The sequence below is a fragment of the Cohnella pontilimi genome (genome assembly GCF_005049045.1).
In the GTDB taxonomy this organism is placed as follows: Bacteria; Bacillota; Bacilli; order Paenibacillales; family Paenibacillaceae; genus Cohnella; species Cohnella pontilimi.
The window spans coordinates 56,785-172,127 of sequence record NZ_SUPK01000009.1 but is presented as its reverse complement, the minus strand read 5'-3'; the positions used below and the strand labels follow the sequence as shown (position 1 = coordinate 172,127).

Sequence of the window (115,343 nt, the reverse complement as noted above, 5' to 3'; positions counted from 1 at the left end):
AGATCGAGAGAAAGGAAAACGTTCTGCCATAGCGGCCGGCTCCGCTGAGTTGCAGCAGAAAGGAGGTCATGGCGGGGAAAATGACCCCTTTGGCCATGCCCAACGCGAACAAAACGAAGGCGATCGGGACGGGCCAACCGGCGGCGAGGGCGTAATACGCACCGGCCAGAAGGCCAAGACCTCCGATCGTGCGGGCATACGGCAGGTAACGGTTCAGGAAGAGCAGAGCGAGCGTCGACAGAGAGCCTAAGCTGATCACCGAGAACAGCAAGCCGGTGTTCATGACATCAGAGGCAGTTTTGGCGCGAATCGGAAGCTCGAACGACAAAATGCCCTGCGCGCAGGCCAGAGCCACCGGCAAAATGAAGACGATCCACGGGAAAGACGCAGTGCCGTCGGACTGGCTTAGTTCCGGCTGCCGCAAGTTCGGCTGTTCGGCATGCGGATTAGGCATTGCCGCATCCGTTGGTCCGTTGCTGCTCATCGGCACCTTTTCGGGTTCTTTTATGAACGCCAAAGAGGTGATGCCGGTAACGAGCAAAATCCAGCCTAGTACGGTGAAAGATGCGTTGAATCCGATCGAAGCGGCCAGCCAAGCGCCCACCGCCGGCGACACGACGGAGGCGATCGTATGCACAAGCCCGTTACCGGCCATCAGCTTCCCTTGGTGGATATGGTCGCGGGCCATTTTGGCCAGCATGGCCATGCACGCGGGCGACAAGAAAGCCAGCACGAAACCGCTGGCCGAACGGATATACAGCAGCTGCCAAGGATCGGTGACGCGCGCTTGAAACAGCAGCAAAACGCCTGCGCCGGTCAAGCTCCCCGCGATGAACAGCCGGCTGCCGATCCGATCGACCCCGTAACCGGCCAATAAATTGCCGGGCAGGTGCGTAAGCGAGTACATGCCCATCACGAGGCCGATAAAAGACGGAGCCGCGCCTAACGAGACCGCGAACGGAGTCAGCATCGGATACTGGGCATGCAAATCAAAAAACGCGACGAAAATAAAAAAATAGAGCCAAACCGCTGTTTTCACGAATACGAAACCTCCCCGTCAACCCTGGCTTATCCAAGCCGGCTGTCTATCCTACTTGTACGTCCGGCAACTCCGGGATATACCGTCGTTTACGGGGTATAAGTAGGTAAGGTATAATGGAGGCGGTATGATTTTACCGTGTTCATTTCATTGTCGGAGGAGAATCGTTGATGAATTTCAACCCTGGGTCATGGACTCCGGAAGCTTGGCTGCAATTTTTGCAAGATCACTGGGTTGTCGCGGTCGTTGCGGTCCTGGCGATTTTTGTCGTTTCCAAGGTGGTCAAAACGGTCGTCAAATGGGTTTTGATCGCGGCCATCGTGGTCGGGATTGTGGCATACGGCGGTTATAGCATCAACGATTTGCAAGAGGTCGGGAGCAAGGTGACCTCCGATTTGAAAGACCAGGCGATCAAAGCGATGGCCGGCGAAGCGGATAAAGCGCGGTACCGGGACAATGGGGACGGCACGTATACGGTCGAAACCCCTAACCTTCAGCTGTCGGGAGTTCCCAACTCCGGTGAAGTGGAAGTCAAGTTCCGCGGCATTTCTCTCGGCAAATGGAATATGGAAGGCGCAGTGCGGGATCTGGTCGTGAAAGCCCGCGAGTCGGCCGTGAAATAAACGCAGGATACGCCACCCCTCGCGTCATATTTTACGGATGGGAGGGTGAAAGATGTCCAGCTGGAATGCCTGGCAAATCCAGGACACAAATGTAGTGACAGCGGCTTTGCTCGCGATCGTTGCCGTTTCGATGCTGCAAGGCATACGAAGAGGTGCGCCGGGCTCCGCCAAGCAGCTTTTCTTTTTTTTGGCCTCCTCGCTCGTGACGGTAGCGGCGGTTGTACTGTCCGCAGTGGCCGCATCGGCGCTGTCTCCCAGACTGTACACGTGGCTGACCGGGCACGGGATGCCTCGTCCCGATCCGAGCGCCTCGGTCGTCGTGCAGTTCGGTTATACGATCGTATCGGGATTGCGTGATTTGCCGCTCTTTCGGTTCGCGGTCTTGATTTTGCTCTGCTATTCGCTGATCCGCCTGCTTATCGGATTGGCTGCCCGGTTCGCGGCGGAAGCCGGCACGCTGCCGCTGGCGCTTTTGCCTTCGGGCGGCTGGGTCGGGCGCGCCGCAGGAGGTGCGATCGGCACCGCTCTCGGCGCGGGACGAGCGCTGCTGTTCACCGCGATTTTGTTCGGCTATTGCGCGATCTCCCCTCAAGGTCCGATGACCGGTTACATTCAGCAGTCCGGGTTATATCAGGAGGTTGCCGCACAAGTCATCCGGCCGGCCGCCGGCTCGTTGATCGAGCAACAGCTGCCCGTATTCGCCCGGAAAATGTCCAAGGAGATGGACGAACTTTGGCTGAAGCGCTACGACGTCATCGACGCGGAGCTTCCGGACGACATCGTTCAGGCCGCGAAGAGCATTACAGAGGGCAAAGAGAGCCCGGAGGCCAAAGCGCGCGCATTATACGATTGGGTAGGCACGAGGATTACTTACGATAACGAAAAAGTTCTCGTTTATGAAACGAAGGGCGAATGGCGCGAGCAAAATCCGGAGCAGACGTTCGCGACGCGCAAAGGCGTTTGCATCGATTACGCCCGGCTGTATGCCGCGATGGCCAGAGCAGTAGATCTGGAGGTCAGGGTCGTGACCGGGCAAGGCTACGACGGTCGCGGAGGCTATGGCGCACACGCATGGAACGAAGTGTATTTGCCGGAACGGCAGGGGTGGGTACCGCTCGATCCTACTTGGGCCCAAACAGGTAACTGGTTTGACCCGCCGCGTTTTTCCGATACGCATATAAGGCAGGCTTAAAATGGCAAGGAGGGTTCACCGGTGAGCAATTCTTCGTCCGATGATGCGCAAAAAAGAGAATTGCGCAACCGTCGGCATTTCAGTTTCCGTCTCAACATGTTTTTCTTCGTCACGTTCGCCGTATTCTCGCTGCTCATCGTCCGGCTGGCGATTCTTCAATTCGTGGAAGGTCCCACGCTGAAAGCCAAGGAACACGACCTCGGAACGCGCAACGTGCCGATTCCGCCGATCCGCGGCAATATATATGACTCGCAAGGGCGGCCGATCGCCTATTCGACGTCCACCCAGTCGCTTTATTTCACGCTGGAGCCCGGAACGAAAGAAGAGATGGGCAAAGAGCTGGCCGCTCGGCTTGTGGAAGTGTTCGACAAATACGGAGAGAAGACGAAAAAGCCGCTGACCGTGGACGACGTTTTTGGAGACATGGACTTCGCAGGCGCGGTGCACTACGCGTTCCAACCGCGGCGCATCAAATCCGGCCTCACAAAAGCCGAAATCGCCTATTTTGCGGAACACCGTGAAGAATTCAAAGGCATTGACGTCGTCGAGGAAAGTATCCGTCAATACAGTCCCGAGAAAGTTGCGGTGCAATTGGTCGGATATATGAAACAATTTAAAGGCGCCTCCTCGCTCGACGTGTACAAAGCGACGAACTTGAGCGAGATCAAGGATCCGACCCTTAAATATTTGGAGTCCGAAGAAGTGGGCTTTGACGGCCTGGAGCTGATGTATCAGGAGCAGCTTCGCGGACGGAACGGTCTCAAAACGTATCCCGTCAACAAAGACAGCCAAATCGTCGGCCCCATGCAGCTGACAAAGCCGGTCAAGGGAGATAATTTATATCTCACGATCAACAAGGATGTCCAGTTGGCAACTCAAAAAGCCATTATGGACCAGCTGGATCATCTTCGTCACGCACCACCGGGAAGCGTGGAAGCGCAGGGGAATCAGGCGACCACCGGCTTTGCCGTGGCGATGGAAGTCAAAACCGGCAAAGTGGTGGCCATGGCGAGCATGCCGGATTACGACCCGAATCTGTGGGCGGGCGGCATCAGCTCCAAGGATTATAACGCCGTGAAATTTTTCACGCTTAACGGAGCCATTCGGGAAGCGCAAGCGCCTTACGCGGATGACAAGGAACGCCGGAAACACCCGTCTTCCCTCGTCTACCTGGGATCTACGCAGAAGCCGCTTACCATTTTGGTCGGTTTGGCCGAGAAATTGATCACCCCGTCCAGCGGTTTTAACGATCCGGGGTATTTCCCTTTCGGTGCTAAAGGACACGAGACGAAGGTTCGCAATGCGAGCAATGCCGCGAACGGCTGGCTGACGCCCACCATGGCCATTGCCAAATCTTCCAACGCATTTATGTCCGCGATGGTCGGCAACGCGTTGTATATGAGAAGCGGTGCCAAAGGCGTGGAAATTTGGGATAAATATATGGAGCAGTTCGGTCTCGGCGTGTTGACCGGCAGCGGACTGCCCGGAGAGTCCAAGGGATGGAAAAACTATCTCATTGACGCCAAAAAGTCGAGTCCCCAATCCGCCTTGATTTATGCTTCTTTCGGTCAGCAGGGACGGTACACCGCATTACAGCTTGCCCAATATGCCGTGACTCTCGCGAGCCACGGCAAGCGTATGAAGCCGCAATTCGTGGACCAAATCAAGGACGCGAACGGCAATGTGGTGCAGTCTTACAAGCCGGAAGTACTGAACACGATCGATTTTCCCAACATTTACTGGAGCACGATCGAGAAAGGCATGAAGCTCGTACCTGTGCGAGGTTTTGAAAATTTCCCGTACAATTTTTACCGGAAGACCGGTACGTCCCAGCAGGACATCGCGGGTAAACGGATTGAGAACGGGGTGTTCATCGCTTACGCGCCGGCGGAGAATCCGACGCTCGCGGTGGCTGTCGTGGTGCCGCAAGGCGGATACGGCGGATGGGCCGCGGCACCGATCGCACGCAAAATATTCGACGCATACGATGCCGCCATCGGTCTCACCGGCACGCCGAACAAAACGGCTTTGCCTGCCGAAGAGCCGTCGGCCGCACCCGGCGAGAGCCCGGCACCGCCGGCAGGTCAATAATATTTATCATTGCTGTCCGCCCCGACCGGGGCGGATTTTTTTGATTTCCCGATTGGTGTCGCGTCCATTGCGGCGGTATAATGGGAAAGTAGCTTCGGCAAGAAGGAGTGGACTTAAACGAATGTCACAGTATCGCCTGTTGGCGCTCGATCTGGACGGTACGCTGCTCAACGACCGCCAAGAGATCAGCGAGATGAATGCAGAATGGGTAAGACGCGCCCGGGAGGCGGGCATCGCGGTATGTATTTCGACCGGCCGGGGTTTTCCGAGTGCGGTTCCTTTCGCGGAACAATTGCGCCTCGACGGCCCGTTAATCACCGTAAACGGGGGCGAGATTTGGCGGAGTCCGCATGAGCTGTACCGCCGTACGCTGCTTCCCGCCGATATGATCATCAGGCTGCATGACTTGGCCTTGCGCCAAGATGTTTGGTTTTGGGCGTACACCACCGAGCGCATCTACAACAAGGATGGCTGGATCGAAGAAGATGCGGAACGCAGCAGCTGGCTGAAATTCGGCTATTATACCGAGGATCACGGGGTACTGGAACAGATTCTGGGTGAAATCCGCGAATGGGGCGGTCTCGAAATCACGAACTCTTCTCCTTTTAATATTGAGATCAATCCGGCAGGGGTTTCCAAAGCGGCGGCAATCGAGGAAGTATGCCGGATGATCGGCTGCGACATTTCGGAAGCGGTAGCGGTGGGCGACAGCCTGAACGACATCGCCGCGATCCGCGCATGCGGGCTCGGTGTCGCGATGGGCAATGCGCAGGAGGAAGTGAAGACGGCGGCCGACGTCGTCACGGGAACCAACCTGGAAGACGGGGTGGCCCATATGATCCGCCAATATGTATTGAAGGCGTGAGATCGGATGGATGTTATTGGCTGGCTGCTCATCGTGGCGTTGTTTGCATTGGGCATGGCCGGAGCGGTGTTTCCGGTCCTGCCCGGCGCACTCGCGATCTATGCGGCATTTTTCGTGTACGGGCTGTTTTTCTCTTTCACGCCATTCGGCTTTTGGTTCTGGACGCTGGAGACGCTGATTGTGGTCGTCCTATTTGTCGCCGATTATGTGGTGAACGCATGGGGCGTAAAGAAATACGGCGGCTCGAGGGCCTCGGTGATCGGAAGCACAATCGGCATCCTGATCGGTCCATTCATCATCCCGGCGTTCGGCTTGATTATCGGTCCATTGGCCGGCGCCATCATCGGCGAGTTGATGGACAGTATCTCCCGCGGAAATTCGTTGAACCGGGATTTGGTCGTCCGATCGATCAAAGTCGGCTGGGGGGCGCTCATCGGGCTGCTTAGCAGCACCGTGGTCAAAATTTTGCTGCAGCTTGTCATGATTGTTTTGTTCATCGTTTGGCTCGTTATCTATTAATCTTAAGGAGAGATAGAACATGATCCGAATTACCGTCTGGAACGAATTCAAGCATGAGCAAGTCCACGAAGCCGTCCGCAGCGTTTATCCTGAGGGCATTCACAACGCCATCGCGCAAGGTCTGCAAGCCGAGGGAGGTCTGACCGTGCGCACGGCGACCCTTCCGGAGCCGGAGCACGGCTTAACTCAGGAAGTGCTCGACAACACCGATGTGCTCGTGTGGTGGGGACATATGGCGCACCATGAGGTCGACGACGCGATTGTGGACCGTGTTCATCAGCGCGTATTGAACGGCATGGGGCTGGTCGTGCTGCACTCCGGACATTTCTCAAAAATTTTCAAAAAGCTCATGGGCACGGGCTGCGACCTCAAATGGCGCGAAGCGAACGAAAAGGAGCGCATCTGGGTCGTCGATCCGGCTCATCCGATCGCGGCCGGCCTGCCGGAGTACTTCGAGCTGAAGCCGGAAGAAATGTACGGCGAGCATTTCGACATCCCGGCACCGGACGAGCTGATTTTCGTCAGCTGGTTCGAAGGCGGCGAAGTGTTCCGCAGCGGCTGTACCTGGCATCGCGGCCAGGGCAAAGTGTTTTACTTCCGTCCGGGGCACGAAACGTACCCGACCTATTTCCATCCGCACGTTCGCCGCGTCATTGCCAACGGCGTCAAATGGGCGGCACCATCGGGTGCGGCAAAACCGGTTCGCGGCAACCATAAGCCGCTCGAGCCGATCAACGGAATCGAGGCTTAACATCACGTGAAAAAAGATTCGCTTGTAAAGGGCACGCTGATTCTCGCCGCCGCAGCGCTGGTGGCGAGAGCGTTGGGCGTATTCCAACGCGTGCCGCTCGACTATATCATGGACTCGGTGGGACAAGGTTACTTTGCGGTGGCAAACGGTGTCTATCTGTTGCTGCTCGTAGTCGCCACTGCCGGCATCCCAAGCGCTATCAGTAAAATGGTATCGGAACGATATGCTCTCGGACGCATCGGAGAGGCGCAGCAAGTTTACCGTGCCGCCCTGCTTTTCGGCGGAATCGCGGGTGCCGTCATTACCGCCGGCATGTTTGCTCTGGCACCGTGGATAGCCGGTCCCATTCTGCATGAGCCGCAGGCGGCGTCGGCGATTCGTGCGATTGCCCCGTCGTTGCTGCTGTTTCCAACGATCGCGATGATGCGGGGCTACTTCCAAGGCCGGCAATTCATGGCGGCGGGCGGAATGTCGCAAATTGTGGAGCAAATTTTACGCGTAATGGCCGCGGTACTGTTGGCTTTCCTGGTTTACAGCTGGAATGCGAGCAATGATGAAGGAATTGCTGCAGCAGCTTCCCTCGGAAGCGTGTTCGGCAGTATCGGCGCTTTTGCGGTTATGCTCTATTACGCCAAGAAGCTTCGAAATAATGATCGTGCGGAAACTCTGAATACCAGAGATGCCTCTCGAAAGCTGGCGCTTCGCGACATTTATCGGGAAATGTTCCGTCTTTCCGTTCCGATCGTGATGACCGCCATTACGGTACAGCTCTTATATACGCTGGATAACATGATGGTCAAATCCTTGACCCGCGGCCACTTTGACCCGAAGCTCATTAATGATTGGTGGGGTCTTCTGGGATTAAACGCACAGGCGATTGCCGGTATTCCCGTCATCCTCGCGGTTGCGCTCAGCCAGTCGATCATTCCGGTCATCTCGTCCGCGCATGCCGTCGGGGATCGTGAGGCAGTCGGCCGGCAGTCCTCGCTGGCCGTTCGTATCGCGGTGTTCAGCGGAATGCCGATCGTCCTGTTGTTATCTGTCGGTGCTTACAGTGTGAACGGGCTGCTCTTCCAAGAACCGAAAGGCAGCCTGATTGTCGCGATGCTGACGTTCGGAACGATTTTTCAGATCGGCATGATGGTTTCGAACTCCATACTGCTTGGAATCGGTGAACCGAAAAAAGCAACTCTTCATGCATTGACCGGCATTGTCCTTAAGGTGATCCTCAGCTTCATTTTGGCGCCCTGGCTTGGCGTATATGGCCTGATCTTGGCGACTTCGTGCTGTTTCATTTGGGCGTTAGGATTTAACGTGCTCAGCTTGAAAAAACGGTCATCGTTTACCGTCATTGAGCGGCGTCGTTGGGCCGGATTCCTGGTCACCGTCGCGGTGGTATCCGCTGCCATTTGGGGCTTGCAGTCGGGTGTGCTCGCCTTGCTTCAGGGAGTTCCGCCTAAACTGGCCTTTTTCGTTTCTTCTTGCGTGATCGGTTTGGCGGTGATCGGATTGTACCCAACGCTGCTCGTGCTGCTGAAGGTCATCACTCCGGAGGAAGCCGCCGGTTATCCGCGTCCGGTACGCAGGCTCTTGGCACCGATCCTTCGCTTGAGCGGCAAAACGGCCGCCAAGCAGATGTAGTCACGGGCTTCGCGTCAAGTTGGCGGCTTCGGCGGCGACTTGCAGCTTCCGCTGGCCGTGCAAATGTTCGAACGTCATGTCCAGAATCTTCGGCGGCCGTGGCTCGTTCAGATAAGGAAGCACGGCGTCCGGGGCTGTAAACCAATCCGGCGGCGCGGTTTCCGGAAGCGGCTGATCGGGCCATGCGGCTTCCAGCGGCGGGCTGTACCATAATTCACCGGCGGAATGCCTCCTTTTGCGGGGCGTTCCGCCGGTTTTTATTCGGCGCGGGTCAAACCGCTGCGGCCAGTAGTCGGCGCGCGAGCCGGTATGCGCCACAAGCCCGGCGAACGATTCCGCGCCGGACAATATTTTGGGATAGCCGAATAAAATAGCGTACAACTCTTTACCGAATGCGATCCGCTCATGCAAGTTTTCGAAACGCTCGATGATCCTTCCGGCGAGGCGTAAAGGAGCATGGCCGGGCTCGCGGCTGGGCGGAAGCAGCGGGAACACAATTTGATTCGTCTGAAGCAACGGCTGGCTGCGGAACGAGAGGGACTCGAGAACGTCACTGCAGCTGCCCTCGATTATCGGCCCCTGAATGACGTTTTGCTCATTTATGATTAACGCCACGGTGAGCAACGCCGACTCTGTATGCTTCCAAAAACGCTGCCACAATGGCAGCATGAACGCGGAGACTTCGAAATACGGAAGCAGGTGCAGCAGGGATTTTCCCGTGCGCCGGCTCTCCGCGTAAAGCTTGAGCTGCGGATACGCATCACGGAAAATGAGGGCATTGCAGCATTCCAGCAGTTGAAAATGTTTTTCGCGCAAGTCCCCGCCGAGCAGCTTGGGCAGCCACTGTCCTTGGAGATCCGTCATGCACCAGCCGCCGTTGCGGGACACCAGATGGGCGAGTAGTGCCCAGTGCAGTTCGGGGAATTCCCGATACACGTTCCAATAAGCCTGTGTGCGTGTCACGTTGTTGCGATTCCATACCGTCGTTTCTTTTCGAATATGTTCACAAATGATCCGCTCTCTTGCGTGGGTAAACGAAAACGGGCCATCACATTTCCGCTCTTTCTGTTCTTTCCAAGCAGCCGCCAGTTCCTGTACCACTTCCCGATGCCAGGTGAGCTGGCGCGGTGATCCACTCATGACGGCCGACCGCCAGTATACTGTCGCTTTACGCCAAACTCCCTCTGCCAGCTTCTTCAACAAATACGCCATTCGCATCCACCTTTATCCGAACTTTCCCATAGGGGGAGGATAACCAATTCCGGCAGCTTGTAGCCGAATCGGCCGGGGCGTATAATATCCGTACGGGTCACAGGCGATTGATTCCACGAGCCGGGAGGAGAACATAGATGCAAAAAATTGCGAACGATGCGGAATTTCGGGAGGCGGTCGGCGGGGACCGCCTGACGGTGGCTGTGTTTAAGGCGACCTGGTGTAAAGACTGCCATTTTATCGATCCGTTCATGCCGGCGGTCGAAGCCGATTATGCGGATAAGCTGGCGCTAATCGAGATCGACAGGGATGAAATGCCCGAGTTGTGCGAAGAGCTGAATATTTTAGGAATTCCGAGCTTCATCGCTTTCAAAAACGGCCAAGAGCTCGTCCGGTTTGTCAGCAAGCTGCGCAAAACGAGGGAAGAGATCGAGCAGTTCTTGGACCGGGCGGTTGCCGTCGCAGAAGCGATAACACCGTCGAAATAACACGGCGCCTTGCCGATGCCGAAATGCCGTTCTCCGGGGAAAAATGTCCGGGAACGGCTTTTTATGTGCGGCGGAGTTCACATTTTGAACATGGTTTTGCCGGGCAGGGTTCGGTATAATGGGAAATGGCCTTCATGTGCCTACTTTCACAATAGAAATCGGGGATGGGCATGACCGTTCAACGATATAAATTATTAACGATGCTTACCTGTCTCGGCATGTTTCTTGTGCTGTTGGTCGGCGTTCTCGTCACCAACACGGACTCCGGCCGGGGATGCGGCACCGATTGGCCGTTGTGCAACGGCAAATTCGTGCCGGCTTACACCGTCGAATCGCTTGTCGAATATTCGCACCGGGCGGTCAGCGGCATTGTCGGATTGCTCATCGGCGCGACATTCCTGGTGACTTTGATGTGGCGGCCTGTCCGGCGCAAAGAACCGGTGTGGTACGCTTCGGCCGGGCTTTTCTTCACGTTCCTCCAAGCGGCGCTCGGCGCGATGGCGGTCGTGTGGCCGACGTCGTCCGCCGTGCTGGCGTTGCATTTCGGCATTTCGCTGTTCGCTTTCACCTCCACTTGGCTGCTGTATTCGTACGCCAAGAGGCTCGCGGCCACGGGCGACGCTTCCGAGAGTGTAACGGATACAGCATCCGGTAGTCTCGGGCGTATTCCCCGATCCGTTTTTCAGCTGACTGCTGTGATTCTTGTGTACTGTTATGGCGTGGTATATTTAGGCGCTTATATTCGACACACTCACTCAGGCGGGGGGTGCATCGGCTGGCCGCTGTGCAACGGCGATGTCGTTCCCGAGTTGGCCGGAGCCACCGGGATTGCGTTCGCCCATCGGATCGCTGCATTCGTGATGCTGCTGCTCGTCGTGGCGTTGGTGTTCTTCGTCCGCAGCCGGACAGGAGCCGCTTCGGAGACGACAAGATTGGCCAACATTTCCTTGTGGCTTGTCGTGCTGCAAGTGTTAAGCGGCGGTTTGCTATCCTATACGCTGGACAACCCCGACGTCTATGTTTTTACGAGTCTGCTTCATACCATTATCATTTCAGCGCTGTTCAGCATGCTTTGCTTACTGGCCCTGCGAGCAAGGCATTTGTCGCGTGATTAGACGATTATCGGAGGCATAAACATGATCTTTTCTTCGCTGCGGCCCTTTTTAGAGGCGCTTCGCCGGGAAAACCAACTGGCCGTCATCAAGGCGCCGGTCGATCCGGTACTGGAGATCGCCGAAATTCATCGGCGGGTCATCGACCGGGAAGGACCGGCTCTTCTGTTTACGAATGTGAAAGGCAGCCGTTTTCCGATTGTGACGAATCTGTTCGGCACGAGCCGCCGGGTGGATATGGCATTCGGTCCGCGGCCGGAAGCGTTGGTGAAACGTCTGATCGGCGCGATGGACTCGCTGATGCCGCCTACCTTGCCTGCTTTGTGGCGGGAAAAGGATATGATGTTCGATCTGTTGAAGGTCGGCATGCGCAAGGTGTCTTCGGACCAAGCGCCGGTGCTTCAAGCTTCCAAGCGGGAGCGTCCGCTCGAAGGAGTACCTGTCATCACGAGCTGGCAGGAAGACGGCGGTCCGTTCGTCACGCTGCCTCTCGTTTACACGGAGCATCCGGATCATCCGAAACAGAATAATCTCGGGATGTACCGAATGCAAATTTTCGACGACCGGACGACGGGTATGCACTGGCAAATCCATAGAGGCGGCGGCTTCCACTATCATGAGGCGGAGAAACGAAACCAGGCGCTGCCGGTATCGGTATTCCTCGGAGGTCCGCCGGCTTTAATCGCGTCCGCGATCGCTCCGATGCCCGAAAATGTTCCGGAGCTCCTGCTTGCCTCCTTAATTTTGGGCGGCAAGCTGCCGATGGCGGACAACCCTTTGGGCGGCCATCGCATTCCCGCAGAAGCGGAGTTCGCGATCGTCGGCAAAGTGCCGCCGCATGAACGCCGCCCGGAAGGGCCTTTCGGCGATCACTACGGCTATTACTCGCTGACGCATGATTTTCCGGTATTTCATGTCGACCATGTATGGCACCGCAAAGACGCGATTTACCCCGCCACTGTAGTCGGGAAACCGCGTCAGGAAGACTACTACCTTGGCGAGTTTCTGCAGCGGCTTTTATCGCCGGCTTTTCCGATTGTCATGCCCGGGGTGCGCAGTTTATGGACTTACGCGGAGACAGGATTTCACTCCCTTGCCGCAGCCGTCGTGCGGGAGAGCTATTCTAGAGAAGCTCTCGGTACCGCGTTTCGCATTTTGGGAGAAGGACAGCTTACCCTCACCAAAATTTTGATGCTCACCGACCGCTCGCTGGATTTGGCCGACTTCCCGGTGCTGCTCGAGACAATGCTGGAGAGATTCGATCCGGCGAAAGATTTGTTCGTATTCGACAATACCTCGCATGATACGCTGGACTACACGGGTCCGCGCTTGAACCACGGCAGCAAAGCCGTGCTGCTCGGCGTCGGCGATCCCGTGCGGGAGTTGCCGGCGGCTTACGAAGGCGGACCGCTGCCCGGCATAGACCGCATCAAACCGTACTGCCGAGGCTGCCTTGTCGTGCAAGGGGCTTCCTATTCGGAGAATCCGCGTCTCGCGTCGGAGCTGGCGGAGTACATGCATCTGGCCGGCACTCCGTGGCCGATGGTTGTGCTGGTCGATGACGCGGATATCGCGGATGGCCAAACGTCGTTCCTGTGGACGACGTTCACCCGGTTTAACCCGGCGGGGGACATCTATGCCGCTAGCGACGCCGGACGGCATCATATCTCCTATCGCCTGCCGATCGTCATTGACTCGCGCATGAAGCCGGGCTATCCGGACGAGCTGTTCCCCCGTGAGGATATCGTGCAATTGGTCGATAAACGTTGGTCGGAATATTTTCCTCATAAATGACCTGATGAAGCCGCAGCGAAAGCTGCGGTTTTTGTTTTCGCATCCGGCCAATATCCCCAAAGTAGATTTGATTAGAAGTCCCTTTATCGAAAACCCTTTCGCTCAGGCCTATGTGGGAGTAGGGCTTCCGGCGACCTGAACGACGGGGACAGCGGCATAGGATGGTTCGGGTTAAAAGCTCCTTTATCGGAATCCCCTTCGCTCAGGTTCATGTGGGAGTAGGGCTCCCGGCGACCTGAACGACGGGGATTCCGACAAATAGGCGGGAAAGAGGGTGTACTTTTTTTTTCTGAGTGAAGGGGATAGCGACAAATGCGGACAAATGTAGTAGCCTGATATTTTTCTGAACGACGGGGATAACGACAAAAGGCGGAAAAGAGAGCAGTCACGGTGATCGTAGGGAGATGCGGCGAGACAGTTTGAACTGCATGTGCTGAGCGAAAGGGATATCGGTAAAGGGGGTGTAATATAAAACAGGTGAGTGAGGACCTGAGTGAAGGGGATAACGACCAAAGCTGGGAGAACAGAGGGATGGACTTGCTCGTTTTGGAGAAAACGGTTAACCAAAATCATGTTTGACAAAGAAAGCGGTTGCATGATTCAATGAAGGAAAGCGCTTAACCTTAGGTAGACTGTTCGTCGGGAGATAAAAACAGGGAGAGGTGTCCAATGAGACCGGTACAGATCGGAATTATCGGAGCGGGCCGAATAGGACGGCTGCATGCCGAGAATTTGGTGCGTACGGCGGGCGTGAACGTGAGGGCTGTGTCGGATTTGTATCCTGATGCGGCGCGGGAGTGGGCGTCATCTATCGGGATTCCGAAAGTGTTGTCCGACTACCGGGAGGTTGTTGCGGATCCCGAGTTGGAGGCCGTGCTGATCTGTTCTCCGACCGATACGCATGTGGACGTCATTACGGCCGCGGCCCGGGCAGGAAAAGCGATATTTTGCGAGAAGCCGGTATCTTTCGATTTCAATCGTACGAAACAAGCGATCGCGGCTGCGGAACAGGCAGGCGTGCCACTCCAGATCGGGTTCAACCGCCGTTTCGATCCGAACTTTCGCCGGGTCAAGGAGTGGGTGGAAGCCGGCAAAATCGGCAAGGTGCACAGCGTGAAAATTACTTCGCGGGATCCGAGTCCTCCGTCTCCGGAATATGTACGGTCGTCCGGCGGTATGTTCGTGGACATGACGATCCACGACTTCGATATGGCGCGATACTTGAGCGGCAGCGAGATTACGGAGGTCTATGCGGCCGGCGGCGTTTTGATCGACCCCGCGATTGGGGAAATGGGGGATATCGACACGGCGATGATTTCTCTGAAGTTCGCCAATGGAGCGTTCGGCATGATCGATAACAGCCGCAAAGCTTCCTACGGATATGATCAACGGGTGGAAGTGTTCGGGATGGATGGATGCATAACCGCGGATAACGACTACCCAAGTAATGCGCAGCTGTTCGACGACAAAGGCGTTCATCGGGAGAAGCCGAAGTATTTTTTCCTCGAACGCTACAGTGCGTCTTATGTGCAGGAAATGCGTGAGTTTATGGCTGCGGTACGAGGGGGGGGAACCGTGCCGGTGAGCGGTTATGACGGCCTCCAGGCGGAATTGGCCGCATATGCGGCTCGTCTCTCTCTGAAAGAAGGACGCCCGGTTAAATTGCAGGAAATCTCGGCGATGGAAGGGGAGCTCGCGGGATGAAAACGGTTCGTTTGACGATGGCGCAAGCCCTGCTCCGCTTTTTGGATGCGCAGTATGTGGAAATTGACGGACAGGAGCGAAAGTTCGTACGAGGGGTCATGGCGATCTTCGGGCACGGCAACGTCACCGGGATCGGGGAAGCATTGGAGCGGAGCCGCGGATCGCTGGAGTTCATTCAAGGGAAGAACGAGCAGGGGATGGCGCATGCCGCTGCCGCATATGCCAAACAAAGCAACCGTTTGTCCATCTACGCCTGCACGACATCCATCGGCCCCGGCGCACTCAATATGGTGACGGCGGCCGCGACGGCGACGGTGAACCGCATTCCGTTGCTGCTGCTCCCGGGTGATATTTTCGCGGATCGACAGCCTGATCCGGTGCTCCAGCAAATCGAGCATCCGATGGATTATACGATTTCCGCCAACGACGCCTTTAAGCCGGTCAGCCGGTATTGGGACCGGATCACCCGGCCCGAACAACTGATGGCCTCCTTGCTTCAGGCGATACGGGTGCTGACGGACCCGGCCGACACGGGTGCCGTTACGCTGGCGCTGCCGCAGGACGTGCAGGCGGAGGCTTATGACTATCCTGAGGCGTTTTTCCGCAAAAGGGTGCACGCCATCGACCGCCGGCCGCCGTCGTCGTCGGCTCTGGACCGCGCGGCGGCGCTGCTGGCCGGCAAGAAACGTCCCGTCATCGTAGCAGGCGGCGGCGTCCATTATTCGCTGGCCACGGAGGCGCTGCAGAAGTTTGCCGAAACTTTCGGCATACCGGTGACGGAGACGCAGGCGGGCAAAAGCGTTTTACCTTGGAAACATCCGCTCAACCTTGGCGGCGTAGGCGTCACCGGTACGCTTGCGGCTAACCGCACGGTGGCGGAAGCCGATCTGATTGTGGCGGTAGGGACGCGGCTATCGGACTTCACGACCGCATCGAAAACAGCGTTCTCAAACCCGGAGACGGAGCTGCTCTCCATGAACATTGCCGCATTCGATGCGGTCAAATTGGACGCCGTGCCGCTTCTCGCCGACGCCAAAACCGCGCTGGAGGCATTGACCGTGAAATTGTCCGCCGCCGGTTATCGGACCCAGCACGATCCGGAAGTGATCGCCGCGCGCAAGCGGGAGTGGGATGCCGAAGTCGACCGGCTCTATGCTTTGGAAGCGGCGGACGGATTAACGCAAACTCGGATACTGGGGTTGATCAACGACTTCGTTCAGCCGGAGGATGTCATCGTGTGCGCGGCGGGGAGCTTGCCCGGCGATCTGCATCGCTTGTGGCGGCCGGAGTTGCCGAAATCCTACCATATGGAATACGGTTTTTCTTGCATGGGCTACGAAGTTTCCGGCTCCTTCGGCGTCAAATTGGCGCATGACCGCGGCGATGTGTACGCGCTCGTCGGAGACGGAGGCTTCCTGATGCTGCACTCCGAACTGGTGACGAGCCTTCAGGAAAATCGCAAAATCATCGTCCTTTTATTCGATAATCACGGATTCCAATGCATTCATAACCTCCAGCGCGGCCACGGAAGCGACGGCTTCGGCAACGAATTCGTCGGAAAGAGCGGCAATGTGCTGCCGATCAACTATCGAGGAATCGCCGAAAATCTCGGCTGCGCGGCATTTTCGGCCGACGATGCCGTATCGTTGCGGCAGGCGCTGGAGCAGGCGAAAGCCGCCGACCGCTCGGCATTGGTGCATATTCGTGTGCTGCCCGGTACCAACACGGACGGATACGAGTCTTGGTGGCGGGTGGATGGAGCACAAGTGTCGGAAAGTGCACGTGTCACGGAAGCGCGGACCGCGAATGACGAAGTACGCCGTACCGCCAGACCGTATTAAAAGGGGGAGAAGAACATGCTGTCTATAGCCAATCGCGTACGCCTCGGGATTTCCGCGATCAACTGGGTGAACGAGGACATGCACGAACTGGGCGATCATTATACGTTCGAGGACTTGATGCGCGATTTTACCGATCTCGGTTTTGAAGGCACGGAGATGTGCCGGAAGTTTCCGCAAACCGCATCGGAAGTGAAGGCTGCACTTGGTTCTCACGGCTTGGCTCTTGCTTCCTGGTGGCGGGGCGTCCGGTTTGCGGATCCTGCTTTGCGGCAGCAAGAGCTGGAAGCTTATCGCCGGCACGTGGAGTTTCTGCAAACGGCGGGAAGCCGGCATGTCGTGACTTGCGAGGTGCTCGGCGCTCCCCATGCGGATCCGTCGGCGGCCACCCGAGCGACGCTTAGCAAGGACCAATGGAAGCATCTGGCGGAAGGGCTGCACCAAGCCGGCGAAATCTGCCGCGAGGCGGGGTTGAAGCTGGTATACCATTACCACGCCGGCACCGTGGTGGAAGGGCCGGAAGAGATCGCTCGGCTGATGGAAATAACGGATCCTTCGCTTGTTCATCTGCTGCTGGATACTGGGCACGCGGTCTACGGCGGCGGAGATCCGGCGCGCTATGCGGAAACGTATGCCGACCGGATCGCCTATGTCCATCTGAAGGACGTTCGAAAAGATGTACTCGAGCAGGCCAGGCGGGAAAACCAGGGCTTTCTCCAACGGGTGCGGAACGGCGTCTTCACAGTGCCCGGTGACGGATGCATCGACTTTGGGAGCGTGCTGGGCGCCCTGGATCGCGCCGGCTATGAGGGTTGGATGATTCTCGAAGCGGAACAAGATCCGTCGGCGGCCGAACCGAAGGCTTATGCGGCTAAAGGCAAGCAGCATTTGCTGCAGTTGCTCGGAAAGGAGAGTTGATCGATGAGTCGACTTATCGTTCCCACTGGCGAAGCGGGTGCCGACGGTTCTGTACTTCGCATCACGCCGGAATCGGCGGGGTGGCAGTACGTCGGTTTCGAGGTATGCAAGCTTCAGTCCGGGCAAGCACTGGAACGCTCTACGGGCGACAGTGAAGTGTGCTTGGTGCTGCTAAGCGGATATGCCGATGCCGAAGCGGGCGGGCAAGCGTGGCGTAACATCGGCCGTCGAATGAACATTTTCGAACGGATCCCGCCTTATGCCGTATACGTTCCGAACGATTCCGCTTATCGCTTGACGGCCGTCACGGACGCAGAAATCGCGATCTGTTCGGCACCGGGCAAAGGAACATACGAAGCCCGGCTCATTACGCCTGAGCGGGTCGGGGTCGAGCCGCGCGGCTATGGAAGCATGTCGCGCACGATCCATAACATTTTGCCGGAGCAGGAACCGGCGGACAGCCTGCTGGTCGTTGAAGTGTTTACGCCGAACGGCAATTGGTCGAGCTATCCTCCCCACCGGCATGACGAAGAGGATTTGCCGCGGCAGTCGTATTTGGAGGAGACCTATTATCACCGCCTGCAGCCGGAGCACGGCTTTGCCGTTCAGCGGGTGTATACGGATGACCGGTCGCTTGACGAGACACTCACGATTCGGAACGGAGACGCGGTTTTGGTGCCTAAAGGCTATCACCCGGTGTCCGCGGCTCCGGGCTACGACAGCTATTACCTGAACATAATGGCGGGACCGGTGCGGACGTGGAAATTCCACAACGACCCGGATCACGAATGGCTGATGCGAAAATGAGAGGAGGGCACGCGTCATGAACGGAGTTCGTTTTCCTGACGGACGGACGCTGGATGTCGTCAGCATCGGACGACTGTGCATGGATCTGAACGCCAACGAGATTCACCGGCCGATGGAGGATACCGTGACGTTCACCAAATATTTGGGTGGATCCCCGGCGAACATCACGGTCGCCTTATCCCGACTCGGCTTGCGCACCGGCTTTATCGGCCGAATTGCCGATGACGCCTTCGGCCGGTTCATCCGGCGTTATTTGGAACAGCTCGGCGTAGACACTTCGTCCGTCATCACCGACAAGCCGGGCAGCGTGACCGGACTGGCGTTTACCGAAATCAAATCGCCGACGGACTGCAGCATCCTGATGTATCGGGATAACGTGGCGGATCTGAATTTGGAGCCGGCGGACGTGAACGAGCAGCAAATCGCCGGTGCCAAAGCTCTGGTCGTATCGGGAACCGCGCTTGCCGCAAGTCCGTCGAGAGAAGCCGTATTCACGGCGATCTCTTACGCGCGCAAACATGGCACGACCATTATCTATGATATCGACTACCGTCCGTATACGTGGGCGAACCAGGATATGATCCGCGTCTATTGCAGTTTGGCGGCCGAGCAAGCGGATGTGATCCTCGGCGGGAAAGAAGAATTCGCGCTGCTCGAAGCCGACACCGGCGCACCGTTCGACGAAGAGGCAGTTGCCCGCCGGTGGCTTGGAAACCGGGCGTCGCTCGTCGTCATCAAGCGGGGCGGCGACGGATCCGTCGCGTACGCCGCCGACGGCTCGGTATATCCCGGCCGCACGTTTCCGGCCCAGGTCGTGAAAACTTTCGGAGCCGGCGATGCTTTCGCCGGATCGTTCATCTACGGGCTGCAGCAGGGCTGGGACATTGCCCGGTGCCAAAACTACGGCGCAGCTGCGGCGAATATCGTCGTGTCCAGCCACAGCTGCTCCGACGCGATGCCGACTCTCGGCCAAGTGGAACAGGTACTCAGAGACCATAAGGCACTGTAAAGCCAATAAGGGAGGAACACCCATGTCTTACCCTCATACATTATCCAATTTCTATGGCGGCCAATTTGTCGCTTCGGCTTCGGACCGCAGCGAGCCTGTCCCTAACCCGGCCACCGGCGAAACGATCACGCGGGTTCCCTTGTCCAACCGTGCGGATTTGGACGCCGCGGTGCGGGCGGCCAAGGAGGCGTTCCCGGCTTGGAGCGGAACGCCGGTTCCCCGCCGTGCCCGGATTTTGTTCAAATTCCAGCAGCTGCTGGTGGAGCACTGGGAGGAGCTCGCCCGCCTGGTGACGCTCGAAAACGGCAAAAGCTACGGGGAAGCCTACGGAGAGGTGCAGCGGGGCATCGAGTGCGTCGAATTCGCCGCGGGCGTGCCCACCTTGATGATGGGCAGCGTGCTGCCGGATATCGCAACGGGAATAGAGTCCGCGATGTACCGCTACCCGATCGGCGTCGTCGGCGGGATCGCCCCGTTCAATTTTCCGATGATGGTGCCGTCCTGGATGTTCCCGCTCGCCATCGCTTGCGGCAATACGTTCGTGCTGAAGCCGTCGGAACGTACGCCGCTCACGGCCAACCGGCTGGCGGAGCTGTTCAAGGAAGCGGGACTGCCGGACGGTGTGTTCAACGTGGTGCATGGGGCGCATGAAGTGGTCAATGGCCTGCTGGAGCACCCGGATGTGAGAGCGATCTCGTTCGTCGGCTCCCAGCCGGTCGCCGAATATGTGTACAAAACGGCGGCTTCACACGGAAAGCGCGTGCAGGCGCTCGGAGGCGCCAAAAATCATACGATCGTCCTTCCGGACGCAGACCTCGATTTGGCGGTCAAAGAAATTACGAATGCCGCGTTCGGTTCCGCGGGAGAGCGTTGCATGGCCTGCTCCGTGGTGGTGGCGGTAGGCGGAATCGGAGATCGCCTGGCCGAATTGCTGACCGATCGGGCAAAGCGGCTCGTGATCGGCAACGGAATGGACGACGGCGTGTTCCTCGGCCCGGTCATCCGGGACAACCACAAATCGCGGACGGTCGGATACATCGAAAAGGGCGTGCAGGAAGGCGCGAAGCTTCTGCTGGACGGACGGGAATCGGCCGCCGCCGGGGAAGCCGGTTATTTTCTCGGCCCGACCATTTTCGATCAAGTGGATCGGGACATGCAAATATGGCGGGATGAGATCTTTGCCCCGGTGCTGCAAATCGTTCGCGTCAATACGCTGGACGATGCAATTGCGTGGGCCAACGCATCCGAATTTGCCAACGGCGCCTGCCTTTTTACTTCAAACAGCGGAGCGGTGAGGCAATTCCGCGAGACGATCGACGCCGGCATGCTGGGCATCAACGTCGGAGTTCCGGCGCCGATGGCGTTTTTCCCGTTTTCCGGCTACAAAAAATCTTTTTATGGAGATCTGCATGCCAACGGCAAGGACGGCGTGGAGTTTTACACCCGCAAAAAAATGATCGTGGCACGCTACTGACGCCAATATGAAACCAACTATCTACGACGTAGCCCGGCGGGCGGGCGTATCGATTGCCACCGTATCGAAGGTGATCAACCGCAACGGCAAAATCAGCGAGCGGACGAGAGAAAAAATTGTGCACATTATGGCGGAGATGGATTATTTTCCGAATCTCGTCGCTTCCGCCCTGTCGAGCAAAAAAACGAACATGCTCGGACTGCTGCTCCCGGACATCTCCAACCCATACTTTGCCGAGATGTCGCGCCATATGGAGGACCGGGCCTTTGAGCTGGGCTACCACATCGTCATTTGCAACACAGACAACCGCATCGACAAAGAAAGCGACTATTTAACCTTCCTTCAGCAAAAAGGAGTGGACGGGATTTTGCTGGCCACAGGGGCGGCTCATCCACAATCGCTCGAGACGCTGTCGGAAAAAAAGCTGCCGATCGTCCTGATTGCCCGGGAAGTGCCTCAGCTGCCGGTGAATACCGTGCTGGTGGATGACTTTAGGGGCGGCTATGCGGCGACTGAGCATTTGTTGCAAAACGGACACCGCGACATCGCGATCATCGTGGAAAGCATCGATCTGGCCAGCTCCCGCGAGAGGCTCCAAGGCTACCGTGCGGCATTGGCCGAGCAACGGTGTCCGTACCGGGAAGACCGGGTGGTCGTCAGCGACTTCTCCATTCGTGCCGGCATGGAAGCGGCGGGCATGCTCCTGGATGGACCGAGGCAGCCTACGGCGATCTTCGCGTGCAACGACCTGCTCGCCATCGGTACGGTTCAAGCCGCTCGATCCCGCGGTCTCCAAGTACCGGAACAGCTCTCGGTCGTCGGCTTCGACGACACGTTTCTGGCCACCGTCATCGACCCGGCGTTGACCACGGTCGGACAGCCGATCCGCGAAATCGCCAGGCAAGCCGTCGATTTGCTCCACCGTCAGATGACGGGAGAAGAACAGGCGAAACAGCGAATCGTTCTGCTGCCCGAGCTGGTCGTGAGGAATTCGACGTCACCGGTTTAATATGACAATAGCGTGTTTCCAGGGAGAGGCGCGCCTGTCTCATCCGTGCCCGGCGGTTGAGCGGGCCGCCTCTTTTAGGCTACAATTATAAGGCAACGACATGAAATAGGTTGCCGTCATCAAGGGCAGTGCGAGCGGCAACGGGAGGAACGGGCTTGCTAAGATCATTGTTGGGGCAGCCGCCCCGCGAATGGGACGAGCCGCTGCGACGAACGGCGGATGAATTGAATACGTTTATCCGGCTGTGCGGACAACGCTCCGGGGGCAATGATTCGTCTTCCATGCGGTATCGCACGTACGCCGTGTGGGCGCAAGGGTTGTACCGTTCGTTGAACGAGCTGGAAGAAAGCTTGTTCGCCGCCCGGTTATACGGGACCCGAATCCGAGCGGCGCGTTGGGATGACATGGAACGGGAAGAAAAGCTCGATTACGACCGGCATGTTTATTTTGACAAAAACGCCTATATTCGCATGTTCTCGCTGCTCGACAAACTGGGCACCCTGGTGAACGCTCTCCTAGAGCTTCAAACGGAGAAAATCAAGGTGTATTTTTCCTTTTATACGGTACTTCGGCAAATGAGAGAAACCGGAAAACACCGCGAGCTGACCGAGCAGCTGGTCTCCTTGAAGGAACGCCACCGGGAAGCGATGAAGCGGCTCCGTAACCGGCGGAATATGGAAGTGCATTATATGAATGCGGAGCTCGAGGACGACCTGATGGAGCGTCTCCTGGCGGGAGCCGGAGATGGGGGAAGGCTGGAGAATTTGTCCGGTAACCTGGCGGATGCCGAGGAAGGCTGGATCATGGTGAGGGATACGCTCGGCCGTACGTTCGGGTACTTGAACGGGCAGTTGCGGGGTTTGTCATAAGAGGGGGAGAAGATCACGTGATGCTGGCAGGCAAAACTGCGCTTGTCACCGGGAGCGCCAAAGGTCTTGGACGCCGGACGGCGCTCGAGCTTGCCGCCGCCGGGTGCGATGTGGCGGTGAACTATGTATCGAGCCGGGAAGAAGCCGAACAAGTGGCGGCTGAAATCGCCGCCATGGGGCGCAAAGCCGTGGCGGTGCAAGCGGACATCGCGCGGACGGAGGAAGCGGAACGGCTCGTCACCGACGTGGAGCGGGAGCTTGGCGGCATCGACATTCTCGTCAACAATGCAGGTCCCTTCATTCGGGAACGGCGATTATTCGCGGATTATTCATCGGATGACGTTCTTTATTTGATGAACGGAAATTTGGTCGGCACGATGCTGCTCGATCACCGGGTGCTTCCGGGCATGAGAAGCCGGGGATGGGGCAGAATCATTCATTTCGGTTTCGGGCATGCCGCCGAAGCGAGATCTTGGCCGCACCGAGCGGTGTATGCGGCAGCCAAGGTCGGTCTCGTATCGTTCACCAAGACGTTGGCGGTGGAAGAAGCGGCGAACGGCATTACGGTGAACATGATTTGCCCGGGGGATATTCGCGGAGGGAACAAGGAAAAAGCGATCGCGGACGTAGCCGGAGAGCAGGACGAGGAGTCGCCGCGCGGCAGACCGGGAACGGGGCAGGATGTGGCGAGGGTGATTCTGTTTCTATGCCAGCCGGAGTCGGATTTCATTACCGGCAACACAATCGACGTCTCCGGCGGGTTGGATCCTATCCGTACGACGATCAATAATCATGCACTTGGCGTCCCCAAAAAGTAGTCGGAATAGGCTTCGAAGGCATACTTCACTTTTTGGGGAAAAAATAAGGTCCCGCCATAAGAGCAGGACCTTGTTATGTTTCATTCTGGAGAACCTATAATCAGAATACCTGTACAACTTCTTGAATGCCGTCGACTTCTTCGATCAATGCGCGTTCGATACCCGCTTTCAGCGTGATCGTGGAGCTCGGGCAGCTGCCGCAAGCGCCCATCAGGCGAAGCTTGACGACGCCGTCTTCCACGTCGACCAGTTCCACGTCGCCGCCGTCCCGCTGAAGGAAAGGACGCAATTTATCGAGCACTTCGAGCACTTCATCATACATCGAGGCGCTTTGTACGCTTTCACTCATGACCATCCACTCCTTTCAGATCTTATTATAGTACAAAACGGTCCAAATTCAAACGGAAGTTCGCGTTTTCCGCGCCGTACTTCGGAAAGGACAAGCGCATGCACATCGTAGAATTTTGCGTAAGCAACATGCATCACGGAACCGACAAAGTCATGGAACGGCTGGAGAACGATCCCCGAGTTGATGTGATCGAATACGGCTGTCTCGGCAACTGCGGAGAATGCTTTTTGTCCCCGTACGCGTTGGTCAACGGGGAGGCCGTTTTCGCCGAAACCGCCGAAAAACTGTATGATCTCATCATGCAAGAAATCGAAAAACAGGAAGCGGAGAAATCCGCGTTGGATAAATTGCTGGACGATCTTTGACTCATCCCCCAAAAGTGAAGCAGTCCTTCGAAGCATATTCCGATTACTTTTGGGGGAGCCCCCATAAAACAATCTTAAAGATCATCCAAAGTGATGCTTGCTCATCCACAAAACGCCGCTTTTGAGCACACGAGGAACGCGCCCGATAATCGGCGTGGCCCCCATCATGCCGAAACCGGCTTTTTTGCCGAGCGAGCCGAGCACACCTTTGAGTTTGATGCGCGAAAGCTTCGGCAGTTTGCCGTCCCACTTGCCTTTAATCACTTCCGCGACTTGCTTGCCCATCGCTTCCGCGAGCTGAGCGCTCGGCGAGAAAATGGAGCTTGCACAGTCGCCGACCACATAAACGTCAGGCACATCAACCAGCTCGTGCCACTCGTTGACCATCAGCCGGCCCTGCTTGTCTTTGGCGAAGGAAAGATTGTGAACCAAGTCCACCGGCCGGATGCCGGCCGTCCATACGGTAACGTCGCTCAAGATCGCCTCAGCTCCGTTGTGAATGACGCCTTGCTCCAGCGAAGTGATGGAGATATGCGACCGCATTTCCACATCGTGTTCATGGAACCAGGAGGCGACATACTTGCGCAGACGCGGCGGAAATCCGTTCAGCACGCTGTCCCCTCGGTCGAGAATTCGAATGTTCAAGTCCGACCGGCTTTCCCGAAGCTCGGACGCGACTTCCACACCGCTTAAGCCGCCGCCCACGATGGTGACTTGACCGTTCGGCCGGACGTCGTTGACTTGCTGATACGTACGGCGTGTTGCAGATAAAGATTGAATGCTGCACGAGAACTCGGAGGCACCTGTAATTCCGTGATAGTTGTCGGTGCAGCCGAGCGCGATGACAAGCGAATCGTACGGCAGCGGGTCATGACCGGATACGGCGACCTGACGGTTCTCAAAGTCAACCCCGCCGATTTCGCCATATACGATTTCCAGGTTCTCATGTTCGGGGAAGGCGACACGGATCTCCGTATCGGTTACCGTCCCGGCAGCGAGCGCGTAATATTCCGTTTTCAGACCTTGAAAAGGCATCCGGTCCACCAAATAGATTTTCGTGCCCTTCGGAAGATCCGAGTCCAGCAATTCGTTGACCACGGTGAGTCCTCCATATCCTCCGCCTAAAACGACCACTCTGTTCACGAACAATATCCCCTTTTCCGTCAGCATTCGACTTAGTATGCACACAAGAAACCCCGTCTTCCCGACGGGGCCGACTTACTACTCATATACCCGAATTTCGTTATAAAATGTATCCCGCTCCACAGGAATTCTGCCCGCGCCTTTGATCAGCCAAATCAAATCTTCCCGTGTGATGCCCGCCGGGGTTAATGCGCCGGCCGAGTGACTGATCCGTTCCTTGACGATCGTGCCGTGCGCGTCGGAAGCGCCCATCGTCAGCGCCACTTGCGTAAGCTGGGTACCGATATTAATAAAGTATGCCTTGATGTGCTGGAAATTGTCCAGCATCAGCCGGCTGATCGCGATCGCCTTCAAATCGTCATATGCCGAATTGCGGCGCCGGATGCCCGCTTTGGGGCTGATCGGCTGCATCGATAACGGGATGAACACTTGAAAACCGTTGGTCTCATCCTGCAGCTCACGGATATGAATCATGTGCTGCACCCGCTCCTCCAACGACTCGACGGAACCGTACAGCATCGTCGTATGCGTTCGTAGTCCGAGTTGATGGGCGTTGCGGTGAACGTCCAAATACTGTTCGATATTCGCTTTGTTGACCCGCATTTTTTTACGATATTGCTCCGACAAAATTTCCGCGCCGCCGCCCGTGAGCGATTCGAGACCGGCTTCGATCAGCTTTTCCAGCACTCCCCGGTAGGAGAGGCCGGAAATTCGCGAGAAGAAATCGATCTCCGCCGCCGTGTAGGCTTTCATGGTGACATTCGGATACCGCTGCTTCAAGGTGCGAATCGATTCGACGTAATATTCGAACGGTACGTGCGGATTATGTCCGCCGACGATGTGGAATTCCCGCACGTCCGGATGGATGTGCTGGTCCACAAAAGCGATCATTTCCTCCGGGGAGAGGGTATAAGCGCCTTCGTCGCCCTCGTCTTTGCGGAAATTGCAGAACGCGCAGTGCGCTTCGCACACATTCGTAAAGTAGAGGCTCATATTTTCAATGAAGTAAACTTTTTTGCCGTTTTTGCGCAGGTTGACTTCATTCGCCAACTGCCCAATGGTCAGCAAATCGTCCGATTGATACAGGAACACGCCATCCTCGAAGGAAAGCCGTTGTCCATTCCTGACCTTGTCGGCGATTTCGGCCATTTGACGCTCGGCGTTTGTCGTAAGGAGAGTCATAGGTCCGCCTCCGTCCATTTGTGAAAAAAATAACTTTCTTTTTCTGCATGCAGTCTTTCCGGGTCAACAACTGTAAACATTATAAACCTCCGCTTGACCCCCGGCAACTGTAAATAGAAGAATCGGAAAAAAGGTATAAACCGCAGTAAAAAGGGGAATCAACTTGAAATATAAACAAATATTGGTTATGTTTAGCTTACAAAACAACATGCAAAGGAAGGTGCGTTCGCCTGAAACCTGAAATTTTGCCCCTCAGCCGGCTTGAACAAATGGAGCAATCCGAGAAGATCCAGACCCTCCAGCAATACCGTGCGGCTTATACGATCAAAGATTTGAGCCAGGCATGGGGTTTGACGAATCCGATTCAATACTACATGTGGCTGAAAAAACAAAACATCTATGAGCAAATCGTGCGCAGAATGGACAAGTTCGAGCCTTCGAAAGAATGGCGGCGCTTGCAGGACAGCGACTCCCGCGACACCGACAGAAGCCGCGTCCGCGGATTGTCCGCCGACCAGTTCCGCTACACGCTCGATACCGACTCCACCGGTCCGGAACTTGCCCAAGTGTTCCGCCGCCTGTCTGACTTTCTTCAGAACGAGAAGGGCACATTCCGTTGCCGGATTGAACTGAAAGCGATCGCCCAAGCAGGTGGAAATTCGAAAGAGTGGAAAGACGAAGAAGCCGGCGCGTAAGCGCCGGTTTTTTGGTTGGGCGACGAGACGCTTGAGGCGGTCAGGCGGCTGGGGTATACTGAGGAGAGAACGGGATTGACGCTTTAGGTTGGGGAGGAAAGCACATGGTGAACATCAGCGAATTGGCCGGAGAGAAAATTCAAGAGATGCTGGCGGCCGAAGATTCTCAGAACTTGTTCCTGCGTATCGGCGTGAAAGAAGGCGGATGCAGCGGGTTTAGTTATGGAATGGGCTTTGACGACGAAATCCATTCCGACGATAAAGAGTACGACATTCGCGGCCTGAAAGTGGTCGTGGACGGCGAAAGCGCCAAGTACTTGTACGGCGTGGAGATTGACTGGAAAGAGTCGGGCATGGGCGGCGGATTTACGATTCATAACCCGAACGCCGTCGCCACGTGCGGCTGCGGCTCCTCGTTCCGCACCGCCGCCGATGCGGGCAAACCGAACCCGGACGCCTGCTGACGACGCCGAACACCCAACCTCCCGACACACCCGTGTCGGGAGGTTTTTTGTGCTTCCGTCATTTTTCGGGCGAATCGCGGGCGTCTTCAACCCAAGAACCTGTCCCTTTCGCGGAGTATGTATAAAGGAAAAGACTTTGCGAAAGGAGGCCTGCAGCATGCAACAACAGAAGAGAGGACGGCAGGTCGCCAGCAAATGGTTGAAAACCGTCGCTTTGCTGGCCAGTCCCAAGGCGGCCCCGCATATTCCTCGGACCAAACCGTTCAATAGGAAGCGCCTGCATAGGATGCTGCGACGTTACGGAGTCGTGGTGCTGAAGCCGGTTCGCGGAGGCGGGGGGCTCGGCGTAATGAAAGTGAGCCGTCAAGGCGGCGGTTATTTGTACGCTTACAAGTCCCGCACCCGAAAGTTCGGTTCGTTCAGGGGGGTGTGGAAAGCGGTGCATCGAGCACGCCGCCGGAGACCGTACTTGATTCAGCAAGGCATCGATTTGGCCTGTTACAAGCAACGGCCGATCGACTTTCGGTTGAAGTACATGAAGCGTAACGGAAGGTGGAGATTCGTCGCGATTCTCGGAAAAATTGCCAAGCCCGGGCTGTTCGTCACGAACATTTGCCGCGGTGGTACCTTGGTGAGCGGATCCAAAGGTTTGAGCCTTTCGTTTCCTTCTAAAGAGGCTGAGGCCAAAAAGAGAGAAATGCGGGAATTGACGAAAACTTGCACGAAGCTGTTGGAACGCCGTTTTCCGGGCATCCGGCAACTCGGTTACGACTACGGGATCGACCGGAACGGACATATTTGGATTTTGGAAGTCAACACTCGACCGCAGTGAATGATTGGTTCTGACATATTTTTCTATACAATCCTTTTATCGCCGCATTTCCGAATATGAAAGTTTTTTATGGAAGCTGTTGAAACATTTTTGTGCATAACTTCGTACACATTATTCACTGTATAACGACAGAGGTTCCTGACACTTTTCAACAATTTGCCCCCAGCTTACTCACAGGTTCCTGTGGATAAAACGTCTGTTGTCCGGCCCGAGCGGGACATGCTAAGATGCCCTCACGAACTTATCCATCTCATGGAAAGGGTGAGGCTTATGTTTCCGAAGCTTTCTGATGATTCGCTGCTGGACGCATACCGGAGCGCGATCCGTCTGGGGCTGGACTGGGAATTCGTCCGGATGCTGCGGTCGGAAATTCGCCGGCGCTGTCTGAAGCTGCCGGAAGGGCGGGAGTTTTAGGCATGCCAAGTTTCCACGTTGACGACAAAATCGATGCGGCAATTCGGACAAAGAGCCAGATGAGTGCAGCCTCCGGCTTCGGTCTCCGTTTCGCTCCAAACCGCCGTGATTTCGTAGGGGGCATAGGGTCCGCTCCAGTCCTCCCGACGACCTTCATCTTCGGCGGAGGCACCGCATTGCGGACAAGACGCGGCTAGGGGGAGCAATCCATTGCATACGGGACATAACAAAAAAGGCATCCTCCTTCGGAAGCGGCCGCTCGTGCCGGTGTTTCCCAAGTAGGATGCCTTTTTGAACGCCATTTTATCGTTTGGCGGGACTTTACAATTTCATGTTGCTGCTGTGCCCGGGGGACAGCTTCGCGTCCGGGTCGATATAGACCTTGGCGTTGTTGATCGCCGTCGGAGCTTCTCCGAATCCGACCGCGATGAGCTTCAGCTTGCCGGGATAGATGGTGACGTCGCCCGCGGCGAAAATGCCCGGGATACTGGACTCCATCCGGGAATCCACGACAATCGAACCGCCGTCGATCTCCAAGCCCCATTCCGCAATCGGGCCGAGGGAACTGACGAAACCGAAGTTCACGATGACCGCATCGACCTCGTGCTCGCTCGTTTCTCCGGTCTTCACGTCGGTCAGGGTCACTTTCTCGATCGAGGCGCCGCCGTGAAGCGCGGTGATTTCGGTGGGCGTAATGACCTGCACCTTCGACTGGTGAAGCAGTTCGACGCTGTGCTCGTGGGCACGGAACTTGTCGCGCCGGTGGACAAGCTTGACCTCCGATGCGATCGGCTCGAGCATGAGCGCCCAGTCCACGGCGGAATCGCCGCCTCCGCTGATTAACACCTTGCGCCCCCGGAACTTTTCCAAATCCCCCACAAAATAGTGGAGGTTCGCTTTCTCGAAGCGGGGAGCCTCGGGCAGTTCTAGACGGCGGGGTTCGAATGCGCCGACGCCGGCTGTAATAATTACGGCCCGCGCATGCAGACTGCCTTTATCGGTGACAATTTCAAATAAGCGTTCTTCTTTTTTGACGACCTGCAGAACCTTCTCCTCCAGCCGGATCTCGGCCTGGAACAGTTCCATCTGGCGCTTCAGGTTGTCGACCAGCTCTTGAGCGGTCACTTTCGGAAACCCTGCTACATCATAAATGTATTTCTCGGGATAAAGCGCTGCCAGCTGTCCGCCAAGCTGGGGCATGCTCTCGATCAGGGCGACCGACATCTGCCGCATGCCTCCGTAAAAAGTCGCGAACATTCCGGCGGGACCCCCGCCGATAATCGCTACGTCTACGGCGGATGGATTCTCATTCGTCAAGCGATGTGCACCTCCGTCAGGACTGGAAAAAACCTGTCGAAACTATTTTTCCTCATTATAAGCTTGTGAAACCTGCAAGAAAAGTTTTTTTGTGGAGTTGCCCAATGATTATTGTGAAAATGAACCTTGAAAATTGAGAAGAAAGCCGATATGATTCATCTGTATAGCCAAGCGGAAGCAAGGCGATGACGGACATTGTGTAATTTTTCACAAACTAAAAAACATAAAAACGATTGGATGGGATTGCGATGAGCAGCATACCGAAGATTGTCATCCTGGGAGCCGGGTACGGCGGCGTACTGACCTCCCTTCGGCTCCAAAAGGAACTGAATTACAATGAAGCGGATGTAACGCTGGTCAACAAGCATGACTATCACTACATCACGACGCATCTTCACATGCCGGCGGCCGGTACGGACAACCCGGAGAACGCCCGGGTGAATATCTCGAAGCTGATCGACGAATTTAAAATCGATTTCGTGAAATCGACTGTCGTCCAAATTCGTCCGCAAGACCGCAAAGTCATTCTCGAAGACGGAACGCTCTCCTACGATTATTTGGTCATCGCCCTCGGCGGCGAGCCGGAAACGTTCGGCATTCCGGGCATGGCCGAGCACGCCATGAATATCCGAAGCATCAACTCCGTTCGCTTGATCCGCGAACATATCGAGTATCAATTCGCGCGTTTCAAGCGCGAGCCGCATCGCACGGATTACCTGACGTTCGTCGTCGGGGGCGCGGGCTTCACGGGCATCGAGTTCGTGGGCGAGCTGTCCGACCGTATTCCGGAGCTGTGCAAGCAATTCGACGTCGATCCTTCGCTCGTCAAAATTTACAACATCGAAGCGGCCCCGACAGCACTGCCGGGCTTTGATCCGGAGCTGGTCCAATACGCCATGGAAGTGCTGCAGAAGAAAGGCGTCACGTTCCGCATCGGCACCGCCATCAAGGAATGCAAGCCGGATGGCGTCATCGTCGGCGACGGCGAAGAAATCAAAGCGGCAACCGTCATTTGGACAGGCGGTATCCGCGGAAACCGCCTGATCGAGGAAGCCGGCTTCGAAACGATGCGCGGACGCGTCAAAGTCGACGAGTTCCTGCGCGCGCCGGGCCACGACAATGTGTTCGTTTTGGGCGACAACTCTCTGGTATTCAATCCGGAAGGCCGTCCTTACCCGCCGACCGCCCAGATCGCAATGCAGGAAGGCGTCAACTGCGCCCACAACCTGGTCGCCTCCATCCGCAATCAATCGCTGAAGCCTTTTACGTTCCAAAGCAAGGGCACGGTGGCGTCGCTCGGCAAAGGCGAAGCGATCGGCATCGCGTTCGGCAAGAAGTACAAAGGCCGCGTGGCTGCGTGGCTCAAAAAAGCGATCGATCTCCGGTATTTGTTTATCATCGGCGGTATCCCGCTGGTTCTTCGCAAAGGCAAGTTCCTGTAAGCCATAGAACGCGCGAAAAAGGCAACCCGTGTGGGTTGCCTTTTTGTTCATGTCACTGAAGTTCTTTATCCGCGCAGCAGCTCCGCCAGAGACTCTCTGGAGAGCCGGTTGCCCACATAGAACGGGCCGAACTCTCCGTACCGCGCGCTCACTTCATCAAAGCGCATTTCGTACACGAGCTTCTTGAATTGCAGGGCATCGTCCGCAAACAGCGTAACGCCCCATTCCCAGTCGTCGAAGCCGACCGAGCCGGTAATGATTTGCTTCACTTTGCCGGCGTACGAACGGCCGATCATACCGTGGCTTCTCATCATATTTCTGCGGTCTTCCATCGGCAGCATATACCAGTTGTCGGTAAGCTGACGCCGCTTGTTCATCGGGTAGAAGCAAATATGGCCGGATTTCGGCAAAATCGGCTTCAGCCGCGCCGAAATTTCCGGTACCTGCATCGGATCGACGCCCGGCTGCCCCATGTAGTTGCTCAATTCGACCACGCTGACATAGGAATATTCCTTTTTCGTGAACTGGGCGATTGCCGAACGGTTGAACTCATTTTCGATGGCGTTCAGCTCTTCCAGCGTTTCGCGCAAATGCATGAAAACCAGATCCGCTTTTTGCCCGACGATCGCGTAGAGAGCCAGACTTCCTTCCTTGCGCTCTTCCACGCTTTCCCACTGGCCGATCAGCTCCATCAGCCCGCTCAGGGCTTCTTCCCGCTCGGCAGTGGCAGCGGCGTTCCATGCGGTCCAATCGATGCTGCGAAAATCGTGCAGCGCATACCAGCCCTCCAGCGTTTGGGCGGCTTCGCTCATGTTCATCTCTCCTTGTCCATCTCAACAGAATGCCTATATTGTAGCAGAGTTGCCGGAATTGTTCACATCCTGTTCGTTTGACTCCTCCGAAAGCGTTCTTGTAAACTGAGTGAAGAAAGTTTTCACTTGGGAGGCCACCGCACTTGCGTGATGCTTTTATATCGACATTGATGGAAATCGTCGGAAGCTTGCTGTTTTTCGTGCTGTTTTTCGGCATCGGTTTCATTTTGAACATGTTGATCAAAACGACCTGGCTGCCGCTGTGGCTGTTCGTCATCCTCGTTCTTCCGCTCGGCCTATGGCACTTCTGGAAGCCGGAACTGACGCTCGGTTCGTACGCGGCCATGTTTCTTCCTCCGGCTCTGGCAAGCATCGCGGGTACGTATGTAAGCGGCTGGACGATTCGCAAATTGCGAAGAGGCGGCTATAAAATGTTTTGAACAGGCGGACAGGAGGCTTCATCATGTTGCGTCCGGAGCAAATTCGCATGGCGAAATTCGCGCTTGTCGGGGTGTTGAACACCGGCGTGGATTTCGCCGTTTTTATGCTTTTGGTGTATACGTTCGGCGTTCCTTCCGCAGGAGCGCAAGTCGCATCTTTCAGCTGCGGCATCGCGAACAGCTATTGGTGGAATCGTAAATGGACGTTTCGAGCCGCGGGTAAGGTGAATGGGCGCGAGTTGCTGCGTTTCGTAGCGGTTAATGGGCTGTCGCTGGCTTGCGCCACCGCGGTGCTCCTGGGGCTGCAGCACGGGCTCGGCTGGTCGCCGGCGGCGGCTAAAGCAGTCTCAATTTTAGCGTCGCTTGCCGTTAACTACGCAGGCAGCCGGTTTTGGGTGTTCCGGATGGAAACAGGTGAAAATCGGGCAGGCTAACGGAAAACGTGTCCGAGGTGACCTTCGCATGCCCATGATTCATGTCAACGGCGTCGATCTGCATTACCATTTGCAAGGCAAAGGGGTGCCGATCGTTTTCCTCCACCCGCCTTGTATCGGCAGCCGCGTGTTCACGTATTTGCGCAACGATTTATCGCAGGATTACCGGACGTTGATGTTCGATTTCCGCGGACACGGACACAGCGGCACATCCGGTACCCGGCTCACCATTCCGCTGCTTGTGGAAGATACTCGGCAGCTGATGGACGCACTCGACATTTCGTCCGCCTATTTATGCACCTATTCCATGGCATCAATGGTGGCGCTCGAAGCGCTGCTGACGCATCCCAACCGGTTCAGCGGAGCCGTGCTCTTAGGCGGACTGGCCAAAGCGACCGGCTGGAGGCTCCGGGGAAGGCTGCGTGCGGGAAGCATCGCGAGCCGGTGGGGGGCGAGGGATTCGGTTGCCGCTCCGATTCTGTGGGTGAACTCGGACAATACCCAAACATACCGCAACCTGCGAAGAGAGACGCTGTCCGGTGACGTCGCCAAATGGCGGGAATATTTCGACAGCGGTCTCCGCTATTCAGCGGAGAACCGGCTTCCGGAAATTAAGCAGCCCGTTCTTCTGGTATGCGGCGAGAAAGACCGGCAATTTCACAAACACATGCGGACGATGAAGCAAGGGCTGCCGAACGCGTCCACCGCTTTTATCCGGGGGAAAAAGCATTTTCTTCCGACTTATGCGGCGGATCCGATCGCCGGCGCGATCCGGCTATGGCTGGAGCCCCGTGATGAGAAGCGGGAAGACCAGCCGACGCCCGGCCGTCCACCCGGTCCGGACACCTGGATGTTGGAAAATAGGGACGACCCGGAACCGCAGCTTCGAACGTAAAAAGATTTCAAATCAAGACACGATTCCCAGTGAATCGTGTTTTTATTTTCACTCTTTCGAGTTCTGCTTTGTGCTAGAATAGAGAGACCATTCCACGGAAAAGAGTTGTCGAATTCCGAATGCGTGTGTCGAATATTTTGGAATTTACAGAGAACCATCGTTTCTTCGTCTGCCGGGAATTCGCCCTCGACGGGTTGAAGCGCAAGCTTTTGGCTTCGCTCTATCAACCGATGATCGGCGCTTTCTCGGCCGGACTCTATCATTTTCTCTATCACTTCATCGCGGAAGACTCGGCCGGCTGCACCCGGCCGGACTCTCAGCGCGCTTTGTTCCTCGGACTCGGTCTGGAGCCGAACGCCGCAGGCCGCAAAACGCTGATCGAAGCCGCTTCCCGCCTGGAGGCAGTTGGGCTTCTGCAGGTGTTCCGCCATCATAATCCGTTAACGGAAGAGACGTTGTTCGAGTATGCGCTGCAATCTCCGCTCGGCGCTTCCGAGTTTTTTTCGAACCTTCATCTGACCTTGCTGCTCCGGGACAAAATCGGCAAGCCTGCGCTGCTCGAGCTCAAGCGCGGCTTCATCTCCGAACCGCCGGCCGAGCTCGCCCGATTCGTGAACCGGGAAGAGGTGACCGTTCCGTTTTACGAGCTGTTTCAGATTGGTACCGGACCGGTGGATCCCGAGTTGGACAGCGGCTGGACCGAAACGGCGCCCGCACGTGAATCGGCACAGCCGCCGGAGAGGATCCGACACGCCGACATGCTGCTTCGGTTTCCGAGAGGTGCGGCGAACCGCGGTTTGGTCGAGCGATTGGGCCGGGCGCCCGAGTCCATGGCTCAGCTCAATTTTCTCGCTTACAAGTACGATCTGGATGTGCCTGAAATTTGCCGCCTACTGGACGAGGACGGGATTTTCGGGACGGACGGCACCCTGTTATGGGATGAACTGAACCGCCGCGCCCATTTGATTTACAGGCAGGATCGCAAGCGTGACGAGGAGCGGGAGCGCTTCTTGTCCAGAGGCGAGTCTCGCGGACACGCGGAAAGCGAAGATGCCGGCGTGGAGCCGGAAGATGCCGCTGTGCTGCTGGACGTGCCGGAACGGTTCCAAGGCACGCTGACGCCGGAGCGGTACAACCGGATGCTTCGGAACGAACCGTACACGCGGATGCTGGAGAAACATTTTCCCGGGGCGGTGCCCGACTCGTTCGTCCGGATTTTCGAGCGGATCGACCTGAATTATAAATTGCCGGAGCCGGTCATTAACGTGCTGGCGCACTACATATTCGGCATGAAGCACGCACAGAGGCTCACCCATGCGTTTATCGATTCCATCGCGTCCAATATGCTGGCCAAAGGCATCGACACGTTCGAGAAAGCCGCGGCCTACATTCGCGAACAGCAGAAGCTGAACGCCACGCTCGAGAAGCGCCGGCGCGGGGAAGCGGACCAACCGGCGGGCGGCTCCTCGCGGACCAAGACGCAGCGCCGCAAGCCCTCGATTCCGGTCGTGGGGGACGCGGGACCCGTACGGGAGATTTCCCCGGAAGAGCGCGAGAAGATGAGAGAGTTGGCACGGAAGCTGAAAGGCGATCATGCGCCGGATCACAACTAACGGGAGGGAGGAACCAGCATGGAATCGTTGAAAGAGGCGCTGAAAGGTGTGTCGGTGACCCGCTTTGCCGGCGACTCAGAGCGGCTTATGTCGGAAGTGCTGCGAGATCCGCTCGTTCAGAAGCTTCGGGAACGGTATCCGGACATGGGAGAATCGGTTCTCCGCGCCAATTTGAACCGTCTCTATCAGATGTCGAAGGAATATCGCAATTGCAAAGCTTGTCCCGGGTTGGAGCAATGTCCGAACGACATGCAGGGTCATTCGACGGTCATTACCTGCTCCGAAGTGAACGGGCGCTGGCAAATTACGGATCACAAATCGCCATGCGCCAAATGGACGGCCTACGAGCACCAGCAGCAAATCCGCCGCCGGATCACCGGCTTCTTCGTCGATGAGACCATCTTCGGCGAGACTTACGACGAAATGGAAATGGACAATCTGGACGAGGACCGCTCGCTTGCCGTGCATGAGCTCTTGGCTTATGTGGCAGTCACCAAGGAACAAGGCCTGCAAAAGCACGGCCTCTATCTGGTCGGCTCGTTCGGCACGGGCAAAACCTACATGGCCGGCTATTTGCTGCAAAAATTGGCCAAAAAAGGTTTCACCGGCGTCATGGTGTACATGCCCGACTTTGTCGAAGACGTCAAGGCGCTCATGCTGGAGCCCCAGAAGCTGAAAGAAACAATCACGCTCATGAAAGAAGCGGATCTGCTCGTGTTCGACGATATTGGTGCGGAAAATTTAAGCCCTTGGGTGCGGGACCACGTTGTGGGTGCGATTTTGAATTACCGGATGAACCGCAAGCCGACGTTTTACACCTCGAATCACGATTTGGACGCTCTGGAGAAGCATTTCAGCTTTACGCACAAGGAAGGCGAGGAAATGCACAAAGGCCAGCGGTTGATGGACCGCGTCCGTCCCTTCGTCCAAGTAGTACACGTTCGGGGACGGAATCAGCGGGGATAATCCGTATCCGCAATCTTTGACACTCATACAGACCGCGGGGGCGCAGGCTCTCGCGGTTTTTTTTGTGTCCAATAACGTGCAGAAATGATTTATCAATTTTACTTATGGCACTTATTGACACTCAGCTAGGCCATCGCATATTCTATAATCACCAACTAAACAGGTAGGAATTATATTCTTTACGACCGGACCACCGGAGTCAGAGAACGGAATTTCCTCCCGACAATTTCGATTGAGGGGTGTGTCTACATGACACGAGTGAAATTTTTCGGTCTTTTTCTGGTGGCTGTGCTGTTAATCGCGATGCTTTCCGGCTGCGGTTCGAACAAGGAGGGGACAGCGGCATCAGTTTCCGTCACGCCAAGTCCGAGCCCATCGGCCAAAGTTCCGGCTCCCGTAGAGCTGCTGAACGTGTCCTACGATCCGACGCGCGAACTGTATGAACAATTTAACAAAAGCTTTGCGGAGGAATGGAAAAAAGAAACCGGCGGATCGGTGACGATCAAGCAGTCCCATGGCGGTTCGGGCAAACAAAGCCGCGCCGTGATCGACGGTTTGGAAGCGGATGTGGTGACGCTCGCGCTCGCGTACGACATTGATGCGATTGCGGCCAAGGGCTTGACCAAAAAGGATTGGCAGCAATCGTTCGAACAAAACAGTACGCCGTACACGTCGACGATCGTTTTCCTCGTACGCAAAGGCAATCCGAAAGGGATCAAGGATTGGAACGATTTGATCAAGGACGGTGTCCAGGTCATCACGCCAAACCCCAAAACATCCGGGGGAGCACGCTGGAATTACCTGGCGGCTTGGGGCTATGCAGCTCAGCAAAACAACAACGATGAGACCAAAATCAAAGAGTTTATTAAAACGCTATTCCATAACGTTCCCGTGCTGGATTCCGGCGCCCGCGACGCGACCAACACCTTCGTCCAGCGTAAAATCGGCGATGTGCTGTTGGCTTGGGAGAATGAGGCGTATTTGGCGAAAAAGGAATTCGGCGACGAGTTTGAAATTGTGACGCCTTCTCTCAGTATTTTGGCCGAACCGCCGGTGGCGATTGTCGACAAGGTGGTCGACAAGAAGGGGACCCGGCAAGCTGCTGAAGCCTACCTGAAATATCTTTACTCTGAACAAGGGCAGGAGATTGCGGCGCAAAACTTCTACCGCCCTCGCATGCAGTCTGTTGCCGACCGCCACAAGGATCAGTTCCCGCAGTTGAAGCTGCTGACCATCGACAAAGATTTCGGCGGCTGGCAGGCCGCCCAGAAAAAGCATTTTGCCGACGGCGGAATTTTCGATGAAATTTATACGCCCGGGTCTTAACCGCAGGCCGACGAAAGGGATAACCCGGATATGGCTGCGAAAACAAGAACGGACCGCGCACTGCCTGGATTTCGTTTGACGCTTGGATTTACGGTCCTGTACCTGAGTTTGATCGTACTGATCCCGCTTGCCGCTCTCGTTCTACATTCCGCGGGATTGACGGCCGGACAATGGTGGGACACGGTGACGAATGCGCGGGTGGCGGCTTCCTACAAGCTCAGCATTCTTACGTCGCTGTCCGCAGCATTCGCGAATATCTTCATCGGCTTGCTGCTGGCATGGGTACTGGTGCGATATCGGTTTCCCGGCAAAAAAATCATCGACGGGCTCATCGATTTGCCGTTCGCCTTGCCGACGGCGGTGGCGGGTATTGCGCTAACCACAATTTATGCCCCTAACGGCTGGATAGGTTCACTGTTCGAGCCGTTGGGGATCAAGATTGCCTATTCTCCGCTCGGCATCATGCTCGCACTGATCTTTATCGGCACTCCTTTCGTGGTCCGGACGGTCCAGCCGGTGCTGCAGGAGCTGGAAACAGACACCGAAGAAGCCGCAGCGATGCTGGGCGCATACCGATGGCGCTCGTTCCTGAAGGTCATTCTGCCCGAGCTGATCTCTCCGCTGCTCACCGGGTTTGCGCTGGCGTTCGCCCGAGGCATCGGGGAATACGGATCGGTCGTCTTCATCTCCGGCAACATGCCGATGAAGACGGAAATCGCGCCGCTGCTGATCATTACTAAGCTCGAGCAGTACGAGTATGCGCAGGCAGCGGCCATTGCGGTAGTGCTTTTGCTGATTTCGTTCGTGTTGCTGTTGGGGATCAATTTCGCTCAGCGGCGGTCGAGCCGGCGCAGCAACGCGGTGTAAAGGGGGACTGGAGATGGCCGGCATCGTTACAAGTCCGCGTGCAGGAGAATCGAGCCCCGTCGTTCCCAAACATTTGACCGAACCGCGGATAGTTCGCGGCATCCTGATCGGGGCTGCACTGCTGATGGTGGGGATTATTATCGTTCTTCCCTTGCTTACCGTCATTACGCAAGCGCTGAGCAAAGGCTGGGAAGCTTACCTGTCCGCGCTTAGGGAACCCGAGGCTTTAGCGGCGCTTCGGCTCACTTTGCTGACGGCCGCGATCGCCGTTCCGCTGAACTCTTTATTTGGATTGGCGGCAGCCTGGGCGCTGACCAAGTTCCGCTTCCGCGGCAAAAACGTGCTGGTCACGCTGATCGATCTGCCCTTCGCGGTCTCTCCCGTCGTCAGCGGCCTCATCTACGTGCTTCTTTTTGGAGCGCAAAGCTTTATAGGACCCTGGTTAGCCGCTCACAATATCAAGATCATTTTTGCCGCTCCCGGCATTGTGCTGGCCACGATGTTCGTGACCTTCCCTTTTGTAGCGAGGGAGCTCATTCCGCTTATGGAGTCGCAGGGGGTGCAGGACGAAGAAGCGGCAGTCATCCTTGGAGCGCGCGGTTGGCGGGTGTTCCGCAAGGTGACGCTGCCCAACATCAAGTGGGGGCTGCTGTACGGGATGATTCTTTGCAATGCCAGGGCGATGGGAGAATTCGGCGCCGTATCCGTCGTTTCGGGCCACATTCGGGGCGAGACGAATACGCTGCCGCTGCATATCGAAATTTTGTACAACGAGTATCAGTTTGCGGCCGCGTTTGCCGTCGCCTCGCTGCTGATGCTGCTGGCCGTGGCGACATTGATCGCCAAATCGTTATTGGAGATTCGCATCGCCGGCGGCAGCCGAAAGCATGAACACTGAGCCGCATACGGGAGGGAATCAAATGGCGGAATTCGTAGAGCTGAATGAAGGCTGGCTGGCCCGTATTACCGAAGCCGTGACAGGCTTGAAATACGGCACCGTGCAGATCGTCGTCCACGACGGCCGGATTGTCCAAATCGAGCGGACGGAAAAATTTCGGTATGAAGGGACCGGAGAGAAAAAATCGAACGCTTGATGGTGTCGGACGATTCGTGCTAGTCTTCTAATATTGAGATTATTGTGCACGAATTTCTAAAATGGCGGTGTCGTCGGATGAACGAAGCGGTTCGCCCTGTTGTGGCGGTTGTCGGAAGCATCAATATGGATTTTGTCGTGGAGTCGCCGTTGTTCCCTTTGCCGGGCCAGACCGTACTCGGGAAGTCGATTTCCTACTTCCCCGGAGGCAAAGGAGCGAATCAAGCCGTCGCGGCTGCCCGCCTGGGCGCGGACGTGCGGATGATCGGTGCGGTGGGCGGCGACGAATTCGGCGGCAAGCTCGAGGCCGTGCTGCGGAAGGAAGGCATTGATACGCGGGGTGTGCGCGTAACCGACGGAGCGACGGGCATCGCTTCGATCCTGGTATCCGGCGGCGAAAACACGATCGTGGTCGTGCCGGGCGCCAACGGGGCGCTGCGGCCGGAGGACGTTCACGGGAATGCTGGATTAATCGAGGCTGCCGATATTGTGCTCGTTCAGCTCGAAATTCCGTTTGAAACGGTGGAAGCGGCATTGAGACTGGCCAAAACGGCAGGCAAAAAAACGGTGCTGAATCCGGCGCCGGCGGGCGTTTTCCCGGATGAGTGGCTGCAATGGACGGACATCGTGACACCGAACGAGACCGAGCTTGCCGCACTGGTGGGCGCTGAGCGCTTGGACGATCCGGCCGTGCTGGAAAGTGCGATGCGCAAGCTGCATGACCGCGGGGCCGAGCGAATCATCGTCACGTTGGGTGCCAACGGAGCGGTGTTATCTGCACGTAACGGTGAAATCGTGCGCGTGCCGGGCCGGAAGGTGGAAGTGGTCGATACAACCGGCGCGGGCGATACGTTCCACGGAGCGCTGGCCGCTGCCTGGGCAGGCGGCGCTTCGCTGGCGGAAGCGCTCCAAACCGCAGTGGACGCCTCGGCCTTGTCCGTTACGCGCCAAGGTGCCCAGACCGGGATGCCGGCGGCGGCGGAGCTGGAAAGATGGAGAAGGGAATGAACGGAAAAACGCACCCGAGCTGCCGGAAAGGCAGGCGGGTGCGTTTCATTTCGCATGCAAGGTCGTCGTAAAATTAAGAGATGACGGCTTTCAGAACGACCGCGGCAATGAATACCACCGTCATGAAACCGAACATAACAGCGAAGCCCATCGCGGTATCCGCAAAGTCGTCGCGCGGTTCTTCGTTCACATGCTGTCGGGGATCACGAATGTTTTCCATGGGAAGCCTCCTGAGACACGCGTTCATTAAGCCTAGTATAACCAACTTCGCTTTTTGTTGTAAAGGCGCAGGAAGGTGACAAGTTTGCGACATCGCGGCGGCATGCGGACCCCAACCGCCCGATGCTGTGCTACAATAAGGGAAGTTACGCTGCCGAAAGGAGGAGCCGTCCGTACATGGAAACCGATATCGCACACGACGCCGACCGGGAAATGGCGATGGAGAATATTCGCCACAAGCTGGCGCTCCTGCCGGATCAGCCGGGCTGTTATTTGATGAAAAACAGCGAGGGCACGATCATTTACGTCGGCAAAGCCAAAGTGCTGAAAAACCGCGTGCGTTCCTATTTCAACGGAACCCACGACGGCAAAACGCAGAAGCTCGTCTCGGAGATCCGGGATTTCGAATATATCGTTACCGCAAGCAATACCGAATCGCTCATCCTCGAGTGCAATCTCATCAAACAGCATCATCCGCGTTATAACGTATTGTTGAAAGACGACAAGTCGTTTCCGTATTTGAAAATTACGAACGAAACGCATCCCCGGCTGGAGGTTACCCGTCGGGTAGTGAAAGACCGGGCCAAATACTTCGGACCTTATCCGAACGCTTTTGCCGCCCAACAGACGAAGAAACTGCTCGACCGGCTGTATCCGCTGCGCAAATGCAATACGCTGCCCGATAAAGTTTGCCTGTATTATCATATGGGCCAGTGCGTGGCGCCTTGCGAGTTCCCGGTTCAGCCTTCCGAATACGACCGGATGGTGGGGGAGATCTCTCGTTTTCTTAACGGGGGGCACACCGATATCAAAAAGGAACTGCAGCGCAAAATGGAGGAAGCGGCCGAGGAGCTTCAGTTCGAGCGGGCACGGGAATACCGGGATCAGATCAACGCGATCGACGCACTCATGGTGAAGCAGACGATCAACCTGCACGACACGCAGGACCGCGACGTGTTCGGCTATGCCGTCGATAAAGGCTGGATGTGCGTGCAGATCTTGTATATGCGTCAGGGCAAAATGATTGAGCGGCACGTCTCGGTTTTCCCTTACTACGGCGAGCCGTATGAAGATTTCCTGAGCTACGTGACGCAGTATTACAGCGATAATCCCGCCTTGCCGCGCGAAATGCTGCTTCCGGTTCCGCCGCAAGAAGAGACGGCTGCCGCAGACGATGCGTCAGACGACGGCGAAGGCGTTGAAGCCGGGGAGGGCGCTGAAGTCGGCGAATCGCTTCGCCGCTGGCTGAAGATCAAAGTCGCGGTTCCGAAAAGGGGAACGAAGCGGTCCCTGATCACGATGGCATGCGATAATGCCCGTATGGCGCTCGAAGAGAAGTTCCGGCTGATCGAACGGGACGAGAAGCGCAGCGTGAAAGCCGCCGACGGGCTGGCCCAATGGTTGGGCATCCCGTCTGCAGGCCGTATTGAGGCGTTCGACAACTCGAACATCCAAGGTGCCAATCCGGTGTCGGCCATGGTCGTCTTTACCGACGGCAAGCCGGATAAGAAGGAATACCGCAAGTACAACGTCAGAACCGTTCAAGGGCCGGATGATTACGAAACGATGCGTGAGGTCGTCCGCCGAAGGTATGAACGGGTGCTCAAGGAAAATTTAGCTTTGCCGGATCTCATCGTCGTGGACGGCGGCCGCGGTCACATTGCGGCGGCGATGGACGTACTGGTGAATGAACTGGGACTCGATGTCCCCGTCTGCGGATTGGCCAAGGACGCCAAGCACCGGACCGCTGAGCTGCTGGTCGGGGATCCGCCGGAAGTCGTCCCGCTGCCTAGGGACAGCCAGGAGTTTTATTTGCTGCAGCGGATTCAAGACGAGGTTCATCGCTTCGCGATCACGTTCCACCGGGAGAAACGCGCCAAATCGATGGTCGCCTCTCGCCTCGACGCCATTCCGGGCATCGGTGAGAAGCGGCGTAAACAGCTGCTGCGTCATTTCGGTTCGCTGAAAGCGATCAAAGAGGCGTCCGTGGAAGATTTCAAGCCGCTGTCCATCGGAGAGGGGCTCGCCCGGCGCATACTCGACGCGTTAAACGAAGAGAGCGGCGGTGCCGAGCAGCCGACCGTTTAAATCGAATCGCCCCCAACGGCTCTGTACAGAGGCCATATGGGGGCGATTTTTTTCTTTTGCCGTTATCCCTTTCGTTCAGGCGGCGAAGTGGGGGGCTTCTTCCTTGCCCTTTGTCGATATCCCCTTCACTCAGAATAACGATCGACCTGAAAAACTGAGCGAAAGGGATATCGATAAAGGGTTATTTTTGGAGAGATGTGCCGCGCCCCGAACTGAGCGAGAGGGATATCGATAAAGGTAAAATTTTAGAGATACCCGCCCTGGAACGACAGAGGTGGTTTAGCCGGCGGGACGAGGCTGGGCGGCGCCCCGGTGCAGCCACCAGATGACATAGGCTACAATGGCGGGCAGGAAAATGCCAAGAATGCCAACCGGTAAGTTGCCCGGCAAACCGTCGAACACCATTTGCGTGGCCATGAGGAATGAATCCAGCGTAATATGGGCGAAAATGACGGCTAACAAACCGAACCGCAGCATAAACCAGCCGAACAAGAGGCCCATCAGGACAAGTTCGATCACGCGGGAGTAGGCCGGATAAACTGCGTAGCTCACGTGGCCGAAAGCCCAGAACAACCCGGGCGGAAGCATCGCGATCAGCGTCAGAACCGCAGCCGAGCGCTTGCCGGGTTCACGGCCCAGTACTTTTTTCGCGCCGCCTACGAGCCAGCTCCGGAACAACGCGATGCCGAAAAAGCGGCTTTGAATCTCCTCCGATATGCCCGCGCACCAAGCGAGCAGAAGAAGGAGCCACGGATAGGTCATGTTATAAGTGGACTGGGTCGCATCCGATGCTTGAAACATGCCGATTCCGTGTTGCAGACCAAGCAGGATGACCGATTGCACGCCCATTAAAATAAAGGCCAGCTTATACCCCTGCTTCATGCTGACGACAACCGAATCGCCGAAGCCGCGATCCCTCCAGCGAGGCCACAAAGAGCGGCCCATCGAGTTCCACAGGCCGTCGCCGCCAACCGCCGAGAAGTAGGTGAATGCGGCCATCACGGCAACAACGATCAAGGTGGAAACGATCACTCCAGTCAGCAAAGGGTCGTCCGCTGGCAGTCCTTCCTCCAGCACCTGCGCACGCAAACCGGGAATCATGTTAAAGGTGAACGCGACGTAGAACAGGAAGAACACCGAAGCGAACCCTATGCCGCGCCGGAAAGACGTGTGCTTGCGACGGGTGCCCGCATACACGATCGCCATGACGAACAATACAAGATGCGGCACGATGAAGCCGATGGCGTTAAGGCGGCTGGAGAGCCGCGTCTGATCCTCCACGTAAGCCGTGAAATCGCCGGGAATTTCAATGGCGTAAGTGACGGAACCGCCCTGCCAACGAGGGAATGCGGAGGAAGCCGGCTCGTACCCCGGAGGCACTTGAACTTCCAATCGCACGCGGGCTTCCCCGAGAGCGCTTTTGCGGGAATGAAACACGGCGGTTCCGGGCGCCCCTTGTTCGGCGGGCTCCCAATCTGCGGCGCGAACACCAAAGAACGAGGCATAAGCCATCGCTTTATCCATGAAAGACCTCTTATCCGATTGCGAGGCTCCGGCCGCCGGATGCGTGCCGGATTCGTCTTTCCAGCCGACCAACTGCCCGGAGTGCATTTGCAGCATGAGGGTCAGCGTGCCTTCACCCGCAGCAAGCACAAGATCGGCACGGTATACATCCGTCGGATAATTCGGTTCCCATTCTTGTTGATAACGGGACAAAAGCTCTTCTTTCGAAAAATAGCCGACCGCCTTGCTGTTCGACGTATGGACCAGAAGTACGCGGTCCACCCGGTCCGCCGAAATGCCGAAACGCTCGGAGGCGATCAGCAGCGCCTGCCGCTTGGCTTCGTCGCGGCTGAGCGCCGTGCCGCCGCCTGTTTGGGACGATAGGGCGGAGGGCAAAATTTGTATGAGCGCGAAGAGAATCAAGCCGGCCCACGCCGCCCATCTCCAGCGGCTTTGGCCGATAGATCTCCCGTTTGCTTGCAATTTTATCTCTCCCTTTTCAAAAAGCTTGTAAGTAAACGCATACAGTCAGCTTAGCATATCGATTGCTTGAATTTCTACGCGATTACGGCGTAAATCGATGAAAACGGAAGCTTTCGAATAGAAAAACCATGTCCGGTCGGGTGTTGTTCACCAATCGGTTCACATTGCCGTCACTTTTGCCCGGTTTGAGAGGAATTTCATGTTGTCCGGTTTATCGGCAGGGACTATAATGCGGAAGTACGAATCGTGAACAATCATAAATCAGCCGAATTTCGAACGAAAACGGGGGAACCAACTTCGCCGCATCAAGAAGCGGCGTCCCGGGGTGAATTCGTTCCGTGTAAAGTGCGGAAGCGATAGGGCAGCCTGTTCTGGCCCGAACCCGTCAGCTAACCTCGTAGGCTGCAGGAACAGGACTCGCATGCGCGCACGAAGCATTGGGGTTCCAATGCTTTTTTTGTTGCTGACGTACCGGGGTCCGAGTACAGACTTGATGAGGTGACTTCCTTGTTCAGCAAAACCTACCGGTGGCTCGCGGCTTCACCGCCCAAAATGTTGGTCATCGGGTTTGCGCTGATCATTTTGATCGGCGCACAGCTTTTGACTTTGCCGGTTTCCTCGGCAATCGGTCAATCGACGCCTTGGCTCGACGCCCTGTTTACGGCGACTTCCGCCACCTGCGTCACCGGACTTGTCGTCGTCGACACCGGGACCCATTATTCCACGTTCGGCCAAGTTGTCATTCTGTCATTGATCCAGATCGGCGGTCTCGGCTTCATGACGATGGCGACGCTGTTTGCAGTCGCATTAAAAAGACGCATTTCCCTCAAAGAGCGTCTCATCCTGCAGGAAGCGCTCAACCAGGGCAGCATCGAAGGCATCATCCGTCTTGTAAGAAAAGTACTCCTTTATACCCTTTGTATCGAAGTTGCCGGAGCCATTCTGTTCACTCTGCGTTTTCTGTTCGACATGCCTGCCGGCCAGGCCGTTTATTACGGAATCTTTCATGCGGTCTCGTTTTTCAACAATGCCGGTTTTGATATTATGGGACATTACCGGAGTTTAACGATGTACGTGGGCGATCCGATCGTCAACTTTACGTCGATGATGCTGATCGTCTTGGGCGGCATCGGTTTCGTCGTGCTGTCCGACCTTGCCGAGTATCGCCGCAACCGGAAGCTGTCGCTTCATTCCAAAGTGGCGCTAAGCATGACCGGATCGTTGATTGTCGTGGGTACGCTGGTGATTTTCATTTTCGAATACACGAATCCCGCAACATTCGGACAGCTGAATTTCGGGGAGAAAATTTTGGCGGCGATGATGCAGTCCGTTTCGCCCCGTACCGCCGGAGTCAACACGGTGGACATCGCGGGTCTCCGTCAGGCCACGCAATTCATCATCGTGATCCTGATGTTCATCGGGGCGTCACCCGGTTCGACCGGCGGCGGCATCAAGACGACCACATTCGCCGCCCTGCTGGGAGCCGTGATCGCGATGGTGCGGGGCAAAGAAGACGTCGTCATGTTCAAATACCGTTTGGCCAAGGAACGGGTATATAAAGCATTGACGGTGACCCTGTTCGCCCTTGCTCTGGTCATGCTGGCCACCATGATTTTGTCCACCACGGAGGATCATCAGTTCCTCATGCTGTTGTTCGAGGTCACCTCCGCATTCGGTACGGTGGGCTTGACGATGGGCCTGACCCCGGATTTGACCACAGCGGGCAAAATCATCATCATCGTCATGATGTTTATCGGCCGTTTGGGCCCGTTGACGCTGTCCTACGCCATTGCTCCGAAGCCCGGAAGGGTGCTGTATCGTAACGCCGAAGGGAAAATCATCATCGGGTAACCGAGTATCGGCCGGCTATTCGACATCATAAGCGACCGTATAAGGAGAAGGATTATTCGCATGAAATTGAACCAGTTTGCCATTATCGGCCTCGGCCGATTCGGATCCAGTCTGGGCCGCGAGCTCAGCCAGCTCGGCTACGAAGTGTTAGGGATCGATCACGACGAAGAAAAAGTGAATGAAATGAGCAGCGTGCTTACCCATGCCGTCGCGGCGGACGGAACCGAGGAGGAAGTGCTGCGCTCCATAGGCGTGCGCAATTTCGATTGCGGGATCATCGCGATAGGTGATGACATTCAGGCGAGTATTCTGGCCGCCATCTTGCTGAAAGACTTAGGGGTCAAAAAAGTGGTGGCCAAAGCGGTCTCCGAGCTTCACGGCCGGGTGCTCGAGAAGATCGGCGTGGACCGCGTCATCTATCCGGAGCGGGATATGGGCATCCGGGTTGCTCACCAGCTGGTGTCGCCGAATCTGCTGGACTACATCGAGCTGTCCAAAAATTATACGATCGCCGAGCTGGGCGTTCCTAAGAAACTTACAGGCAAAACGCTCTCCGATATCAACTCTCGCGGCCGTTTCGGCTGCAGCGTGGTGGCGATTAATAAGCCCAAAGGCATGATTATCGCGCCCGTCGCGGAAGACGTGCTGACAGAGGATGACGTAATGGTCGTCATCGGGACGAATCGGCAGGTAGAAGAGTTTCAAGAGTCGATCGAGCGTTAGACAGGCAAATTTGTTTACAGCATTTATATGCTCATTGTATAATGGGTCGAAACAACATAGCGGAGTTACCTGGAGGAGCCTGCCAACAGCGGGCTCTTTTTGTATTTTTCGGGGATTCTACAGTTTGGAACGATAAGCGTGAAACGGGAGGTCAGGATGGAACAACAAGCCATTTGGGCGATTGCCCTGTTTTTGATCATTTACGCACTTATCATTTCGGAAAAAATCCACCGGACGATCACGGCGATGATCGGCGGAATTCTGATGATCCTGCTGGGCATCGTCGATCAAGAAACTGCGCTGCATCATATCGATTTCAACACGCTGGGGTTACTCGTGGGCATGATGGTCATCGTCAGCATTACCGCCGAAACCGGCTTGTTTACTTCCATTGCCGTAATAGCCGCGAAAAAAGCGAAAGGCGAGCCTGTGCGCATTCTTGTCGCACTTTCGCTGGTCACGGCGGTCGGCTCGGCCTTTTTGGACAATGTGACGACGGTACTGCTCATGGTGCCGGTTACCCTCGACATCACGAGGAGGCTGAAGGTCAGTCCGCTTCCGTTTCTGATGACCCAGATCGTCGTATGTAACGTCGGAGGTACCGCAACGCTTATCGGAGATCCGCCGAATATTATGATCGGCAGCGCGGTGAAGGAGCTGACATTTATGGCGTTTATAGAGAACCTGGCTCCAATTGCGATAATTATTTTGATCGTTTACATGGCGCTCTTTATTCTCATTTACCGAAATAAACTGCAGACGACCACGGAACTCAAACATGAATTATTGAACATCGACACCGCAAAACTGATCAAAAATCCTAAACTGCTGCGCAAATGCCTGGCCGTATTGGGTTTAACGATTCTAGGGTTTTTCCTGCATCAGGCGCTTCATCTCGAATCCGCGACTGTCGCATTGGCGGGTGCTTTTCTGCTTCTATTGTTGACGGGCGAGCACATGATGGAACAAGCGCTGGCTCGCGTGGAATGGACCACCATCTTCTTCTTCGTCGGCTTGTTTGTGCTGGTATCCGGATTGATTGAAACGGGCGTAATTGCCGAATTCGCCGCCCGCGCAATCGAATGGACAGGGGGAGATCCGGTTGCCGCATCCGTGCTCATCCTATGGCTTAGCGCCATTGCCTCTGCATTTGTCGATAACATCCCGTTTGTGGCAACCATGATTCCGATGATTCAGGAGATGGGCCGAATGGGGGTAGAAAATTTAGAGCCATTATGGTGGAGCCTGGCATTAGGAGCGTGTCTGGGAGGGAACGGCACGCTGGTAGGCGCGAGCGCAAATCTCATCGTGGCGGGTGTCGCCGGCAGAGAGGGGCATCCGATCCCGTTCTTTAAATTTTTGAAATTCGGGTTCCCGCTCATGCTTTTGTCGATTGTCTTCGCCAATATTTATATTTATTTCAGGTATCTGATGTAACGGACCCTCAAGAGTGGCGCTGTCGCTGTCGTTGTCGTTGTATGATCGGTTAATGTTCTTATATACTGTGGGATATATTGTGAGACAATAATATACTTCGTTCGCGGGGAGTCATTCTTAAAATGGAACAGACGACAACAGAAATCGTACATCATTTGCTTTTATTGGTTTTGTTGGTTCTGGGAGCTGGCATTCTGTCCGGAAGGATCGCTGCATGGCTGCGTTTGCCCGATGTCGTGTTGTTCATCGCGGCCGGCATGCTGCTGGGCTCGGGTTTACATTGGATATCGGAGACGAGCGGCTCCTTGACGAACCAGCTCATTCTCGCGGTCGGATCGGCGCTGATTTTGTTCGACGGCGGACGCAACATACGGTGGCACGGTCTGAAACAGGTCGGTCTCACCATTACTTTGCTGAGTATTGTGGGCGTATTGGTCACCGCCGGAATAGCGGGATTCGCCGCGAAACTGGCGTTCGGACTGGATTGGACGACGGCACTGCTGATCGGTGCGGTGATATCTTCGACGGATCCGGCGACCATCATTCCGGTGTTCCGGCAGGTGAAAGTCCGGACCCGGCTGCGCGAAACGGTGGAGAGCGAGTCCGCTTTTAACGACGCAACCGGCTCCATTTTGACATTCTCTCTTCTTGCCGTATTGACCGGCGGCGGGACGCTGGACATCGGGCATATTTCATGGGATTTCATCAAGACGGCGGTGGGCGGGCTGGCCGTCGGCGCAGTTGTGTCGGCGGTCTTGGCCTATCTTGCGGCGCATCCCAAATGGGGTTTTTTCCGCGATTACGCCTCGCTGACGATGCTTTTTGTGGCCATCGGCTCTTACGTGCTCGGGGAAGCGTTTCACGTCAGCGGACTGATGGCCACCTTCACCGCGGGTGTCGTATGGGGAAATGCAAGCCAGTTCGGGCTGTCCATGGAGGAAAAACAGGAAGAGATGGGCCACGTGGCCGACCATGCGGCTGTCATTATGCGCATGTTTATTTTCGTGCTGCTCGGCAGTCAGGTGAACTTCGCGCTGCTGCGCGAATATTTGTGGCCGGCGCTGGCCGTCGTGCTGACACTCGTCTTTATCGCGCGTCCGTTGGCGGTTTACGCCTCCGCCTTGCCGGACGTCAGAACCCGCTGGTCCTCGCGGGAACTGCTGTTCATGTGCTGGGTGAGGGAGACCGGGGTCATCCCGGCGGCGCTCTCCGGCATGATCGTCGCGACGGGCATAGCCGGCGCCGACCGGTTATCCGCGGTCGTGTTCATGGCCATCGTGTTCACGATCCTGGTGCAGGCAAGCACGACGGCTTGGCTGGCTAGACGGCTCGGGTTGGAGGAAAAACCCTCTGCTTCCTGAATGAAGCGGAGGGTACAAGCCTAAGCTAAAGAGAGCAGTCTAGGGAATTCTTTTTCCAAGGGTGGACAGGATGGCAAGCTCTCGTTGGTTGAGAGTGGCGATGTCGCTTACGGGCGCCGTCACTCTTTTGTTTTTGTCCGCATTCGAAAAACAGGCAGCCGGCAAGCCGGACAAAATGCCTTGGTCGGAGCTTCAGCGCCGCTATCATGGCGTCTTCGTGCTGTCCGCCACCCGGGAGACGCGGAAGGTCGCACTGACCTTCGATGACGTGCCTGACCCCCGCTACACGCCGAAAGTACTGGACATTTTAAAGAAGAAAAAAGTGCGTGCCACCTTTTTTGTCGTCGGTTCCCGGACGAAGAAACATCCCGGCCTCGTGAAAAGAATTCATCGGGAAGGACACGTGATCGGCAATCATTCTTACTTTCATCCCGATTTCTCGAAGCTGCCTCTCGGCAAAATGCAGGAGCAAATCCGGCGAACCGAGACGCTGCTTCTGAATGTCGTCGGCTTTAAGCCCCGTCTTATCCGGCCGCCTTACGGGGAAATATTGCAGGATCAGGTGAAGTGGGCCAAGAAAGAAAGATACACGGTCGTCAATTGGGATGTAGATTCGTATGACTGGAAACAGTTGACCGGCAACAAAATTTACCGCAACGTTACCCGTACGGTTCGTCCGGGCTCGGTCGTTCTGATGCATGCGGGAGGTGGAGCGGGACAAAACTTGTCCGGAACGGTGGACGCGCTGCCCCGCATCATCGATTGGCTCCGGAACAACGGCTATGAGCTGGTGACGTTAACGGAACTGCTGGACGTGCCGGAACAGCATAACCTGAACATTCCGCTGCCTTGACGGATGGGCGGCCTCAGGCAAAAAGGAAAAAAGCTCCCCGCCGGGGAGCTTTTTCGTGTTCAATTGGAGGGATGCGGGTTATTTCAATACGTAGACCTTCACATTCTGCATACCGAACTTCGACACGTAAGAGCGGGAGCCCGGGATGAATATGTCGATCCGGTTGCCTTTGATCGCGCTGCCGGAGTCCGTCGCCGTCGCGATCATGCCGCCTTTCGGCAGGCCATTAAAATCGTAACCCGTGATATACACTTTGGAGCCGAGCGGGATAATTTTCGGATCCACAGCAATGGTGCCCAGTTTGAGCGGTTTTCCGAAGTAATCCACAGGACCCCAGGCATTTTCCGCGACCGAGGCGGAGTAAGCGCTGGCTTTCACTTGCAGCACTTTCTTGTAAGCCAGCGACTCTCCCTTCATCGTCGTCACGGTTTGCGCGGCTTGCACTTTCACAGAACCGGAAGGGATGGTTAATTTGAGACCCGCGTAAATGTTATACGGGTTCACCTTCGGGTTGGCCGCCATCAATGTGTTCAGAGGGATGTTAAACTTCTTGGACAGCTTCCAAAAGGTGTCGCTGTCGGTTGCGGTGTAGTTGGCTGCGGCTGCATGGGCGGTCAATCCGGGGAGAAGCAGCGCGCCTCCGAGGGCGAATGCGGCGGCACGGAGTCCCGCCTTTTTCCAATTGAGTCGGTTCATTAAACTTCCTCCTTATAGAGGCCGGCGAGGTTAGTTGTCGGGTTCGGGCTGGGAGTTCAACCCTACGCAAAGCTGCTCTGCGATTCACCCCAAGTGGCGGCACTGCCGCACGGTGTTGCGGTTCCCCCGCACCCTTTCGGGTTTTGGCCGATTTTGTGTCGCTACTGAGGATAACATAGACCTTCCGGTCAATCCTACCGGTAACTCCTGCCATGAAGCCGAAAAGCCGCGTCACGACGGCTCTTTCGGGAGGTGGGCGCCGCGGGCGAAATGGGCCGTCGTTTCCTCAATCAGGTAACGGATTGGAGGCGTTAACCATGCGGGATCTCCATGGATGAGCGATGTCGTTCGCTTCGTTTGCTCCAAATCCCGCACGCGCACGACGTACAGATCGTTATCGGCCAGCAGCTGAGGGCGGACATACGATTTAGGCAGCAGCGTGCCGGCGCGGCAAGCCGACATTAACCGCACGATCGCCTCGAAAGAGTCGATTTCCATCTGCACGTCCGGTTTTACACCATGACGGCGAAACAGCTCGTCGGTCAGCGTGCGGTACCACGTGCCCGGAGCGAACAGGATCATCGGCAGACCGTTCAAATCCGACATCTCCAGCTGCGATTTCTCCAAAATAAATGAAGCTTTGGGGAGCACGAGCATGAGATGATCTTCGAATAGTGGTAAACTTGTAATGGAAGCATCATCGTCTACCGCCGACGCCACAAGACCGAAATCGACCTTGCGTTCCTTCACGAGCGACGCGATTTCGTGGGTTTTGCCGGTGACGACCTTGATCTCCAGATTCGGATGCTTTTCGGTCATCGCCTTGATCCAATCGGGCAGCGTCGTCTGCAGGGTGGTGAGGCTGGCCCCAATGGTCAATACCGGTGCTTCCTCGGATTTGAAGGCGTTAAGCTTTTGCAAATATTCGCCGTGGAATCGCCGAAGCTCGATGGCGAAATCATAAGTGAGCTGCCCCGCGGCCGTGAGCTCCAGACGTTTGCCGACACGCCGGAACAGCTGCACGCCCAATTCGGACTCGAGTTTCGCGATGCGGCGGGACAAGGCCGGCTGCGAAACGTTCAGTCTGTCCGCGGCTTTGTTCAGGCTAGTATGTTCTACAATGGCGGCAAAAAAACGCATATCTTCCAGCATGGGGATCCACCTTTATCATATGCAAAATCGTCATAACAATTTATAAAAAATAAGCAATTCCATTATAAGCAAAAAAAGAGTAAGCTATAAAGCGGTGACAAAACGGTGACGGATTGTGGCGGCATTTGCCGGGCAGGCGTCAACCGTTCGGACGCGAAAGGAGATCGTTCAACGACATGAGTGGAAATTCGTACTTGCCGCGCAAACTGCACTCGCTGCTCGGGGTAATTCCGCTGGGGCTTTTTTTCATTGAACACGCCCTGACGAACTATGCCGCATTCGAGGGAGGGCAACAGGGGTTTGTGGACGCCGTCCACGGCATCCATAAGCTGCCGCTCGTCTTTTTCCTCGAACTATTCATTATTTGGCTGCCCATCCTGTTCCACGGAGTGTACGGACTTTACATCGCGTACCAGTCGAACTACAACACGGGCCGATTCAGTTACGGGCGCAACTGGGCGTTCGCACTGCAGCGGATTACCGGGGTCATTACCTTTATTTTCGTGTTCTGGCACGTTTGGAACACCCGCGTTCAAGTAGCTTTGGGGAACACGACGTATGAGGAGCTCGGAAATCACATGAACGGGATCGTAAGCAACCCCGTCTATTTTGTGATTTATTTCATCGCGGTCATCGCGGCCGTATTCCATTTTTCCAACGGTCTTTGGGCGTTTCTCGTCAGTTGGGGAATCACGGTGGGCCCGCGGGCTCAGCGCATTTCCTCGAACATTTGTATGGGCATTTTCGTTATCGTGTCCGTGCTGTTCCTGCTGTCTCTCTTTGCATTCCGCAGCGACGAATTCGCTTCGGCTGCGGCAGCATTCAGCCCGGTCATGTTCGGTTAAGGGGGGTAAGGCATCATGGCAAAAAATAAAATCATTGTCGTCGGCGGCGGTTTGGCCGGTCTCATGGCAACCGTGAAAGCCGGGGAAGCCGGGATGAACGTCGATCTGTTCTCGGTTGTACCGGTGAAACGTTCCCACTCCGTATGTGCCCAAGGCGGCATCAACGGCGCGGTGAATACGAAGGGCGAAGGCGATTCTCCTTGGGAGCACTTTGACGATACGGTATACGGCGGCGACTTCCTGGCGAACCAGCCGCAAGTTAAGGCCATGTGCGAAGCTGCACCGGGCATCATTCACTTGATGGACCGTATGGGCGTTATGTTTAACCGCACACCGGAAGGCCTGCTCGACTTCCGCCGTTTCGGCGGCACGCAATATCACCGCACGGCATTCGCGGGCGCAACGACCGGCCAGCAGCTGCTCTACGCGTTGGACGAGCAAGTACGCCGCTGGGAAGCCGCGGGACTCGTTGAGAAGTTTGAACATTGGGAATTTCTGTCCGTCGTGATTGACGATGACGGGGTATGCCGCGGAATTACCGCACAGAACCTCCGTTCAATGGAAGTCAAAACGTTCAAAGCCGATGCGGTTATTCTGGCCACGGGCGGCCCCGGTATCATTTTCGGCAAAACGACGAACTCCGTCATCAACACCGGAACGGCAGCCAGCGCCGTGTACCAGCAAGGCGTTTATTACGCGAACGGGGAATTCATCCAAATTCACCCGACGGCCATTCCCGGCGACGATAAGCTGCGTCTGATGAGCGAATCCGCCCGCGGCGAAGGCGGCCGGATCTGGACTTACAAAGATGGCAAGCCGTGGTATTTCCTCGAAGAGAAATACCCGGCATACGGCAACCTGGTTCCCCGCGACATTGCGACACGCGAGATTTTCAGCGTATGCGTCGACCAGAAGCTCGGCATTAACGGCGAGAACATGGTGTACCTCGACCTTTCGCACAAGGATCCGAAGGAACTGGACGTGAAGCTCGGCGGTATCATCGAGATTTACGAAAAGTTCATGGGCGACGATCCGCGGAAAATTCCGATGAAAATTTTCCCTGCCGTGCATTACTCCATGGGCGGCATGTGGGTCGATTACAACCAGATGACCAACATCCCGGGCTTGTTCGCCTGCGGCGAATGCGAATACCAGTATCACGGCGCGAACCGGCTGGGGGCCAACTCGCTGCTGTCCGCCATTTACGGCGGCATGGTGACAGGGCCGAAAGCGATCGAATATATCAAAGGCTTGAAAAAGTCGGCCGAGGACGTTTCGGAGAACGTGTTCGAACGCGAAAGCAAGCGCCAAACCGGCAAATACGAATCCGTTCTCGCCATGGACGGCACCGAGAATGCTTATGTCCTGCATAAGGAACTCGGCGAGTGGATGACGAACAACATGACCGTCGTTCGCTACAACGACAAGCTGCAGCAGACGGTCAACAAAATTAAAGAGCTGAAGCAGCGCTACCAAAAGATCAACATCAATGACACGGCGCGCTGGAACAACGCCGGAGTGGCCTTTACCCGCCAATTGTGGAACATGCTCGAGCTTGCCGAGGCGATGACGGTCGGAGCACTGATGCGGAACGAAAGCCGCGGCGCGCACTACAAGCCGGAATTCCCGGACCGCAACGACGAAGAGTTCCTCAAAACGACGAAAGCGAAGTGGACGTCGGAGGGGCCGCAAATCTCCTATGAGGATGTCGACGTCTCTCTGATCAAGCCGCGGATTCGCGACTACTCCAGCAACAAGAAGAAGGAGGGTTAAACGATGGCGGAAACGGCAACCAAACAACGTACGGTCAAGTTCATCATCACGCGCCGGGAACGCCCGGAAGCTGCTCCTTACACGGAAGAGTTTGAAATTCCTTATCGTCCGAACATGAACGTAATCAGTGCGCTCATGGAGATTCAGCGAAACCCCGTCAAAGCGGACGGTGCCAAAACGACTCCGGTCGTATGGGAGTCTAACTGTCTTGAAGAAGTTTGCGGCGCCTGCTCTATGGTCATCAACGGCAAACCCCGCCAAGCTTGCTCGGCGCTGGTCGATAAGCTGGAGCAGCCGATCCGGCTGGAGCCGATGTCCACGTTCCCGGTTGTCCGTGACCTTGTCATTAACCGCGAGCGGATGTTCCAAGCACTGAAAAAAGTGAAAGCGTGGATTCCGATCGACGGAACCTACGATCTCGGACCGGGACCCCGGATGGCCGAATCGAAGCGTCAGTGGGCGTACGAGCTGTCTAAGTGCATGACGTGCGGCGTTTGCCTCGAAGCATGCCCGAACGTCAACGATCGCAACTCCTTCATCGGACCGGCCGCGATCTCGCAAGTGCGCTTGTTCAACGCTCACCCGACGGGCGAGATGAACGCGCATGAGCGTCTGGAAGCGCTGATGGACGAGGGCGGCATTGAAGGCTGCGGCAACTCGCAAAACTGCGTGCGCTCTTGCCCGAAAGGCATTCCGCTCACGACTTCGATTGCAGCAATAAACAAAGACACCACCAAGCATCTGTTCAAAAAGTGGCTGGGCATGTAACATATTCCAGAGAGCCTGTTGATGAGAATCAACAGGCTCTTTTTTTAACAATAAGTGTAAATTGCACAGAGGCCGGTTTCTCCGAAAAAATCCTTTTATGGTTATCCCCCTCGTTCAGGATTGTTGTGGGGCAAGGGAAGTCGACAACCTGAGTCAACGGGATAACGGCAAAAGGGGCGGAATACATACGAGCTGATTCGCATGACTAGACCTGGGTCGAGCGCACATCCCGTCTGCAAGCGGATTCGACAACGGTGCGAATCCCGTACAATGGGTTGCAGAACAGGGAAAGCGGGGACTTGTGAACATGAAGAAGCAGAGCGCGGGAAGAGCTTGGACGATGCTGATCTTATCGCTGCCGAAAGGAATGGCGTCTCTCCTCACGGTGGTGGCTGGTTTATCCGTGAGCCTGCCGTTGTCGGTTTTTCTTATAGGGCTGCCTTTATTGGCGGAAACGCTGGTGCTGAGCACCCGCATGATGGACGCGGAGCGCAGGTATACGGATCATTGGCGGAATGGATCCACAGATGAGCCGATCGTGACAAGCGAGCATACGGGACAGTGGAAAGGCTGGAAAGCGCTGCTGGCCGTGCTGGTTCAGGGACGTTCCTACCGCAGCTTGTTGTACGGACTATTACAGCTGCCGATCGGCATAGCGGCGTTCGTTGCGGCGATCGTCCTGCCGGTCACGGCCTGGGCGGTCATGCTCTCGCCGCTAGCTTACCAGGTGAGCGTCAGAATGTACGCCTATGATCTGTTTGCCGACGATTATTTGATGAACAGTCTGTTTGCCGATTGGTCGTCCTACTTGCGTTCGTGGGTGTACGGCGGAGTGGGGTTGGTGCTCGTGCTGCTGGTACCGGTGATCCTCCGGGCGATGGGCCGGTTGTATGCCGGGTGGGTCAAAAGCATATCCGGCAAACAACCGCGGAACACGCCGGCGATCGAGCAGGAAGCGATGCCGATTTCTATGGACGCGCTGCGAGAGCCGCAGTTGAATGCGTGAGAAGGCGCACAACAAAAAGACCGTTCCGAGGGGAACGGTCTTTTTGCTATTTCCGGTTACATCCACTTGTCGCCCCAGTCTTGAATCGACTCAATGACTTCTTGCAAATCTTTGCCTTTGTCGGTGAGTTCGTATTCGATGCGAACCGGCATCTCCGGATACACGGAGCGCTTCACCACGCCGAGCGATTCGAGTTCCTTCATGCGATCGGTGAGCATTTTGTCGCTCATATCCGGAATTTGTTCCTTCATATCTTTGAACCGCTTAGGGCCGCCCATGAGGACGCGAATGATGAGTCCCGTCCACTTTTTGCCCAGCAGGTCGGCTGCCGCTTCGTATTTGGGGCACATTCTCGTAAAATCCATACACTTTTCCCCCTTTGGTGAGAAGCGCGGTTGACAGGGATTGAGGATTTTCCTCTATTTTAACACATGCGCTTCAGAAAAGTAAGTAAATACTATACAATTGTATTATACTTGACATTAGTAAGTAAATAAATAAATTGTCCGTCCGGTCACAGGGGATTTCTCCCTTGATGCGGCTTTGTTTCAATAAGGCTAGGATTCCACAGCTTCCTTTAAAATAAATGAGGACCCTGCGATGGCGGCAGATGCTGCCACTGCAGGGTCCTTCTTCGTCAACGGGCAATGGATCAGTTCCGCCGCTCTTCCCGGTGAAGCAGGAACTGCTTGCCGTATTCCCCGTGAGGGTGAATCGTGGCATGTTCCATTTGCAGCGTGGAGTGGGTGATACCGTACTTTTCCTTCAGCATCTCGTTGGCGGCCAGAATGATGCAGAACGGCTGAATGTCTTCGCGAATGAACATGTGAGCCGTCAGCGAATAATGATCGGTGGACACGGCCCACAAATGCATTTCGTGAACGTCCTCGACACCTTCGACCTTGCCGAGCTCCTTGCGGATTTCCTCGAGGTCGAACTTTTCCGGCACCGATTCCATCAAAATCCGTGTAGACTCGCGGAGGATTTTGGCGCCGCCCGTAAATATAATGCCGCCGATGATCATACTGATCAGCGGATCCATGAACAGCCAATCGGTGAAGTAAATAATAATAGCTGCTAGGATAACGCCTGCTGAACTGAGCAGATCGCCGATAAAATGCCACAAAGCGCTTTGGATGTTCAAATTCTCTTCTTCATGATGGCTGCGGCTGAGCACGATCGTCAGCACGAGGTTGACGACGAACCCGATCGACGCGATCGTGATCATCAGTCCGAATTCCAACGGCTCGGGATGAATGAACCGTCTGATGCCCTCATAAAAAATGCCGGCCGCAATGACGCAAAGCGCGAGCCCGTTGAGGAAGGAAGCAATAATTTCGAAGCGCAGATAGCCGAACGTGTATTTGGCGTTAGGTTGACGGGTTGATAAGTAGATCGCTGCCATACTCAGGCCGAGCGCCACGACGTCGGACACCATATGAGCGGAATCCGACAAAAGCGCGAGCGAATTGGACAGCAATCCGCCGACAATCTCGACGACGGTAAAAAACAAAGTGAGAATCAGCGTAATCCACAGCGTTTTGCGGGATTTCGACTGTTCCTTGACGTGCTCCAAATGGTGAAAATCGTAAGCTTCCCCGGAGTTCTTGTCCACGATGGAAACCCCCTTCTCCCGGTGTAGTACATATATTACCATGAACATGGGTCGAACGGGGCTGAAATCTGGTACCCATTTTGTTACACAATTGAAACATTGCTGTTACGTGTCTGTCGCAGAGCCCGGATACAATTAGTTCCAAGACCCCCTTTTTTCATATTCTGTTGAACCTGCCACCGTTGGCGGGTTCCTTTTTTTATAGACCGCTTTTCGTCACAGCGGCACGACGATCTTTTGTTTTTGGCGATAAAACACCCAACGCTTAAACCCGATTTCCTTCAGCCTTGAGCGGACAAGGTCCAATTCGTCACCGACCCGGCCCGGTACATGCGCATCCGATCCGAACGTGACATCGACCCCGAAATGAAGAGCCCTTTCCAGAATCGCATCGGAAGGGTACCAACCGCCAACGTCTTTCGTTTTGCCGCTTGTGTTGATTTCGATGGCGATGTCATGCTCCGCCACCGCTTGAAGCGCGGCGTCGATTTCCGCATCCGCGCCGGCAATGTCGACGAAAGCCGGATAGTAACCTTTCATGGCGTCGATGTGCCCCAGCACTTGAAAAAGTCCGGTGTGCGCGGAGTCTCGGATTTGTTCGTAGTAGTTTTTTTTCACATCGGTTTTTTGCCGTTCGTTCAGCTTTGTCCACCGGTTTCGATTAAAAATGCTGACGCCGTGTATTTGATGTACGGATCCGATGATATAGTCGAAAGGGTAGGGCTCGTAAGCTTGCCGGTAAACCTCCAGATGCTCAGGAAAAAAATCGGATTCCACGCCGAGCAGCACCTCGATGCGTCCCGCGTACTTTTCCTTCAATCGCAGCACTTCCGCCACATAACGGCTGAATTCGCTTTTCGCCATCGCCGTGCCGGGAACCGCATGATCTTCCTCACGGGCGAAAAAGGGAGAATGATCGGAAATGCCGATGACCGACAGGCCGGCCTCGATCCCCGCGCGTATATAATCCTCGATTGTTCCCGTTGCGTGTCCGCATCTCTCATTGTGGGTGTGCAAGTCGAATTTCACGGCCGCATCCTCCTTATTCGCTTTATTCGCTGCCCACGAAATGATCTTCGGGCATCCCTTTCAAATCGCTCAAAAACTGCTTCATCGCGCTGCTCAAATAACGTCCGGATTTCGTAATGACGCCGACCGGGTGGCTGACTTCCAGCTCGCTCACGGGTATCATTTTCAATGTACCCCTTTTTAACTCTCCCGAGATCGACAGCTTGGAAACGACCGCAGCCCCCAGGTTGAGCTCCGCCATCCGCTTCACTTCCTCGCTGCTGCTGAGCTCCATGGCGATATTCGGGGTAATTTGGTGTTCCCGCAGCACCCGGTCGACGAACCGCCGCCCTTGGGTGTCCGGAGACAGCATGATCATCGGCACATCCTTCAGCATACCCACCGTGACCTTCTCGAGCGATGCCAGGGGATGCCGGGGAGAGGTAACGAGTTCGAACGTATCGTAATACAGCACCGAGGTTTCGACTTGCGCGCTTCGCTCGGATAAGTAGCCGATTCCGACGTCCACCGTGCCGTTTTCCACGCTGGCGTGCACTTGGGAGGAGGACATCGATTGGATTGTCGTTTTGATAAGCGGAAACTGGTTCTGAAAATAGGAAAGCACCCGCGGCAAAATTTGAATCGCAATCGAGGTGGTGGTCCCGAGCACGATATGCCCTTGGGGATTATGGTCGAGATCGGACAGCTTCTGCTTCAACTCTTCCACAATGGTCAGAATGCGTTCCGCATGTTCAAGAAATACTTTGCCCCGATCGGTCAAGGTCACCGGATGATTGCGGTCCACGAGCGTCGCCTTGAATTCGTCTTCCAGGCTTTTAATCTGCGCGGAAACGGCGGGCTGGGTCAAATTCAAATGCTCTCCCGCTTTGCGGAAACTGAGCGTTTTGGAAATCGTGAGAAGCGTCTCGAGCTGACTAATGTTCAAACGGGCCGCCTCCTGCATTCAATATATTTATCAGCATATGAAAAGATATAAAAAGGTTTTGTCATTTAGTCCATTATAGGGCATTTAGGGGCGGGCCGCAAAACCCTGCAGGACAGGTCTTGCGGCATGGCCGGACACATAAAATTTATGTAAAGCTGCTCGCCGGGTACAGGATTCCGTATGGCTTTGTCGAATGGTTAGCGTCAGACAGCGCCGCTTGGCGGAAGGAGCGATCGGTTTGCAGGACGACCGGAAGCAGGTCAGAGCATGGGTGATGTACGATTGGGCCAATTCGGCGTTTGCCACGACGATTATGGCGGCGGTCATGCCGATTTATTTCGTGAAAGCGATCGGAGGTACCGATGCGGATTGGGGCTTTACCCAAACGGCGGCTGCGCTGGTTATTGCCTTGCTGTCGCCGCTGCTCGGTGCGATGGCGGATCGGGCAGGCAACAAGAAGTCGTATCTTCGCATTTTCACATTTATCGGCGCGGCGGCCAGTGTTTGCATGGCGTTGCCGGGCAAGGGCGATGTGTTGTTCGTTTCGCTGCTGGTCGTTGTGGGCATGATCGGCTTCGGCGGAGCGGGCAATTTCTATGATGCGCTGCTGAACGATGTCGCTTCGCCCGCGAACCGGGAGAGGGTAAGCGCACGAGGCTTCGCCATGGGCTATTTGGGAGGCGGCCTGCTGCTGGCCGTCAATCTGCTGATGATCTTGAAGCCGACATGGTTCGGGCTGCCGGCGGAAGGTTCCGCTCCTTCGCAAATTTCGTTCGTGATGGTCGGCATTTGGTGGCTGCTGTTTTCCATTCCGATTTTCCGGCATGTTCGGGAACGTCCGGTTGCGGAAGCGGCGAGGAGAAGGAACCAAGTGGCGGAAGGCGTGAAGCGACTCGCGCAAACGCTGCGGGAAATCAGCCATTATCCGGAATTGTTGAAATATATGATCGCTTACTGGTTTTTGTTTGACGGCATCAATACCGTCATTGTAATGGCGGCCAGCTATGGAACGACGATCGGCATCGAGTCGACCCACTTGATTACGGCCCTGCTGATTACGCAGTTCATCGGGTTTCCGGCCACAGTGGCATTCGGGGCTTTGGCCTCGCGTGTCGGCGGCAAGAGGATGCTGTACGGCTCCTTAATGATGTATTTGATTATAGTCGTGCTGGGCTTTTTTATGAAAAACGCGCTTCATTTTTATATTCTTGCGGCGCTTGTCGGGTTGGTGCAGGGCGGTTCCCAGGCTACGGCGAGAGCGATTTACAGCCGGCTCATTCCGCCCGACCGTACGGCCGAGTTCAACGGCTTCCTTACCTTCACCAGCCGTCTCATCTCCTTCATGGGACCGCTGATGTTCGCGCTGGTGAAAGTGTTCACCGACTCGAGCCGTTACGCCATTCTCGCGGTCGCCTTCTTCTTCGTCGTCGCCATGGCAGTGCTCACCTTCGTCAACACGGCGAAAGGTGAGCGCGAGGCGATTCGGCCTTTCGCGGGTTGAAGTTTAATTGCCTGCCGTGTTACACCGGAATGACCGAATCCGCATACGTGATCCAGGCGGAGCCGCAGGGCCGGCCCGTCTCGTAGGAGATGTCGCCGAGCAGGCCGGCGAAGGCCGCCTGCAGCGCGGATGCGTCGTCACCCGGGCCGGCAGTCAGCCAGGTGACCGCGGCTCCGGCGGTGGCGCGGCCGTCTCGCAGCGCAGCCTCCCACAGATCATCCGCGCTTTCCGTGTGGTATATCGTGCGGTCGCACGGATTCACCCACGTGCGATGCGCATCGTTGAGCACATCCCAATCCGGCAGTCTGCGCGGGGGAGAGAACGGCTCCAGCTGGCGGAAGAGCAGACGGCCTTTCCACCCGGTCGGATCGAAGAACAGCTTCTGGGCCGACACCATCTGAGCGACGGCTTGATCCAACTGATCCGGCGTGATCCGGGCAGCCAACACCGGGTAATGCAGCCGCGCCGTATCCAGAAATTCGGCCGCAAATCCGCCGGGCATCCTTCCCCCGGTATCGATCTCCGACGCAACCGGTACCGAGCCGGTATGAAGACCGGCTCTCCGATGCATCACCACCGCGTCCATTGCGGTCTCGAACCGTTGATGGTGCCATTTGCGAAACCCGGAGCGGCTGAAAACAAACGGATGAAGATGCCGGTCGAGCAGGTGATGGAGCAAAAATCCGAAGCTGAAAGCGACGGCCGGTTCGGTCAATGCCCGCCCTCTCACGCGGCCTAACAGCGAAAGAAGAAAAGGCCCGCACCGCACGCTGTGCATTTGGCTGCCGAGATCGTTCAGCGGCGTCGCCGGCTGCCATGGCAAAAAATGATCGTAAAATAAAAAATCCGGACCCTGGCACCCTAACTGGAACGCGGCATTCCACTCCCGGCTTTCCGCCATGCCCGCCAATCCCAGTTCAGCCAACAGCTCCCGCCCGTATTGAATATGAGCCCAAATGTTCGGCATTCTTTTTCCCCTTTTTTCCTCAAAATAACGAACAAAATTCAACCCGTTCCGGGACTTTCAGAGCAGTACGTCTATACCTCGAGACCTGTTTTTTGTTGAATTAATGGTATACTTGTCCAAGTAAGTCCAGTATAATGAAGGAAACTGATTTCGGCCAGATATTCGATTCATACTTACAGAGGGGCGTGTCACGCTTGAAAGCTGAGTATATCAACTCGTTTTTGGACTCCGCGCGAATGGTGATCGAGCAGATGGTGCAAATACGCCCCAGCACGGGTCAATTGACGGTGAAGGACATCAAGTTCACGGATCATCAAGTCTGGGTTCAAATCGGTTTGACCGGCGAAATGAGCGGAGATATCGTGTTCGGCCTCAGCGAAAGCGTCGCCCTTCGGCTGATATCGGCCATGATGGGCGGTTTTGCGATTACCGAGATCGACGAGTTGGGCCGCAGCGCGATTTCCGAACTCGGCAACATGATCGGCGGCAACGCAAGTACGATGCTTTACAATCAAGGCCTGCAAGTTGACATCACCCCTCCGAAAGTCATGGCGGAGATCAATAGCTTTACCGCTCGCCGCGCGCTGACCGTTCCGCTTATCATGGACGGCATCGGCGAAATGGAGATTCAGGTACTGATTGCTTGATCCGAAACTGATATAATAACGATAAAGGAAAAATATGCCCCCTTCCGGGGCTTTTTTCATTGGAGGAACGACGAATGAAAATATCGCTGAAAGGCCGGGTGGTGCTCATCACCGGGGCGTCCAGCGGCATCGGGGCGGCGGCTGCGCGGCTATTGACCGCCAAAGGGGCGATTCCCGTTCTCACCGCAAGGTCGGTCGACAAGCTGAAGGCGTTGTCCTCGGAAATGCCGGGAGAGCACGCTATTTATCCGATGGATGTGACGGATATGGAACAGGTGCAGCGGGTCGCCGCCGCCATCCACGAACGATTCGGAAGATTGGACATCCTGTTGAATAATGCCGGTTACGGAGAGTTCATCCCTTTTGCCGACGCTTCGCTGGAGCATTTTCAGGTTATGATGGATGTGAACTACATGGGCGTCGTGCGCTGCTGCAAAGCGGTGCTTCCCTACATGGTGAAGGCGGGGCAAGGGCATATCGTCAACGTCGCTTCCATTGCGGGCAAAATCGGGTCGGCCAAATCCACCGCGTATTCCGCTACGAAGCATGCCGTACTCGGCCTCACCGACGCGCTGCGGCAAGAGCTGCGGGGCACCGGAATTCTCGTGTCCGCCGTCAATCCGGGGCCGACCGACACCCCTTTCTTTGACCGTGCCGATCTGGAAGGGACATACGCCCGCAACGTCGCATGGATCATGATGCCTGCAGAGAAAGTAGCCCGCGCGATCGTGACCGTCATGGAACGCCGTATCGCCGAGAAAGATTTGCCGTGGCTGGCTTCCGCGGGCGTTCGCATTCGCCGGACTTTCCCCCGGTGGACGGAAGCGGCGGCCGCACGGCTGCTGAATAAGAAATAACGGAAGGAGTAAGATCGATGCCAACACAACCTTTACATACATTCGAGGGGTTAGGAATCACGCCGCAGCTGGCCGAGACGTTGTCTCAGTCCGGCATTACCGCCCCAAGCCCCGTTCAGACGCAAGCCATTCCTCCCATCCTGAACGGACGGGACAGCATCATCGTATCCCCTACCGGTACAGGGAAGACGCTCGCCTATTTGCTCCCGGTCTTGCAGCGGCTGAACCCCGAGCGCCGCGAGACGCAAGCCGTCGTGCTCGCGCCGACGCAGGAGTTGGCCATGCAGATCGTGCGGGAAGCGGAAACGTACGGCACGCCGCTCGGTATCAAAACCGTGGCGCTGATCGGAGGCGCCTCTTTGTCCCGTCAGCTTGACCGGATGAAAACGAAGCCGGCGCTTGTCGTCGGAACCCCCGGACGAATCATGGAAGTCGTATCGCTCAAAAAGCTGGTACTGCCGAATGTCCGCCATGTGGTGGTGGACGAGACCGACCGCGTTTTCTCGCTGGGCGGCAAAAAGGATGTGGAGCGTCTGCTGAGGCAATGTGCCAAGGAACGCCAGACGATCTTCGTATCCGCCACCCGGTCGGACGCGATGAAAGAAGCCGAACGGCAGTGGATGAAGGAGCCTGCCGAAACCAGCGCCGAGGAATCGCAAGAGGGCGGGGAAGGATTGCCTTCGACGATCCGGCACTGGTATCTGGTAAGCGACAGAAGGGACAAAATCGATCTCGTCCGCCGTCTGGTGCACCATCTCCGGATGAAGCCGGCGCTGCTTTTTTTGAACGATATCGAGAAAATCGGTGAGCTGGCATCCAAGCTGAAATACGAAGGCGTCATGGTGGATACGTTGTACGGAGATACGCCGGGAAGGGAGAGAGGGCAGGCGCTTGGCCGGTTCCGCTCGGGCAAGACCGCCCTGTTGATCGCGACGGATCTCGCGGCCAGAGGCCTGGATGTGCCGGGTCTTCCCCTGGTCATTCAATTCGAGCCTGCGCTTGACGCAGACCATTACGTTCATCGAGCGGGCCGGACCGGCCGCATGGGGAAGGAAGGCGTATCGATTACGCTGATCACTCCGCAAGAACGTTTTATTGTCGATAAATTGTCCAAGCAGCTGGGGATCGAGATGGCGCCCAAAACGTTCTTCGGGGGCCGACTGTATTCTCCGGAAGAAGCGGAAGAGGCAAGAGGCCGAAAGAACGGCCATTCCCGCGGAGAGCCGGTAAAGCCGGTAAAGCCGGTAAAGCCGGCAAGCGCCCCCCAGCGCAAATCAGCGGCGGCCGGTACGCCAAGCAAACCTGGGACCAAGGCTGCCAATGGTCCGTCCGCGAAAGCGAAAGGGAAAGCGGACCGTACGCGGGACTTGAAGAACAAAGGAGCGCCCCGTTGGCTGAAACAGAAACGGGAAGCAGGTCCTCCTTCGGACACGAATTAGCACAAGCTTCTAGTCCCCCGGTCTCAAAAATGCAGGCATACCCACCGAAACCGGATTTTCCACCCGAATCCTATAGGCGTACGGTTCAAAACCGTGAAAAAGGACAAAGGAGTGGAAAATTCTCATGTCGCAAAAGAAGGTTCCCGCTTGGAGAAAAACGGCTGTCGCAACGGTGGCTCTCAGCATGTTGGCCGGCAGCGCTACAGGATTGGCCGCTTCCGCGAAAGATCGCGATGACGATCACGGCAAAGGCAAAGTAAAAGTCCAATACAATTTCAACTTCAAAGATTTGAACGAGAATCAGTGGGCTTATAAGTTCATTATCCGTCTCGTGGCGAATGACGTGTTCAAAGGGTATGTGGACGGCAGCTTTAAGCCGAATAACAAAGTGACCCGTCTGGAAACGATCATTTCCGCCGTTCGGATGCTCGGACTCGGCGCGGAAGCGGAGAAGCCGGAAAACGTCAACGCGAAGTTGAACTTTAAAGATTTCAAAGAGTTCAAAAAGAAATTTCCGCAAGCGGCTGGCTATGTGAAAGTTGCTCTCGAACACGATTTGTTCAGCGAATACGAGAAGGAGATTCAAGGTGAAAAACCGGCTTCCCGCTTGTGGGCGTCCGTACTTCTTGTGAAAGCGCTGAAGCTGGATGAGGAAGCTAAAGCGAAAATGAACGTGCAATTGCCGTTCCGCGATGCGAAGCAGATTCCTGCCGGTTCCGTCGGTTATGTGGCTGTCGCCATCGAAAAAGGTTTGGTCTCCGGTTACACCGACCGCACTTTCCAGCCGAACAAGCCGGTAACCCGTGCAGAACTGTCCGCCATTTTGTCCAAGGTCGGTCTCCAGCTCCCGGGACAGGAACAAAAAGACGGAGTTGTTCAAGGCGTCGTTCAAACGAACGCCAACGGAACTCTCTCCGTGAAGAAAGCCGACAACACGGTCGTTAATTTGACATTGAACGCCGATGTCTTTGTTTTCCGTAACGGCGTCAAAGTTGCGGCTGCCGCTCTGCAAGCCGGCGATCAGCTGTGGCTCCGCGTCGTGGACGGCAAAGTCATCTTCATTGAAGTGACCAAAGCCGGCCAAACTCCGGCGCCTGCACCGGTGACTTCCACGGATGTCGGTAAAGTGAACCAATTTACCTTGAACACGAACGGCACAGGCGTCGCTACGCTGTCTCTGTCCAAAGATGTGAACGGTACGCCTACGACGATTGTGTACAACGTCGCGGCGAACGTTGTGATCGAGGGTACGCTGGCTGCGAATGCCAATGTCGTGCTCACCATCGAGAACAACCTCGTCACCAAGATTCAAGTGCTGCCTCAATAATAAGCCGTCATTTTCATTTTACCCAGGCATCCTCCCGGACGGGAGGATGCCTTTTCATTTGCTCCGGACCGCGTTGGAGCCCGCCGTTTCGAATCGCTATAATGGAATGGACGGTTGTACCAATGGAAAGGGGAGACGGTATTGGCTGAAGTGTCGCAACAGGTTCCCGCTCTTCGGGTTACAGGGCTCACGGGCGGTTACAGCTTGAGAAGTCCGGTGCTGCACGATGTATCCTTCGAAGTCCGCGAGGGGGAAATGGTCGGGCTGATCGGACTGAACGGCGCGGGAAAAAGCACGGCCATCCGGCATGTGCTCGGCTTGATGACGCCGCAGAAAGGGGAGGTTCGCGTATGCGGCGTGACGCTGACGGAAGACAGGGAACGTTACCGCCAATCTTGCGCCTATGTGCCGGAGCAGCCGGTGCTGTTCTCCCATTTGACGGTTCGGGAGCATTTGAGATTTACCGCGACAGCTTACGCTATAGAGCGCGAAACGGCAGAGCGGAGAGCGGCAGACCTTGCGCGGGATTTCCGAATGACGGACGCGCTGGACGCGCTTCCCGACACGCTGTCCAAAGGCATGAAGCAAAAGACGATGCTGATGAACGCACTGCTCGTATCGCCGCCGCTGCTCATTATCGATGAACCGCTGCTCGGCCTGGACCCGCTGGCGATCCGCGGCTTGTTGTCCGCGCTGGAGGATGCCCGCAAGCGGGGATGTGCGATTCTGCTCAGCTCGCATATTCTGCCGGCGTTGGAGCGGCATGCGAACCGGCTCATCGTGCTTCACCGCGGACGTATTGTGGCTCAGGGAACGGCGTCGGACGTGAAGCGTGCGGCGGGATATCCGGAAGGCGAGGCCTCTCTGGACGACGCCTTCGAAGCGCTGGTGCTCGCGGCCGAGCAGCGAACGGGAGAAGGGGGAACGCCGGGTGTCTGATCGGGACGGGGAAAAGGGCGTGTTTCTGCACGGGCTGAAACGGAGCCGCGAGGCCGCGTTCCGGGCGGAAACGTTCCCTTATTTCCGGTACGTCTTCCAAAGCGGCTTCGGTCTTGCGGTGTCCGCCATTTTGTTTGCTTTCGTCATCTTCTATACCGAGCTGCTGCGCGAAGTGCCGGCTTCGTATCCGATCGGCGTCATCGGTGCGATCGCCGTCGCGTTGGCTGCCGTTCGGGCTCCGCTCCGAACTTATTTACGGCCGGCGGATCCGGTATTTCTGCTGGCGATGGAGACCGCCGTATTACGGCAATATATACAGCCGGCTTTGAAGCGAAGCATTCAGGCCGGTGTTTTTCGCGTTTTGGCGGTTTATTTGATCTTGGTTCCAATTTATGTGCGAGCACCGGCCACAGCAGCTGCGGCTTCAGGCAGGTCTCTTTGGCTCATCGGGCTGATCTTTGCGGCTCTGGGGGGTTGGAATGCTTACGGGGCTTGGCAGGAGAGACGGACGGTGTACCGGTCGAGAAGGATTGCTCTTCTGCTGCTGCGTTGTGTTGTGACTCTTGCTTGCGTAGCTGCGCTGCTGCTCGGACCGATGGGGCCGGCGCTCGTCTTTTCGGTGCTATCGGTGACGATCGTCACGCTATGCTGGAAACTCCCCCAGCAATACGCGTTACCTTGGAGTAAGCTGATCGAGGAAGAGCAAGCGGTGCAGCGCGGGTGGAGCCGGTTCCTCGGCTGGTTCGTGGACGTTCCTTCCGCCGAGTCCCGGCCGGCACGCCGCCCGTGGGCGGCATGGCTCGCGGACCGGCTGTCGTGGAGCCGGCAAGCGGCCTGGCGCTACCTGTACGCCAAAACCTTCAGCCGCGGGGATACATTCGGCGCGTTTGTCCGGTGGGTTCTCCTCATCGCCTTCCTGATGCTGTCGGCGTCCGGACATCCTGCTGCCGTATGGCCGGCCTTGGGCATCGGATTTTTCGTCGGCGGCATTCAACTGACTGAGGTCCGGAGCCAGAGATGGGCCTTGTCCGTGTATACGCTGCCGATCGAGCCGGAAGCGCGCAGACCGGCCGCCGCGTCTGTCGCCCGGGTCGCGGGCATGTCCGCCGCTTTACTGCTGTGGGCGGTCGCATCGCTGTCTGACGGAGCGCCGTTCTCGTGGATCGACGCCGCCATGCTTGCTGCCGGGTGCGTGTGGCACGGCTGGGTGATCCCTCGGCGAATCGCGAAACCGCGGGACGAAGAGGACGAATAAACGCAAAAAAAGTGCTCCACGCTTCGGCGAAGGAGCACTTTGATTGTTGTCCCAACTATTTGCCTGCCTTCACGTCCCGTACCGCCTGATGGATGCGGTCGTACAAATCTTCCAACTGAGGCTCTTCGATACAGGAGAAGGCGACACGGAGGTCGGTCTCGCCCAGCGCGATCGTTCCGACGCCGTAAGCTTCCAGCAGCCGCTGGCGCACCGCTTCGGCGTTCGCTCCGTTCAGCTTCAGGCACATGAAGTAGCCTGAGTTAAAGGGATAATACGACCAATCGCCGCCGTATTTGCCGCTGTCGAGCAGCTCTTTCACCCGGTTGGCGCGGCCCTTCATGATGCGGAATTTTTGCTCTTTCTGCGCGGGGAAGTCCGGCGATTTCAAAGCTTTCAGAATGAACGTCTGGGAAGGATGGGCGCCGCTCGAGATCGTGGCGCGGATGATGCCCAGCGTTTTTTGCTCCAGCGCCGACAGACAGGCGTCGGAAGTTCCTCCGTACGTAATAAACCCGACACGGAATCCCCACACATATTCCTCTTTGGTGGCGCCGTCGACTTTGATCGGCAGCACGCGTTCATGCAGCCCGCACAATTGTCCGAACAGCGATTCGTGAAGCGAGTCTTCGAAAAACAGGCCGAAGTAGGCGTCATCGGTGACGGCCACCACGTTGATGCCGGCTTCGGCGGCATCCTTAATCGCGGCCACAATTTCGCGGCCTTCCTCCACACCTGGCGTATAGCCGGTCGGATTGTTCGGGAAGTTCAGCAGCACGATCGCTTTGCCGCGGCCTTTGCGGGACAGCAGCGCGTCGCGCAAACCGGCGGCGTTGAACCGCATGTCGGCGTTGTACAGCGGATACTCCACCATTTCGGCGCCGCGCCGGATGCCGAACGTGAGCTCATAATTTTCCCAATTTTTGTCCGGCAAAATGACGGCGTCGCCTTCCTCGGCGAACAGATCCGCGACAATGCTCAGCCCGTGGGTGAGTGCGTTCGTCACGATCGGAAGGCTCATTTTGTGACCTTCGAGAGACGGGTTTTCTTTGAGCATTTTGTCTTTCCACACGGTCCGGAGCTCCGGTTTGCCGGCGGGCGGCGCATATTCGTAAAGATCTTTCGGATCGTAGGCGGATAACGTTTCCTGGATGACGCCGAGATGCATCGGCTTCCCGTTCTCCGTCGCGATGCCGATCGTCGCGTTATACAGATTCGCTTTTTGTTTCGCTTCCGCGGATTGGCTCAAAATGCCGACTTTCGGCATGTAGATCGCTTTGCCCAGCTCCGACAACATCTCATATACACGGGGCTGCTCCTTGGCAATGGTGTCGTTCAACTGCTGTGCGAGGGGATTCATGCACTCCATCCTTCCACCTGTTCATATCGATTCTACTAGAGGTCGTCAGGAGCTATTATACACGAACCGGCAGGGGAGCGTCATGGCATTGCCGGGGAAAATTGGATTCTTTCGCGTGCGGCGGTTTCACCGTGCTTCGGAAATTGGGACAGCCATTGTCCGAAACGCGGTTTTTTTATATATTGAAATCACATAGATTGTCGAACTGAGGAGGATATTCGATGTTGAACGCGGCGCCGTCGTCCTTCGTGTTACTTCCCGCGTTCGCCAAGATCGCCTGCGAACCGGGCTGGAAATGGCAGAAGCGGGAAAAACCGATGGCGAATTACGATTTGTTCTACGTTTGGAGCGGAGAAGGCGAATTGCTGCTCAACGGCCGTCCGTATTCGGTCGGCAAAGGGAGCTGCTTCCTGTTCCGTCCCGGCGATCATACAAGCGCCACGCACAATCCCCAAAAGCCGCTGGTGCTTACCTATATTCATTTTGATGTCTCCGAGCCTGTCGATATGGTGCCGGAATCTTACCGCGTGATTGAAGATCCGTACGATTTCGAGTTTTTGCTGGCCCGGTACGTTCGTCTGTTCCTTGTCCGGACGTTCGCCGCGGAGGAGGAAGCGCGGCTCATTTTGAAGCAGCTCGTCATCCATCTGCTGCGTCACGACCGGGAAGAGCCGGTCGAACGCAAGGCGAGCAACCAGCTGACGGAAAGCATTCACGAGATCGCCAACTACATTCGCCAGCATGCCGGCACCTCTCACCGGGTCGACGACTTGGCGGCCAGAGCGGGGTTGTCGCCGCGATATTTTGCGATCAAGTTCAAAGAGCTGATCGGCATGTCGGTCCAGACCTACATGATTCGTACACGCATCGAGCGGGCGCAACATCTGCTCACGCACGGCGGGATGAACGTCACCGAGGTAGCCGACGCGCTCGGGTACCGGGACATTTTCTTTTTCAGCCGCCAATTCAAACAGTACACCGGCAAAAGTCCTTCGGAAATTCGATGAAGGATGCCGCTATATAAAAACGCCCGAATTCCTGTTGAAGGAACTCGGGCGTTTCGCTTTATCAGGATTTGGTTGTCAGCGTGCCGAGCCTTTGGCCCATTCGGACACGGTCTCCGGCTTTCAAATCCGTCCGCGGGTCGAAGGTTCCGTCTTCCGTAAGCAGCACCACCGTGGACCCGAATTCAAAATAGGCCAGTTCGTCTCCGCGAGACAACATTTTCGGCAGAGGCTCCACATAGCGGATGCTGCTGACGTTCAAGGCTCCGACCTTCACCATCGCCAGCTCGCCTTTATCGTGGCGTATGTATGTCACCAATCGTTCGTTGCGGGATAATACCCTGCGCATGTGGGTCAGTCCGAATTCGTTCACCGGGTAAACCCGGCCCGGCATATGCTCGCTCTCGACCACATCCCCGTCGCATGGGGAGTGGATCCGGTGATAATCCGTCGGGCTTAGATAGAGCACCCAATAATAACCGTGGCGATAATGCGCGACCCTCGGCGAACCGTTCAGCAGTTCGTCAAGCGTATAATCCTGGCCTTTCACCTGGAGCAGCAGGCCGTCCCGTACCGGTCCGCAGGAGGCGATTTTCGCATCCACGGGACTCACGAGAGCTTCCGGGGCGGGGTCGACCGTCCGGCTCCCGGTTTTCAGCCTGCGGGTGAAAAACTCGTTCAGCGATGTATATTCTTCCAGCTTCTTCTCGGCTTCATGAACATCGATTTTGTAAGTATCGGCAAAACGGCGGATGAACCTGCGGCTGTAGGCCGATTTGGCCAGCGTACCCGCCATCCGGGAAACGAATTTTCGGGATGATAATTCCGTCATCAGGCGCAGCAGTCCGCGTTTCATTCGGCCGGCCACTCCTTTTTCCATGTCATGTTTATCATTTGCTTAGTGTGCCACATCGCCATGCAAAGTGCAATACCGCCGGCTTCCCCCCGTAGCGTGCCTATGGGTGAACGCATATGATACTGGAGGCTTATGACGGGGAAGGAGAGGGACATGAGAAAGGACAAACCGAAAAAGACGCCTAAAAATCGCAAACCGCTCTATTTCGTAGATAATCCGAACAAACTCGAGCTGCAATGGCTGGACGATATACAAAAGAATAAGTCGAAGCATATGGAGGTTCACGGAACAGCGGTCGCGGAATCCGAGACGCAGCCGACGGAACGGCAAGGCACGAAACCGGGGCGCAAAAGAGGCAAAGCCGGCGCATCCGGGGTAAAGCCTGCAGATATGGATAGCATGCCGGATGAACTGCCGGTACAGGCGGCGGCCGAAACGCCGGAATATGTATCCGATTCGAAGGAAACGGAAGAAATTGTGGCCATCGCCACCTCGGCCGATTCGGCGGATACGGCCGAGGTGGCGGATTCAACGGAGGAGAAAGCATCCGTCGAGACGGTCTCTCCGAACCACGCGGAATCGCTCGACGATCTGATGAAGGATACGGACAACACCGCAGATCTGCTCATTTCGTTGATTGCGGAAGAGTCGGCGGAAACCCGGCCGGATGACGAAGTGCGGGAGCCGACGGCTGGCGTGACCTCTCCGGAGCAGCGCCGTGCCAAGCTGGAAGAGAAACGCTTGCCTTCGAAGCCCGCACCGATCGTCTATACCGACGACGTGGCGGACGGAGCCATCACGGCGGATAAAATCGCGCCGCATACGATCGGCAGCCGCCAATTGGCGGCCGAATCCATACAGACGGAATCGCTGGCCGATTTTGCCGTGACCGCGATCAAGCTGGCCGACGGCTCGGTCACCTCCTCCAAGCTGGCACCCGAATCGGTGACGGGCGAGCATCTGATCAAAAACTCGATTTCCGGGCAGAAGATCAGAGATCGTTCCATTACGGGGGAAAAGCTGAGAGACGGCAGCATATCTTCGGTAAAATTGGCCGACCGGATTATCAGCTCCGATAAAATCGCGGAAGGCTCCATAACGGCAAAACATTTAAGCGGACTGGTCGTGACGTCCGAACTGCTGCAGGATCAAGCGGTGACATCGGAAAAAATCCAAAGCGGTGCGATCCGAAGCGAGAATCTGGCCAACGAAGCGGTCGATACGTCCAAATTGGCCGACGGGGCGGTCACGGCAAGCAAGCTGCGCGATTCGGCGGTAACAGCCGACAAAATCTCCCGCGGAGCGGTGGAGTCCCGTCATCTGGCGGAGGGACTCGTACTCGCCGAGCACGTGGCGATCGGGGTGGTGCAGGGAAAGCATTTGGCCCCGCAAGCCGTGACTTCGGAGCATCTCGCCGACGGCGTGGTAGGGGGGCGTGAGCTGGCCGACAGATCGGTAACGGCAAACAAACTGGCCTATGGCTCGGTCGGTTCCGAACAGCTGCTCGCCGAATCGGTGCAGAGCGGCCACCTCAAGGATGGAGCCGCGGAATCCCGGCACTTGGCAGACAACGCGGTAACGGCTTCGAAGCTGGCGGACCTGTCCGTATCCACGACGAAGCTGGCCGACCATGCCGTGACCTCGATGAAAATTGCCGATCAAAGCATCATTGCCGGCAAGCTTTCGGATGAAGCGGTACATTCGCGCCATCTGACCAGAGGAAGCGTTACGGCCGATAAGCTGGCGGACGCTTCGGTCGAATCCCGGCATCTCACCTCGAAGGCTGTGGAAGGGCGTCATCTGATCGAGGGTGCGGTCGGACGGGCACATTTGCAGGAAGGTGCGGTCGGGCCGGTTCAACTGTCACCCGGTTCCGTCGACAAGCGGCATTTGGCGGAAGGCGCTGTGGGAACCGCCCATTTGGCCAATCAGGCTGTGACCGCCGCGAAAATCGGAGACGTTGCGGTGGAAAACCGGCATCTGGCCAGACAGTCGGTCAAAACGGAACAGCTCGCCCCGGGAAGTGTGACAGCGGATAAGCTTGCCGGCGGAACTTTGAAGCCGTTCCATTTTGACGAAGGGGCCGTGACGGCCGCTGCGCTGGCTTCGGAGGCCGTGGAAGGCCACCATGTCAAACAAGGATCGATTGCCGCCTCTCATTTGGCGCCCGGGTCCGTAGGCGCCGCGTCGCTGCAGGCGGAATCGGTGACCGAGAAAGCCATCGCGCCGGGAGCCGTCGGAGAGCGGCAGCTGGGCTCGCGCTCCGTATTTTCGCATCATTTGACGGATCAAGTGGTCACTTCCTCGAAGCTTGCTCCGGAATGCGTATCGACGGACAAACTCGCGGACTTGGCCGTGACAACAACCAAATTAGCGGACGGAAGCGTTACGGCTGAGAAATTGGAAGAAGCGTCCGTCGGGACGGACGCCTTGGCGGATCAAGCCGTAACGGGGAGGGTGCTGGCGGACCGGTCCGTGGCTGAGCGCCATATTCAGCCGCATGCCATTGGAACCGTTCATCTAAGCGCCGGAAGCGTCACACCGGAAGCTCTCGCAGCAGGCTCCGTCACTTCCCGAGCCATTGCCGAGGATGCAGTGACGGCCGACAACATCGGCTCCGATGCGGTGACAAGCCGGCATTTGGCGCCGCTGGCCGTACTCGGCTTACATTTGGCGGAGAAAAGCATTCGCGATTTGCATATCAGCGACGGGGCTGTCACTTCGGCACAGATTGCACCGCAAAGCATAGGAACACGGCATTTGGCCGACGGAGCCGTCGGCTCGCGTCAACTGGCCGCCCGCGCCGTCACCTCCTCGCATGTGGAGCCGGGCTCCATCGGTTCCGAACATCTGGGGCAAGGCGTAATCGGCACCGCTCATCTGGCGCCGCAAAGCATCGGCGATCGTACGTTGCGGGACGGTGCGGTCACCTCTTCGAAACTCGCGGACCGCTCGGTCACAGCGGAGAAGATCGCGGAAGGGAACATCGCAGGCGATCATCTGGCGTTAGAAAGTATCGCGGGCAAACATGTGAAGCCGGAGTCGCTGCATGGCTACCATCTGCGAAAAGGTACCGTGACGCTCTCCCATCTTGCACCCGATCTATACGAGTTGGCCAAACAGGCGGAACGTCCGATCGGCTCCGAGAAGCTGGACACGGATGCGGTGGATACCGCTCATTTGCGGGGCGGTGCGGTAACCCGCGATAAACTGGGCGATGCGGCCGTGACGGAGAGGAAACTCACCGACGCCTCGGTCACCGAAGCGAAGCTTGCGGACGGGGCCGTCACCGAGAACAAGCTGGCCGCCGGCATTGTGAGCCCCCGCAAGCTGACGCCCGGACTGGCCGAACTTATTGCGCGGGCCGCATCTCCAATCGGGGAAGATCGGCTGGAAGACGGCGCGGTGACGGCGGCGAAGCTTGCAGCCGGCTCGGTCGGTTCTCCGCAGTTGGCCGATAAGAGCATTACCGGTGACAAAATCGCAAATGCGACGATCGGGACGGAACAGCTTGCGCCCGGAGCCGTTGATGCTCACACCCTCTCCGAAGGAAGCGTAGGTTCCGCTCATCTCTTGCCGGAATCGGTTTTGTCCGAACATTTGGCGGAATTATCGGTGTACTCGGCGCATCTGAGCTTCGGTTCGGTGCAGGAGAGCCATCTGGCAGACGCCTCGGTGACGGCGGCGAAGCTTGCGTCCGGCTCGGTGGGATCGGAACAATTGGCCGATCGAAGCGTCATCCGTGCGAAACTTGCCCAAGGAGCGGTAGGGCCGGAACAGCTGGCGCATGGAGCGGTCAGGACCGAGAAAATTGCCGAAAACAGCGTCGGATCGACACATTTGATGCCGGAGTCCATTCTGTCCGGGCATCTGGCCGACGGCTCGATATTGTCGGGGCACTTGTCTTATCAGTCGGTGACGGCCGAGCATCTTGCGGACGAGAGCGTCGACGCTTCCAAAGTAGTGCCGGGGAGCTTGACGGACGTTCACTTGGCGGACGGCGCGGTAACGGCGGCAAAGCTTGCGGCCGATTCGGTCGGAAGCCTGCATCTGTCGGACAAAAGTGTGGTCCGCGACAAAATCGCCGACGGCGCGGTGGGCGTGAATCAACTGTCGGCCGGCGCGGTAAATGCGGAGAAAATCGCATCGGAGAGTGTAGGCGCCGCTCATCTGGCATCGCAAGCGATCCGAACCCATCACTTAACCGATGGCGTGGTACTCTCGGAGCATCTGGGCTTCGAAACGGTAACGGAATCTCATTTGGTGGACGGCAGCGTCGTTTCGGCCAAAATTGCCGCCCGCGGCGTGAAGGAAGCTCATCTTGCCGATGGCGCGGTGACAGCGGCGAAGCTTGCATCCGGCTCGGTGGGATCGCAGCAATTGGCCGATCGCAGCATTCTGCGAGAGAAAATTTCGGACGGTGCGGTGGGACCGGATCAGCTTGAACCGGGCTCTGTCGGAAGCCAGCATATGGCTTTAAATAGTGTCGGGTCGGAGCATTTGATGCCGGAGTCGGTGGGTCCGGAACAATTGGCGTCCCGTTCGGTATTATCGGAGCATCTCTCGCTCCACTCAGTGACGGCCGAGCATCTCGCGGACGAAAGCGTCGACGCTTCCAAAGTGGTGCCGGGAAGCTTGACGGACGTTCACTTGGCGGACGGCGCGGTGACGTCAGGGAAATTGGCGCCCGGTTCGGTCGGCAGCCTGCAGTTGTCGGAGAAAAGCGTCGTCCCCGATAAAATTGCCGATGGAGCGGTGGGGGCGGATCAGCTCTCGGCAGGCGCGGTAAGTGCGGATAAAATCGCGCAAGAGAGCATCCAGGCTGTTCATCTGGCTCCGCAAGCGATCCGAACGTACCATTTAGCCGACGGCTTAGTGCTCTCTGAGCATCTGGGCTTCGAATCGGTGACGGAAGCTCATCTGGCCAACGGCAGCGTGGGCTCGGCCAAAATTGCGGCGGGCAGCGTACAGGAAGCCCATCTCGCTGACGGTTCGGTGACAGCGGTGAAGCTTGCGGCCGGCTCGGTGGGATCGAAGCAGTTGGCCGACGGCAGCATCCTGCGCAGTAAAATTGCCGACGGTGCAGTAGGACCGGAACAATTGGCGCCCGGCTCGATACTCTCGGAGCATCTCTCTTTCGGGTCGGTGATCGCGGAGCATCTGGCAGACGGTATACTCGATGGCGACAAGCTGACGCGGGGAAGCGTAACGGAAGAACATTTGGCAGACGGCTCCGTGACTTCGGGCAAATTGGCCGACGGCAGTGTGACGGAAGCCCATCTCGCCGACGGCTCGGTGACCGCAGGCAAGCTCGCCCCGTCCTCGGTCGGAAGCTTCGAGTTGGCCGATCGAAGCATCGTGCGCGAGAAAATTGCCGATGGCGCCATCGGAACGGACCAGCTCGCGCCGGGTTCGGTGAATGCGGAGAAAATCGCGGTTCACAGCGTCAGTTCGTTGCATTTGATTCCGAAATTGATTTTTGGTCAACACATCGGCGATTCGGTGATTTCTTCCGGTCATTTGGCGGACCAGGCGGTGACGGAAGAGAAGCTGGCGGATGGCAGCGTGACCCGGGCCAAGATTGCCGATGAAAGCATTAGCGGCGAGAAACTGGCAGCGAGCGCGGTATCGACCGACAAACTGGCCGATTTCAGCATTACCGAGCATAAATTGGCGGATAGCAGCGTGACCGGTGTGAAGTTGGCAGACGGAAGCGTGGATGCCGCCAAATTGACGGATCAAGGCGTTACCGAGCAGAAGCTGGCCGACGGCAGCGTCAGCGGCGGTAAGCTGGCGGCAGGTTCCGTGACGGAGGAGAAGCTCGCGGACGGCAGCGTGACCCGGGCCAAGATTACCGATGAAAGCATAAGCAGAGAGAAACTGGCGGCTGAAGCCGTAACAACCGACAAGTTGGCAGACTTCAACGTAACCGAGCATAAGTTGGCAAATGCCAGCGTAACCGGTACGAAGTTGGCTGATGGGGCCGTTACCGAGGAAAAATTGGCAGACGGAAGCGTCAGCGGCGGAAAGCTCGCCACAGGTTGCGTGACCGGTGAGAAGCTGGCGGATGCCAGCGTGACCCGGGCCAAGATTGCCGATGAAAGCATAAGCAGCGAGAAACTGGCGGCTGAAGTTGTAATAACCGACAAGTTGGCTGACTTCTCCGTAACCGAGAGCAAATTGGCGAACGGCAGCGTCACCGGTGTGAAGTTGGCAGACGGAAGCGTCGATGCCGACAAATTGGTGGATCAAGGTGTTACCGAGGAAAAATTGGCAGACGGAAGCGTCAGCGGCGGAAAGCTCGCCACAGGTTGCGTGACCGGTGAGAAGCTGGCGGATGCCAGCGTGACCCGGGCCAAGATTACCGATGAAAGCATAAGCAGCGAGAAACTGGCATCGAGAGCGGTATCGACCGACAAACTGGCCGATTTCAGCGTAACCGAGCATAAATTGGCGGATAGCAGTGTGACCGGTGTGAAGTTGGCAGACGGAAGCGTTGATGCCGACAAATTGGGGAATCAAAGTGTTACTGAGCAGAAGCTGGCCGACGGCAGCGTCAGCGGCGGTAAGCTAGCGGCAGGCTCCGTGACGGAGGAGAAGCTCGCGGACGGCAGCGTGGGCTCGGCCAAAATTGCGGCAGGCAGCGTACAGGATGCCCATCTCGCCGACGGTTCGGTGACGGCGGCGAAGCTTGCGACCGGTTCGGTGGGATCGGAACAGTTGGCCGACGGCAGCATCCTGCGCGATAAGATTGCCGACGGAGCGGTGGGGGCGGATCAGCTCTCGGCAGGCGCGGTAAGTGCGGATAAAATCGCGCAAGAGAGTATACAGGCCATTCATCTGGCTCCGCAGTCGATCCGAACCCACCACTTAACCGATGGCGTGGTGCTCTCGGAGCATCTGGGCTTCGAATCAGTGACCGAAGCTCATCTTGCGGACAGCAGCGTGGGCTCGGCCAAAATTGCGGCGGGCAGCATACAGGAAGCCCATCTTGCCGACGGTGCGGTGACGGCGGCGAAGCTTGCACCTGGCTCAGTGGGTACGGAGCAGTTGGCCGATGGCAGCATCCTGCGGGAGAAAATCGCCTATGGTGCGGTAGGGCCGGACCAGTTGGAGCCAGGCTCCGTCGGAAGCGCACAGCTTGCTTTGAATAGTGTCGGGTCGGCACATCTGATACCGGAGTCGGTGGGTTCGGAACAATTGGCGCCAGGCTCAGTATTGTCGGAGCATCTCTCGTTCGGGTCGGTGACGGCGGAGCATCTGGCTGACGGGTTAATCGACAGCGACAAGCTGATGCCGGGATCTGTCGGAAGCCAGCATATGGCTTTAAATAGTGTCGGGTCGGAGCATTTGATGCCGGAATCGGTGGGGTCGGAACACTTAGCACCCGGCTCAATACTTTCGGAGCATCTCGCGCTTCGGTCGGTGACGGCCGAGCATTTGGCAGACGGTATACTCGACGGCGACAAGCTGAAGCCTGGAAGCGTAATGGAAGAACATTTGGCAGACGGTTCCGTGACCTCGGGTAAATTGGCCGACGGCAGTGTGACGGAAGCCCATCTCGCGGACGGCTCGGTGACCGCAGGCAAGCTCGCCCCGTCCTCGGTCGGAAGCTTCGAGTTGACCGATCGAAGCATTGTGCGCGAGAAAATTGCCGATGGAGCCGTCGGAACGGACCAGCTCGCGTCGGATTCGGTAAATGCGGAGAAAATCGCGGTTCACAGCGTCAGCTCTTCGCATGTGATTCCGAAATCGATTTTGGGTCAACACATCGGCGAATCGGCGATTTCTTCCGGTCATTTGGCATACCAGGCAGTGACGGAAGAGAAGCTGGCCGATCGGGCCGTGACGGAGGAGAAACTGGCCGATGGCGCCGTTACCGAGGAAAAACTGGCCGACGGCAGCGTCAGTGGCCGGAAGTTGGCTGATGGCGCAGTGACAGCCGAGAAACTCGCGGATGGCAGCGTGACCGCGGCTAAGATCGCCGACGGAATCATTGACGGAGAGAAAATGGCTGAGGGTGCGGTGTCGACCGACAAGTTGTCGCCGGGAAGCGTCACTGAAAATCGTTTGGCGGACGGTTCCGTAACCTCGGGCAAGTTGGCCGCCGCCAGTGTGACGGAAGCCCATCTCGCAGACGGTTCGGTGACCGCAGGCAAGCTCGCTCCTTCCTCGGTCGGAAGCCTCGAGTTGATTGCTCACTGCATCGTGCGAGAGAAAATTGCCGATGGAGCCGTAGGAACCGACCAGCTTGCTGCAAGATCGGTAAATGCGGAAAAAATCGCGGTTCACAGCATCAGCTCGTCGCACTTGATTCCGAAATCGATATGGGGTCAACACGTGGGCGAATCGGCGATTTCTGCCGGTCATTTGGCCGACCAGGCGGTGACGGAAGGGAAATTGGCGGATAGGGCCGTTACCGAGGATAAACTGGCTGACGACAGCGTCAGCAGCGAAAAACTGGCGGCAGGCTCAGTAACGGAAGATAAGCTCGTGGACGGCAGTGTCACCGGGTTTAAGATCGCTAATGAAAGCATAAGCGAAGAGAAGCTGGCGGCTGAAGCGGTAACGACCGATAAGTTGGCTGACTTCTCCGTAACGGAGAGCAAACTAGCGGACGCCAGTGTCAGCCGGGATAAGCTGGCTCATTGGGCCGTTACCGAGGAGAAGCTGGCCGACGGCAGCGTCAGCGGAGAGAAACTGGCTTCCGGCGCGGTATCGGCGGAGAAGCTTGCGGACGGCAGCGTGACCGCATCCAAGATCGCCAATGAAAGCATTAGCGGAGAGAAGCTGTTGACCGAAGCAGTGTCGACCGATAAGTTGGTTGACTTCTCCGTAACCGAGAGTAAATTGGCGGACGCCAGCGTGAGCCGCGATAAGCTGGCCTATTGGGCCGTTAACGAGGAGAAATTGGCCGACTGCAGCGTTAGCGGCGAGAAGCTGGCTCTCGGCGCGGTAACAGCGGAGAAACTCGCGGACGGCAGCGTGATTGCGAAGAAGATTGCCAACGAAAGCATTGGCGCCGAGAAGCTGATCGATGGTGCGGTGACCGCAGAGAAATTGGCCGACGGCAGTGTAACCCAGCTCAAACTAGCCGACGGCTCCATCACCGACGATAAATTAGCCGACGGTTCCATCACCGCCGATAAGCTCGCGGCCGGAAGCGTAGACGGCGATAAGCTGGCTAACGGCAGTGTGAGCGAGCTGAACCTGGCGTCCGGTGCCGTCACCTCGGAGAAGTTGGCGGACGGCAGCGTAAATACAGAAAAGCTGGCGGCGGGCTCGGTCACGACGGAGAAGCTGGCGGACGGCTGTATCTTGGAGGCGAAGCTTGCACCGGGATCGGTCACAGCGAAGAAGCTGGCACCTGGAAGCGTGAACGCGGAAAAGCTTACCGCAGGATCGGTGACCGTGGATAAACTCGCGGACGGCAGCGTAACCGAGGAGAAATTGTCGCACGGACTCAGGCAATATTTGTCCCGGTTGGAATCTCAAGCTTCTCAAACGCAATCCACCCCGGTCGAAGTCCCGAACACCGGCGAGTTGGCAGATAAGAGCGTAACCGGCGCACATTTGGCAGAAAAGAGCGTAACCGGTTCACATCTGGCGGATGGCTCCGTGACAGGGGAACATCTGGTCGACGCAAGTGTGGACGCGGCCAAATTGGCTCCGCGAAGCGTATCGGCGGAACATTTGGCGTTTTTGCCGGTGGCCGCACAGTTGCCGGGAGTATCGATGGCATACGGCACTGTGCCGTACGCTTTCCAGGGAGTGACGGAATCCATCGAGGTGACTGTGACTTTCGAAGTTCCGTTTACCGACGATTCCTACGTGCTGTTCGCGATGACCGATCACATTTCCTGCAGCTGCTTTTTACAGACGAAACGGGAGAGCGATGCGGTGCTTCAAGTGGTCCGGACCCGTCTCGGTCCCGAACCGCACGGACACATTCAATGGGTGGCAATCGGACGCTGAGTCTTACCCTTTCCATTGAGCCGGCCTTTTGGGTCGGCTTTTTTGCGCCTGGAAAGCCGTACATGTGCCGTTGCCGAGGGATAAATATCTCATAAAATGTCTTGTATACCGTTGCCCGTATCTGAAAAGGGTGAAGCAATGGCGAAAACAACATTGGCTGACGGTGCACGCTCGGAGGCGTCCGGGCAAAGTCACTCTTCACGGAAGCCCCGGGTTTCCGTCATCATCCCGGTGATGAATGAGAGGCGAACGCTGAAGAGGGTGCTGCAAGAAGCTTCCCGCGTAGATCCGGATACCGAGGTCATCGCGGTGGTGAACGGTTCCACGGACGGTTCTCTCCGAATTGCCCGAAGGAGCGGTGCCCGGGTCATCTTCTTCGACAAGCCGCTTGGCCACGATGTCGGTAGAGCGATCGGCGCGCTGGAAGCGAGAGGGGACATTCTGCTTTTTATCGATGCGGATATGGTGATTCCGGCAAAACAACTCCATCGCTTCGTGGCGGATGTGAGCAGCGGAGCCGATGTGGCGTTAAACGATTACTCGGGACCCGTCAAACGAAGCAAAGTACACCGTGTCGTTCTTGCCAAGCATGCATTCAACGTTTTTTTGGGCCGGCAGGATTTGCGGGGAGCGTCCTTGACGGCGATACCGCACGCCTTGAGCCGTAAAGCATTGGATGTGATCGGCGCTTCATCTCTGGCCGTTCCGCCGCTGGCTCAAGCGAAAGCCATCGGAAGCGGGCTGATCGTTCGGCTCAGCGGACATGTGGATGTGGGCAGGCTCAACGCACCGAGAATAAGACGAGAGCGAACCCAGTCCCTCTCTTCTTTGATTGTCGGCGATCACCTGGAAGCGATCCATTGGTGGCTGGAAAATCGCGGGCCCCGCGTGAATAGGAAGAACATCAACTACCGCCAAGGGTGGTGAGATGACGGATGAAAATCTCTTGTTATTCGCTGGGCTACTTGGACGGGAAATCTTGGCGCAAACGCCATGCAGGCCAGATCAGTTCAAGCACTGCAAGACGTAAGGTTCAGGAAAAGTGGTCACGCAGAGCTCGAAAACTGTTCGGCCGAAACCCGGTATGGTTGAATCTGGTACGGCAAGGAAACCGTTATGCCGCCGGTTTCCGTCAAGGTGCCCGCATCGCGTTCAAGTTGCTCCCATTGCCCCTTCGAGGCACGGCGGCGGCCGTTCTGCACGCCCCCCGCCAGACTTCCACACTATGTCACGTATTAAGACAGTTGCGCGGACTGCCGCTTCATCAAATGGTGGTTGTGATGCATGACGCCACACCAGCTTTTTTCGAGAAAGTACGGGCGCAACCCGACGTTCTGATTGTTTACTCGCCGGAAATGCAGGACCCGGACGGCGGACGGGCACTGGGCGCAAAATTGACAGGTACCGATACCGTTCTGTTCGTCGATGCCGAACGTCCCGTAAAAGCGGCGAAACTCGGGAGGTTTTTGTGGGCAGCGGACTCCGGTTTGGACGCTGCGCTGAATAACGTGTCTGCCGAACTCGGACGGTTTGATCAGCGGCCTTACGATTACCGGATGGCGGAATTCCTGAATACTTCCTTGAGGCGGACAGATTTAAAGGCCAATACGATGAATATGCTCCCGTTCGCACTGTCCCGCCGGGCGCTCGATTCGCTTGGGATTGCCGCATTAATGTGTCCGCCCAAGGCTCATGCTGCCGCCATTCTGAGCGGGTTGAAGGTGGGCGTCGGAGGCCGCGTTCCCGTCCGCAAACGGCACAAAGATAGCGCGGCATTCATCAAAACTGTCTTGGACTATGCGGAAGCTTGGCGGCATGCGTTGTCGGCTGCAGGAATTCGACTTTTGTACCCGGACCGATATCGAAACCGTCAGGTGATCGAGGAATGGGTGAGATGAACCTGGTATCCATCATCGTTCCGACTTATAACCGGCTGGATTTTCTGCAAAGATGCGTGGAGTCGATACGAACCCACACATCAGACGTTCCGTACCAGCTCATTGTGGTGGACAACGCATCGTCAGACGGCACGTCCGAATGGTGCATCCGGCAAAAGATCCCGTTTCTCTCCCTGCCGCACCCGGAACGATTTTGCGCCGCCTGCGACATAGGCTTTCGCATGGCTGACGGAGATACCTTTTTGCTGATGAAACACGATACGGTCGTCACGCCCAACTGGCTCCGCAATCTTGTCACGGCACTCTACAGCCAACCGGACATCGGCATCGTCGGCCCCGTCAGCAACCGTGCCGGCGGTTCCCAACATGTCGACTATCCTTTTCAAGACTTGGATGAATTTCAAAGAATCGCGGCCGTTGTGAATGTTTCCGATTCCACCAGGTGGAAAGAGGTTAAGCATGTCGAGAGTTTCTGCTTGGCGTTCCGGCGGGAAGTGATGGACCGGATCGGTCATGGCGATGATTATGGTCTGCAGGCGAGGAAGGCAGGATACAAACTGGTCGTTTGTCATGACGTTCTCCTCTATCACGAAGGCTGAGCACTCGGAAAGGGGTATTGCCGTGGCACCCGTCCGTAGGGAACAAAAAGCAGCGCGAACGGGCTATCAGGAAGGTTTTGAGGAGGGCCGACGCTTGGGATTGGCGGTTGGGCAGCGAGGGTACGGCATCCATTTCGAAGGAACCAGCATCATCATCCCCACCTTCAACCGCCTGCAGGTGCTTAAAAAATGCCTCGACAACATTTTTGAACATACGGCCTCGTCTCATGAAATTATAGTGGTCGATAACGGGTCGAACGACGGGACTTCATCTTATTTGAAGAGCTTGGCGGGCGCGGTCAGAAGCAGAAAATTGGATAAGAACCGGGGGTATGCGGGAGCGGTAAACGTCGGATTGACGATGGCCAAGGGGACTACGATCGCTCTGCTGCACGAAGATACGATGGTCACGCACAAATGGCTCGACAACATGCTGCGTTGTCTGAACAGCAATCCGCAGATCGGCATGGTGGGACCGGTGACCGATCGGACAGCGAAGGAAATGCAGGAAATCGAGCATAGAAACAACCGGCAAAATTCGAAACGATGGCGAAAAACGGACCGGTTGCCGGGATGCTGCCTGCTTTTCCGCCGTGAATTATTCGAGCAGATAGGGTTTTTCGATGAAGGCTTTGAGAACGGCAGCTGCGAGGATGAGGATTACTTCCTTCGGGTGCGCCTGCTGGGCAGACATCTGATGACGGCGGGAGATACGTTCGTTCATTACAACGGATTCGGCGGCGTACGAGAGCCCAATGAGCGGCTTTTGGAGAAATGGAATTCAATGTTGGAGTGGATGGAAAGTGCTGGCATACATTCTATTACTCCGCAGAGGACCACTGCACATACGGCTGTTTTTTATCCGGAACGGATTCTCGTGAGAGCCCTAGGGCCTACCGTTTATTGGATCGAAAACGGTGAGCGCCATCCGGTAAGGGGGACGGTTTCGGTCCCGGCTGTTCGAGTATCGCAAGTGGATTTGAGGCGTTGGCCGCTTGGAAAGCCGGTGGAGTATGAAAAGCCAGAACTTGAGTTCCGGGGGCTGACGGAGTCTGGCAGCCGCTTGCTGGGCGTAGTAAGGCTTCCGGACGGAAACCATTATCACGTCGAGGGCGGCAAAGTACGGCGGATCGTCAACCGGTCTGCGATGGAGGCATGGAATCTGCATCTGAAGCCGGTGAGAGAGATAAGTACGGAAAGACTCATGTCGAGGGAAAGCGGGCTGCCGATTATCGCACCTCCGGTGCTTCGGCAGATGCTGTGATAGGTTGACCGGTGCTCCCGAAGCTCGGGGCGGCGAGTGGGAGGTGTTGGGGAGTGAAACGGAAGACGGGTAAAGCTTCCCGCGGCGCATCACATCGGAAAAAGGAGACCAAACGAGGAGTCGTACGTGCAACAAGCGGAAAGAGTCGGAGTCGACAGCGTTTAAGGTTAAAAGCAGTATCCAGTCAGGATGACGCGCAAGCTTTTGAGGAAGCGTATCGGAACGGTTTCGATGAAGGCTTCCTCATAGGTTTTGAGGAAGGCCATCAATTGGCGTATGAGCAGCCGGTTTAACCGCTTGTCGCTTGTCACAGGAAATCAATGGTTGACGAATTTTGGAAGTTCTTCTTATAATGGGATCATCCAACCGAATATCGGAAAGAGCGAGGAAGCACCCGCGGGTTCAGAAATGGATGACGGAAGTGCTTTCTTTTTGTTTTTTTTATGGAGAAAAAACAAGCTGAAAGGTGGCGTAAATGATGAGAAAGTGGCATGGAACGGTATTAATTGTAATCGCGATGATAGCACTGTTGGCGGGACAAGCTGGGGTTTCCGCAGCCGGCCCCGAGCCGGTAACGGCTATGAAATTCAAGGATATCGAAGGTCACTGGGCAAAAGCGGTCATTGAAGAAGCCGCGGCAAAAGGCATCGTAGCCGGTTTTCCAGACGGCACCTTCGGGCCAAACGATTCGGTGACGGTCGCTCAATTTATTGTGATGATGTATACGTCCATGGCGGAGAAGGACGAATCAGGCAATATGTACTGGGCGGAGAAGCAGCTCGCTCTGGTTCCTGATTGGTTTAAAACAGTGGTGATGGACGCTAGAGTTTCGTTTAAGCCGGGAAAGCCGTGGTACGCTTCTTATGTTGAAAACGCCAAAATCATGGGTGTAATTCGAAACAATGAATATGCAGGCCGCTACAATGAATTGCTAACCCGTGAACGAGCCGCAGCAATGATCTACACCCTTGATTCATATTTCCATGGAAACGTTACCGATGAATACGCCGAAATCGCTGCGGCGCAATTGTTCAAAGACATGAATCGAGTTGAAGAAAATTACTACCTCCGGTCTATCGGTAAAGTAGCAGCCCGCGGAATCATGAACGGAAATAAAGGGTTTTTTAATCCTAAGGCGGCAATCACACGGGCCGAGGCCGTTCAGATCACATCCCTATTGGCGGACAGTTCGAAAAGAAATAAGGTGAACATCAATTTGAATGGTGTGCCATATGCAGTTGTTAATGATCCCGGGTTCGATACTATGGTAATTATTTTTGCAAATCAAGAAATGAAAAAAGTCTATGATTCACTTTTGTCATCTCAGTCTACCTACGAAGGTTCCACAGACGCTCACCTAGGAGTACTTGGTTACTACGAAAATGACACTCAAAAAGAAAAAGAATTGTATAAAGAATTTTACATGGATTTCAGCGACTCCAATAATTACGGAGATATGAGCATTTCCTTTGTTAGTAGAAACTACAACATTGCTCTTGAAACCGTTGCTGGCCGTGCTGAAAGAGCATCCAAGCCGATTTATGAGTTCTTATCACTTGTTTATAAGAATCCCGAGCCTGTAAAAAAACTAATCGATACTGCAGTGGCATCGGATCGCAATGGAAATTCCGTGAATATCGAAAAGACTTTTGAGGGAAGGGACATTCTCATAGTCAGTAACGGTAGAAAGTACCTCCAAATTTCGGTAGGGGCATATGGAGATAAATAAAGAGGCTGAGAAAGGCGCTGAAAAGCCCTTCTTGTTACCACATAAGAAAGGAGTTAAGTAATGAGGCTGGTACGAAAGGACAAACAAAAGTTAATTACGTATCTCATGCTCATTATTCTTACTACGACACTGCTTCCAATGGAGCAAGTTACGGCCGCAGGAATGTCGCTAACAACATGTAAAGAAAAATACGCCTATACTTCACCACCTCCAGGGTATTCAACCTGTATCCAATTCACAGATCCCGATGATCCACTGAAAAAGCGCATTCTTGTTAAGGGGTTTAATCAGAAGCTGTGGGACGATCAACAGGTTGTAGTATATGGAACAGAATATGATCTCAACTTGAGAGCAAGCGATTTCAAGACGACATGGCAGACATTAGATAGGAAACCAAGGAAAAACACCGATACAACGATTGCGCCGCCGCATCCGTACTACAGAAATAGTAATGGCACTAGAGGAGAATACCGCTATTATGGATACGATCTAGGTGGCTCCAAATACTCAAACCCTTATTTCTGGGATGATGCCAATAGTGGATTAGAAGCCGATCAGAAAAAGTGGGTTTACCGACCATGGGAAAGCAATCTGACATTAGGTAACCGACAACGGCCAGCAAGCTTCTCCCCGGATTTCGGAAAACAGTACCAAAATCCAGATAACATCTATAGGGCAGGCCCTCGCGTCATTAACCAATTCGATTCGTGGGTCCATAACGACAATTTCGAGGGGGGGATAATCGAAGCAACAGGTGGAAAGCCCAAAGATTCTATTCTTTCCAAAACTACTCGCCACCTCTTCGATTATATGTACGTTGAACAAGCACCATCCGTATGGGCTGACGGACAAGGACGGATGTTTCACCAACAATCTGACGGTGACATTTGGTACCAATCTTTTCCGTTAACAAAGTTGGAGGGCAAAAAGAACCCAGGCCTAAAAAGTACGACAATCAAATCAAGAGAGCCCATGGAAATGGATCTCTCCAAACTGCCGAATACATGGCAATGGACATTTGATTTTCAATCTATCATCAACGATGACCGTAAAGTCGATCCCGCAGATGAAGATGTCATGTATAAAGATCCTTTTAGAAAATTAGAATATTACACCCGAAACGACGTCGCTTACTGGAAATTCACCATAACCTACACAATAAGCGGTCAGGATCCACGAACGGATACAGTCACGACTGATCAGAGTGGGAAAGTCACCTACGATAAGGGTAGACAAATAGGAAATTACTTTGAAACCCTGAGCTTCAAAAACAGTGACTTCAAAGCCGGCGATTCCGTTAACGTTCAACTGAAAGCTGAGGCTCACTATGGAACGACGAATGTTGAAAGAGTATTCGACGCCGGTACGACGACACTAAATAAAACATTCACAAAGGACAAATCCCGGTGATCAAAGAGGTGGATGACATTCCGCCACAGCCGCCCTGGCCTCCTCCCCAACCATTCTTGCCTCCTCCTTTAGCGTGTAAGCCAACTCTTCCGAACGATGCCTTTGACATATTGGCCTACCCCGCATCCGACGACACAGACGCAAGCAAGGTGAAAGAGAGAAGAGTTTGGGTAGATGGAATGGAAGTAAACGATGTCGCTTTCTTCTCAGGAGAGTATGTTTTCGGTGACGATGCAGACGGACTCCATTACATAGCGATTAGGTGGGTACCAAACCCTCCTGACGATCCGAAGGTACCGCCTGACTATGATCCAGGGTGTACGACCCAGAGATGGATCAATGTCCACGACACCATGCCGCGAGCTCAATTTAAGTTCTATGGCGGGCTGTTTAAAGAAAATCGGAAAATGTCCATCGACGATACTTCCGCACAAGCGATTGACCCTTATGTTCAAGCGGCATACCCGATTACCGGCTGGCAATGGTCTTGGTCTGCAATCGAAGGAAGCGACAGCGATCGTCGAATGAAGATGGACGGGACGCAGCATAAAGAGTTCCTCTATAAAAAACCTGGCGAATATCAGGTGACACTCACCGTGACGAATGCGCTTGGCCGCAAATCGGAAGTTTATGTGCTGCCATTCACCGTCCTGAGAGACGAGAATCCGGCTGTCGTTTTTTATCCGTACTCCAGTCAAATCAGCCGTGAGGATGCTGTCACATTCGTCGATGATGCGGTCAGTACGGATTACGACACGATCACCACGGAGCGTATCGAGGTTTACTATGATGTCAACGGCGACGAAACCTACTCCGAATGGATCGACACGATAAGCGGCCCTTTAACGCAGTATAAACCGGCGGCTTCGAGGCTTGGAAAGTATCGGATCAAGATCACGGTGGAAGAGGACTTCGGGCAAGAGACGTTCCCTGAATTCATCACCGAAGCGGATAAAAGGCGCACCACCAAGCAGTTTGAGTTCATCGTGGACAACTACATCCCATACAATGACATCTATACAGATATTCCGGCTGTCCGGCCGCAGATCGATGCGTATTTCATGGCCGACAAAAATCTTGCCCAAAGCAAGATTGACTATCTTAAGAGCAGCACGGTCACCATCAATAATGGGCTGCGGAGAGAGGGAGCGGATCCGCAGGTCAATGTATGGGACATGCACACCTACACCTACTCACAACCGGGATCCACGACTTACAACACGGGTCAATCCTATCCGCCGGCAAAATACTATTGGTGCAGCAGCGGCGGATATTGCGGAACGCTGGATCGGCAAAGTGTGACGGACAATGGCACAAATGTAGACTTCGGATACGATGCGACAAAGCCGATGTCCGACTCGCACGGCGCTACGAGCTCCTGTTCGTCGAGCGGTTTTGTTGCCGCAGGCAGCTCTCCCGAAACGGCCAAATGCCCTAGCTCCGTGTATTACAGCAGTGGCGGTTATTCGGGCACTCTTTCACAGAGCTCTTACGACTACAGTTCACAAGGCGTATATGACAGTAAGGGGAACTATCTCGGCTTCAACTGGGTGCGATACTACACTTACTCCGGAACGGTGACCAAAACTTGGACGGAAACTTACCACGTTTACGACTGGCGCTGGGTACCGAACTATTACGGCTATTATACGGGCACCCTCTATAAAGACATCCGGCAGCCGTTCACCAATCCGTTTACCCGCACAACTTCGCAAAAATATATCATCTACATCTCCGACAACATCATCAATGAACTTCCGGATTTCAACAGGGTGAAGGGGATATCCGATGCTAAAATCATTCTCGTCGGATCACCGCCAATAACCGGTCAATCCTCGCCGGCCGACTTCATTGAAAATAAAGGGCAGCCGATCGAGGAATTGACACAAAGCGTGATCGACACGATTTCTTCGCAGTTTGCGGCAACCGCTGCACAAACTGTGCTTGTGAACGAAACGTTCAACCTGCTGACCGAGGAAACGGATCCGGAATTGGATCCGATTGTTCTACAGCAAATGCAATACGTTCACGACGAGCATTTTTACGACAATCCGACCGGGCATGCGTCGTTCGCCCTTACCGCTTTTGACCCGACGAAATATACCGCCGAATCGCTGAAAACCAGTTTTGCGTTTCCCGGCGAATACCGTATTTTCCGGAGGGTAAAAGACCAACCGAGCACGGACCCGAAATTTGCCAAGTACAGTTATTACTCGAACGATGCAGAAACGATCGTGCGGGTCCATCGCAAGCCCATTGCGGAAGCGGAACTCGACTGGACCTATGACGTGAATTGCAGCTGTTATCGGACAACGTGGGTGGACAAATCTTATGACCTCGACCATAACGTAAGCGACCCGGTAAACAAGGGAATTGTGGAGAGAAAAATTCGCTATCAATTCAGCGGGGAATGGTATTATCGCATTCCGGACGAGCTCGCTCCAGGCTCATACCGCCTGGAGTACACGGTCAAGGATATCGAAGGCGTATGGTCCGATCCGTTTGTGATGACCTTCACGCTTTCACCTGCACCGCCGCCGCAGCTGAAAGGGAACTTGAAGGCGGAAGACGGCGCGTTCACGCTCGCTGGAGGGGTTCCCGCGGGAGAAAATTTAGTGGCCCACAAGCTGTGGACGCGCTATCCTTCCTCGGTGAATTTGGAGCTGCTGATGTCGGTCTCCGGTAATTACATCCGAAAAGTCGTTCCCTATTACACGGGTACGAAAAGCGGCAGCGACATCGAATGGAGCGATGTGAACACCGGTATTCCGGCCACCACGCCGGACGGCTCTTATATCTACCGAATTCAAGCCAATGCGGCCAACGGCACGAAAGCGAATCTCGATTTTCCAGTGAAAGTCTTGACGCCCATTCAATTAACGCCGGAGATCCGTACCTCCTATGGTGTGTCGGACACGGCTACCGTCGGACAACCGATGACGGTCGCCGCAACGACTACGGAGTATGCCCATCAGGTGACGGTGATCGCTTTTAAAGGGCAGCCGTTTCAAAAGTCGCTGACGCTGAGCGGGACCGTAACTTCCACCGCCGGTACGGGCAGCAAGGAATGGAGTGTCTCGTTCACGCCGCAGAAACCGATCGCGGACGGGGTATACACGTTCGAATGGACGGCACGCACGCCGAATGGGAACGTCGAGATCAAGACTATGAGCGTAAAAATCGTGAACAACACAGCACCGACAGGTGATTTCACCGTGTTCACTTATGATGGGAAAGACGCTTCGATGCCGATTTTCGAAGGGGACACGGCGCATATCCGGTCTTTGAACTTGGCCGATGCGGAACGCGATTCCCTGGTGGTCCGATATGAGGTTTTCGATCCTTCGGGAACGAAGAGGCTGGATGACAGCGCAACCGTGGCCTATCCTTATGCGGCAACGGGGCCGGATATGGCGCTACCGACAGGAACCGTCGCCGTGGGTACGTGGACGGTGAAGCAAACGATCAGCGACGGCAAAGCGCCAGCCGTGACGCGGACCAGAACCTTCATGGTAAGAGCGTTAGGGATTCAGGGAGTGGTGAAACATACCGAGGCATGGGAGGCGAACCGGCTCCGCTACAACGAGAAACATCCCGATGCGCAGCGTCCGGCGGATTGGTTTTGGGCCGGGGAAGCATTCGTGCTGGAAGCAACCGTGACGGAATCCGGTACTTCCTGGACAAAGCCGGTCTCTGTAGTGGCCGCGGCAACGCCGCAGCTTCGCAAAGCATTGAGCGCAGTGCCGGCCTCGCCGCTTTGGAAAGGCGTCCTTGGCTCGGGAGACGCCGGCGGCCCGCTGAACGAATTGCCGGAAGGCGCCTATTCCTTCGTGTTCACTGTGACCTACAGCAACGGGGTGGTCAAGACCTCCACCGTGACGATCCGGCTGCGAGATAATATCGACGATTACGTGCAAGTACATCGCGTGCAATAGAAGGGGAGCAGCTCTTCAACCGTGCAAGACAATTGGCTCTTCACCAACCGCTCTTTTTCTCCTAAACAAGAAACCCGACAACGTGAAGATCAAAAATGCGCTCCCGAGACACAAAAAAATGCTGTGGATGGAAACGTAGCGGATCCCATACCCGCCGAGGCTCGGGCCGAGGACGCTTCCGATGCTGAAATGGATGGACGCGATCACGTTGGCGGCAGGCAGAATGGGCCGCGGCATAATGTCGGCGGCATAGGCTAAGCCCAGCGAGTAGAAGGAGCCGATGAAACCGCCGGCTGCGGCGAAAATCGGAACGAGCAGCCATAGATTGTTGCCGGCGGCCGGAATCGCGAAGAACAGCGCGGAACCGGCCGCAGCGCAGCCCATCAAAACCGGCTTTCGCCCGATTTTGTCGCTCCATACGCCCAGAGGTAACTGCAGAATCAGACTGCCAATGCCGAAAGTGAGCAGCAGCAGCGAGATGGAGGCCTGATCGAGCGCAATGCGCAGCCCGTACAATGGAAAGCTGCTGTTCATGGACGCTTCCATCAGGCCGTACAGCAAGCTGGGGATGAGACAGAACCAAGCGATCCGGTAGGTTCGGACAAAACGGTTTTCTGTGGATTCGCCTTTCGAGGCGCGCTCCGGCATTTGGTTCGGGATACGCAGCACGAGCAGAAGCACAATGGCAAACAGCAAACCGTTCACTAGGAATGGCGCCGCCTCGCCGAACGGCAGCAAATTAATGCCAAGCGGTCCGAGGCTGAAGCCGAGTCCGTACGACATGCCGTACAACGAAATGTACCGTCCACGGCTTTCGGACGGACTTGTACTCACGATCCATAATTGCGTGGCGAAGTGCAGCGAACTGTCGCCCACTCCGATCAGCAGCCGCAGCACGAACCACACCGCAAGCGAATCGGTTAACGGAAACATGAGCATAGACATCGTGACTATGAGTAAGCCGGCGACGATGACGGGTCTATACCCGAATCGGACGACCGGCTTTTCTACGAAAAACATCGTGCAGAAAACCCCGATATATAAGGCAGCGGAATTGATTCCGTTCATATCCGAAGAGACGCCCGAGCGCTCCAGCAAAATCGATAACAGCGGCAGCAGCAGGCCTTGGCTCATGCCCGCGACGACGATCACAAGCACCAAGCTGATAAAACGGTAACGAGGTGTAACTTCAGCGGAATTCGGCAAAGCGGAAAACAAAACTTACCCTCTCCTCCAGACAGACTCAGCCCTTACCATAACGCTTCCGCCTGGAACGGGCAATAGGAAAGTTTACAAGTATGCAAAACAAAGAAAAAGAGAGTCCAAGATGGGCTCCCAATTCCTGTTTGTGATTTACAATTGAACCGTTCATGCGGTCCAGCGTACCAGCAATCCGGCCTGCGTCAAGCCGGAGCCGAAACCGAACAGCGCGACCAGTTGGCCCGGCTTCAGCTTGCCGTTCCGGACGCCGGCATCCAGCGCGAGCGGGATCGAGGCGGCCGACGTATTGCCATTGTCCACGACGCTTTCCAGCGATTTGTCCGCCGGCAGCTCCAGGCGCTCGCAGATCGCTTCGATCATCCGCAGGTTCGCGCTGTGCGGTACGAACCAGTCCAGCTCCTGCGGCGTATAACCGGCGTCGGATGTCAGCTTCCGAACGCCGTCCGGGATCGTAGACACCGCCCATTTATACACTTCCCGGCCGTTCTGTACCAGTTTTCCGTCACCTTCGAGCGGAAGGCCGTTCCAAACATCGGCGAGTCCCGTAACATAGACCTGATTGCCGCCCGCTCCGTCCGTCGTGGCGAAGGACGAGAGGAATTCGCCCTGTTCGGCGGCTTCTACCAAAACGGCTCCCGCTCCGTCACCGAATAGGATGCACGTGGCTCGGTCCGAGTAATCAGTAATTTTGGTCAGCGTCTCGGCGCCGATTACCAGCACTTTACGGTATGCCCCGGTCATCAGAAGGCCGTTGGCCATCTGCAGGCCGGTCACGAAGCCGGCGCATGCGGCGTTGACGTCTACCGCGAGCGCGCGCGTCATGCCGAACGCCCGCTGCACCTGGGAGGCCACGGAGGGAAACGGCATATCAGGCGTCGTTGTGGCCACAATAACGGCATCGATGTCGGCGGCCGGCGTCGGATAACGGTTTAGCAAATCCTGGACCGCGGCAACGGCCAAATGGCTCGTAAACTGATCCGGCGCGGCCCGGTGACGGGTCACGATACCGGTACGCCGCACGATCCACTCGTGATCGGTGTCGACGAGTTTTTCAAGATCGCCGTTCGTAATGACGCCATCGGGCACGTAGCTGCCGATCGCGGTGATGGCCGCCTTCGACTGGAATCCGGAAATCGGGTGAGTAATGGACATGACCGGTCCCTCGCTTTCTTTTATATCACTTGGTATTAGTACCTGGTATTAAGTCTATTTCCATCGTACAACAACAATACCCAAACCGCAAGTGGAATAGCTGCAAAGGCCTGCGCACATCCTAAGTCTTGGCTGAGACCGTCGATCTCTAACGAGAGGGGGCATTCGATGCGCAAAGCGTTGACGGCTTCGGCGCTGTTGCTGTCTGCGGCACTGGGCATGGCCGGGTGCGTGGACGATCATACGGGCGACGTCGGGCAAAAAAATATCCGCCCTTATTACAAGAACGACCAGAATGCTTACAACAAGAACGGTCTTACCATTAACGGCGTGCACTCCTACGGCGGGCCGACCCGCAGACGATTCGCCGACGACGGCGCCATGGAAATGAACCGACGGAACGGTGACGCGAGGGTGGAGAACTTTGTTACCGGCGTTCATGGAAATCATCACCTGGAATGGAGCGATCGAATCGCGGCCCATTTACAGACGATACCGGGAGTGAAGTCGGCTAACGTCATCGTGACCGATCGCAACGCATATGTCGCGGTTATGGAAGATCAACGCACCGCAGACTCTGGCCAGAGGACGCTCCACGACAAAATCGCGGACAACGTGCGTGCCATGTCGCCTACCGTTCAAAATGTGTACGTGTCTTCAAACCCCGAGTTTGTGGGGCGGATGAACCGGTATGCCGCCGCCGTGAGTCAAGGAAGCTCCGTCCAGCGATATTTGATGGAGTTTAACGCCATGGTGGAGCGGATCTTCCCTTCTCTCACCCGTAGTCCGGATAGTGTAATCAGCGGAGAAACCGGGAGGCTGGGTGCGGGAGCGGCCGGAAGCGGCGGACGGTAACGGAATATACGATCGATTGTCGACGCCAAGTCCTGAGGGAGACGAAGTTCTCTCGGGACTTTTTTTGTTTGCGTCTCTTGTTGTTTCGCGGCCCATTTATCCCGTCGTACCGCACCATAGCAAAAACCCGTTCATATGATAAAGTTGACTGTATCCCTATCCCTTGTATTCAATCCATTCCCGGGCAAGGAGGGGTGACACACGTTGAAAGGCAGCGACCACAAAAGCAAATTCCTTCTGACAAATCGGGAACGCGAAGTGTTCGAACTGCTTGTGCAGGACAAGACGACTCGCGACATTGCCCAGCAATTGTTTATTAGCGAGAAAACGGTCCGCAACCACATTTCCAATGTGATGCAAAAGTTAAACGTCAAAGGTCGTTCGCAAGCGGTTGTCGAGCTAATCAAGCTCGGGGAATTAAAGATCTGAACAGACACCACGATGTCGACGAATGAGCGACTCAGGCCTTCTTTTTCGCTGCTTTTCTAAAGAAGCGGGGAGGGGGGTTTTTGAGCGTTGCGCAAAGAGCGGGAGACCGCTCTTTTGTGGTGTTGAGGCATGATCATGCATGCTCGCCCGCTACCGGTACGTTTTGCTTTGCAGCTGGTCAAGCCGTTTAAATACATAACCCTTTTTCCGGGCGTCCTCGATGATGGTACCTAAAGCCTGGGCGTTGTCGCTCGACACGGAGTGCAGCAGAATGACGGCGCCGGGGTGAAGCTGGTTCATCACGTTTTGATAGGCGAAAGCCGCCCCTTTTTGATGCTTGATGTCCCAATCTTTATAGGCAATGGACCAAAAGACGGACGTGTAACCAAGCTGGTGCGAAACTCTTAACATCCGGTCGCTGAAAATGCCTCTGGGCGGACGAAGAAATTTCATCTGCTGCTGTCCGGTCAATGGGGTGACTTCCAACCGCACCTTCTCCAGCTCTTCCTTGATCCGGGTCTCGTTCACTTGGGACAAATCCGGATGGCTCCAGGAATGGTTGCCGATCAAATGTCCTTCCTTTGCCATACGCTTGAGCAAGTCCGGCTGATCCTTCACAAAGTGCCCGGTGACAAAAAACACGGCGGGTACTTTATGATCTCTCAGAACGTCGAGAATTTTGGCGGTATAACCGTTCTCGTAGCCGTTATCGAACGTCAGATACAGCTCTTTGCGGTTCGTATTCCCCAAAAAGACGGCTTCATTTTTTTGCAGAACCCCCATAAAACCTTCCTGGGCGATGGACGGAAGCTTGCCGTCTCTGCTCTTTTTAAACCCGAAATGGTAAGGTTTGCCCGGATCCGCGGCGGAAGCCGGAGTTGTCCAGATCAGACAGCAAATAAGGGCCAGCGAAAAAATGAGAATTTTCCTGTGTTGTGTCATTTTTCAGCCTCCTTGAGTAAGTACTCTTGTAGATTGCCACCTTCGCAGGGAAAGTACTCCTCATGATCGCCTGCGGAGTAGGGCAAACTGGAGGTATGAAAACGGCGATCATCATTGTACACGCCCTATGGCTGGCCTATACGTCCGCATTCCATGCCCACAACGTTGCACGCAAAAGTCCGGCTGAAGCGATTCCGATTCTCCTTTACCATTCTGTGGCCGACAACCCGCAAGATCCGCTCAGCGTGCTGCCTGCCCGTTTCGAGCGGCAATTGGCGCATTTGCGCGACAGGGGCTATCACCCGCTGTTTTTCGCCGATCTTGCGGCTTGGGGACAACGTCCGCTCCCCCCGAAACCGGTCATCATCACGATGGATGACGGATATGACAATCAGTTCACGGCGGCTTATCCGATCTTGCGGCGTACCGGCATGAAGGCGACCATTTTTGCGATTACGGGGAGAATGGGCAAGCCGGGATATTTAACGTGGCAGCAGCTGCGTATGATGGAGGCTTCGGGTACTGTCGATACCCAGTCCCACACCGTGACTCATCCCGATTTTACGAAAATAAGCCCCGCTCAAAAGAGAGCCGAGTTGGTCGAATCCCGCGACGCCATTTTCCGCCAGCTCGGCCATCGATCGTACGCTTTTGCCTATCCTTACGGGAAGTATGACCAAGATTCCGTCGTGGCGGTCAGACTAGCCGGATATCGATATGCCGTTACCGGCGAGCCCGGGTATGCCGAGAGAAGCCAGGGGCTGCTGAAACTGCACAGAATTATAATGACCGGCGCCATGCCGCTGGAGGATTTTTATGCCTTGCTCCCATAGCGATGCGAAGAAGATGAAGACTTTGTTGAAGCTCTGTGCGACGGTTTGTCTCATTTCTGCCTTATGCTTCTCCAGCGCCTTTACCCGTTTCGGAAAGCCCGGCAAGCCGCCGCAAAGCGCGGATGTGTCCATTGTCATCAACCCCCGCACCAACACGCTTACCCTTTATCAAAATAATGTGCCGATCAAAAAATATCCGATTGCGCTCGGAAAGCCGGAGACACCGACGCCGATCGGAGATTTCAAAGTGATCAACAAGTACAAAAATTGGGGATCGGGCTTCGGTACAAGGTGGATGGGGTTAAACGTGCCCTGGGGGATATACGGCATTCACGGAACGAATCGGCCCGGTTCGATCGGTTCGGATGCAAGCCATGGATGCGTCAGGATGTTTAATCGTCACGTAGAAGAACTGTATAACAGAGTGAAAATCGGTACCAAAGTGACCATTTTGGGCCATGTGCTCGGAGAACCGCGCCAGCTGCCCCGCCGCTTGCTGCGCGGCCATACGGGCGGGGACGTGATGCTCATCCAGAACCGGCTGAGAGGCGCCGGTTTTTATCACGGTCCCTGCAACGGAAAGTTCGGCTATTCGACCGAACATGCGGTTAAAGCTTTTGAAAGAGCCAACAGCCTGCCGGCGGACGGTATCGTCTCTTTTCGCGAATATGTGCTGCTCGGATTGATTGAATAGAGAGGCAGGAGATTCGGACGCCCGGAGTGTGATAGGATGGAGCTATCCGAATCATAAGAGGGGTAGACGGAATGCCGGGAACGGGCGGGACTTCGGGGGAAGCCACGAAACACGAGCAGCTGCTGCAATATATCCGGGAGCTGCCTGTCGGAACGAAAGTATCGGTTCGCCAAATGGCGAAGGATCGCGCAGTGTCGGAAGGCACCGCTTACCGGGCGCTGAAGGAGGCCGAGCAGCTGGGCTTCGTCAGCACGAAAGAGCGGATCGGCACGGTGCGGGTGGACCGTAAAAGACGCGGAAATCCGGAGCAGCTCACGTTCGCGGAGGTGTTGGAAATTGTGCAGGGCAGCCTTCTGGGCGGACAAGATGGCCTCGAGAAGACACTGCACAAGTTCGTCATCGGGGCCATGGAGCTAGACGAGATGGCGGGATACATCGATGCCGGCAGTCTGCTCATCGTGGGTAACCGCGAAAACGCGCACCGGATTGCGCTGGAGCAAGGTGCCGGCGTATTGGTTACCGGCGGATTCGGGACGAGCGAGGACGTGAAGCAGCTCGCCGACGAGCGCCGGCTGCCGATTTTGACGTGCCGTCATGATACGTTCACAGTGGCGTCGATGATTAACCGGGCCATGTTCGACCGGCTTATCAAACGCAAGATTATGATGATTGCCGATCTGGTGGAGCCGTCGTCCAAAATTCGTTCGTTAAAACAGTCCGCCACGGCGGCGGATTTCGCCAAATTGAGTGCGGAGACGGGCCTGACGAGGTTTCCGGTAACGGATGAGTGGAATCGGGTGGTAGGCATGATTACGTCCAAAGACGTGATCGGGGCTTCTTCCTCGCAGACGTTGGACAAGCTCATGACCCGCCGTCCGATGACGGTGACGATGTCGACGCCGATCACCTCGGCCGCTCACCGGATGGTGTCGGAAGGGCTGGAGCTGCTCCCTGTGACGGATCGGCAGCGCAAGCTGATCGGCACGATCGGCCGAAGCGAAGTGCTGCGGGCGATGCAATTCGAGAGCCGGCCCTCCTCCGGCTTGGGGGAAACGTTCGACGCGCTCATGTGGAGCGGGATGACGGAGCGCCGGCAGGAGGACGGCAGAATCTATTTCACCGGTACGGCAACGCCCCAAATGTCAGGGCCGCTCGGTACGGTTTCCGAAGGCGTATTGGCTTCACTTATGCAGCAGGCCGGCTCGCGGGCAGCGGAGGATCTTCGCAGACGGGAGCACGTGCTAGAGAACATGACCACTTACTTCCTGCGGACGGTGCCGATCGAAGCGGTCATTACGATTCAGCCGCAAATCATCGAAGCGAGCCGCCGGTACGTGAAAATGGAAGTTCAAGTGTCGCAGGACGGCGAGCTGATCGCCAAAGCGATGCTGACCGCCCAGACGATCGACCCGTCTTAAGCGCGTTTCATCCGGTTGAAATGGGACTGATTGCGCATGCCCGCGAATAGATTGAACAGCCCGAGGACCTGGAAAATGGCTCCGATCACGACCCGAAGCGTGGAACCGGTGAACACGATCATTTGGATGAGCGAGATAAAGACGAGCATCAATCCCATGCAAATATTCATGCGGGCCGTGTTCAAGCCGCGAAGTACAGGGTCGGCGGATCGTCTGGCACGATAGCTGAAGACGGCGGACAAGACGGATGTGACGACGATAAGCAGGCCGAGCGCCCACTGCAGTACCTGAATCAAGAGAAGCAGCTCCTTTTTCGTATCGATCGTAGATGCCACCCATTGTATCACAAAGGATGCGCCCGGGCGCATTTTAGGGCTGCAAATGAACTCTCGCTTCGACCCATACCTGCAGGACGCCGTCTGCGAGTAGAATCGTCTTGATCCGCACGGCATAATCGCTGTTTCCAATTCCGGTATAGATCTTGTTCTCAAAAAGTTTCTCCGCGAAGGAGGCGTCTTTGCCGATATCGTAAATCTTCCTTCCGCGGAAGCTGGCGAGATCTTTTTTGATCCTCGTTTTCAATTCTTTCTCCGTCACGACATCGATGTCCGGTTTGCCCTCCGGTACGCCAACGAACACAATCATGCTGTGGATCACGCTTTCCTTGCCCAAATCGGATTCCAGACGCTGGATTTGATCCCGGTAGTCCTCGATTTGCGCCATCAGCTCGTAGTTTTTCTGCAGGACCTCGCTGTACGCCGCGTGATACAAGCCGTTAAACGCCGCCGCGCCTACCACCATGCCGCACACAAAAAACGCCGCTAGCTGCGAGAATTTCCGGAAACGCTCGAAAGACGGGACGCGCATGTTGCGGTCACCCCCCGTTTTCGCACATCCATTGGATCAATTGCGTTCCCAGATGAGCCCCTAGAAAAGCGAAAAGAATGAAGCTGATTTGTTGCAGCGCGACAGACAATTGTCCTTCCAGCACATGCGACTCGATGACCCGGATCGGGTCGATCGTTCCGCCGACCGCCGCCACCAGGGCCCATATTTTAAGACTGTTGGCCACTTCCAGCATTTTGACTTTCGGAGGGGTCCATAGGAAAACGGAACCCATTCCGGCCAGCAGCGCGCCGCCCAATACGACACCGAATGCGATGAAAAAGCTGAAATACAGCTTGCTGTAAAACAGACTCATGTCCCATCCCCTCCACTATCATATGTATGGGACAGGTCCCGCTTCGTATGCCTGAACGTCTGTTGCGCCCGAAACCGAACATATGTGCTATAATGAAAACATCTTATGGATCGTTACGGGGAAAGCAGGGGATACGCGTTGTGCGATTTCGTTCATCTACACGTTCATAGTGAATACAGCCTGCTGGACGGTGCGGCGCGCATCCGCGACATGACGGCGCAGGCGGCCGAGCTGGGCATGCGTGCGCTGGCTCTTACGGACCACGGTGTCATGTACGGGGCCATACCGTTCTATAAGGCGTGCAAGGAGCGGGGAATCAAGCCGATCATCGGGATGGAAGCCTACATTTCGGCCGGTTCGCGGCATGAGAAGTCCTCGCGCAAGGAGCAGCCGACCTATCATTTGACGCTGCTTGCCAAAAACGCCGCCGGATACCGGAATTTGATGAAGCTGTCGTCGATCGGCCATCTAGAAGGCTTCTATTATCGGCCTCGCATTGATTTTGAGGCGCTGTCCGATCATGCGGAGGGTCTGATTTGCTTGAGCGGCTGCCTCGCGGGGGAGCTATCCCAGTATCTGATGGCCGACCGCTACGAGGAAGCCAAGGCCGTGGCGTTACGATATAGAGAGTTGTTCGGCGAAGATTATTTTCTAGAAATGCAGGACCACGGCCTGTTGGAGCAAAAAAAGGTGTCGGCGGGCGTGCTGAAGCTGGCGGAGGAAACGGGCATTCCGCTGGCCGCCACCAACGACGCGCATTACCTGAACGAGGAAGACCATGCGCTTCAGGATGTGCTGCTCTGTATCGGCACCGGCAAAACGCAGGACGATCCCGACCGGTTCAAAATTACCTCCACGCAGCTGTTTCTCAAGAGCGGCGAACAGATGGCCGGCTTGTTCCGTCATGTGCCGGAGGCCGTTGCGAACACCGCGGTCATTGCCGAGAGGTGCTCGCTCGAGCTGGAATTCGGGCAGCATGTGCTGCCCGAATTTGCTCCGCTGCCGGACGGCATGGATGCCGCGGCTTATTTGGCTTCGTTATGCCGCGAAGGGTTGGCCGCCCGATACGAAGGGACGGCGCAGTGGGGAGACGCGGCGTTCCGGAAAGCGGCCGAGGACAGGCTGCTGTATGAGCTCGACGTCATCGGCCGTATGGGTTTCAACGATTATTTCCTTATCGTGTGGGATTTCATCCGCTTCGCGCACGAGCGTGGCATTGTGACGGGTCCGGGACGCGGATCGGCGGCGGGCAGTCTCGTCGCGTATGTGCTTCGTATTACGGATGTCGATCCGATCAAGCACAAGCTGTTGTTCGAACGGTTTTTGAACCCGGAGCGCGTGACGATGCCGGATATCGACATCGATTTCAGCGACGAACGGCGGGATGAGGTGATTCGGTACGTTTCCGGGAAGTACGGAGACGACCGGGTCGCACAGATTATCACCTTCGGAACGCTGGCCGCCCGGGCGGCGCTGCGTGACGTGGGCCGCGTCATGAACTTGCCGTACGGCGAGGTCGACAAGGCCGCCAAGTTGATCCCCGGCATGCCGGGGATGTCGATTGACCGCGCCATTCGGGAGAGCCCGGAATTCCGGGCGCTCGCGGAAGGCGGCGGCAGAGCCGCGGAGCTGGTGGCGATGGCCCGCAGGGTCGAAGGCATGCCTCGCCACGCCTCGACGCATGCGGCCGGCGTCGTCATTTCACCTACTCCGCTGACGGATTATGTCCCTTTGCAGGAAGGCACCGAAGGTGTTGCCCTCACGCAGTATTCGATGGAGTACCTGGAAGCTGTGGGCTTGCTCAAAATGGATTTTCTCGGCTTGCGCACGTTGTCCATCATCGAGCGGACACTGGGCTGGATCCGGGATGAAACCGGCCGGGTGCTGCGGTGGGAAGACGTTCCGTTCAGCGACGAGGAGACGTACGCGCTGCTCGGGCGGGGAGATACGACGGGCATTTTCCAGCTGGAATCTGCCGGAATGCGGCGTGTGCTCAAGGAAATGAAGCCTTCGTCGTTCGAGGACATCGTATCCGTCGTGGCGTTGTACCGGCCGGGCCCGATGGAGTTCATCCCCCAATACATCAAAGCCAAACATGGACAAGTCGCGGTCGAATATCCGCATCCCGACCTGGAGCCGATCCTGGCGGATACTTACGGCATCATCGTGTATCAGGAACAAATCATGCAGATCGCTTCCGCCATGGCGGGATTCTCGTTAGGGCAGGCGGATTTGCTGCGGCGCGCGGTCGGGAAAAAGAAAAGAGAGATTCTCGACGAGCAGCGGACGTATTTCGTGCGCGGCAGTCTGAGTCAAGGGTACAGCGAAGAAGAAGCGAATCACGTGTACGACATGATCGTCAGGTTCGCCGATTACGGATTCCCCCGGGCACATGCCGCGGCATATGCGGTGCTGGCGTTTCAGACGGCTTATTTGAAGGCCCACTATCCGGTGCCGTTCATGGCGTCGATGCTTACCGCCGTCATCGGGAACCAGCGCAAAACGGCGGAGTACGTCGACGAATGCCGCCGGATGGGCATCCTCGTGCTGCCGCCGGATGTGAACGAGAGCGGCGTGCTGTTCACGCCGGTTGTCGGCGCGGACGGTGAGCACGCGATCCGCTTCGGCATGGCGGCGGTGAAGAACGTCGGCACCCAGGCGATCGAGGCGATTCTCAAGGAACGCAAGGAGAAGCCGTTCGAGTCTCTGACCGACTTGTGCCGCCGGGTCGATCCCCGCGTGTGTAACAAGCGGGTGATCGAGTCGCTGCTGCTGGCGGGAGCGCTGGGCTCGCTGCCCGGTCATCGGGCGCAGCAGCTGGCAGCTCTGGACCCGACGGTCGAGGCGGCGGCTTCGTGGCGCAAGGAGCGCGAGGAGCTGCAGATCGAGCTGTTCGAGTTCGGAGACAATCCGAATTGGGACGTCGAGCTGCCTGAAGTGGCGCCTTTCACCGCGCCTCAAACGCTGGAGTTTGAACGGGAGCTGCTCGGCTTGTATTTGTCCGGGCATCCGTTGGACCAATATGATGCGCAGTTTGATGAGCTGGGGCTGGAGCGGCTGATGGATCTGGCCGAGGCGGCCGATGGATCGACCGTGCTGACGGCAGGCATGATTGTGTCTTTGAAGCCTTTCGTGACACGCAAAGGACAATCCATGGCATTTCTGGAAATGGAAGACCGGATCATGGCGGCCGAGCTGGTTGCCTTCCCCAGCGTTTGGAAGACAGCGTCCTCTTATGTGAAAAAGGGGTCGCTGGTGCTTGTCCGGGCGAAGGTGCAGCTGGGAGACGAGGACTACAAGCTGTTGGCCGACGACATTTTGCCGCTCGATTTGCCGGACTTGCCCGCGCAAGCGGCGCGGCTGAGGCGCTTGTCGCAAGGCCCGGCTGCGGACCGCGCTTCGGGCGCCGGCGCGCGCAAACCCGGCGGCCGGCAGCCGGCCCCGGTCCCGGCGGCTCGGGCTCCGAAGGCCGGCGGTGCCGCGGTTGTCGCAGATCTGAAGCCGGATCGTCAGCGGGTGTATATCCGCATAGACGGAGAGCACGAACAGCCGGCTGTATTAGCCCGGCTGAAGTCGCTGCTCGCCGGGCATTCCGGTACTTTGCCGACGGTGCTTTTCTATGACCGCGGACATCGCACGGTCGCCTTGTCCGAAGATTTGCGCGTCAAGCCTTCGCCCGCCTTGTTCGAGCAAATCGAGCAACTGATGGGGACCGGCAGCGTCAAACTGAAATAGCGGCGATTTCGCCGCTATTTTTCTTGTTTCGCATTTATCGTCCCGCCAACTGCCGCTCTTGATGAGACGGCACGAGACACGCGGGAAATCGGCATAGCCCACGCCCGAATCATGTGCGTCGCAAACCGGCGGGAAGCCGCGTCCCAAGCGGGTTGTGACGTTGTTTGGTTGCTAGTCTCTCGGTGTATGTGCTATGATTTGCTTACTGCTTCAAAAGCTTAATTTTTTTAATGCGATTGTATTGGGGGTCCCGTCATGTGGACGGTTATCTACATAGCGCCGACCGAGAAAATCGCCGAACGGATTCGCAACCGTCTTACCGAGGAAGGATTTCTCGTACAAGTCAGATCGATCAATTTGGTCAAACCGCAATTTGAAATATTGGTTCCTTCCGGCGAAGTGCGGGAAGTGCAGGAAGTGCTCGGAAGCATTCTGCACCCCTAGGACCCGAACGCTGCCGAGAGATGGCTGCGCCTGAACACCGCGGACCGCTTCCTGCCGGACGGACCGCCATTTTTTGCGCCTAACGAGGTGTCGCTGTGTTCAAGGATTTATTCCAAAAGAAAAAATATGCCGTCGTTCCTTCGGAGCGGGTGAACGCGGAGCGTCCCAAACGGGAAATTCCCGAGGGTCTCATGAACCGCTGCCCCAAGTGCGGCACGATTCAATTCAGTAAAGAACTCGAGAAAAACCTGAAGGTTTGTTCCGAATGCGGACATCATTTCCGCCTTAACGCCTGGGAGCGCATTGCGATGACGCTCGACGACGGGCGTCTTTTTGAGCTGGATGCGGACTTGATTTCGCAGGATCCGCTGCAATTCCCGGGTTACGCGGCGAAGCTGGAGCAGCAGAAAAAAAGCTCCGGCCTCAAAGACGGCATCGTGACCGGCGAAGGCAAGATCGGCGGATTTCCGGTCGTGGTCGGGGTGATGAGCTTTGACTTTTTCAGCGGCTCTATGGGATCCGTCGTCGGCGAGAAAGTGACCCGGGCGATCGAACATGCCACGGAGAAGCGGCTCCCGCTGATCCTCTTCTCGACATCGGGCGGGGCTCGCATGCAAGAGAGTATTTTGAGCCTGATGCAGATGGCCAAAACAAGCGCCGCTCTCGCGCGGTTTCAGGAACAGGGCGGTTTGTTCATTTCCGTCTTTACGGATCCGACGCTCGGCGGCGTCTCCGCCAGCTTCGCCAGCCTCGGGGATTACAATTTGGCCGAGCCCGGCGCGATTGTGGGATTCGCCGGCCGTATCGTCATCGAACAAACGATCCGTCAAAAGCTGCCCGACAATTTCCAGACCGCCGAGTTCAACCTTAAGCACGGCCAGCTGGACAAAGTGGTGCATCGTAAGGAAATGAAAACGTTTTTGACCAAGCTGCTCGACATGCATGCAGGGAAAGGGGAACCATCCGATGTCGAATGAGCTCCCCTTTGAGAAGCCGTTAGCCGAGCTCCGCAAAAAAATCGACGAACTGAAACATTTTGGCGCCGAGAAACAAATCGATTTTACGGATGAGATCAGCCGACTGGAACAGAAATACAAAGAGCTGGAGCAAGAGATCTACAGCAATTTGACCGCCGCGCAGATCATGCATCTCGCTCGGCACCATGCGCGGCCGACGACGCTGGACTATATTCCGCATATTTTCACGGATTTCATCGAGCTTCACGGCGACCGCGTGTTTGCGGACGATTTGGCGATCGTCGGCGGTTTGGCCAAGCTGAACGGCGTGCCGGTTACCTTGGTCGGCCATCAGCGCGGCAAAGATACGAAGGACAACATTCAGCGTTTCTTCGGCAGCCCGCATCCGGAAGGATTCCGCAAGGCGCTGCGGTTCATGAAGCAAGCTAACAAGTTCGGACGCCCGATTATTACGTTCATTGATACAAAAGGTGCCTATCCTGGCGATACTGCTGAGGAGCGGGGACAATCCGAGGCGATCGCCCGCAACTTGCACGAAATGGCCATGTTCGGTGTTCCGATCATTTGTGTGGTCATTGGGGAAGGCGGCAGCGGCGGCGCGCTCGCGTTAGGCGTAGGGAACCGGGTACTTATGCTAGAGAATTCCATCTATTCGGTTATTTCGCCGAACGGAGCGGCCTCCATCCTGTGGAAGGATGCCTCCAAAGCCGACCAAGCGGCGGAAGCGATGAAAATCACCGCCAAGCACCTCCTGGATTTCGGCGTCATCGAAGAAATCATTCCCGAACCGCAAGGCGGCGCCCACCGCGACGTCGAGAAGCAAGCCTCGGCCATTCGGGAAGCGGTCTGGCGCCAGCTACAGCAACTGATGCTGATGTCGTCCGCCGAATTGATCGAAGACCGTTATGCGAAATTCCGCAAAATCGGCGCCTTTACCACCGCCGCAGCGGAACCGGAAGCGGCAATCGATAATTGACGTTTCACCCGAAACTGCCATGCATGGTTTCCTAGTCGCTTACTGTACTTTTCGACAGGAATCGTGTATGGTAGTTTTCAGATTTAAGCCCTTGGATGGATAAACGGAGGAAAAAGAAACCATGCGCAAAACAAAAATCGTCTGTACCATCGGCCCTTCCAGCGAATCGCTGGAGAACACGAAGAAATTGATCGTGGCCGGCATGAACGTTGCCCGTCTGAACTTTTCGCACGGTGACTTCGAGGAGCACGGCAACCGAATCAAGGCGATTCGGCAAGCCAGCAAGGAAGTGAACAAAACCGTCGCCATTTTGCTCGATACCAAAGGACCGGAAATTCGTCTCGGCAAGCTGAAGCAAGAGCCGATCGAACTTGTTCAGGACGAGTACATTACGCTGACGACCCAGGAAATCGAAGGCGACAAAGACCGCATCCCGGTCACGTACAAAGAGCTGCCGGGCGACGTGCATGTTGGTTCTACCATTCTGATAGACGACGGCCTGATCGGTCTTACGGTTGTGGACATCCAAGGAACGGAAATCAAATGCCAAATCGTGAACAGCGGGCCGATCAAGAGCAAGAAGGGCGTCAACGTCCCCGGAGTGGCGATCTCCATGCCCGGGCTGACGGAGAAAGACATCGGCGACATCAAGTTCGGTATTGAAATGGGCATTGACTTTATCGCCGCCTCCTTCGTGCGCCGCGCAAGCGATGTACTCGAAATACGCGAGCTGTTGGAGCGCCATGACGCCCGCCACATTCAAATCATTTCGAAAATCGAGAATCAGCAAGGCGTTGACAATCTCGACGAGATTTTGGAAGTGTCCGACGGCCTGATGGTGGCACGCGGAGACCTCGGGGTCGAGATTCCGGCGGAAGAAGTGCCGCTGGTGCAAAAGCAAATGATCGAAAAATGTAACCGCGCCGGCAAACCGGTCATTACGGCCACACAGATGCTGGATTCGATGCAGCGCAACCCTCGTCCGACGCGTGCGGAAGCTTCCGACGTCGCCAACGCGATTTTCGACGGCACCGACGCGATCATGCTGTCCGGCGAAACCGCAGCGGGCAAATACCCGGTGGAATCGGTTCTCACGATGTCCCGTATCGCAGAACGCGCCGAGTCGGCGCTGCATTTCCGTGAAATTTTCATGAAACAGGCCAATGCACAGCAAACATCCGTAACCGAGGCGATCAGCCAGGCGGTGGCGAATTCCGCGCTCGATCTGGATGCCAAAGCCATCGTGACGGCCACGGAGAGCGGTTATACGGCGCGTATGGTGTCCAAGTACCGTCCGAAAGCGCCGATCATCGCGGTCACACCTTCCGAACAGATCATGCGCCGTTTGCAGCTTGTATGGGGAGCGATCCCGGTTAAGGGAACGATGGCGGAGACGACGGACGGTTTGATCGATACCGCTGTGCAAGGTGCCATGGAGTCCGGGCTTGTCCGCTTGGGCGACACGATTGTCATTACAGCTGGTGTTCCGGTCGGCCGCTCCGGCACGACGAACCTGATCAAAATCCAAAACGTCGGCGACTTGATCGCGCAAGGACAAGGCATCGGTTCGCAAAGCGCCACTGGCAAAGTCATCACGGCATCCAATCCAGAGGAAGCCATCCGCAAAATGACTTCCGGTGCGATTTTGGTTGCTCCTTCTACGGATAAAGACTATATGCCGGCTTTCGAGAAAGCGGCGGCGGTCATCACCGAATGCGGCGGCATTACTTGCCACGCCGCGGTTGTAGGCCTCAACCTGGGCATTCCGGTCATCGTCGGGGTCGACAATGCGACGAAACTGCTGCGTGACGGCATGGAAGTCACTTTGTATGCCGAAAAAGGCGTCATATACTCCGGACAAGCCAAGGTACTGTAAGCTCCCCGGTACAACCGGTATTGAAAATGCAAACGAAAGCGACGGCAATGGCCGTCGCTTTCGCCGCAATTGCGGGAGGGAAAGACGGCAAAAATGAAAACATGGCATTTGCACACGCTGCGGGTCCGGTATCAGGAGACGGATCAAATGAAGGTCGTCTACCATGCCAACTACCTGAACTGGTTCGAGATCGGCCGCACGGAATGGGTGCGCCAAGCGGGCATCTCCTACCGGGAGATGGAGCAAAAGGGACTGTTGCTGCCCGTGACGCACATGGAAGCGGCGTTCCTGCAGCCTGCGCAATATGACGACTGGGTCACCGTATGTACCTGTATGACCGACATGACGCCTTTGCGGGTCCGTTTCGAATCTGTCATCGTGGCCGGCGATCTTGCTTCGGTGCATGGGACTTTATACCGCGGAGACGACCCTCCCGGAGAATCGCTGGTGAGAGGCGCGACGCGCCATGTTTGGGTGAATGCCGCTTGGAAGCCGGTACGATTGGACCGGGAATTGCCCGAGTTTTATTCAAAGCTTCAGGCGCTCGTTCAGGGGGAGCAGCCGTCCGATTAAAGGAGGGAGCCGCCGGATGTACAAATGGCTGGCCATATTGATCATTTTGATCCCCGCCGCTGAGATATGGGGGATCATCGAAATGGGCCGGCACATCGGCGGATGGCCCACTTTCGCGCTGTTGCTGCTGACCGGCTTCGCCGGAGCGGCTCTGGCGCGTTCCGAAGGCCGCAAAGTATGGCTGCAGGCGCAGCGGCAAATGGAAGCCGGACAGGTGCCCGGCCGGGCGATGCTGGACGGATTGTGCGTGCTTGCGGGAGGATTGCTGCTCATGATGCCCGGTTTCATTTCCGATATCGTGGGCGTGACACTGCTGCTTCCGATTACCCGTCCGGTTTACCGGCTATGGCTGTATCGCTGGCTTGAACGCAAAATCCGTTCCGGGTCTTTCACTATTCGCAGAGGGCCGTACAGATGGTGAAACTCCGCCTTAGCCAATGGGTATGAATAATTAGAGGCGGCCTGCGGTAAAAGAACCTTTATGGTGCCGATAAAGCATTTTTATATGTCCCTCGGTTTCTTTCGTCCTGAAAATCGTTTATCATGAAAAAGGCACGAAAACCTTGGAATATTTGCGATTTGCGCGATTTTTCGGAGTCGGGCATCGTTCCATCTCACGCGGAGAGAATTTTTGCGGTGACGAAGATGAGGTGGAGGGTGCCGCCGGCAAGCGCGGCATTCCCGAAATAAAGGAGAGAGATTCATGACGGCAACCAAAGGCTTGGAAGGGATCGTAGCGGCTTCGTCCTCGATCAGCTCGATCATCGACGGCGTCCTTACGTACCGAGGCATTAATATCGACGAATTGGCCGAACGCGCATCGTTCGAAGAAGTCGCTTACTTGCTTTGGCACGGCAAGCTGCCCAACCGGGCGGAACTCGACGCGCTTATCGCCCAATTGGGCGATTATGCGAAAGTACCCGCCGAAGTCATCGAAGGCCTTCGCTTATATCCGAAGAACAGCAATGCGATGGCGGCGCTTCGCACCGCGGTTTCGAGTCTGGCGCTGTACGATGCGGAAGCGAACGATATGAGCCGCGAAGCCAACATCCGCAAAGCGGTGAAGCTGCAGGCTCAGTTGCCGGCGCTCGTCGCAGCTTATGCGCGCATCCGGGAAGGCAAAGAGCCGGTCACCCCGAAAAAAGGCGTAGGCATTGCGCACAACTTCCTTTACATGCTTACCGGGGAGGAACCCGCGAACGTCGCGGTTGAAGCGATGGACAAGGCGTTGGTTCTCCATGCCGACCACGAGTTGAACGCTTCGACCTTCGCAGCCCGCGTAACCGTGGCCACGCTGTCGGATATTTATTCCGGCGTGACGTCCGCGATCGGAGCGCTCAAAGGCCCGCTGCACGGCGGAGCCAATGAAGCCGTGATGGTCATGCTCGACGAGATCGGTTCGATCGCCAACGTGGAACCTTACATCCAGAACAAACTGAACAACAAAGAAAAGATCATGGGCTTCGGGCACCGCGTGTACCGCAACGGCGATCCGCGCGCGAAGCATCTGATGGAGATGTCGCGTCAGCTCGGCAAGCTGAAAGGCGACATGAAGCTTTATGAAATGTCTGTAAAGATCGAAGATTTGGTCACCGGGCAAAAAGGCTTGAAGCCGAACGTGGACTTCTATTCTGCATCTTGCTATACGATGCTGGGTATTCCGCGCGACCTGTTTACGCCGATCTTCGCGATCAGCCGCGTATCCGGCTGGACGGCCCACATTCTCGAGCAGTTCGAAGACAACCGGCTCATCCGCCCGCGCGCGGAATACGTCGGTCCCGCGGATCAGCACTATGTTCCGATCGCCGAGCGGGGATAATTTCACGACGCTTTTACCGGCGGGTCGGCCGTTGCTTGGGGCAGCGGCGCGGCCGCCGGTTTCTTGCGAAATATACGAATGGAGGAACATGAATCATGAAATTGGAAAAATTCTCAGCGCCGACCTCCGGCCAACCCATTACGGTAACCAACGGCAAACTGAACGTTCCGAACAATCCGATCATCCCTTTCATTGAAGGCGACGGCACGGGCCGCGACATTTGGCGCGCGTCCAAGCGCGTTCTTGACGCGGCTGTGGAGAAAGCTTACAAAGGTGAAAAGCAAATCGCCTGGTACGAAGTGTTCGCCGGCGAGAAAGCATTCAATGCTTACGGAGAATGGCTGCCGAACGACACACTGACGGCGATCCGCGAGTACATCATCGCGATCAAGGGACCTCTCACCACGCCGATCGGCGGCGGCATTCGTTCTTTGAACGTGGCGCTTCGCCAAGAGCTCGACCTGTACGTGTGCCTGCGTCCTGTACGTTACTTCCAAGGTGTGCCGTCTCCGGTGAAACGTCCGGAGCTGGTCGACATGGTCATTTTCCGCGAAAACACGGAAGACATCTACGCGGGTATCGAGTATCAAGCCGAGTCCGCGGACGTGAAGAAAGTGATCGAATTCCTCCAGAAGGAAATGGGCGTGAAAAAGATCCGTTTCCCTGAGACGTCCGGTATCGGCATCAAGCCGGTTTCGTCCGATGGTTCCAAGCGTCTCGTGCGCGCCGCGATCGAATATGCGATCAAGCATAAGCGCAAATCGGTCACGCTGGTACACAAAGGCAACATCATGAAGTTCACGGAAGGCGCGTTCAAAAACTGGGGCTACGAAGTGGCCGAAACCGAGTTCGGGGACCACACTTTCACGTGGGGACAATATGACCGCATCAAAGCCGAAAAAGGCGAAGAAGCCGCCAATGCGGCACAGAAAGAAGCGCTTGACGCAGGCAAAGTCCTCGTGAAGGATGCCATCGCCGACATCGCGCTGCAGCAAGTTCTTACTCGCCCGACCGACTTCGACGTCATCGCAACGCTGAACCTGAACGGCGACTATTTGTCCGACGCGCTGGCTGCTCAAGTCGGCGGCATTGGTATCGCTCCGGGCGCCAACATCAACTACGTCACCGGACATGCAATCTTTGAAGCGACTCACGGCACCGCGCCGAAGTATGCGGACAAAGATGTTGTGAACCCGGGCTCCGTCATTCTGTCCGGCGTTATGCTGTTCGAGCATCTCGGCTGGCTGGAAGCGGCTGATCTGATCTACAAAGGCATGGAGAAATCCATCAACAACAAAACGGTCACTTACGACTTCGCCCGTCTGATGGAAGGCGCGAAAGAAGTCAAGTGCTCGGAGTTTGCGGACGCCATTATTGCCAATATGTAAGTTAACTCCCACCCCCTAAATCCCCCTCCCCGGAGGGGGACTCCGAGGGCGCTGCCCTCTGGACACCCGGCAAATAACGTTTGGGAGACAGAGC

The 115,343-nt window shown here is 56.1% G+C and carries 100 protein-coding genes and 2 riboswitches (1 of these 102 running past the window's edge); of the genes, 76 read left to right on the top strand and 24 right to left on the bottom strand.

Annotated elements, in window-relative coordinates:
• On the bottom strand, positions 1–1,039 hold the 5' portion of the coding sequence (locus tag E5161_RS17880) for an MFS transporter (protein WP_136779254.1). Its footprint begins 170 nt before the window's first position; the window shows 1,039 of its 1,209 coding nt (coding positions 1–1,039); its start codon is at positions 1,037–1,039; the stop codon falls past the left edge of the window.
• 170 nt (positions 1,040–1,209) lie between these two features.
• Here E5161_RS17880 and E5161_RS17875 point away from each other — a divergent pair, with 170 nt between their 5' ends.
• The 7 genes from E5161_RS17875 to E5161_RS17845 all read left to right on the top strand — a co-directional run bounded on the left by E5161_RS17875 (position 1,210) and on the right by E5161_RS17845 (position 8,721).
• Positions 1,210–1,662, top strand: coding sequence for a hypothetical protein (locus E5161_RS17875; RefSeq protein ID WP_136779253.1), 453 nt, complete (start codon positions 1,210–1,212; stop codon positions 1,660–1,662).
• 52 nt (positions 1,663–1,714) lie between these two features.
• Positions 1,715–2,854, top strand: a complete 1,140-nt coding sequence (locus E5161_RS17870; RefSeq protein ID WP_136779252.1) for a transglutaminase-like domain-containing protein — start codon at positions 1,715–1,717, stop codon at positions 2,852–2,854.
• A gap of 21 nt (positions 2,855–2,875) precedes the next feature.
• A complete protein-coding gene (locus E5161_RS17865) occupies positions 2,876–4,945 on the top strand; it encodes a peptidoglycan D,D-transpeptidase FtsI family protein (protein ID WP_136779251.1) in 2,070 nt (689 codons plus the stop codon).
• A gap of 121 nt (positions 4,946–5,066) precedes the next feature.
• Positions 5,067–5,810, top strand: coding sequence for a Cof-type HAD-IIB family hydrolase (locus E5161_RS17860; protein WP_136779250.1), 744 nt, complete (start codon positions 5,067–5,069; stop codon positions 5,808–5,810).
• Between the two features lie 6 nt (positions 5,811–5,816).
• A complete protein-coding gene (locus E5161_RS17855) occupies positions 5,817–6,329 on the top strand; it encodes a DUF456 domain-containing protein (RefSeq protein ID WP_136779249.1) in 513 nt (170 codons plus the stop codon).
• A gap of 19 nt (positions 6,330–6,348) precedes the next feature.
• Positions 6,349–7,080 carry a ThuA domain-containing protein gene (locus E5161_RS17850; RefSeq protein WP_136779248.1) on the top strand — a complete coding sequence of 244 codons (732 nt, stop codon included), beginning with the start codon at positions 6,349–6,351 and terminating at the stop codon, positions 7,078–7,080.
• 6 nt (positions 7,081–7,086) lie between these two features.
• A complete protein-coding gene (locus tag E5161_RS17845; RefSeq protein WP_136779247.1) occupies positions 7,087–8,721 on the top strand; it encodes a putative polysaccharide biosynthesis protein in 1,635 nt (544 codons plus the stop codon).
• Here the strand turns inward: E5161_RS17845 and E5161_RS17840 are convergent, their stop codons facing one another.
• The gene (locus tag E5161_RS17840; RefSeq protein ID WP_169306748.1) at positions 8,722–9,933 is read right to left on the bottom strand and encodes a DUF2515 family protein; all 1,212 of its coding nucleotides are present in this window, start codon (positions 9,931–9,933) and stop codon (positions 8,722–8,724) included.
• Between the two features lie 137 nt (positions 9,934–10,070).
• On the opposite strand from E5161_RS17840, the gene E5161_RS17835 reads away from it, so the two are divergent.
• From E5161_RS17835 to E5161_RS17780, 12 genes are all read left to right on the top strand, one after another.
• On the top strand, positions 10,071–10,421 hold the full coding sequence (locus E5161_RS17835; RefSeq protein WP_136779245.1) for a thioredoxin family protein: 351 nt from the start codon (positions 10,071–10,073) through the stop codon (positions 10,419–10,421).
• A 170-nt stretch (positions 10,422–10,591) separates the two neighbouring features.
• On the top strand, positions 10,592–11,536 hold the full coding sequence (locus tag E5161_RS17830) for a COX15/CtaA family protein (RefSeq protein WP_136779244.1): 945 nt from the start codon (positions 10,592–10,594) through the stop codon (positions 11,534–11,536).
• A 21-nt stretch (positions 11,537–11,557) separates the two neighbouring features.
• On the top strand, positions 11,558–13,327 hold the full coding sequence (locus tag E5161_RS17825) for a UbiD family decarboxylase (protein ID WP_136779243.1): 1,770 nt from the start codon (positions 11,558–11,560) through the stop codon (positions 13,325–13,327).
• A 669-nt stretch (positions 13,328–13,996) separates the two neighbouring features.
• Complete coding sequence (gene iolG, locus E5161_RS17820) at positions 13,997–15,031, top strand: inositol 2-dehydrogenase (RefSeq protein ID WP_136779242.1); 1,035 nt, start codon at positions 13,997–13,999, stop codon at positions 15,029–15,031.
• Complete coding sequence (gene iolD / locus E5161_RS17815; RefSeq protein WP_136779241.1) at positions 15,028–16,872, top strand: 3D-(3,5/4)-trihydroxycyclohexane-1,2-dione acylhydrolase (decyclizing); 1,845 nt, start codon at positions 15,028–15,030, stop codon at positions 16,870–16,872. The genes iolG and iolD overlap by 4 nt, the downstream gene beginning before the upstream one ends.
• Before the next feature lie 15 nt (positions 16,873–16,887).
• Entirely contained in the window at positions 16,888–17,787 is a 900-nt protein-coding gene (gene iolE, locus E5161_RS17810; protein WP_136779240.1) for a myo-inosose-2 dehydratase, read from the top strand.
• Between the two features lie 3 nt (positions 17,788–17,790).
• On the top strand, positions 17,791–18,594 hold the full coding sequence (gene iolB / locus E5161_RS17805) for a 5-deoxy-glucuronate isomerase (RefSeq protein ID WP_136779239.1): 804 nt from the start codon (positions 17,791–17,793) through the stop codon (positions 18,592–18,594).
• A 16-nt stretch (positions 18,595–18,610) separates the two neighbouring features.
• On the top strand, positions 18,611–19,603 hold the full coding sequence (iolC, locus tag E5161_RS17800; RefSeq protein ID WP_136779238.1) for a 5-dehydro-2-deoxygluconokinase: 993 nt from the start codon (positions 18,611–18,613) through the stop codon (positions 19,601–19,603).
• 22 nt (positions 19,604–19,625) lie between these two features.
• Positions 19,626–21,077, top strand: coding sequence for a CoA-acylating methylmalonate-semialdehyde dehydrogenase (locus tag E5161_RS17795; RefSeq protein ID WP_136779237.1), 1,452 nt, complete (start codon positions 19,626–19,628; stop codon positions 21,075–21,077).
• Positions 21,078–21,084: 7 nt separating this feature from the next.
• The gene (locus E5161_RS17790; protein WP_136779236.1) at positions 21,085–22,086 is read left to right on the top strand and encodes a LacI family DNA-binding transcriptional regulator; all 1,002 of its coding nucleotides are present in this window, start codon (positions 21,085–21,087) and stop codon (positions 22,084–22,086) included.
• A 155-nt stretch (positions 22,087–22,241) separates the two neighbouring features.
• Positions 22,242–22,955, top strand: coding sequence for a Cthe_2314 family HEPN domain-containing protein (locus tag E5161_RS17785; RefSeq protein WP_136779235.1), 714 nt, complete (start codon positions 22,242–22,244; stop codon positions 22,953–22,955).
• 23 nt (positions 22,956–22,978) lie between these two features.
• Positions 22,979–23,773: an SDR family oxidoreductase gene (locus tag E5161_RS17780; RefSeq protein ID WP_136779328.1), complete on the top strand. Its 795-nt coding sequence runs from the start codon at positions 22,979–22,981 to the stop codon at positions 23,771–23,773.
• Between the two features lie 100 nt (positions 23,774–23,873).
• On the opposite strand, the gene E5161_RS17775 is transcribed toward E5161_RS17780, so the two are convergent.
• On the bottom strand, positions 23,874–24,122 hold the full coding sequence (locus E5161_RS17775) for a NifU family protein (RefSeq protein ID WP_136779234.1): 249 nt from the start codon (positions 24,120–24,122) through the stop codon (positions 23,874–23,876).
• Positions 24,123–24,220: 98 nt separating this feature from the next.
• Here E5161_RS17775 and E5161_RS17770 point away from each other — a divergent pair, with 98 nt between their 5' ends.
• Entirely contained in the window at positions 24,221–24,487 is a 267-nt protein-coding gene (locus E5161_RS17770) for a YuzB family protein (protein ID WP_136779233.1), read from the top strand.
• A gap of 81 nt (positions 24,488–24,568) precedes the next feature.
• Here E5161_RS17770 and E5161_RS17765 read toward each other — a convergent pair whose 3' ends face one another.
• Together E5161_RS17765 and mqnE are read right to left on the bottom strand one after the other, a co-directional pair.
• Positions 24,569–25,630, bottom strand: coding sequence for an NAD(P)/FAD-dependent oxidoreductase (locus E5161_RS17765; RefSeq protein WP_136779232.1), 1,062 nt, complete (start codon positions 25,628–25,630; stop codon positions 24,569–24,571).
• Between the two features lie 78 nt (positions 25,631–25,708).
• Positions 25,709–26,812, bottom strand: a complete 1,104-nt coding sequence (gene mqnE / locus E5161_RS17760) for an aminofutalosine synthase MqnE (RefSeq protein ID WP_136779231.1) — start codon at positions 26,810–26,812, stop codon at positions 25,709–25,711.
• A 269-nt stretch (positions 26,813–27,081) separates the two neighbouring features.
• On the opposite strand from mqnE, the gene E5161_RS17755 reads away from it, so the two are divergent.
• From E5161_RS17755 to sda, 4 genes are all read left to right on the top strand, one after another.
• Positions 27,082–27,507, top strand: a complete 426-nt coding sequence (locus E5161_RS17755; RefSeq protein ID WP_136779230.1) for a hypothetical protein — start codon at positions 27,082–27,084, stop codon at positions 27,505–27,507.
• Positions 27,508–27,611: 104 nt separating this feature from the next.
• Positions 27,612–27,971: a HesB/IscA family protein gene (locus E5161_RS17750; RefSeq protein ID WP_136779229.1), complete on the top strand. Its 360-nt coding sequence runs from the start codon at positions 27,612–27,614 to the stop codon at positions 27,969–27,971.
• 157 nt (positions 27,972–28,128) lie between these two features.
• Positions 28,129–28,803 (top strand): YheC/YheD family protein, encoded by a 675-nt coding sequence (locus tag E5161_RS17745; RefSeq protein ID WP_136779228.1) that lies wholly within the window; start codon positions 28,129–28,131, stop codon positions 28,801–28,803.
• A 270-nt stretch (positions 28,804–29,073) separates the two neighbouring features.
• A complete protein-coding gene (gene sda / locus E5161_RS17740; RefSeq protein ID WP_136779227.1) occupies positions 29,074–29,217 on the top strand; it encodes a sporulation histidine kinase inhibitor Sda in 144 nt (47 codons plus the stop codon).
• A gap of 321 nt (positions 29,218–29,538) precedes the next feature.
• On the opposite strand, the gene E5161_RS17735 is transcribed toward sda, so the two are convergent.
• Positions 29,539–30,534 carry an NAD(P)/FAD-dependent oxidoreductase gene (locus tag E5161_RS17735; protein WP_136779226.1) on the bottom strand — a complete coding sequence of 332 codons (996 nt, stop codon included), beginning with the start codon at positions 30,532–30,534 and terminating at the stop codon, positions 29,539–29,541.
• 248 nt (positions 30,535–30,782) lie between these two features.
• On the opposite strand from E5161_RS17735, the gene E5161_RS17730 reads away from it, so the two are divergent.
• The gene (locus E5161_RS17730) at positions 30,783–31,976 is read left to right on the top strand and encodes an NAD(P)/FAD-dependent oxidoreductase (RefSeq protein WP_136779225.1); all 1,194 of its coding nucleotides are present in this window, start codon (positions 30,783–30,785) and stop codon (positions 31,974–31,976) included.
• Between the two features lie 65 nt (positions 31,977–32,041).
• On the opposite strand, the gene hemQ is transcribed toward E5161_RS17730, so the two are convergent.
• Positions 32,042–32,788, bottom strand: coding sequence for a hydrogen peroxide-dependent heme synthase (hemQ, locus tag E5161_RS17725; protein WP_136779224.1), 747 nt, complete (start codon positions 32,786–32,788; stop codon positions 32,042–32,044).
• 170 nt (positions 32,789–32,958) lie between these two features.
• On the opposite strand from hemQ, the gene E5161_RS17720 reads away from it, so the two are divergent.
• From E5161_RS17720 to rbsK, 10 genes are all read left to right on the top strand, one after another.
• Positions 32,959–33,228, top strand: a complete 270-nt coding sequence (locus E5161_RS17720; RefSeq protein WP_136779327.1) for a YuiB family protein — start codon at positions 32,959–32,961, stop codon at positions 33,226–33,228.
• Between the two features lie 23 nt (positions 33,229–33,251).
• Positions 33,252–33,662, top strand: a complete 411-nt coding sequence (locus E5161_RS17715) for a GtrA family protein (RefSeq protein ID WP_136779223.1) — start codon at positions 33,252–33,254, stop codon at positions 33,660–33,662.
• A 28-nt stretch (positions 33,663–33,690) separates the two neighbouring features.
• Entirely contained in the window at positions 33,691–34,557 is an 867-nt protein-coding gene (locus E5161_RS17710) for an alpha/beta fold hydrolase (protein ID WP_136779222.1), read from the top strand.
• Between the two features lie 119 nt (positions 34,558–34,676).
• Positions 34,677–36,170, top strand: coding sequence for a DnaD domain protein (locus E5161_RS17705; protein ID WP_136779221.1), 1,494 nt, complete (start codon positions 34,677–34,679; stop codon positions 36,168–36,170).
• Positions 36,171–36,188: 18 nt separating this feature from the next.
• On the top strand, positions 36,189–37,136 hold the full coding sequence (locus E5161_RS17700) for an ATP-binding protein (protein WP_136779220.1): 948 nt from the start codon (positions 36,189–36,191) through the stop codon (positions 37,134–37,136).
• 249 nt (positions 37,137–37,385) lie between these two features.
• The gene (locus tag E5161_RS17695) at positions 37,386–38,462 is read left to right on the top strand and encodes a sulfate ABC transporter substrate-binding protein (RefSeq protein WP_136779219.1); all 1,077 of its coding nucleotides are present in this window, start codon (positions 37,386–37,388) and stop codon (positions 38,460–38,462) included.
• Positions 38,463–38,492: 30 nt separating this feature from the next.
• Positions 38,493–39,329 (top strand): sulfate ABC transporter permease subunit CysT, encoded by an 837-nt coding sequence (gene cysT, locus E5161_RS17690; RefSeq protein ID WP_136779218.1) that lies wholly within the window; start codon positions 38,493–38,495, stop codon positions 39,327–39,329.
• 13 nt (positions 39,330–39,342) lie between these two features.
• Positions 39,343–40,227, top strand: a complete 885-nt coding sequence (gene cysW / locus E5161_RS17685) for a sulfate ABC transporter permease subunit CysW (protein ID WP_136779217.1) — start codon at positions 39,343–39,345, stop codon at positions 40,225–40,227.
• A 22-nt stretch (positions 40,228–40,249) separates the two neighbouring features.
• On the top strand, positions 40,250–40,423 hold the full coding sequence (locus E5161_RS17680) for a YezD family protein (protein ID WP_136779216.1): 174 nt from the start codon (positions 40,250–40,252) through the stop codon (positions 40,421–40,423).
• Between the two features lie 77 nt (positions 40,424–40,500).
• Positions 40,501–41,430 (top strand): ribokinase, encoded by a 930-nt coding sequence (rbsK, locus tag E5161_RS17675; protein WP_136779215.1) that lies wholly within the window; start codon positions 40,501–40,503, stop codon positions 41,428–41,430.
• Between the two features lie 73 nt (positions 41,431–41,503).
• Here the strand turns inward: rbsK and E5161_RS17670 are convergent, their stop codons facing one another.
• Positions 41,504–41,650, bottom strand: coding sequence for a YqzM family protein (locus E5161_RS17670; protein WP_136779214.1), 147 nt, complete (start codon positions 41,648–41,650; stop codon positions 41,504–41,506).
• A 176-nt stretch (positions 41,651–41,826) separates the two neighbouring features.
• Between E5161_RS17670 and uvrC the strand changes: the two genes are divergently transcribed.
• A complete protein-coding gene (gene uvrC, locus E5161_RS17665) occupies positions 41,827–43,737 on the top strand; it encodes an excinuclease ABC subunit UvrC (protein ID WP_246042389.1) in 1,911 nt (636 codons plus the stop codon).
• Positions 43,738–44,016: 279 nt separating this feature from the next.
• Here the strand turns inward: uvrC and E5161_RS17660 are convergent, their stop codons facing one another.
• A complete protein-coding gene (locus E5161_RS17660; RefSeq protein WP_136779213.1) occupies positions 44,017–45,723 on the bottom strand; it encodes a CPBP family intramembrane glutamic endopeptidase in 1,707 nt (568 codons plus the stop codon).
• A gap of 253 nt (positions 45,724–45,976) precedes the next feature.
• Positions 45,977–46,142, top strand: a riboswitch (cyclic di-AMP (ydaO/yuaA leader).
• 133 nt (positions 46,143–46,275) lie between these two features.
• Between E5161_RS17660 and E5161_RS17655 the strand changes: the two genes are divergently transcribed.
• The 5 genes from E5161_RS17655 (at position 46,276) to E5161_RS17635 (ending at position 51,948) form a co-directional block, all read left to right on the top strand.
• On the top strand, positions 46,276–47,574 hold the full coding sequence (locus E5161_RS17655; RefSeq protein ID WP_136779325.1) for a TrkH family potassium uptake protein: 1,299 nt from the start codon (positions 46,276–46,278) through the stop codon (positions 47,572–47,574).
• 60 nt (positions 47,575–47,634) lie between these two features.
• On the top strand, positions 47,635–48,297 hold the full coding sequence (locus tag E5161_RS17650) for a potassium channel family protein (RefSeq protein ID WP_136779212.1): 663 nt from the start codon (positions 47,635–47,637) through the stop codon (positions 48,295–48,297).
• A gap of 156 nt (positions 48,298–48,453) precedes the next feature.
• A complete protein-coding gene (locus E5161_RS17645; RefSeq protein WP_136779211.1) occupies positions 48,454–49,734 on the top strand; it encodes an ArsB/NhaD family transporter in 1,281 nt (426 codons plus the stop codon).
• A gap of 122 nt (positions 49,735–49,856) precedes the next feature.
• Positions 49,857–51,095, top strand: a complete 1,239-nt coding sequence (locus tag E5161_RS17640; RefSeq protein WP_136779210.1) for a cation:proton antiporter — start codon at positions 49,857–49,859, stop codon at positions 51,093–51,095.
• A 70-nt stretch (positions 51,096–51,165) separates the two neighbouring features.
• Positions 51,166–51,948, top strand: coding sequence for a polysaccharide deacetylase family protein (locus tag E5161_RS17635; RefSeq protein WP_136779209.1), 783 nt, complete (start codon positions 51,166–51,168; stop codon positions 51,946–51,948).
• Positions 51,949–52,026: 78 nt separating this feature from the next.
• Here E5161_RS17635 and E5161_RS17630 read toward each other — a convergent pair whose 3' ends face one another.
• Positions 52,027–52,644, bottom strand: a complete 618-nt coding sequence (locus tag E5161_RS17630; RefSeq protein WP_136779208.1) for a 3D domain-containing protein — start codon at positions 52,642–52,644, stop codon at positions 52,027–52,029.
• A gap of 3 nt (positions 52,645–52,647) precedes the next feature.
• Positions 52,648–52,803, bottom strand: a riboswitch (cyclic di-AMP (ydaO/yuaA leader).
• Positions 52,804–52,875: 72 nt separating this feature from the next.
• On the bottom strand, positions 52,876–53,796 hold the full coding sequence (locus tag E5161_RS17625) for a LysR family transcriptional regulator (RefSeq protein ID WP_211246761.1): 921 nt from the start codon (positions 53,794–53,796) through the stop codon (positions 52,876–52,878).
• Positions 53,797–53,972: 176 nt separating this feature from the next.
• On the opposite strand from E5161_RS17625, the gene E5161_RS17620 reads away from it, so the two are divergent.
• The 4 genes from E5161_RS17620 to E5161_RS17605 all read left to right on the top strand — a co-directional run bounded on the left by E5161_RS17620 (position 53,973) and on the right by E5161_RS17605 (position 58,188).
• A complete protein-coding gene (locus E5161_RS17620; protein WP_136779207.1) occupies positions 53,973–54,641 on the top strand; it encodes a succinate dehydrogenase cytochrome b558 subunit in 669 nt (222 codons plus the stop codon).
• A 15-nt stretch (positions 54,642–54,656) separates the two neighbouring features.
• Positions 54,657–56,414: a succinate dehydrogenase flavoprotein subunit gene (gene sdhA, locus E5161_RS17615; protein WP_136779206.1), complete on the top strand. Its 1,758-nt coding sequence runs from the start codon at positions 54,657–54,659 to the stop codon at positions 56,412–56,414.
• A gap of 3 nt (positions 56,415–56,417) precedes the next feature.
• Entirely contained in the window at positions 56,418–57,182 is a 765-nt protein-coding gene (gene sdhB, locus E5161_RS17610; protein WP_136779205.1) for a succinate dehydrogenase iron-sulfur subunit, read from the top strand.
• 307 nt (positions 57,183–57,489) lie between these two features.
• Positions 57,490–58,188, top strand: coding sequence for a sensor domain-containing protein (locus E5161_RS17605; protein WP_136779204.1), 699 nt, complete (start codon positions 57,490–57,492; stop codon positions 58,186–58,188).
• 56 nt (positions 58,189–58,244) lie between these two features.
• Here E5161_RS17605 and E5161_RS17600 read toward each other — a convergent pair whose 3' ends face one another.
• The 4 genes from E5161_RS17600 to E5161_RS17585 form a co-directional block, all read right to left on the bottom strand.
• Positions 58,245–58,553, bottom strand: coding sequence for a winged helix-turn-helix transcriptional regulator (locus E5161_RS17600; RefSeq protein WP_136779203.1), 309 nt, complete (start codon positions 58,551–58,553; stop codon positions 58,245–58,247).
• A 287-nt stretch (positions 58,554–58,840) separates the two neighbouring features.
• Positions 58,841–59,803, bottom strand: a complete 963-nt coding sequence (locus E5161_RS17595; protein WP_246042387.1) for a cation diffusion facilitator family transporter — start codon at positions 59,801–59,803, stop codon at positions 58,841–58,843.
• 216 nt (positions 59,804–60,019) lie between these two features.
• A complete protein-coding gene (locus E5161_RS17590; RefSeq protein ID WP_136779201.1) occupies positions 60,020–60,832 on the bottom strand; it encodes a histidinol-phosphatase in 813 nt (270 codons plus the stop codon).
• Positions 60,833–60,854: 22 nt separating this feature from the next.
• The gene (locus tag E5161_RS17585) at positions 60,855–61,757 is read right to left on the bottom strand and encodes a LysR family transcriptional regulator (protein ID WP_136779200.1); all 903 of its coding nucleotides are present in this window, start codon (positions 61,755–61,757) and stop codon (positions 60,855–60,857) included.
• A gap of 193 nt (positions 61,758–61,950) precedes the next feature.
• Between E5161_RS17585 and E5161_RS17580 the strand changes: the two genes are divergently transcribed.
• A complete protein-coding gene (locus tag E5161_RS17580) occupies positions 61,951–63,258 on the top strand; it encodes an MFS transporter (RefSeq protein ID WP_136779199.1) in 1,308 nt (435 codons plus the stop codon).
• A 19-nt stretch (positions 63,259–63,277) separates the two neighbouring features.
• Here E5161_RS17580 and E5161_RS17575 read toward each other — a convergent pair whose 3' ends face one another.
• Entirely contained in the window at positions 63,278–64,225 is a 948-nt protein-coding gene (locus E5161_RS17575; protein WP_136779198.1) for a zinc dependent phospholipase C family protein, read from the bottom strand.
• A 194-nt stretch (positions 64,226–64,419) separates the two neighbouring features.
• On the opposite strand from E5161_RS17575, the gene E5161_RS17570 reads away from it, so the two are divergent.
• The 6 genes from E5161_RS17570 to E5161_RS17545 all read left to right on the top strand — a co-directional run bounded on the left by E5161_RS17570 (position 64,420) and on the right by E5161_RS17545 (position 70,689).
• Positions 64,420–64,872, top strand: coding sequence for a chemotaxis protein CheX (locus E5161_RS17570; RefSeq protein ID WP_136779197.1), 453 nt, complete (start codon positions 64,420–64,422; stop codon positions 64,870–64,872).
• A gap of 80 nt (positions 64,873–64,952) precedes the next feature.
• Positions 64,953–65,729, top strand: coding sequence for an SDR family NAD(P)-dependent oxidoreductase (locus tag E5161_RS17565; protein WP_136779323.1), 777 nt, complete (start codon positions 64,953–64,955; stop codon positions 65,727–65,729).
• A 17-nt stretch (positions 65,730–65,746) separates the two neighbouring features.
• Positions 65,747–67,168, top strand: coding sequence for a DEAD/DEAH box helicase (locus E5161_RS17560; RefSeq protein WP_136779196.1), 1,422 nt, complete (start codon positions 65,747–65,749; stop codon positions 67,166–67,168).
• Positions 67,169–67,292: 124 nt separating this feature from the next.
• Positions 67,293–68,495 (top strand): S-layer homology domain-containing protein, encoded by a 1,203-nt coding sequence (locus E5161_RS17555; protein ID WP_136779195.1) that lies wholly within the window; start codon positions 67,293–67,295, stop codon positions 68,493–68,495.
• Positions 68,496–68,645: 150 nt separating this feature from the next.
• Entirely contained in the window at positions 68,646–69,434 is a 789-nt protein-coding gene (locus E5161_RS17550; RefSeq protein ID WP_136779322.1) for an ABC transporter ATP-binding protein, read from the top strand.
• Positions 69,427–70,689 carry an ABC transporter permease gene (locus E5161_RS17545; protein WP_169306747.1) on the top strand — a complete coding sequence of 421 codons (1,263 nt, stop codon included), beginning with the start codon at positions 69,427–69,429 and terminating at the stop codon, positions 70,687–70,689. Before E5161_RS17550 ends, E5161_RS17545 begins: the two co-directional genes overlap by 8 nt.
• 55 nt (positions 70,690–70,744) lie before the next feature.
• Here the strand turns inward: E5161_RS17545 and E5161_RS17540 are convergent, their stop codons facing one another.
• Positions 70,745–72,046, bottom strand: a complete 1,302-nt coding sequence (locus E5161_RS17540; RefSeq protein WP_136779193.1) for an aminotransferase class I/II-fold pyridoxal phosphate-dependent enzyme — start codon at positions 72,044–72,046, stop codon at positions 70,745–70,747.
• Positions 72,047–72,267: 221 nt separating this feature from the next.
• Between E5161_RS17540 and E5161_RS17535 the strand changes: the two genes are divergently transcribed.
• Complete coding sequence (locus E5161_RS17535) at positions 72,268–73,053, top strand: helix-turn-helix domain-containing protein (protein WP_136779192.1); 786 nt, start codon at positions 72,268–72,270, stop codon at positions 73,051–73,053.
• Between the two features lie 61 nt (positions 73,054–73,114).
• Here E5161_RS17535 and asd read toward each other — a convergent pair whose 3' ends face one another.
• Entirely contained in the window at positions 73,115–73,906 is a 792-nt protein-coding gene (asd, locus tag E5161_RS17530; RefSeq protein ID WP_136779191.1) for an archaetidylserine decarboxylase, read from the bottom strand.
• A 153-nt stretch (positions 73,907–74,059) separates the two neighbouring features.
• Here asd and E5161_RS17525 point away from each other — a divergent pair, with 153 nt between their 5' ends.
• The 9 genes from E5161_RS17525 (at position 74,060) to E5161_RS17485 (ending at position 94,716) form a co-directional block, all read left to right on the top strand.
• The gene (locus E5161_RS17525; RefSeq protein ID WP_136779190.1) at positions 74,060–83,881 is read left to right on the top strand and encodes a WIAG-tail domain; all 9,822 of its coding nucleotides are present in this window, start codon (positions 74,060–74,062) and stop codon (positions 83,879–83,881) included.
• A 138-nt stretch (positions 83,882–84,019) separates the two neighbouring features.
• On the top strand, positions 84,020–84,808 hold the full coding sequence (locus E5161_RS17520; RefSeq protein ID WP_136779189.1) for a glycosyltransferase family 2 protein: 789 nt from the start codon (positions 84,020–84,022) through the stop codon (positions 84,806–84,808).
• Positions 84,809–84,816: 8 nt separating this feature from the next.
• The gene (locus E5161_RS17515; RefSeq protein ID WP_136779188.1) at positions 84,817–85,779 is read left to right on the top strand and encodes a family 2 glycosyl transferase; all 963 of its coding nucleotides are present in this window, start codon (positions 84,817–84,819) and stop codon (positions 85,777–85,779) included.
• Entirely contained in the window at positions 85,767–86,378 is a 612-nt protein-coding gene (locus tag E5161_RS17510) for a glycosyltransferase family 2 protein (RefSeq protein ID WP_136779187.1), read from the top strand. The genes E5161_RS17515 and E5161_RS17510 overlap by 13 nt, the downstream gene beginning before the upstream one ends.
• A 94-nt stretch (positions 86,379–86,472) precedes the next feature.
• A complete protein-coding gene (locus E5161_RS17505) occupies positions 86,473–87,642 on the top strand; it encodes a glycosyltransferase family 2 protein (RefSeq protein WP_169306746.1) in 1,170 nt (389 codons plus the stop codon).
• Positions 87,643–87,695: 53 nt separating this feature from the next.
• Positions 87,696–87,935, top strand: coding sequence for a hypothetical protein (locus tag E5161_RS17500; protein ID WP_136779185.1), 240 nt, complete (start codon positions 87,696–87,698; stop codon positions 87,933–87,935).
• Positions 87,936–88,117: 182 nt separating this feature from the next.
• Complete coding sequence (locus tag E5161_RS17495; protein WP_136779184.1) at positions 88,118–89,371, top strand: S-layer homology domain-containing protein; 1,254 nt, start codon at positions 88,118–88,120, stop codon at positions 89,369–89,371.
• Between the two features lie 60 nt (positions 89,372–89,431).
• Positions 89,432–90,781 carry an Athe_2463 domain-containing protein gene (locus E5161_RS17490; RefSeq protein ID WP_136779183.1) on the top strand — a complete coding sequence of 450 codons (1,350 nt, stop codon included), beginning with the start codon at positions 89,432–89,434 and terminating at the stop codon, positions 90,779–90,781.
• A 407-nt stretch (positions 90,782–91,188) separates the two neighbouring features.
• Positions 91,189–94,716: a hypothetical protein gene (locus E5161_RS17485; protein ID WP_136779182.1), complete on the top strand. Its 3,528-nt coding sequence runs from the start codon at positions 91,189–91,191 to the stop codon at positions 94,714–94,716.
• Between the two features lie 15 nt (positions 94,717–94,731).
• Here E5161_RS17485 and E5161_RS17480 read toward each other — a convergent pair whose 3' ends face one another.
• Positions 94,732–95,934 carry an MFS transporter gene (locus E5161_RS17480; RefSeq protein WP_246042385.1) on the bottom strand — a complete coding sequence of 401 codons (1,203 nt, stop codon included), beginning with the start codon at positions 95,932–95,934 and terminating at the stop codon, positions 94,732–94,734.
• Between the two features lie 150 nt (positions 95,935–96,084).
• Positions 96,085–97,089 (bottom strand): ketoacyl-ACP synthase III, encoded by a 1,005-nt coding sequence (locus tag E5161_RS17475; protein ID WP_136779181.1) that lies wholly within the window; start codon positions 97,087–97,089, stop codon positions 96,085–96,087.
• Positions 97,090–97,257: 168 nt separating this feature from the next.
• Between E5161_RS17475 and E5161_RS17470 the strand changes: the two genes are divergently transcribed.
• Entirely contained in the window at positions 97,258–97,944 is a 687-nt protein-coding gene (locus E5161_RS17470; protein WP_136779180.1) for a YhcN/YlaJ family sporulation lipoprotein, read from the top strand.
• Positions 97,945–98,148: 204 nt separating this feature from the next.
• Positions 98,149–98,373, top strand: a complete 225-nt coding sequence (locus tag E5161_RS17465; RefSeq protein ID WP_019422432.1) for a helix-turn-helix domain-containing protein — start codon at positions 98,149–98,151, stop codon at positions 98,371–98,373.
• A 150-nt stretch (positions 98,374–98,523) separates the two neighbouring features.
• Here E5161_RS17465 and pdaA read toward each other — a convergent pair whose 3' ends face one another.
• Positions 98,524–99,315 (bottom strand): delta-lactam-biosynthetic de-N-acetylase, encoded by a 792-nt coding sequence (gene pdaA, locus E5161_RS17460; protein ID WP_136779179.1) that lies wholly within the window; start codon positions 99,313–99,315, stop codon positions 98,524–98,526.
• Positions 99,316–99,410: 95 nt separating this feature from the next.
• Between pdaA and E5161_RS17455 the strand changes: the two genes are divergently transcribed.
• The 3 genes from E5161_RS17455 to E5161_RS17445 all read left to right on the top strand — a co-directional run bounded on the left by E5161_RS17455 (position 99,411) and on the right by E5161_RS17445 (position 102,260).
• Positions 99,411–100,148: a polysaccharide deacetylase family protein gene (locus tag E5161_RS17455; RefSeq protein WP_169306744.1), complete on the top strand. Its 738-nt coding sequence runs from the start codon at positions 99,411–99,413 to the stop codon at positions 100,146–100,148.
• Positions 100,132–100,842 carry a L,D-transpeptidase family protein gene (locus tag E5161_RS17450; RefSeq protein WP_246042383.1) on the top strand — a complete coding sequence of 237 codons (711 nt, stop codon included), beginning with the start codon at positions 100,132–100,134 and terminating at the stop codon, positions 100,840–100,842. Before E5161_RS17455 ends, E5161_RS17450 begins: the two co-directional genes overlap by 17 nt.
• 71 nt (positions 100,843–100,913) lie before the next feature.
• On the top strand, positions 100,914–102,260 hold the full coding sequence (locus E5161_RS17445; protein ID WP_136779177.1) for a DRTGG domain-containing protein: 1,347 nt from the start codon (positions 100,914–100,916) through the stop codon (positions 102,258–102,260).
• On the opposite strand, the gene E5161_RS17440 is transcribed toward E5161_RS17445, so the two are convergent.
• From E5161_RS17440 to E5161_RS17430, 3 genes are read right to left on the bottom strand one after another with little or no spacing between them, the layout of a single operon-like run.
• Positions 102,257–102,607 (bottom strand): YtpI family protein, encoded by a 351-nt coding sequence (locus E5161_RS17440; protein ID WP_246042381.1) that lies wholly within the window; start codon positions 102,605–102,607, stop codon positions 102,257–102,259. The genes E5161_RS17445 and E5161_RS17440 overlap by 4 nt on opposite strands.
• A 22-nt stretch (positions 102,608–102,629) precedes the next feature.
• A complete protein-coding gene (locus tag E5161_RS17435) occupies positions 102,630–103,127 on the bottom strand; it encodes a sporulation membrane protein YtrI (RefSeq protein WP_136779175.1) in 498 nt (165 codons plus the stop codon).
• Between the two features lie 7 nt (positions 103,128–103,134).
• A complete protein-coding gene (locus E5161_RS17430; protein WP_136779174.1) occupies positions 103,135–103,461 on the bottom strand; it encodes a YtrH family sporulation protein in 327 nt (108 codons plus the stop codon).
• A gap of 138 nt (positions 103,462–103,599) precedes the next feature.
• On the opposite strand from E5161_RS17430, the gene E5161_RS17425 reads away from it, so the two are divergent.
• From E5161_RS17425 to icd, 9 genes are all read left to right on the top strand, one after another.
• Positions 103,600–107,196 (top strand): DNA polymerase III subunit alpha, encoded by a 3,597-nt coding sequence (locus E5161_RS17425; protein WP_136779173.1) that lies wholly within the window; start codon positions 103,600–103,602, stop codon positions 107,194–107,196.
• A gap of 255 nt (positions 107,197–107,451) precedes the next feature.
• Positions 107,452–107,640, top strand: coding sequence for a glutamate decarboxylase (locus tag E5161_RS17420; protein WP_136779172.1), 189 nt, complete (start codon positions 107,452–107,454; stop codon positions 107,638–107,640).
• A 95-nt stretch (positions 107,641–107,735) separates the two neighbouring features.
• On the top strand, positions 107,736–108,617 hold the full coding sequence (gene accD / locus E5161_RS17415) for an acetyl-CoA carboxylase, carboxyltransferase subunit beta (protein ID WP_136779171.1): 882 nt from the start codon (positions 107,736–107,738) through the stop codon (positions 108,615–108,617).
• Positions 108,607–109,593, top strand: coding sequence for an acetyl-CoA carboxylase carboxyltransferase subunit alpha (locus tag E5161_RS17410; protein ID WP_136779170.1), 987 nt, complete (start codon positions 108,607–108,609; stop codon positions 109,591–109,593). The genes accD and E5161_RS17410 overlap by 11 nt, the downstream gene beginning before the upstream one ends.
• Before the next feature lie 121 nt (positions 109,594–109,714).
• Complete coding sequence (gene pyk, locus E5161_RS17405) at positions 109,715–111,469, top strand: pyruvate kinase (RefSeq protein ID WP_136779169.1); 1,755 nt, start codon at positions 109,715–109,717, stop codon at positions 111,467–111,469.
• Positions 111,470–111,562: 93 nt separating this feature from the next.
• Positions 111,563–112,042 (top strand): acyl-CoA thioesterase, encoded by a 480-nt coding sequence (locus tag E5161_RS17400; RefSeq protein ID WP_136779168.1) that lies wholly within the window; start codon positions 111,563–111,565, stop codon positions 112,040–112,042.
• Positions 112,043–112,058: 16 nt separating this feature from the next.
• Entirely contained in the window at positions 112,059–112,463 is a 405-nt protein-coding gene (locus E5161_RS17395) for an FxsA family protein (protein WP_136779167.1), read from the top strand.
• Between the two features lie 282 nt (positions 112,464–112,745).
• Positions 112,746–113,861 (top strand): citrate synthase, encoded by a 1,116-nt coding sequence (gene citZ, locus E5161_RS17390; RefSeq protein ID WP_136779166.1) that lies wholly within the window; start codon positions 112,746–112,748, stop codon positions 113,859–113,861.
• Positions 113,862–113,956: 95 nt separating this feature from the next.
• Positions 113,957–115,249: an NADP-dependent isocitrate dehydrogenase gene (gene icd, locus E5161_RS17385; protein WP_136779165.1), complete on the top strand. Its 1,293-nt coding sequence runs from the start codon at positions 113,957–113,959 to the stop codon at positions 115,247–115,249.
• The last annotated feature ends 94 nt before the right edge of the window (positions 115,250–115,343 follow it).

What these genes read in the sequence shown, in the direction of transcription:
- E5161_RS17875 (WP_136779253.1), top strand. Translation starts at nt 1,210, where the DNA reads ATGAATTTCAACCCTGGGTCATGGACTCCGGAAGCTTGGCTGCAATTT.
- E5161_RS17870 (WP_136779252.1), top strand. Translation starts at nt 1,715, where the DNA reads ATGTCCAGCTGGAATGCCTGGCAAATCCAGGACACAAATGTAGTGACA.
- E5161_RS17860 (WP_136779250.1), top strand. Translation starts at nt 5,067, where the DNA reads ATGTCACAGTATCGCCTGTTGGCGCTCGATCTGGACGGTACGCTGCTC.
- E5161_RS17855 (WP_136779249.1), top strand. Translation starts at nt 5,817, where the DNA reads ATGGATGTTATTGGCTGGCTGCTCATCGTGGCGTTGTTTGCATTGGGC.
- E5161_RS17850 (WP_136779248.1), top strand. Translation starts at nt 6,349, where the DNA reads ATGATCCGAATTACCGTCTGGAACGAATTCAAGCATGAGCAAGTCCAC.
- E5161_RS17840 (WP_169306748.1), bottom strand. Translation starts at nt 9,933, where the DNA reads ATGGCGTATTTGTTGAAGAAGCTGGCAGAGGGAGTTTGGCGTAAAGCG.
- E5161_RS17835 (WP_136779245.1), top strand. Translation starts at nt 10,071, where the DNA reads ATGCAAAAAATTGCGAACGATGCGGAATTTCGGGAGGCGGTCGGCGGG.
- E5161_RS17830 (WP_136779244.1), top strand. Translation starts at nt 10,592, where the DNA reads ATGACCGTTCAACGATATAAATTATTAACGATGCTTACCTGTCTCGGC.
- E5161_RS17825 (WP_136779243.1), top strand. Translation starts at nt 11,558, where the DNA reads ATGATCTTTTCTTCGCTGCGGCCCTTTTTAGAGGCGCTTCGCCGGGAA.
- iolG (WP_136779242.1), top strand. Translation starts at nt 13,997, where the DNA reads ATGAGACCGGTACAGATCGGAATTATCGGAGCGGGCCGAATAGGACGG.
- iolD (WP_136779241.1), top strand. Translation starts at nt 15,028, where the DNA reads ATGAAAACGGTTCGTTTGACGATGGCGCAAGCCCTGCTCCGCTTTTTG.
- iolE (WP_136779240.1), top strand. Translation starts at nt 16,888, where the DNA reads ATGCTGTCTATAGCCAATCGCGTACGCCTCGGGATTTCCGCGATCAAC.
- iolB (WP_136779239.1), top strand. Translation starts at nt 17,791, where the DNA reads ATGAGTCGACTTATCGTTCCCACTGGCGAAGCGGGTGCCGACGGTTCT.
- iolC (WP_136779238.1), top strand. Translation starts at nt 18,611, where the DNA reads ATGAACGGAGTTCGTTTTCCTGACGGACGGACGCTGGATGTCGTCAGC.
- E5161_RS17795 (WP_136779237.1), top strand. Translation starts at nt 19,626, where the DNA reads ATGTCTTACCCTCATACATTATCCAATTTCTATGGCGGCCAATTTGTC.
- E5161_RS17790 (WP_136779236.1), top strand. Translation starts at nt 21,085, where the DNA reads ATGAAACCAACTATCTACGACGTAGCCCGGCGGGCGGGCGTATCGATT.
- E5161_RS17775 (WP_136779234.1), bottom strand. Translation starts at nt 24,122, where the DNA reads ATGAGTGAAAGCGTACAAAGCGCCTCGATGTATGATGAAGTGCTCGAA.
- E5161_RS17770 (WP_136779233.1), top strand. Translation starts at nt 24,221, where the DNA reads ATGCACATCGTAGAATTTTGCGTAAGCAACATGCATCACGGAACCGAC.
- mqnE (WP_136779231.1), bottom strand. Translation starts at nt 26,812, where the DNA reads ATGACTCTCCTTACGACAAACGCCGAGCGTCAAATGGCCGAAATCGCC.
- E5161_RS17755 (WP_136779230.1), top strand. Translation starts at nt 27,082, where the DNA reads ATGGAGCAATCCGAGAAGATCCAGACCCTCCAGCAATACCGTGCGGCT.
- E5161_RS17750 (WP_136779229.1), top strand. Translation starts at nt 27,612, where the DNA reads ATGGTGAACATCAGCGAATTGGCCGGAGAGAAAATTCAAGAGATGCTG.
- E5161_RS17745 (WP_136779228.1), top strand. Translation starts at nt 28,129, where the DNA reads ATGCAACAACAGAAGAGAGGACGGCAGGTCGCCAGCAAATGGTTGAAA.
- sda (WP_136779227.1), top strand. Translation starts at nt 29,074, where the DNA reads ATGTTTCCGAAGCTTTCTGATGATTCGCTGCTGGACGCATACCGGAGC.
- E5161_RS17730 (WP_136779225.1), top strand. Translation starts at nt 30,783, where the DNA reads ATGAGCAGCATACCGAAGATTGTCATCCTGGGAGCCGGGTACGGCGGC.
- hemQ (WP_136779224.1), bottom strand. Translation starts at nt 32,788, where the DNA reads ATGAGCGAAGCCGCCCAAACGCTGGAGGGCTGGTATGCGCTGCACGAT.
- E5161_RS17720 (WP_136779327.1), top strand. Translation starts at nt 32,959, where the DNA reads ATGGAAATCGTCGGAAGCTTGCTGTTTTTCGTGCTGTTTTTCGGCATC.
- E5161_RS17715 (WP_136779223.1), top strand. Translation starts at nt 33,252, where the DNA reads ATGTTGCGTCCGGAGCAAATTCGCATGGCGAAATTCGCGCTTGTCGGG.
- E5161_RS17710 (WP_136779222.1), top strand. Translation starts at nt 33,691, where the DNA reads ATGCCCATGATTCATGTCAACGGCGTCGATCTGCATTACCATTTGCAA.
- E5161_RS17705 (WP_136779221.1), top strand. Translation starts at nt 34,677, where the DNA reads ATGCGTGTGTCGAATATTTTGGAATTTACAGAGAACCATCGTTTCTTC.
- E5161_RS17700 (WP_136779220.1), top strand. Translation starts at nt 36,189, where the DNA reads ATGGAATCGTTGAAAGAGGCGCTGAAAGGTGTGTCGGTGACCCGCTTT.
- E5161_RS17695 (WP_136779219.1), top strand. Translation starts at nt 37,386, where the DNA reads ATGACACGAGTGAAATTTTTCGGTCTTTTTCTGGTGGCTGTGCTGTTA.
- cysT (WP_136779218.1), top strand. Translation starts at nt 38,493, where the DNA reads ATGGCTGCGAAAACAAGAACGGACCGCGCACTGCCTGGATTTCGTTTG.
- cysW (WP_136779217.1), top strand. Translation starts at nt 39,343, where the DNA reads ATGGCCGGCATCGTTACAAGTCCGCGTGCAGGAGAATCGAGCCCCGTC.
- E5161_RS17680 (WP_136779216.1), top strand. Translation starts at nt 40,250, where the DNA reads ATGGCGGAATTCGTAGAGCTGAATGAAGGCTGGCTGGCCCGTATTACC.
- rbsK (WP_136779215.1), top strand. Translation starts at nt 40,501, where the DNA reads ATGAACGAAGCGGTTCGCCCTGTTGTGGCGGTTGTCGGAAGCATCAAT.
- E5161_RS17670 (WP_136779214.1), bottom strand. Translation starts at nt 41,650, where the DNA reads ATGGAAAACATTCGTGATCCCCGACAGCATGTGAACGAAGAACCGCGC.
- uvrC (WP_246042389.1), top strand. Translation starts at nt 41,827, where the DNA reads ATGGAAACCGATATCGCACACGACGCCGACCGGGAAATGGCGATGGAG.
- E5161_RS17655 (WP_136779325.1), top strand. Translation starts at nt 46,276, where the DNA reads ATGTTGGTCATCGGGTTTGCGCTGATCATTTTGATCGGCGCACAGCTT.
- E5161_RS17650 (WP_136779212.1), top strand. Translation starts at nt 47,635, where the DNA reads ATGAAATTGAACCAGTTTGCCATTATCGGCCTCGGCCGATTCGGATCC.
- E5161_RS17645 (WP_136779211.1), top strand. Translation starts at nt 48,454, where the DNA reads ATGGAACAACAAGCCATTTGGGCGATTGCCCTGTTTTTGATCATTTAC.
- E5161_RS17640 (WP_136779210.1), top strand. Translation starts at nt 49,857, where the DNA reads ATGGAACAGACGACAACAGAAATCGTACATCATTTGCTTTTATTGGTT.
- E5161_RS17635 (WP_136779209.1), top strand. Translation starts at nt 51,166, where the DNA reads ATGGCAAGCTCTCGTTGGTTGAGAGTGGCGATGTCGCTTACGGGCGCC.
- E5161_RS17630 (WP_136779208.1), bottom strand. Translation starts at nt 52,644, where the DNA reads ATGAACCGACTCAATTGGAAAAAGGCGGGACTCCGTGCCGCCGCATTC.
- E5161_RS17625 (WP_211246761.1), bottom strand. Translation starts at nt 53,796, where the DNA reads ATGCTGGAAGATATGCGTTTTTTTGCCGCCATTGTAGAACATACTAGC.
- E5161_RS17620 (WP_136779207.1), top strand. Translation starts at nt 53,973, where the DNA reads ATGAGTGGAAATTCGTACTTGCCGCGCAAACTGCACTCGCTGCTCGGG.
- sdhA (WP_136779206.1), top strand. Translation starts at nt 54,657, where the DNA reads ATGGCAAAAAATAAAATCATTGTCGTCGGCGGCGGTTTGGCCGGTCTC.
- sdhB (WP_136779205.1), top strand. Translation starts at nt 56,418, where the DNA reads ATGGCGGAAACGGCAACCAAACAACGTACGGTCAAGTTCATCATCACG.
- E5161_RS17605 (WP_136779204.1), top strand. Translation starts at nt 57,490, where the DNA reads ATGAAGAAGCAGAGCGCGGGAAGAGCTTGGACGATGCTGATCTTATCG.
- E5161_RS17600 (WP_136779203.1), bottom strand. Translation starts at nt 58,553, where the DNA reads ATGGATTTTACGAGAATGTGCCCCAAATACGAAGCGGCAGCCGACCTG.
- E5161_RS17580 (WP_136779199.1), top strand. Translation starts at nt 61,951, where the DNA reads ATGGTTAGCGTCAGACAGCGCCGCTTGGCGGAAGGAGCGATCGGTTTG.
- E5161_RS17575 (WP_136779198.1), bottom strand. Translation starts at nt 64,225, where the DNA reads ATGCCGAACATTTGGGCTCATATTCAATACGGGCGGGAGCTGTTGGCT.
- E5161_RS17560 (WP_136779196.1), top strand. Translation starts at nt 65,747, where the DNA reads ATGCCAACACAACCTTTACATACATTCGAGGGGTTAGGAATCACGCCG.
- E5161_RS17555 (WP_136779195.1), top strand. Translation starts at nt 67,293, where the DNA reads ATGTCGCAAAAGAAGGTTCCCGCTTGGAGAAAAACGGCTGTCGCAACG.
- E5161_RS17540 (WP_136779193.1), bottom strand. Translation starts at nt 72,046, where the DNA reads ATGAATCCCCTCGCACAGCAGTTGAACGACACCATTGCCAAGGAGCAG.
- E5161_RS17535 (WP_136779192.1), top strand. Translation starts at nt 72,268, where the DNA reads ATGTTGAACGCGGCGCCGTCGTCCTTCGTGTTACTTCCCGCGTTCGCC.
- asd (WP_136779191.1), bottom strand. Translation starts at nt 73,906, where the DNA reads ATGAAACGCGGACTGCTGCGCCTGATGACGGAATTATCATCCCGAAAA.
- E5161_RS17525 (WP_136779190.1), top strand. Translation starts at nt 74,060, where the DNA reads ATGAGAAAGGACAAACCGAAAAAGACGCCTAAAAATCGCAAACCGCTC.
- E5161_RS17520 (WP_136779189.1), top strand. Translation starts at nt 84,020, where the DNA reads ATGGCGAAAACAACATTGGCTGACGGTGCACGCTCGGAGGCGTCCGGG.
- E5161_RS17515 (WP_136779188.1), top strand. Translation starts at nt 84,817, where the DNA reads ATGAAAATCTCTTGTTATTCGCTGGGCTACTTGGACGGGAAATCTTGG.
- E5161_RS17510 (WP_136779187.1), top strand. Translation starts at nt 85,767, where the DNA reads ATGGGTGAGATGAACCTGGTATCCATCATCGTTCCGACTTATAACCGG.
- E5161_RS17495 (WP_136779184.1), top strand. Translation starts at nt 88,118, where the DNA reads ATGATGAGAAAGTGGCATGGAACGGTATTAATTGTAATCGCGATGATA.
- E5161_RS17490 (WP_136779183.1), top strand. Translation starts at nt 89,432, where the DNA reads ATGAGGCTGGTACGAAAGGACAAACAAAAGTTAATTACGTATCTCATG.
- E5161_RS17485 (WP_136779182.1), top strand. Translation starts at nt 91,189, where the DNA reads ATGTCCATCGACGATACTTCCGCACAAGCGATTGACCCTTATGTTCAA.
- E5161_RS17475 (WP_136779181.1), bottom strand. Translation starts at nt 97,089, where the DNA reads ATGTCCATTACTCACCCGATTTCCGGATTCCAGTCGAAGGCGGCCATC.
- E5161_RS17470 (WP_136779180.1), top strand. Translation starts at nt 97,258, where the DNA reads ATGCGCAAAGCGTTGACGGCTTCGGCGCTGTTGCTGTCTGCGGCACTG.
- pdaA (WP_136779179.1), bottom strand. Translation starts at nt 99,315, where the DNA reads ATGACACAACACAGGAAAATTCTCATTTTTTCGCTGGCCCTTATTTGC.
- E5161_RS17455 (WP_169306744.1), top strand. Translation starts at nt 99,411, where the DNA reads ATGAAAACGGCGATCATCATTGTACACGCCCTATGGCTGGCCTATACG.
- E5161_RS17450 (WP_246042383.1), top strand. Translation starts at nt 100,132, where the DNA reads ATGCCTTGCTCCCATAGCGATGCGAAGAAGATGAAGACTTTGTTGAAG.
- E5161_RS17445 (WP_136779177.1), top strand. Translation starts at nt 100,914, where the DNA reads ATGCCGGGAACGGGCGGGACTTCGGGGGAAGCCACGAAACACGAGCAG.
- E5161_RS17435 (WP_136779175.1), bottom strand. Translation starts at nt 103,127, where the DNA reads ATGCGCGTCCCGTCTTTCGAGCGTTTCCGGAAATTCTCGCAGCTAGCG.
- E5161_RS17430 (WP_136779174.1), bottom strand. Translation starts at nt 103,461, where the DNA reads ATGAGTCTGTTTTACAGCAAGCTGTATTTCAGCTTTTTCATCGCATTC.
- E5161_RS17420 (WP_136779172.1), top strand. Translation starts at nt 107,452, where the DNA reads ATGTGGACGGTTATCTACATAGCGCCGACCGAGAAAATCGCCGAACGG.
- E5161_RS17410 (WP_136779170.1), top strand. Translation starts at nt 108,607, where the DNA reads ATGTCGAATGAGCTCCCCTTTGAGAAGCCGTTAGCCGAGCTCCGCAAA.
- pyk (WP_136779169.1), top strand. Translation starts at nt 109,715, where the DNA reads ATGCGCAAAACAAAAATCGTCTGTACCATCGGCCCTTCCAGCGAATCG.
- E5161_RS17400 (WP_136779168.1), top strand. Translation starts at nt 111,563, where the DNA reads ATGAAAACATGGCATTTGCACACGCTGCGGGTCCGGTATCAGGAGACG.
- E5161_RS17395 (WP_136779167.1), top strand. Translation starts at nt 112,059, where the DNA reads ATGTACAAATGGCTGGCCATATTGATCATTTTGATCCCCGCCGCTGAG.
- citZ (WP_136779166.1), top strand. Translation starts at nt 112,746, where the DNA reads ATGACGGCAACCAAAGGCTTGGAAGGGATCGTAGCGGCTTCGTCCTCG.
- icd (WP_136779165.1), top strand. Translation starts at nt 113,957, where the DNA reads ATGAAATTGGAAAAATTCTCAGCGCCGACCTCCGGCCAACCCATTACG.